This is a genomic window from Methylovulum psychrotolerans (assembly GCF_002923755.1).
GTDB lineage: Bacteria > Pseudomonadota > Gammaproteobacteria > Methylococcales > Methylomonadaceae > Methylovulum > Methylovulum psychrotolerans.
Genome location: NZ_PGFZ01000001.1, coordinates 1,005,176 through 1,120,518, shown reverse-complemented (window position 1 = coordinate 1,120,518; position 115,343 = coordinate 1,005,176). Strand labels below are relative to the sequence as shown.

The following is a 115,343-nucleotide window of genomic DNA, read 5'->3' as shown; positions in this document are numbered from 1 at the left end:
GACCATTTGGAGCAACTGGTGTCCACCCGCACCGAAGAACTGCAACTGGCGCGTGAGGAGGCGGAGCGGCTGTCACAAGTAAAAACCAGCTTTTTGGCGAATATGAGCCATGAAATCCGCAGCCCGATGAACGCGGTGTTGGGGTTTTGTTATTTGTTGGAGCAACAGCCGTTGGATAATGAGGTGCGGCAGTTGGTCTACAAAATCCACCGCGCGGGCCGTTCGCTATTGGCGATTATTAATGACGTGCTGGATTTCTCTAAAATTGAGGCAGGGCGCTTGGAGATGGAGCAAGTACCGTTCCGCTTGTCGGACATCTTGGACGATTTGGCGGCGTTAATGTCCTCCGCTGCCAATGATAAGGCGATTGAACTGGTCATTACCCCCGCTCCGTCGATTGACGGGCTTATCGGCGATGGCTTACGCCTGCAACAAGTGCTGGTCAATTTGCTCAGTAATGCTATTAAATTTACCGAACAAGGCGAAGTGGTGTTGCGGGTCAGCCTCGAAACCGAAACGTCGGAACAGGTGAGCCTGCGCTTTGGGGTACATGATACTGGCATCGGCATTTCCCCCGAACAACAGCAGGAAATTTTTGCTGCCTTCAGCCAAGCCGACAATAGCATCAGCCGTCGGTTTGGTGGCTCCGGCTTAGGTTTGGCGATTAGCCAAGAGTTGGTGCGGCTGATGGGCGGCGCATTACAGGTTGACAGCGAGATTGGGCGGGGCAGTGTGTTTTGGTTTGTCCTGCCCCTCACCAAAGACCCGCAATGGCGGCGCACGCCCGCCCAACTGACGAATTTGGCGTTGCTGGTAGCCGATGACAGCGCCACCGCCAGGGAAGCGTTGGCGCTGACGGCGCACAGTTTGGGCTGGATAGCCGAGACCGTCAGTTCCGGCCCTGCCGCGCTGGCGCATATTTTAGTGCGCCAAGATAGCCCTAAGCCTTATGATGTGATTTTGCTTGACTGGAAGATGCCCGGACAAGACGGTCTGCTTACCGCCCAAATCATCCAAGAAAACTTACGGAAAAATCCCATCCGCACCGCCAATAGCACACCTATCGTTATTATGGTAACGGCCTATTCGCGCGAAGAATTGCTCGGCCAGTCCGGTATCACTTGGGTGGATGGTGTGTTATCTAAACCGGTCACGCCCTCGGCCTTATATAACACCATTACCCGCATTATCAACGCTGTGGAGCGGGGCGGCACAGTAAGCGAGGCGGAAGCTCCCCTGCCCAACCAACGTTTGCCGGGGGTGCGGGTGTTGGTTGTGGATGATAGCGACATCAACCGTGACGTGGTGCAGCACATCCTTGAAGCCGACGGGGCTCGCGTTAATTTGGCGGCTGATGGCCAAGAGGCTTTGGATTGGTTGTATAGCCATCCCGATGCGGTTGACATTGTGTTAATGGACATCCAAATGCCGCGTATGGATGGGTACGAGGCCACCCGCCATATCCGCCAAGAGGCGCGTTGGCAAAAATTGCCTATTATCGCCCTAACGGCTGGGGCTTTTAAATCCCTGCGCGAGACGGCTGCTGCGGCGGGTATGGACGATTTTGTCGCTAAGCCGTTTGATGTCGGGCAATTAATCGCGGTGATCCGGCACTTTACCCTAGAGCGTACCGCCGCATTAGCGTCTCAGGTTGAGCCTGACACCGCCGCAGACCCTAGTTTATTGCCGGGGATTGATGTGGCGGCAGGGCTAGGGCAATGGCAAGATAAGGCGGTCTACCGCACTTATTTGGCTAAGTTTACCAGTGCGTATAGCGATGCCGGGCGCACCATTAGCCATTGCCTTGAAACGGGTGACCGTGCGGCCGCGGCCGCTTTGGCGCATAAGCTAAAAGGCGTGGCGGCAACGTTAGCGTTAACCTCGGTAGCCGCCCAAGCGCAGGCGGTGGATGTGCGGTTAGCGGCGGGTGAAGTGCTTGCCGCACAGACTAAAGCTGAGGCTTTACAGGCCGCACTTGACGAAGTATCCTTATCACTAGCGCAGTGGCAAGAAGTAAGCACAAAAGGACAAAAAAGCCCAGTTTTAACAACCAAACCTAGCTCTTCGGCTGAGGTTATGGTGGTGCTGGTGCAGTTGTTAGACGCTTTAGACCAAGACAGTCCGAGCGGCGTCGAACCGCTGTTGTTAAAATTGCAAGGGCAACTTGCCCCCGAACATCTGGCCTTGCTGCAAAATCAGGTAGGTGATTTTGATTTTCGCGCTGCTGAACTGTCGGTACGCACCTTGATGGCCACCTTAATAGCTGACTAAAACCGTTGAAGAATTGAGCTCCTATGACCCTGCCTTTATTGCTCGTAGATGATGAACCTACCAATCTCGCCATGCTGCGGCAAATTTTGGAACCGGATTATAATTTGGTGTTTGCCTGTAACGGCGCTCAGGCCTTAGCGGCGGTAGCCAAGCACCATCCCCGGCTGATTTTGCTCGACATTAACATGCCTGATATGGACGGCTATCACGTTTGCCGCGCCTTAAAAGCTGATCCGCGCTTTGAAGCCATCCCGGTTATCTTTGTCACTGCCCTGTCGGAATTGGGCAACGAAGAAGAAGGCTTTGCCGTCGGTTGCGTCGATTACCTGACTAAGCCGGTCAGTGCGGGTATTGTCAAAGCACGGGTACGCACCCATTTGTCGTTGGTGCGTACTTGCGAGCTGGAAAAAACCCAGCGTGATGCGGTGTTTATGCTTGGTGATGCCGGACATTATAAAGACACTGATACTGGTGAACACCTGTGGCGTATGGCAGCATATTCCCGCGCCTTGGCAGAGGCGGCGGGTTGGCCTGTAGACCAGTGTAATTTATTGGAGTTGGCCGCCCCCATGCACGATACGGGTAAGATCGGCATTCCCGATTCGGTTTTGCGCAAACCCGATAAATTGACTCCAGACGAATGGGCGCTGATGCAGACGCACCCACGCATCGGTTACGATATCCTCTCTAAAAGCAATGCTCCGCTGTTCAAACTGGCGGCGGAAGTCGCCCTATATCACCATGAAAAGTGGGACGGCGGCGGTTATCCCGAAGGCTTGACGGGCAAAGCCATCCCCGAATCCGCGCGTATTGTCGCCATTGCCGATGTCTTCGACGCGTTGTCGATGAAACGGCCTTATAAAGACGCATGGCCTGTCGAAAAAAGCATCGAGTTTCTCAAAGAAGGTTCTGGTCAGCATTTCGACCCCGAACTGCTGGCTATTTTCATCCGTATTTTGCCAAGTATCCTAAAAATTAAAGCCGAATGGGATGGTCGTGAAGTGGTGCATGGCTGATGGTTTAGGGTTGGCTGAAATGGCCCGGTAGCAAAAGCCATTTCATAGGTCGTCATCAGGCGTATAAAAATGCACCCTGTTACGTCCGTTGGCTTTGGCCTTATACATGGCTTGGTCGGCGTGTTTGAGGATTTGCTTGGCTTGGCTGTGTTTGGGGCCGAATAAGGCCGCGCCAATACTGGAGGTGCAATGATGGACTACGGCCTGATCGCCGCCAGACGGTAGGGTCAGCGTATAGGGTTGTGCCAGTTGGTTGCGTATACGTTCGGCGACCCGGTGAACACAAGCGGCGGCACGGGCTTCAACGGCTTCTAATTTACTGATTAACACCACAAATTCATCACCGCCGAACCGTGCCACGGTATCAATGTCGCGGATACAGTGGCCGATGCGCCGCGCCACTTCAATAAGCAACAGGTCGCCAATTTCATGGCCATGCAGGTCATTGAGCGGTTTAAAATTGTCTAAGTCCAAAAACAGCAAGGCGCCATAGCCGTGATGGTGCTTGAGGGTGGCCAAGGTATGCTCCAGGCGCTCATGCAGCAAGCGGCGGTTGGCGAGTTTGGTCAACGGGTCATACAAGGCTTGTTGCTTGGCCTGTTCCTCCTTGTTATGGCGTTCGGTAATGTCTATGCACGAGCCGATGTAGCCGAAAAAGTTGCCTTGGTCGTCGTAACGGGGTACACCATGATCGGTTAGCCAACGGTATGCCCCGTCTTTGCGGCGTAGCCGATAATCAACGGCAAATTTTTCCCGGTTAGCCAGCGCTGTCTGATAGGCCGCTAAGTAATGTGGGAGATCATCGGGATGGACATTTTCAGTCCAGCCCTGATGGCGTTCTTGCGCCAAGGTGCGTCCGGTAAAGTCTAACCAGACTTGATTAAAATACAGGCGCGAGGCATCAAACCCCGCCATCCAGATCAGTACGGGCGCGTTATCGGCTAACAGGCGGAAACGCTTTTCGCTTTCGCGCAGTGCCGCTTCCATCTGCTTTTGTTCGGTGATGTCGCGCCCCACCGATTGCATTTCTAGGAGTTGGCCATTGGCATCGAAAAAACCTCGGTTGACAAATTGTCCCCAACGTAGGCTACCGTCAGCCGCTATCAGGCGGTTTTCTATGGTGACAACGGGCTGGGCGGGCGATAGCATAGCCAGTTTTGCATTAATTAGCGGTAAATCTTCTGCCCAAGCGGTCGGTTGCCAAGTTTTGCCGATTAAGGACTCGCGCGATTTGCCAAAGAAGCGGCAGTAGGCATCGTTAACATAAAGGATTGTGCCGTCGGTCAGAAAGCGGCAAATTATTTCGGTCTGGTCTTCTAAAACACACAGATAGCGGCGTGCCGAGGGGGAGGATGGGCTGTCAGTTGGGGGTGGCGGGCTGGTGTTGACTATGCAAACAAAATACTCCGGTTTAGGGCTAAAAACTTGTACCGAATAGGGGGCTTGAAAGGTGTCGGGGAAAACTTGGAAATGTTCCGGCGGGCCACCTGCCGCCACCCGCGCATAGCGGGCAAAAATATCCGGTTGCCCGCTTAAGTCTTGGAGTCCAGATTGCCGCTGGAAGGCTGGGTTGGTGTAGAAGTAAGCGCAGTCGTATGCTTGCCCGTTTTGGTACAGGATCTTGCCGTAGGCGACGCCGTTAGGCAGTTGCCCTAAAAAATCGGGCAGCATTTCGTTAGCCAGATAAACAGAGCCTTCGGGGACTGAAAAGGGGGCGGCTATGCCCGAATTTAGGGTTGACATGCTCGGTTCCGAAAAGAGTAAATTTTATGGCATCTAATGGTCTGGCTTCATGCCGCAGGCTGCTTTTTTTGCCGGCTGCTGTAAAGTAAGACATGAAAGCGATCGGCAAAACCTAAAAAGCCGCAAGTGGCTTAATTTATTGCCTGTCCGCCTCTTAGCCGGGTTATGGGCTGTTTGTTTTGCTTGGTTTTATGGATTTTTACCTTATGATATACAGGTATTTATCAGCCACATAATTCTTTTTTCTGGTTACGGCGGCAACTGAACAGTATAGGTGTTATTTTGCGCTCTGCTTTGGTGGGCAGGGTTGTCTTTCGTTGTCTTGGTTTACTAGGTATTAACGCAAATTTTTGACTTTCTTGGTGTTTTTTTCTGGTGCTAAGCTGTGTTGTTAACAAACCCTCTTACTTTATTGCATAAGACATGTCAGAATTAAACGACCCTAGAGTATTTTTTGCGGCGGAACGCACCCTATTGGCGTGGAACCGCACGAGCCTGACCTTGATGGCGTTTGGTTTTGTTATTGAGCGGTTTGGTCTGTTTATGCATATCTTGGTAGCCAAGCAAAATACGGCTTGGGCTTTTTGGATAGGCTTGGGGTTTATCGCTATGGGGGCGTTGGCGGCACTGGTGGCGGTCAGGCAATACCGGAAAGTGTTGCGTACCCTAAAGCCGATTGAAATACCCGAAGGGTATAGTGCTGGTTTTGGGGTTTTTATTAATGTGATGGTCGCCCTGTTAGGTATTGCCTTAGTGGTGTCTTTGTTTCTTGAGGCTAAGATACTGTAGTTGGGGGAGCCATGGGCAAGGGCTGTCCTATCCGTTTGGGGAGTAGGGAATGACGGGCAATGAGTTGGCAACTCTGCTGGGGTATTCGGCGGTCATTAACTATAGTGTGTTGATGGTATGGTTTTTCTGTTTTAAGTGCGCCCATGCTTGGCTGTATCGCTTACATGGGCGTTGGTTCCAATTGTCGGTCGGACAGGTTGATGCAGTCCATTATGCGGGTATGGCCTTGTATAAGATAGGGGTGCTGTTGTTGAATATCACCCCTTATTTGGCTTTGCGGCTAATGGGCTGAGGTTATATGGCCCTAATGGTTGGGCTGAGCGGGGATGCGCGTGTTAACCCCGCCACAGCTTCCACGCCGTTTAGGCTTTAGGCAAATAATATTTGCCGCGAAAATACAGAGCCAGTTTTACCAATCCGATCAGGGCGGGCACTTCCACCAAGGGGCCGATGACGGCGGCGAAGGCTTCGCCGGAGTTGAGGCCGAACACGGCGACGGCGACGGCTATCGCCAGCTCGAAATTATTGCCGGAGGCGGTAAAGGCTAGCGTCGCACTGACCGGATAATCCGCGCCCATTTTTGCGGCTAGATAGAAGGTCAGCAGGAACATGATGGCGAAGTAAATCACCAGTGGCACGGCAATACGCAAGACATCCAGCGGCAGTTGCACGATGTAGTCGCCTTTTAAGGAAAACATCACCAAGATGGTAAAGAGCAGGGCGATCAGGGTGATGGGGCTGATACGCGGGATAAACACCTGTTCGTACCACACCACGCCTTTTTGCCGCACTAGGATGAAACGGCTCGCCATGCCCGCCAGAAACGGGATGCCCAGATAGATAAAGACGCTTTTCGCCACTTCCAGCATGGTCAGCTTCACTTCCGCCCCTTCGCCGATACCCAGCCAATCCGGCAAAACAGTGACGAACAGATAGGCGTAGAACGGGAATAGCAGGACTTGGAACAGTGAGTTACAGGCCACCAGCCCGGCGCAGTAGTTGCTGTCGCCATCCGCCAATTCATTCCAGACCAGCACCATCGCGATACACCGCGCCAAACCGATGATAATCAGCCCGACCATGTAAGCGGGGTAATCGTGCAGAAACAGCACCGCCAGCGTGAACATCAGTACCGGGCCGATCAGCCAGTTTAACAGCAGGGACAAGGAGAAGACTTTCAGGTTTTTGAACAGCGACGGCAGTTCTTCATAACGGACTTTCGCCAGCGGCGGGTACATCATGATGATGAGTCCGGCGGCAATCGGCAGTGAGGTGGTACCGGATTGGAATTGGCCTAGCCACTGGGGCAGGGCAGGCACACCATAGCCTAGGCCTATCCCTAAGGCCATTGCCAGAAAAATCCATACAGTCAGGAAGCGTTCGACAAAGCCCAGGCGTTTGGAGGCGGCGTTGGTTTTTACAGCAGCGGTTGCGCTATTCATAGCCTTAACTGCTCTGGCCGATGCGGTTGATGTGGGCGCTCAGTTCGCTGCCGCTTAAGGTTTCTAACGGTAAAGCGAGCAGGGCGGTGATGCGTTTTTCTAATGCGTCGTAAGTGGCTTGGAACGCGGCGTTAATTTCTGCGTCGGTACCGCTGACATGGGCAGGGTCAGGCAGACCCCAATGGCCGCGCGTGGTGCTGTTGAGATATATGGGGCAGACTTCGCCAGCGGCTTGGTCGCAGACGGTAATGGCGATGTCGATGCCCGTGTCGGCAAATTCATCCCACGATTGGCTGCGGTAGCCGTCGGTGGGCAAGCCGTTCCGCGCCAGGATCGCTAAGGCGTGGTCGTTGACTTTGCCGACCGGGCGGCTGCCTGCGGAAAAGGCCTGTAAGCGGCCTTTGCCCAGATGGTTGATTAAGGCTTCGCCTAGGACGCTGCGGCAAGAGTTGCCGGTGCATAAGATTAAGACGTTGAGCATAGTGGTGGTTCCTATAATATGTGGATATTCGAATTTTCGTATATTATAGGGGCGAAAAAACCGCTTAGCAACAGCGGAGCGGTTCAGGGCGGTTGGCCATGGTGTGTAAACGTTGGCGGTCTTGTTGCGGCATCGGCTGTTGCGCGGCCTGTTGAATGGCGATGTCAAGGATTTGCCGCGCCCAAAGCGGCAGTGAGGGGTTGATTTGGTAATATACCCATTGGCCTTCGCGGCTGTCCAGCAAGATGGCGCTTTGCCGTAACAAGGCCAGATGGCGGGAGATTTTCGGTTGGAGCATGTCCAAGGCTTCGGTCAACTCGCAGACGCATAGCCTGCCTTGTTGGTGCAGCAGGATGAGGCAGCGCAGACGGGTGTCGTCGCCAAGGCATTTGAAGAATAAGGTCGGGGTCAGCATGGGCAGTAAAAATGTCTTAATTATAAGGCCATAAAAGGCTAGTGGTTTCACTGGGCGAACACTCCGCCGCTTTGCATAAGGACGCAAAACGGGGGTGCTGTGCTGTAGACTGGGCTTATTTGGCGATTTTAATCAGCCAGCCGGTTTGGTCGTCGCAACCTAAAACGGCTTTGGCATAGACATTCACCCTGACAAATTGGCCGTTAAATTGGGCGGGCAATTTCGCCGTGATTTTATGGAAGGTGGAGTTGCTCTCCAACTTAAAGGGTGCGGGTTCGCCTTTGACCATCAGCTTAATGGTTTCGGGGTTCGCCCAGCCCGATATTTTTATGATAAATTCCGATTCGGGCGACACTTCGATATTATCGGCGGCGGTATAGGGGGTCAGGTTAAAATCGGTGAAACGCGGTTTTTTGCAGACGATTTCTTTTTCTTCGGGACTATAGGCGTTGGCGGTGGCGCAGGCTAACAGCGTCACCAGCAAAAGGCCGGACTTAAGCATTGTTGTTATTGTCATTGTAAACTCCTCAGTCGAATGTTGGGGTGGTTTGCCGTAGCATCACACCACCCCGCACTTTAATGAGTTTTGCGGGCAAATTCAACTAAATCCCTAGTGAATTGTTGGGGGATTGTTTTGGGGTGGCGGTTGGGTGGGTTTTTCTTGTTAAAAACGGCGGGCTGGTGTTGCTTGAGGAGGGCGGGCAAGATGCGCGCCCTCCGTGTGTCCGGCTATTTTTCGATGTTGAAATAGGGTGGCATATTATGGAAGTAGGCCATGTACATGGCATCGGCCATTGTCCACAGCACATCGAGCTTGAATTTTAAAATCTCCACCATGCGGTCTTGTTGTTCGCGGGTTTTGTACCAGTCCAGGGTGATCGCCAGGCCGTGTTCGACATCGCGGCGGGCTTCGGTCAGGCGTTTGCGGAAGTAGCTGTAGCCTTCCAATTCGACCCAGGGGTAATGCTCAGGCCAGTTGTCCAGGCGTTGTTGGTGGATTTTTGGCGCGAATAGTTCGGTTAAAGATGAGCTGGCGGCTTCGTGCCATTCGGCGCGGCGGGCGAAGTTGACGTACGCATCGACGGCAAAGCGCACACCGGGCAAGACGTATTTTAACGAAGTGATGTCTTCGCGGCTTAAGCCGACGGCGATGCCCAGTTGTATCCAAGCTTCAATGCCGCCGGGGTCGCCGGGGTGGCCGTCGTGGTCGAGGATGCGCTGTATCCACAAGGCGCGGGTTTCGCGGTCGGGGCAGTTGGCGAGGATGTTGGCATCTTTTAGCGGGATGCACACTTGGTAGTAAAAACGGTTGGCAACCCAGCCTTGCAGTTGCTCTTTGGTGAGTTTGCCCTCGTTCATTAGCGTGTGGTACGGGTGATGGATGTGGTAATACTTTTCCATGCCGCGCAGGGCGGCTTCGAATTCTTCGCGGGTCCAGGCGGGTTGTTCGCTCATGATGATAACCTTATTATTTTTAATTAAATGTTGTGGGCCGATAGGGCGTTAAAGAAACAGGGCAGATGATGCCCGCTTTCCGGTGGCTGCCGGGCGTAAAAGTCGCCGATAGCCAAGGTCAGCTGTTCTTTAAAACGCGCTTCGGGTAGGGTGTCCATAGTGTTAAAAGCCTGCCAGTAGTCCTTGACTTGGTGGATGGTGAGCAACGCATAAATGAGCTGGCTTTTGTCTGGCTCATCGGCGGTTAAGAAAGCTTGTCGCCAGCTTTCTTGTAAGGCCGCTATATCGCTTAGGTCTAATGTTGCAATATGCTGGAGTCGGTTGCAAGCGCGTTGGAAGTGGGTGCGGAGATTTTTATCGTCCGCTAGGGCTTGCGCCATGGTGTGATAGAGGTTTTCGAGATTTAGCGGTTGGCCTTGGTAAAAAATGCGGCTAATGTGGTTGTCGAAAAGGGGTTGTAAATCAGGGATTAGGAAATAGGCTTCTTTGTAGATTAGACCGGTAATGAAAATGCCGTGCTGGTTTATGCCGATAGCTTGGCAGGTGCCGTTTTGATAATACAGGGCGTAAAGGGCTTCGGTGTCGGCAACCGTATAATCAGAAAAAGTATGGGGCTGTAAGTCTAAATCAATAATGGCGAAGAATTGGGCTTGGTGGGTATTTGTTTCGGCATCACTGCTGGCGGGCGTGTTTACTAATGCAAAATAGCTGTCGATAACGTCTTTTCTGTCACCGCAAGGCACAAAAGTAGGGCGTTTTTCTGTCCACCATGTTGGGATGCAGGCTTTATAGAAATTGGCATCGGGGAATATTTCTAGGCGGCGGTAACGTTCTACCCGGCCTTTAATTTCGTTGATATTGCCTTCGCAAAGCACCACGAGGCCTTTTTTTCTTTGTGACAATTTGCGGATTTCTTGGCAATGTAGCTGCAATTCGGTTGTTGATAGGCTCATAACAGGCTACTGTGCAATGGGCTTGAGTTCGATTTCTTTGACGTGGGCGGGGGTTAGTGCCGTGCAAAGTTCGTAAGAATGGGTGGCTAAAATATATTGGTTGGTTTTGCCCCAGTCGAGTAAGTCGCGAACGATGGTGTATTGCCAGTCTAGGTGGAGACCGTTTTCTATTTCGTCCATCAAAATGATGTTTTCGTCTTGGGGTATCAATAATTTTAGCCAGACATAAAGGCTTAAGCGTTTTAATTCGCCATGGCTTAAATCTTCGGGATAAATGTCTGTGCCTTCTGGCGTTTTAAAAACCACGCCTATGATAGCCGCCTTATCGTCTAGGAGGGGAAGTACGGTTTTATCCCGTGTTAAGGCATTCAATTCTTCAATCGTTTTTTGGTAGGTGAGGCCGTTAGTTCCGGTGTCAACTAGGGTTTTGAAGTCTTGATTGCGGGCTGTCTCAATAAGATGTACAAGGGTATCGGTTGCAAACACATCGTAGGTTAGGAAGTTGGGTAAGATCCCTTTAGATTTTTCAATGGCTTGTTCATAATTTTCATTTCGATATGAGATTATGGGGTTTATTTTTCTTTTGAAAAGCTGTTGCTTGTCATTTTGGTTAAGAAAAAGATATATTTGAGTTGAAGGGGCGGAAAGAAATATCCGTTTTGAAACGGATGTCAAAATTTCTTTTATATCTTTTTTTGAACCTGAGAAATTGCAAATTAGGCCTAATGCTTGTTTTGAATAGAAAGAGGTAATGCAAAATTGATTTTTTGCTATTAAGGATTTTTTAATGTTCTTTATTAAAGGTTGGAAGTATTCTCTTTCTTTTATAGTGTATTCGAATTCAGATTCCATTTGTCCTATGCTTATTTCAGAATCTGGGTGTGAGTCGCCGCCTGATTCATTTGGAATTGAATGATAAAATTCTTCCCATAGTTCTTCCTCTGATTTTCCAAGGCTTTTTATTAGCCAAGCCTGTCTTGCAAAAATGCCAAATGAAACCATTTCTTTATTAAAAATAGGATCAATGTCCAATTCACGCAAATAACCGTCATTGCAAAGGGTAAATTCCAGCTCGATTTTTTTGTCACCTTCCAGTAATTCAAATTTGGCTAATATGTTGCTAGTTTGGCCTTCTGGAATTATTGCCTTATCTAGCATATTGGCAATAAATGGATGCCGTTCTTCATCAGCAGTACAGTGCAACAACACAAAAATCAACTGCAACAGCGTACTTTTTCCGCCGCCATTCAAGCTTCCCAACGGAAATACCTGTGGGTAAAAGTTTGGTTCAAAGGTGATGTCGACATCTTTTAACGCCCTGAACTCAGGGACTTGTACGCGCACTAGCCGCATGGTTTATTCCTCTTACGCATTAATGCTTGTGACTGGGATGGTCTGTATTTAAAGGTGTTAGGTTTTCTGGCTCATGAGCAAGTGTGCAAAAGTTATTTAACATAATTTTTGCAGGACTAACGACCTATTTTTCACCACAAAATTAAGAAAGCATCGTCATTCCGGCATGGATTGCCGGAGCCGTTAGGCCGCGTAAGCGAATCCAGAAGCCATGGACGGCGACTTTCACGGGTGTACGTCCCTGTAATCTAGATTCCGGCAATCCATGCCGGAATGACGGGCGGATTTATGGGTGCTATGTTTATTGGCGGTTATAAAGACCTTAAGGCTTATATGGCTGTTTTTGCAATAAAAAGCCCCCGAAACCCACATAAACGCTTTTAAAATACCACATCTTCATAAATATCCGCTAAACGTAAAGCGGCGTGGTAGTCGCCGCAAGTGATGTTTAGGGTTTGTTCCTCTGTTAATTGGCTATGTTGCCACGCGCCTGTTTCATCGCGCCAGAAATACTGGGCCGCTTTTTGCCGCGAATCGGCCAGCAGGTAGTAGTGTAGGCTGGGGATTTGCGCGTAGACTGGCCATTTTTCGTGGCGGTCGATGCGGGCGGTGCTTTTGGATTGCACTTCGGCGATGAAACAGGGGTGTTCTTTGTAGAACTCGGACTTATCGGTTTTGTTGCAGACCAGCATTACGTCTGGGTAGTAGTAAAACCGCCCTTGGTCAAGGCGGCATTTCATGTCGCTGGTAAATACCCTGCAAGAGCCGGGTTTATCGCGCATTGCCAGGCGTAGTTGCAGGAAGATATTGCCGGTAATCAGGTTATGCTTTTCCCCCGCTCCGGCCATGGCGTAGCAATCGCCGTCAATATATTCATGTTTGCGTCCGCTTTCCGCTTCCCAGAGCAAATAATCCTGTTCAGTGATGTGGTGTTTTTGTACTAACGCGCCCATGTCGGTTACTCCTATAAGTCGATTTCCAAGCCATCATAAGACACTTCGATGCCATGTTCCGCTAATATCTTACGCTCTTGTGAATCATCGTCCAAAATCGGATTAGTGTTGTTGATATGTATCAATATTTTGCGTTTTGCGCCGATGCTGTCCAGCACGTCGATCATGCCGCCTGCGCCAGATTGCGGTAAGTGGCCGATTTCCCGCGCCCGTTTTTCGCTGATGCCTTGGGTGACCATTTCGTCGTTTGTCCAAAACGTGCCGTCAACCATGACGCAATCGGCGTTCTGCATGGCGGTTAGGACGTGCGGCTCGATTTCGCCCAGGCCGGGGGAGTAGAAGACTTTTTTGCCTGTGGAGATTTGCTCGATAATTACGCCGATGTTGTCGCCGTCGTGCGGGTCGTAGCGGTGCGGGGAGTAGGGCGGGGCTTTGCTTTTGAGGGCTTGGGTGTAAAAGCGCAAGTCGTCGATGCCGGGGATGGTGAAGCTGCTGCCGTCTACGGGGACGAGGTGGTGGTTGACGGTGCAGTAATGCGCGAGCATGTTGAACAGGGGGAAGCCGCTGGTGAGGTCTTGTCTGACCATTTCGGTGCAGTAGACGTTTAATGGCTTGCCTTCGCGCAGCATCAACATACCTGTGGTGTGGTCGATTTGGCTGTCGATCAGCATGATGGCTTTGATGCCGGTGTCGCGGATGCCTTCTTTGGGCTGGATGGCGGGAAAGGCTTCCAGTTGGGCGCGGATGTCCGGCGAGGTGTTGAAGAGCAGCCAGTTGCGGTTGTCGGTGCTGACGGCAATGGAAGATTGGGTGCGGGCACTGCCGTTCATTTGGTTATGGCGCAGGCGGTGGCAGTTGTGGCAGTTGCAGTTCCATTGTGGGAAGCCGCCGCCAGCGGCGGAACCTAAGACTCTTATTTTCATGGTGTTTGGGTTTGGGTAAGGTTGAAGGGTAGGAGGTGGTAGTGATTAACGTAGGTTCCTGATGGCGTTGGGGGCTTAGTAAGAGGGTGCGCCATCTTTTAACATTCGTGAATTCAACCCCACCCCAGCCCTCCCCTTCGCAGGGGAGGGAGCGAATGGCTTCCCCATCATACAGTGAAAGTCAGGGGAAAAAGCCCCTCCCCCTGGTAAGGGGAGCCCTTCGGCTTCGCTCAGGAGGGAGGGGGTTGTAGATATAACAAAATATAGGCACACCTACCTAGTGTAAGCAATGCTATCCACGATTCTCCGTGCATCCGGCATTGCGGGTAAGCTTATACAAACGGTTTATGCGTAGGATTCCGCCCCAAAAATCAGGCAAAAAAAAGGGGTTCGTGCGAACCCCTCCCTTTAACCGTTTGTTAAAAATTAACGGTTGTAGATGTACATGGTGACTTCAAAACCGAAACGCAGGTCGGTAAAGCTTGGTGTTTCCCATTTCATAATCATAACCTCCAAATAGTTTTATAGGTGTGTGCTAGCTTGATCAAGTAAGCCAATCCGAAGTATACGATGAACCCTTTTTTTTCGCAAGATGTGCTAGGGCTTTGGGCAAATATTTCGCATTTGCGTGTGCTTGCCAACTTGTGGGGGCAGATAAATCAACTGCTCCGGGCGGTGTGTCGGGCAAGCTAAAACCATCCTGCCCGGCGGGTATTTTTTTGCCGCCAAAATAAGTGTATTATCCTGATTCACCTAAAAATAATAATAGAAATTGGTTTACTATGAGGAGTAGCTATGGGTACTGTCACAGAGTTGTTTGTTATCATGTTTATTGTTGCCGGGGCGGCTTTTGTGCCGTTGGGGTACTTCATTTATAAGTATACCCAAAGCAACGGTCAGCCATTTGGCGACACCGCGCCGCATGGCGATAGCCCGTCGGTCATTAATGACCTGGCGGAAAATGCCATCCGCTTTGTCCAAAGCCGCTTGGCGAAAAAATAGCGGTGGTTTGAGTGGGGGCTTGCCCGTCAAGCCCTCATGTTCCGACGCTCCCACAGCTGGGGCAGGCGGGGTTTTTCTTCAGGCGCAGGGTGTTGATTTCCATACTTAAGCCGTCTATCAATAATAATTTTCCTGTTAAGGGCGTACCGATGCCCATAATCAGTTTCAAGGTCTCTAAGGCTTGGATGCTGCCGATAATGCCGGTAATCGGCGCGATAACGCCATTGGTGGCGCAATTGACCAATTCTTCCCCATCGCTCTGGTACAGGCAGTTATAGCACGGGCTGTCATTATGGCCGGGCGTGAACACCGCCACTTGCCCCTCAAAACGGATCGCCGCACCTGATACTAAGGGCGTTTGGTGCGCCACACAGGCTTTGTTAATGGCAAAACGGGTGGCGAAATTGTCGCTGCAATCGACCACCACATCGGCGGTTTTTACTTCTGCATCAAGCAGTTCGCCTGCCAAACGCTGTTTGACCGCGCGTACCTGCACATCAGGATTTAATTTATTCAGGGTTTGTTGGCTTGAAATCGTTTTATCCATCCCTATATCAGGGGTGTGATGGGCGATTTGCCGTTGCAGGTTGGATAAATCCACCACGTCATCGTCATAAATGGTCAGCGAGCCGACCCCGGCCGCCGCCAGGTACATGGCGACCGGCGAGCCTAAGCCCCCGGCACCAATGATCAATACTTGGGCGGCGAGCAGGCGTTGCTGCCCGGCGACGTCGATTTGCGGCAGCAGGATTTGGCGGCTATAGCGTAACAGTTGGTTGTCGTTCATAAGTCTGAGGTCTAGGTAGGTAAGCGTAAGATAATGCCAAAGAACTTGACACACTGCAAAAGCTCATTATCATTAGCACTCATAACCATAGAGTGCTAACAACTTTTCAACCTTTAATTTAATCTTAGGAGATATAAATGAATATACGTCCGTTACACGACAGAGTCATTGTCAAACGTGTTGAAGAAGAAACCAAAACGGCTAGCGGCATTGTATTGCCAGGTTCAGCGGCTGAAAAGCCAAGCCAAGGCGTGATTTTGGCAGTAGGCACAGGCAAACCTTTGGACAACGGCACTGTCCGCGCTTTAGACGTAAAAGTCGGCGACAAAGTATTGTTCGGCAAATATGCCGGCAACGAAGTGAAAGTTGACGGTGAAGAAGTCATCGTAATGCGTGAAGAAGACATTATGGGCGTGTTAGGTTAAGCCCCGACCCCCGTAGACCCCACAATCACACACACAACGAATTTAGGATAAAAAAAATGGCAGCAAAAGACGTATTATTTGGCGATGACGCTCGTGTCCGTATGGCGCGTGGCGTAAACATTTTAGCAAACGCAGTGAAAGTCACTTTGGGCCCTAAAGGCCGCAACGCGATCTTGGACAAAAGCTTTGGCGCACCCACCATCACGAAAGACGGTGTATCGGTTGCGAAAGAAATCGAATTGAAAGACAAATTCGAAAACATGGGCGCACAAATGGTTAAGGAAGTTTCTTCTAAGACTTCTGATGTGGCTGGCGACGGTACCACCACTGCAACTGTATTGGCACAATCTATCGTCAACGAAGGCCTGAAAGCCGTTGCCGCTGGCATGAACCCAATGGACTTGAAACGCGGTATTGACTTGGCGGTGACTAAAGTCGTTGCTGCTGTCCAAGCGTCTTCTACCCCTTGCACCGACAACAAAGCCATTGCCCAAGTCGGCACCATCTCTGCCAACTCTGACGCATCTGTCGGCGACATTATTGCCGAAGCGATGGAAAAAGTCGGTAAAGAAGGCGTAATCACTGTTGAAGAAGGTTCAGGTTTGGACAATTCTTTGGACGTGGTTGAAGGTATGCAGTTTGACCGTGGCTATTTGTCACCTTACTTCATCAACAAACAAGAAAATATGAGCGTCGAGTTAGACGATCCTATGATCTTGATCTACGACAAAAAAATCTCCAACATCCGCGAAATGTTGCCGATTCTGGAAGGCGTTGCCAAATCTGGCCGTCCTTTATTGATTGTTGCTGAAGACGTTGAAGGCGAAGCCCTGGCGACTTTGGTAGTCAACACCATGCGCGGCATTTTGAAAGTCTGCGCCGTTAAAGCCCCAGGCTTCGGCGACCGCCGTAAAGCGATGTTGGAAGACATCGCGGTTCTGACTGGCGGTACGGTCATTTCTGAAGAAGTCGGTTTGAGCTTGGAAAAAGCCGAACTGGACCAATTGGGTACTGCGAAGAAAATCCAAATCAGCAAAGAAAACACCACTATCATTGATGGTGCCGGTTCAGAAGAGCAAATCAAAGCCCGCGTTGCGCAAATCCGCGCCCAAGCTGACGATGCGACTTCCGACTACGACAAAGAAAAACTGCAAGAACGTCTGGCCAAATTGGCTGGCGGTGTTGCTGTGATTAAAGTCGGCGCCGCCACTGAAATCGAAATGAAAGAAAAGAAAGCCCGCGTTGAAGACGCGCTGCATTCAACCCGCGCTGCGGTTGAAGAAGGCGTAGTCGCTGGCGGCGGTACTGCCTTGGTGCGTGCATTGTCGGCTCTGGAAGGTTTGGAAGGTGCAAACCATGACCAAACGGTTGGCATCAACATCCTGCGCCGTGCGATGGAAGAGCCTCTGCGCCAAATCGTCGCCAATGCCGGTGACGAGCCTTCTGTTGTCTTCAACGAAGTCAAGAAAGGTTCTGGCAGCTTCGGCTACAACGCCGCGACTGGCGTGTACGGCGACATGATCGAAATGGGTATCTTAGACCCTGCGAAAGTGACCCGCACCGCGCTGCAAAACGCCGCGTCTATCGCTGGCCTGATGCTGACCACCGAAGTCATGATTGCTGATGCGCCTAGCGACGAAAAAGGTGCAGGCGGTATGCCAGATATGGGCGGCATGGGCGGTATGGGCGGCATGGGCGGTATGATGTAAGCCTAGCTGTCTTAGGGTCTGTGGTTTAGGCCCTTTGCTTGCTTGAACAATAAAAAGCCCCGCTTGCAAAAATGCAAGCGGGGCTTTTTTATGCCTTAAAAATCAAAGCTTTTAAAAATGTGCGGTCAAGCCAAAGATCAATTGGTGGTTGACGGTTTCGGTGCTGATGTTGCCGCCGCCAGTTAGGCTATCATCAACGCTGACGTAGCTTAATTTATATTCGGCGAAGGCGGAGAGGTGGCTGATGATGTCGTAGTTGATACCCATCATGCCGTTGACGACTGGGCCTGCACCCCATTGGTATTCATAAGTCCACACATCTTTGATAAGCGCTTCGACATGCGGAACGCTGAAACCGGCTCCTAAGCCTGTGTACAACTGCATACGGCCTAACAGGGTGTTGTCGCGTTGGCCGCTCGGAAACCAGCGGTATTGGCCGTTGAAGGTCAGGGTGTTGACACCGTGCGACATGTTAAAGTCTTGGATGCTGTTGCTGATCGGTTCGACCCCGTGGACGGCAGAGCCGTCGGCGCGGGTGCCGTCGACTTGGGCGTTGTTGTCGTAGTTCAGGTAGTTTTTGATATGGCTAAAGTCAATCGACACACCCCAGTTAGGTGCGCTGTCGAACCAGTAACCTAAACGCGCCCCGTAGAAAATGGGCTCTTCAAAAGAGCGGTCATCCCAACTGACATCGCTAAAGGTTAGGTTGGTTTTGCCTTGGGTCAACGTCAAATCGCCATTGTCGATGAACGATTGTCCGGCGTATAAGGAAAGGTCGATTTCGGCATTTGCTAGCGGAGCCAGTAAGAGTCCGGTTATGAGGGTGAGCAGTTTTGTTCGGAAGGACGTGCCGCTAGCAATTGCTGTGTGTTGCTTCATATTGATAGGTTTCCTGTACGGGTTTAAGACAAGCTCAAAAAAGAGTGGCGTTAGGGTTTTTGAGCGGGTAAAAAATGCTTACCTTACCATTTTTGTGCTATTTGTGGCAAAGGATTGCTGTATAAATGCACAATTCTAACGGCTTCGGTCGAGCTTTCGGTAGCTGATGGCTTCGCTGAGATGGGCGATGCCGATTTGTGGCGATCCAGCCAAATCGGCGATGGTACGCGCCAGTTTAAGGATGCGGTGGTAGGCGCGGTTAGATAGGCCAAATTTGTCCATCGCTTGCTCTAAGAGCAGGTGTCCGGCTTCCGGCAAGCCGCACACGGCGTTGACTTCTTTGGCGCTCAGTGCTGAGTTGGCTTTACCGCTACGCGCTACCGCCAGCGTCCTCGCTTTGACGACCCGCGCCCGGATGGTGGCGCTGCTCTCTTCGCCCTGTGCCGAGCCTTTGCGTAAGACTTCGTGGGGGACTCTGGGCACTTCCAGGTGTATGTCGATACGGTCTAATAGGGGGCCGGAGATTTTGCCGCGATAGCGGGCTACCTGTTCCGAGGTGCAGTGGCAACGCCCGGAAGCATCGCCTAAGTATCCGCAAGGGCAGGGGTTCATGGCGGCGATCAGTTGGAAACGTGCCGGAAAGTCGGCTTGGCGGTTGGCGCGGGAAATGGTGATATGGCCAGTTTCTAGCGGTTCGCGTAGCACTTCCAGAACTTTACGGTCAAATTCCGGCAGTTCGTCGAGAAATAAAGTGCCGTTATGCGCCAGCGAGATTTCTCCGGGTTTCGGGTTGCTGCCACCGCCTACCAAAGCCGCCGCCGAGGCGCTGTGGTGCGGGGCGCGGAACGGTGATTTTAGCCACTGCCGGACATCAAAACCCTGTTCACTGATGGAGGCGAGGGCGGCGGTTTCTTGGGCTTGGGTTTCGGTCAACGGCGGCAAAATGGTGGGTAGGCGGGCGGCGATCATGGATTTGCCGGTTCCTGGTGGCCCTAGCATCAGTAGGTTATGCGCCCCGGCGGCGGCAATTTCAAAAGCGCGTTTGACGTGGTACTGGCCGTGGACATCGGCAAAATCCAGTTCGGTGGCGGTTTCGGCATTGGGGTCGGGCTGGTGGCCTAGTAGGGGGATGGGGGTTTGGCCGTTTAAATGCGCACAGATTTCCAGCAAATGCCCGACCGGGATAATTTCTATGCCAGTGACTAGGGCGGCTTCGGCGGTGTTGGCAATAGGCAGGATGAGTTTGCGGCCTTGGTTACGCGCTTGGATGGCGATGGGCAAAACGCCGCTGATAGGCCGTAATTCGCCGCTTAAGGACAATTCCCCGACGCATTCATAGTCGGCTAGGTGGCGGCCGGAAATCTGTTGGGAGGCAGCTAGAATGCCTAAGGCGATGGCCAAGTCAAAACGCCCGCCTTCTTTGGGCAAATCGGCGGGGCCTAAGTTGATGGTAATGCGCTGCATAGGAAAGTCAAATTGCGAGGTCAGTAACGCCCCGCGCACCCGATCCTTGCTTTCCTTTACCGCCGTTTCGGGTAGGCCGACGATGGACATGGCGGGTAAGCCATTGGATACATGCACTTCAACGGTGACTAAGGGCGCGTCAATACCGGAGCGGCCCCGGCTGTAAACAGTGGCTAAAGACATAAGGAGGGCTGTAAGACTAATAGGATTAATGCGATAGGGTGATTATAGAACCACTTGGGTGCTAACCAAAATAATATAACCCCACCCCAGCCCCGTTCCCTTCGGCTTCGCTCAGAGAACGGGGCTGGGGTGGGGCTGCTCTTCCTATAGACGGTTTAACGAATGTTGAAAAATAAATGAACGCTTGTTTAGGCCATCGTGCAATGGCTGAAGACCATTGCACTCCATTTCGGGCAGAGCGGCCTATCCGGCGGGGTGCACTTTGTCTTTTCCAGTTTGCCACTGCCTGTTATTTAGATGATAATCTTGCACATTTGCCGCCGCTTAGCCAGCTTCTTTAAATAGCCATGCCGCATATTTCCGTTGTCATTCCCGTCTATAAGGCCGAAGCCTGCCTGCATGAGCTATATCGGCGGCTGGTGGCCGCGCTTGAGCCGATTAGCGGTGATTTTGAGCTGATCTTGGTTGAAGATTGTGGCGGCGATAGGTCTTGGACGATAATTAACGACTTGGCGGCCAGTGACCCGCGCGTCAAGGGGCTGCAATTTAGCCGCAATTTCGGCCAGCATTACGGCATTACGGCGGGGCTGGACTATGCCGGGGGCGATTGGGTGGTGATTATGGATTGTGATTTGCAAGACCGCCCCGAAGAAATCCCCCGGCTGTACGCCCATGCCCAAACGGGTTATGACATTGTGTTGGCGCGGCGCGGCAAGCGCCGTGACCCGTTACTTAAGCGCTGCGCCTCCCGGCTGTTTTACGCCCTGTTCAACTATCTTGCCGATATGAATTACGATGCCGAAACCAACAATTTTCGGATTATGTCCAAAAAAGTGGTGCAAAGTTTCCGGCTGATGCGCGAGCAACTGCGGTTTTTCGGCGGGCTGGTCGATTGGCTGGGCTATCGGGTCGGTACGGTGGATGTCCGCCATGCCGAACGTTTTGCCGGACAATCTACTTATACGTTCCGAAAATTGTTTAAGCTGGCGCAGGAGACTATCATTGCCTATTCGGACAAGCCCTTGCGCTTGACCATCCGCTTTGGCTTTATGATCGCCTTGTTTGCCTTTTGCTATGGTTTGTACATTATTTACCAATGGTTGGCGCATGGCTCGCCGATTATGGGCTGGAGCAGCCTGATCGTGTCGATTTACTTTTTGGGCGGCATTATCATTTCCATATTGGGGGTATTAGGGATTTATCTGGGCAAGACCTTTGACGAAACCAAAAAACGTCCGCTGTATATTATCAGTAACGCCACGTTTGCCGACCGTGAGCCGTAAGCCTACGCCTTGGGATGCGGCGGTTTTTGCCGTGCCAACCTTTGAGCTGGCCGATGCGGGTGAGCAGACGCTACAAATGGCCATCACCCAGCCCGGTCACTATACGGTTAAGGTCGATCCCTTAGCCTGTAAAAAAGCCCTGCACGATTATGGCTTTTATTATTGCGACACGCTAATCGAGCCTTATTGCCCGAAAGCCCGGTTTAAGGCGTTTGTCCATGCCGAGGTCAGCATCTCTAAGGCGGTGACGTTTGCGCAGGTGCAGCCCATTTGCCACGGGGCGTTTGCCCACGGGCGTTTCCAGCGTGACTTCAACCTAGACCGCGTTAAGGCGGATCTGCGCTATGATAATTGGTTGGCGGCTTTGCTCGCTGAGGATAAGGTCTATGGGGTGTTTTTTCGCGGCGACTTGGCGGGCTTTATCGCCGTGGACGGCAATATCTTAGTCTTACACGCGCTGTCGGCAGCCTATCGCGGCCAGGGCTTAAGCAAATGTTTCTGGACTGCCGTTTGTCAGGCCTGTTTTGCGGATTTGGAGGTGCTTAAAAGCTCCATTTCCGCCACCAATATCCCCGCCCTTAATTTGTATGCGTCCTTGGGGTTTCAGTTTAGCCATCCGGTGGATGTGTATCATCGGTTAACGCCATAAACGGATAAGGAACGTGCATGAAATTAAGTAGGCGCTCTGCATCTCTGCGTGTTAAACCCCACCCCAGCCCTCTCGGCAACTGCTCCTTGCGTTGCTCTACCTTCTTTACACCCCTGAGGGTGTGCATCCGTGCAGTCGCCCTTGGCAGGGGAGGGTGCTTATGGCTTCCCCGTCGTACAGGCGAAAATCAGGGGAAAAATGCTCCTCCCCCTGGCAAGGGGGAGGCTGGGAGGGGGTTGCTGTACTTTCGCCTGTACAACAGATTTTATTTCATGCACGTTCCTAAGCGAATCCCATAGCATGAAAATTCCGGTCTTGCGCGTCTTAGCTAAGCTAGTGCCGATGCTGCTCTTAGGGGGCTGTGGCTGGTATCTGTACCGTTATTTCCAATGGCCTGCCATTATCGCCTTGCTGGGCAAGACTGAGGTTATTTGGTTGCTGATGGGTACGCTAGGAGGGTGTACGGCTGTGACGGTGTTGCGGGCATGGCGGTGGTGGCTGATGATCAGGACGGTCAATCCACAAGTGGGGTTTGGGGATGTGTATCTGATTACTGGTATTGTCGTGAATCTGGCCGTGGTGACTCCTGGTCAATTGGGCGAAACGCTTAAGATTGAATTGTTAAAACGCCGCATAACGTTAGACAGGACGACGGGGATCGGGTCGTTTTTTATCGAACGGGTCATCGATATGGTGATGGTCGCCAGTTTTGGGATGATTGGTTGGCTTGGTCAGGATTTGTCCCGCTTAGGTTTTGCTTCGCGCCCGGTGGTCTATATGCTGGGTGGTATAATAGGCGTTGGCATAGTGGCCTTAGTGCTGTTGCTGTGCTGGCCCGGCCAAAGCAAACTAGGGGTGTTCGTCCGGCGTTTGCTGGAGGCGGGCAATCAGCCCACGTTGTGGTTGAAGATTATCCCCATCAGTTGGCTAACGTGGTCGTGTATCGCCCTGGGTTGGAAGCTTAGCCTGTTGAGTGTGGCTATTGATTTGTCGGTGCCGCAGACTCTATGGCTGATGTCGGTAACCGCATTGGCGCAAGTCTTTAGCCTTATCCCCGGCGGCTTGGGGGTCAGTGAGGTGTTAGTCGCTAAGCTGTTGCAGGTGATGGGTTATGATGCTGCCCAAGCCGAGGCCGGGGCACTGATACTGCGCTGTTTTAGTGTGGTGATGATAAGCTTTGGGTTAGTGCATGGGCTGGTTTGGCAGCGGTTATATGGGTGGGTGTCGGTACGCCGGCAGGCGGTGTGACGCGTACACACTTGGGAATCCAGGCGGTTATTCCTGTTTTTTGTCCCCGTTTTGGCGGGCTAGCCGATAAGTTAATAGTGTGAGTCCATTCAAGCAAGAGCTGTTTAAAAGTTACGCCTATTGTATACATCTAGTGACGCTGGTCATGGACGTGTTGCCGGCTTTTTTACGCGCGGTACTGTTCCGCCTGCTGTTAAAAAAACTCGGTAAAGGTGGGTTTATCGATTACGGCACTTATATCCGTTATCCTTTCAAGGTGTCTATCGGCGATAAGGTGTGGATTAACAGAAGCTGCGCTTTCTACCCAGGGTATCTTAAAGAGGCCGAGATTATTATCGGCAATCATGTCTCTATTGGTCCTGAAACCAGTATCTTTGCAGCGGCGCACGATTACCACCGGCTCGACTTGCCCGACATTGGGAAAACGGTCAGGATTGGCGATCATGTCTGGATAGGCGGCAGATGCATAATCCTGCCGGGGGTGGAGATAGGCGAGGGCGCCGTGGTCGGTGGCGGTTCGGTGGTGACTAAAAATGTCGCGCCTTATACGGTGGTGGCGGGTAATCCCGCCAAACTAATTAATAACAGGGAACTGCACCCCTCTTCCTGAAAAGGTACGCGGTGCGCCCAATAACGGATATGAGGTAAGGCCTATGAATTTAGCAATCCCACGCGGTATTATTTATCATTCGGTGCTGGATGATTTGAAATGGCTGGTCACATCACTGGTTGCCAAGTTGGACGATCAGCCTGTGGTGGCGGCGTTCGAGACCCGTTTTGCGCAGTTGCTGGGCAGAAAGCACTGTGTGGCTTTCCCTTTTGCCAGAACGGCGATTTACTATGCCTTAAAGCGCCAGCATTTTCCGCATGGCAGTGAAATTATCATGCCGCCGATTTCCATCAAGGGCATTTTAGATGTGGTATTGGCTTTGGGGTTGGTGCCGGTGTTTGTCGATATTGACAAGGATACGCTGTGTTTTGATGAGCAGTTGTTGGAAAAAGCCCTTAACGCGAATACCCGTGCCGTTATCATCACTTATCTGTTTGGTATGGTGCCAGATGTGGAGAAGCTGGTGGCGGTGTGCCGTACACGCGGGGTGTTTGTTATTGAGGATTTTTCCCAATGTCTGAACGGCCAGTTTGCCGACCGTAAAATCGGCAGCTTTGGCGAGGTTGGGGTTTATAGCGCGTCTTCCATCAAAACCCTGGACACTTATGGCGGAGGCCTATTGGTCTGTGATGATGAGGCTCTGGCCGAAGCCTTGAGGGCTGACCAAGCGCAGTTAGCGCCGCCCGTCAGAACCCAGTTGTGGCAAAAAATTGTCACCGACTTGATCCGTAATGTCGCCACCACGCGGCTGGTATTCCATTTTGGCGTTTTTCCACTGCTGGGGCTGTTGGCTAAATTAAAACCCAATAGTGTACTAAAGCATACAGGCGACCGGGATAAAGCCATGATAGACGAATTGCCGGGCGAGTGGTTTTGTGCTTACACGGCATTACAGGCGCGGGTGGGCTTGGAAGGGCTAGTCAGCTTGGAGGCTTTAGACCAAGAACGCTTACACAATGTCGCCGAGATTAAAGCCGCTGCCCCTTCAGTCGATTTTCCGCGCGGTAGCGAAGGCGGCAAGCCTATTTATTGGCAATTGTTGGCTTATTTTGCTGACCCGGCAGCAACCCAGCAACGCTGGCATGGCAAAAAAATCGATACGGCGACCACCAGCCTATTAAAAATTTCCGCTTTGCCCGCCTATCCTTACCACGGCGACACCCCTAATGCCGATAAGCTGTATAGCAACAGTTTGTTTATACCCTGTTTTCCTGGCCTAAATGCCGCCGATCGGCAGCGGATTATTCAGGTGCTGAATGATGTGGGTTAATGGTAAGCGGCTGATAGAAGCGCGGGCATCTTGCCCGCCCCTTTTGCGGGCAAGATGCCCGCGCTCCCAGGGGGATAAGCTTTTGCCTGCGTTAATTTATATCCGTTACTTAGTGGTAGTAGGGGCTTAGCTATGAGGGTAGCCGTTATCGGTTCGGGGTTGGCGGCGGTGGCGACGTTGAATGCCTTGGTTGCGCGGGGGTTAAAACCGATAGTGTTGGATTATGGCGAATGTTTAGATACAGGCAGGCAACAGCTTGTAGATACGTTGTCCGCCTTGCCGCCCCAGCAATGGGCGGCGGCTGGGCGCGCTGTGCTGTGCCATAACCCGACTTTGGCTAATAAACAGGCCGTGCCGACTAAGCTGGCGTTCGGTTCGGATTATTTTTATGGCCGTCCGCAGCCGTTGGCCCCGCTGCTTAGGGAAGCCGATATGCCGCCGCTCAGTTATGCTTATGGTGGCCTAAGTGTCGGCTGGGGCGGTTCGGCCTTGCCCGCCGATGCCTGTGATATGGCCGATTGGCCGCTGGCCGCTAGGCAATTGCACGGCTATTACGCGCAAATTCTGGCACGTTTGCCTTATTCGGCCTGTGCCGACAGCTTAAGCCTGAACTTTCCTTTGCACAAAACGGGCAGCGATGCGGTGCGCCTGTCGGCGGGCAACCGTCTGTTGTTGGCAAAAATGGCCGCTAGCGGCTTGGCGGCTAAAGACCGGGTGGTGTTCGGCCAAGCCCGTCTGCTGCTCCAGCTTGCCGATACGCCAGCGGCCAATGCTTGCCAATACTGCGGGTGCTGCATGAGCGGCTGCGTTTATGGTGCCATTTATAAAGCCAGCCAAGACATCGACCGCTTGCGGGCGGCGCAGCACATTGAATATGTTGGCGGGGTGTTGGTGCAGGAACTGGCCGAAGCGGCAGGTCAGGTCAGGGTATCGCTGGTGCGGGCGGGCGGGGAGCCGGAAGTGTTGACATTCGACCGGGTGTTTGTCGCTGCCGGGGCGGTGGGCAGCACCCGCCTTGTCTTGCAGTCTAAACGGCTGTATGGGCAAGCGGTGCGCTTAAAGTCTACCGGGGGCTTTGTCATGCCGCTGTTCAGCGTCCAGAAAATGCCCAGCGCGTGGCCGCACGAAAATACCCTGCCGGGGGTGTTTCTGGAGTTTAAGGTCAAGGGCCTGTCCGAGCATTGGGTGCATACCCAACTGTCCACGCCGAATGAGATGGTGTTGGCAAAGCTGGGGCTTGCCAAGGAAACCCAAGGGGCTTGGCAGTCCCTTAAGCGGCTGTTGTCGGCGCATTTGCTGGTCGCCCATTGCAATTTGCATTCGGATCATTGCAATGGCTACAGCCTTCAGCTTGAACAGGCTGTTAACGGCCCTGCGACATTGGTCGCCACGCCGCAGCACTTGACCGAATCTCGCCACGCGCTGAAAAAAACCGCCCAAGCGTTATTTACGTTGGGGCGGCAGTGGGGCTGTTACGCGCTATTGCCGTTCTCGCAAACCTCGGCCTCGTTTCATGTCGGTGGTAGCTTGCCCATGTGCGCTACCCCTGTCTTAGAGACTGATACCGATAGCGATGGCCGCCCTAAGGGTTGGCAACGTATCCATATTGTCGATAGCAGTGTTTTTCCTTCGCTTCCTGGCACGACAATTGGCCTGCTGGCTATGGCGAATGCCTCCCGTATTGCTAGTGAAGTGGAGTTAAGTTAGTTCTGTGTTTATCTCGCTGATCAAATTGTGCATAAAACCTACGCTGAATAATATGACAGACGCTGGTTCCCAAGCCGGAGCTTGGGAACCAGCGCCAAAACTTGAACATCGAGTAACATAAGCCCTATCGCCCCATCCTGATTATAAACAGACCAAGTAAGCTATGCGTATCCCTTTTAATAAACCTTATATGACGGGCAAGGAGTTGCATTATATTGCCGAAGCCCATGCTAATGGCCATCTTGCGGGTGAGGGCAGTTTTACTAAGCAGTGCCATGCGTGGTTGGAAGCCAGCACGGGGGCGCATAAAGCGTTGCTGACCCACTCGTGTACCGCCGCTTTGGAAATGGCCGCTATGCTGATCGGTATCGAACCGGGTGACGAGGTGATTATGCCCGCTTATACCTTTGTTTCCACTGCCAATGCCTTTGTGTTGCGGGGCGCGGTGCCGGTGTTTGTCGATATTCGCGCCGATACGTTGAACATTGACGAGACGAAAATTGCCGCCGCAATTACGCCGCGCACTAAAGCCATTGTCCCGGTGCATTATGCCGGGGTGGCTTGCGAAATGGACACGATTATGGCGATAGCCCGCCGCCATCGGCTTTGGGTGGTTGAGGATGCCGCACAGGCGGTCATGTCCACTTATAAGGGGCGGGCGTTGGGTAGTATCGGCGATCTGGGGGCGTATTCGTTTCATGAGACCAAAAACATCATTTCTGGAGAGGGCGGGGCGTTGTTGGTCAACCATCCCGACTTGGTGGCGCGGGCGGAAATTATCCGTGAAAAAGGCACCAACCGTAGCCAATTTTTCCGGGGGCAAGTGGATAAGTATACTTGGGTGGATATTGGCTCGTCGTATTTGCCGGGGGAAATTATCGCCGCGTTTTTATGGGCGCAAATTGGCGAGGCCGATGCCATTACCCGCCGCCGCACAGCACTGTGGGACACTTACCACCAAGGCTTGGCAGGGCTGGCCGAGGCGGGGCTGATAGAGCGTCCGCGCATTCCTGAAGAGTGCGGGTATAACGCCCATTTGTATTATATCTTGCTGCCTGATGTCGAACGGCGGAGCGCGTTAATAGAAGCCCTGAAACAGCATGACATTTATGCGGTGTTCCATTACATCCCCCTGCATACCGCACCCGCTGGCCTGAGTTATGGCCGTGCTGACTATGCTTTGCCCATAACCGATAACATTGCCGGACGTTTGCTGCGCTTGCCGCTGTGGTTGGGGCTTGAGGCTCATCAGGCTGCGGTGATCGGGCGGATTATTGATGCTTTGGCGGGGTAGGGGCATGGCTATGCAGGCTTTAAGCGCCCAAGGCTTCGTCAAGGGTTTGCGCCAGCCACCATTAGAGGCGGCAGTGCTGTTCGTGTTGTCCGCTGTGGTTTGGCAGGTGCAGGCCAGTGGCGGGGTGGGTTGGGCGACGCTCGGTGCTTTAGGTTGGTATGCCTGCTTGTGCTTGGCTTACGGAACAGCCGTTTTGCCGACCAACTCGTATCTGGTCAGTAAGGGCGGGGTGGCGTTGCAGTTGCTTGGCGGCTATTTTGTCTTTAATACCTTGTTGTTGGTCTTGGTGGTCGTGTCGCCTTTAGGGATGATGGCTAACCTGATGTTGCTGACGGTTGTCGCCCTGTTATGGGTGGCTTACCGCGTCCAGTATCGGCCTTTTCTGGGTGGGTATCAGGATAATCTGCCCAGCTTGTTGGCGATTGCGGTCAGTGGGGCGGCGGCGGGGTTATGGTGTGCCGACTTCCGCTTTCCGGTGCTGGTGGATGGGCAGGCGGCGGTGTTCCGCACTTGGCAGGATATGTTTTTTCATGCCAGAGAAATCAGCGCCTTCACCCAGTATCATGGCTTGGCGAGTTTTTCTGATGTCAGGATGGCCGGGTTGCCCGCGCCGTTTTACCATTATGGCAGTTATCTTTCTGCGGCGGCGCTGGCCTTGCTGTCGGGGGCGGGCGCGGTCGAGGTATATGCGGGGTTTCAGTTACCTTTAGGGATTTTCCTCAGCGGCTTGGCGGCGTTTGCCCTGATGGCTTATTTTTGGGGGGTGTGGCCCGCGCTGGCGGCGACGGTGGCGATTGTCTTGCTGCCGGATGCCTACCAACAAGGCTTTGCCAATAGATACCTGAGCTACCATTTTCTTACCCAGGTCAATCTGGGCATGTTATACGGCATCGCCTGCATGGCCTTGGCTTGGCTGTGTATTTTCGACGGCTGTCGGCGCGGCTTGTACTGGCCGATAGTCGCGGGCTGTGGGTTGGCCGTGGTTTGCCTGTTTTATAAAGCGCATTTTTTCGTCGCCAATGCCTTGCTGATTGGGCTATATCCTTGCGTGTTTTTTACCCGCCTCGGTGGGCTTTTGCGGCTGCTGATCGGTTTGGGGTTTATCGGCGGCTTTGTCGGCGTTATCGCTTGGTCGCAACAGCTGGCCTCTGTACCCGTGTTGCGCTTGGATGGCAGTGGTGCCACGGGTTATTTGCTGTTGCTGATGGATGCGTTTGACCCTGGCGCGTTAAAAAACTTTTTCCACGGCGTGCTGGTCGAAGAACACCATAGTAAACTGGTTAACGCCCTGTATGCCGCCGTCTTATTGTCGCTGTCTACCTTTGGTTTGTGGGGCGCGGCTTTTGTTGGGGTTTGGGTGCTGCTGTGGCGGCGGCTGCCGCTGGCTATTGCGGTGTTTCCGGTGCTTATTATCGGCAATTATCTGTTAATGTCCATCGGCTTGGCGGCGGATGCGCATAATAGTGCCAGTCCTTACGAATTATTGAACCGTCCGCTGGGGTGGGCGTATTTTGTTGTGGTCGCGTGGACGGCGGGTGGGGGCTATTATTGGCTGTGGGGTGCGGGCTTGCCGCCCCGCAAGTTAACGCGTATCGGCTTGGCCGGGGCGGTTTGTGCCAGTTTGGCCGTGCCTTGGCTAGTGGCCGCGAATTTTCAGACCTTTCCGGCCTTGCGCGGCTATGCAAGGTATGAGGATTTTAATGCCGTGCCTGCGTGTCTGGTCAAGGCCGCGCGGTTTGTCCGGGATAATAGCCGCCCCGACGAACTGATCCAAGCATCGGACTTTGACCCCCACTATGCAGTCACCGCCTTAGCCGAGCGGCAAAATTTTGTCAGTAAGAGCATGTTCGGCTGGCAAGAAGCCGCCCTGCAAGAGCGGGTTAAGGAGGTTGAAGCGTTTAGCCGTTTGGCCGATACCGAGGCGGTACAAACCTACGCGCTGAGCAACGGCTTGGCGTGGTACATCCTACAACCGACAACAACCGTGGCATGGCCTGCGGCTTTGCTGGAGCAGGCGGTGTTTAGTTGCGGGGGCTATCGGGTTTATTATTTTGGCGCTTTGTGGGTTTCGGGGTCGGTGCATCGTTGAGGCTATAGGGTTTCAATGTCTCTTTGCCGTTAATACATAGAGCGCCCATAAATCTATCCGGCATTTTTAGCGGTTGCTCTGGAAATGGGTTAGGGGAGCTTAGTGCTATGGTTCCGGCATTTGGATGGATTTCGCTTCAAGGGTAAGCGTATCCCCAGACTGAAGCTCTATCTCTACACGATAATTGCCATTATCCCGTTGAACTGGCCCAAAGACCCTGTTCACCGAGTTGCTCGGCCCCCATTCCTCATATTTAGGGACAGCCAAATTGACCAGCCCTGTAGCCGTCAATTCTACCTGATTGGATTTATTGGTAGTAAAGGTCATTGTCACCCTATCTTCTCCACTTTTTGTCCATGCAACTAAAATTGCCCACAGAATCCAGTCGTGCATAAATTTTAATCTCTACGGGTAAGATAAAAGAACGCGCATAGTTTGGCCTTGTCCGCTTTTGGCAATTAACGGCAGAAGAGCGGATCTGTCCAAGCTAATCTACGGGGATGTGGTGGGTTCTGATTTGTTAAGCCTTTCATTCAGTTTTTTCATCAATTTTTCACAAGCATTGCAATCGGCTGCTAGTTCTTCTGGAGTCAAGGCCTTAAAATGGCGCTCTATACTGTTAAGCCGTTCCTTTTCGATGAAGCTTTCATCATCTGTGATATGTAAAAATATACTGACGGCGATATAAAACAAATTATTGTCTTTTGCCTTCATTAATGCTTGCATTTCAGATAAATACAAGCCATGGAGCAGCACACAAAAGCCACCCATAATATCCAAGCGAGTCCTCATGTCAGATACGGTATTTAGCGCCTGAGTAAAAGCCGCAATATCCTGTGCCTCCCCCCAACGTCCGAGCGAAGCGTAAGCATATGCTAACGTCAAATTGTCCGTCTCTACTTTAATGAGGCTACGGAGCGCGTCCCCTATATCTTGCCGCCCCATTAATAATCTGGCGGCATCGGCGGCACAAGTACGCACCAGATCCTCTTCATCGCGTAGCGCTTTGATGACGGCTTCGGCTACCTCTTCATCTGTGGCTTCATCAGGTATGTGGTCTAAAGCTTCGCAGCGGTAGGTTGAGACTTCGTTATTCAGCAATTTTTTCCATATCGCCACGGAAAAAGGCGGAGATTCTAATGATAAATCCAATTGATCTAGATTTTCTGCATTCATAAATTTCATCCACATTGAAGCTTATCGTTTAATCTGTTTGGTGCTGCGTACGGTGTATTATCTTTGCGGTTATGCTGATAAGTTTCCATCATGATGCTAACGGGGCAATGACGCTAAAGCAAACCTTTACCATGATTTTTTGCTTGGCGGCGGTCGGTTGGGGCGGTTGTTATGCTTTGCCCAATCATCGAAAGGTTTCTGAATATTTTCCGATAGCTTACAATACACCCTATATCTTTTTTACTAATTGTGCCGATTCACTGTTTTGCCAAGCAGAGTGATGGTACAGACTTTCTGGCTTTATGATGAAAAAATTGCGATGCGCCGTTATTGGCACAGGTTATCTGGGTAAATTCCATGCCGAAAAATATGCCGCCTTACCCGATTGTGAGTTGGTGGCGGTGGTCGATGTCAATCCGGTGGCGGCAAGTTCGGTTGCCGATAAGCATGGGGTGCAGGCCCTGACGGATTACCATTCTTTATTAGACGGCTCTATTGATGCGGTCAGTATTGTGGTGCCGACAACTTTGCACCACCGGGTCACGAAAGACTTTTTGGCGGCTGGGGTGCATGTGTTGGTGGAAAAGCCGATTACGGTGACGGTTGCCGAAGCCGACGAGTTGATCGCCCTTGCCGAAGCCAATAAGGTGGCGTTGCAGGTCGGGCATTTAGAGCGTTTTAATCCGGCGGTCTTGGGCTTGGATAAAGACGAGAAACCGTTATTTATCGAATCGCACCGTTTGGCGCCGTTCAATCCCCGCGCGAATGATGTCAGTGTGGTGCTGGATTTGATGATCCATGACATTGATATTATTTTGGCGTTGGTCGATTCCGAGGTTGAGCGCATTGATGCCAGCGGTACGGCGGTATTGACCCAAGGCACGGACATTGCCAATGCGCGGCTGTTGTTTAAGAACGGCTGTGTCGCCAATGTTACGGCCAGCCGTATCAGTATGAAGCTGGAACGCAAAATGCGCCTGTTCCGTCCGAGCTCTTACATTGCCGTCGATTTCCAAAACCGCACCCTGACTAAGCACCGTACGGGGACAAAAGAAATGTTTCCGGGCATTCCTGAGATAGAAACCGAAGAGTCGGTGTTTGAGAGCGGTGATGCGTTACTGGCGGAAATTGCGCATTTCGTCAATTGCATCCAGACGGGCAGTACGCCTTTGGTATCTGGCGAAGCAGGACGCAGGGCTTTGGCAACGGCGATTAGGATTACGGCGTTGTTGGGGGATAAGTGAGGCGATTGTCCACTACTTAACAGCACTTAGATTAAGCGTTTAAACGAACAAAAAATAGATTTCAAGGTGACGGCCTTTTCCTATTAGGGGAGGCCTTTCCTGCCCGGCTTGCGCTTTTCATAACGGCATCTGTTATTTGAAGGGCTTGATGATCGGGCCATACCAATTGCATAACAACATCCACAATACCCTGTGGAAACAAGGAAATAATATGATACCCATGGTAAACCTGAAAGCCCAATACGCGGAAATTAAAGATGAAGTTGAACAGGGCTTGGCGCAGACGATAGAGAATTGTTCGTTTATTTTAGGCCCGAACGTGCAAGCGTTTGAGCAAGAAACGGCGGCTTATCTGGGCGTAAAACATGCGATAGGCGTGGCTTCGGGTACGGATGCGTTGCATTTGGCGTTGCTGGCGGAGGGGATAGGCAAGGGTGACGAAGTCATTACGACGGCGTTTACGTTTATTGCCACGGCGGAAGCGATTAAATATGTCGGTGCGGTGCCGGTGTTTGTCGATATTGACCCACGCACGTTTAATATTGCGCCTGAGGCGATCATTAACGCCATTACCTCGCGGACGAAGGCGGTGATGCCGGTGCATTTGTTCGGCCAACCTGCCGATATGGAGCAGATTGAGCAAATCTGCCAAGAGCATAATTTGAAATTGATCGAAGATTGTTGCCAGTCATTTGGCGCGAGTGTCGGCGGCAAACAAACCGGGTCTATCGGTGATGCGGCGGGGTTTAGTTTTTTCCCCAGTAAGAATTTAGGCGGTTTTGGTGACGGTGGTTTGGTGGTCACCAATTCCGACACCACGGCGGCTAAGCTTAAGCAGTTGCGTAACCACGGCTCGAATGTCCGTTATTATCATGAGGTGATCGGTTATAACAGCCGCCTTGACGAAATGCAGGCGGTGATCTTACGCGCCAAGCTCAAGCGTATTGACCAATATAACCAAGGCCGCCGCCGCGTGGCGCATCGGTATTCCGAGTTATTGGCGGGCCTGCCGCTGACCACGCCGCTGGAAGACGGTTTGGGGGTGCATGTGTACCATCAATATACCTTATTGTCCGAGCGTCGTGACGAGATTATGCAGGCTTTACAGGCGCAACAAATTGCTTGCGCGGTGTATTATCCCGTGCCGCTGCATCAGCAAGTGGCGTTTAAAGAAGAATGTGAGGGGTTGTCTTTGCCCGTCACTGAAACCGTCGCCGCCCAGTGCTTTTCGTTGCCGATTTGTCCGTATCTGTCGGATGGGGACATCAAAACCATTACCGATACGATTAAGGCGGCTTTGTAACCATGACCAAGCCCTTAACCGTGATGTTCAGTGCGGGGGAAGCCTCCGGCGACCAACATGCCGCCAATTTGTTTTTGGAGCTGAAAAAGCAAATGCCGGACATTCAGGCCATGGGCATGGGCAGTTCCAAAATGGCGGCGGCGGGGGTAGATGTCCGTTATGATTCGTCGGCTATCGCGGTTATTGGCGTGGTGGAAGTGCTTAAGCATTACGCGGAAATCCGGCGGGTATTAGCGTTTATGCAGCGGTTGGTCGCCGAGGAACGGCCCGATTTGTTGGTGTGCGTCGATTATAAAGAGTTTAACTATAAATTGGCGAAATTTGCCAAACAGCAGGGCGTTAAAGTGCTGTTTTACGTCAGTCCGCAAGTGTGGGCTTGGCGGGCGGGGCGGGTGAAACAGTATGGCAAAGCCATCGACATGATGGCGGTGATTTTTCCGTTTGAAACGGCGTATTACGAGGCGGAGAATGTGCCGGTGCGTTATGTCGGGCATCCGTCGGTCGATAAAGTGCATCCGCAATACGCTAAGGCGGAGGCTTTGCGGCTGTTCGGCTTGGATGGGCAACGGCCTGTCGTGGGTTTGTTTCCGGGTAGCCGTGCCAATGAGATCAAACGCCTGTTGCCCGTGATGCTGGCGGCGGCTGTGCAAGTGCAGCAACGCTTACCCGCCGTCCAGTTTGTCTTGCCACAAGCCAGTTCTATCCCTGATGCCTTACTGGCGGCGTATTTGCCGGAGGCGTTACCTATTAAAGTGGTGAAAAACCAGCCTTATGAAGTCATGCAATGCTGTGATGCGGTGATGACGACTTCGGGGACGGCGACCTTGGAAATCGCTTTGTTTACCGTGCCGATGGTGATTACTTATAAGTTGTCGCCGCTGACCTATTGGCTGGGTCGGTTGTTGGTCAAAACCCCCTTTATTGGTTTACCGAATATTGTCGCTGGCAAGTTGGTGGTTAAGGAGTTGATACAGCATGAGGCCACGGCGGATAATTTGGCGGCGGAGATGCTGCGGATTTTGACTGACGATGCTTATGCGCAAACGATGCGGGCAGAATTGGTGCAGGTTAAGCAGGCTTTAGGGCAGGGCGGCGCGTCGAAGAATATGGCGGATTTAGTGGTGGCTATGCTGAGTTGCCCGTTGGCTTCGGCTTCGCTCAGCCAACGGGCTTCACTCAACCAATAGTAGCCAACGGGAGCTATCCCGTTCCCTGAGCGAAGCCTAAGGGCAACTTAGCTGGTGAACCGGTAGTTTTTGCCCAAACAATGGTCTAGCCATTTTTGTAAGAAATAATTGAGCCGCCATTTGTAGTGCATGATTTCTCGGCTTTGGCTGGCATCGGGGAAGGTGCGGGCGACGCTGGCCCGGTCGTTGTCGCTGAGCACTTCGGCGAGTTGTGCGTCCATGTAAATACGGATGCGCAGGGCAGGGGCGAGCAGTCCGTCTAGGTGTTGGCTAAAGCAATGGTTGAGTTCGACGGTTAGGGTGTAGGGGCTGTGGTCAATGACGGTGAGGTGCAGGTTGGCATGGCGTGGGGCTACCCCGACGGCAGCGTTTTTAATGGCGGCTAGGTCGGGGATGAGTTGCAGCAATTTCTGGAAGTTGGAGGCGCAGAGCTGTTCCAGACAAAGCGAGGTGTTGATGGGAGTGATGAGGGCCATGGCGGCGGTCAGTCTTCGCGGTAGCTGGCGTAAGCGCTGGCAGTTTCCCATAGCGTCACTTGCGCGACGTTAAAGCCCGCTTGTTTGATATGGTGGTAGAGCATTTTGCTTAAGACTTCGGCGGTCGGGTGTTCGTCTAAGGCCATGAAGCGCTCGTTTTGGGCGGTCAGCATCGGGATGATCGGATCATTTTTATGCAGTAAAAAATTGTGGTCCAGATACTCGTCGACGTAGCTTTCCACGCAGGCGCGGATGTCGGCAAAGTCACAGACCATGCCGTCGGCGTTAAGCTGTTCTTGTTGGATGCTAATCGAGGCTTTGACGCTATGCCCGTGCAGGTGGCGGCATTTTCCGGCGTGGTTCATTAACCGGTGCCCGTAGCAAAAATAAACTTCTTTGGTGATGGTAAACATAGTCGGTGGATTTAAGGGACTGCTATCAGATTCAAGGCGGGCAGTTTACTATAAAAGCGGCTATAACAAGTGACGATTTGCAGATATTTCCGTTCGCGTAAGCGGCCGGGCAGTTACGCCCAGTTTGGCCGCGCTAATTTCAAGTTTGCCCTTTAAATGCATTACTACAATTTATATTTAGAATAAATCGCTAAATTTCTATAAAATCTACCGTTTACCTTTCATTCGTCATAGCGCACCTTCATGGATTTAAATTTTCTCGATTTCGAACAACCTATCGCTGAGTTAGAAGCGAAAATAAAAGAGCTTCGTAATGTGGAGTTTGATAACAACATTAATATTTCCGATGCCATTAAGCAGTTGGAAGACCGAAGCCGGACGCTAACCGAAACTATTTTTGCCGAACTGTCCGATTGGCAGATTTCCCAGTTGTCCAGACATCCGGGGCGGCCTTATACGCTGGATTATATCGAGCTGATGATGACCGATTTCCAGGAACTGCATGGTGACCGTGCTTATGCGGATGATCCGGCCATTGTTTGTGGGCTGGCGCGTCTGGACGGGCAACCGGTGGTAGTGATGGGGCATCAGAAAGGCCGCGACACCAAAGAAAAGATTTACCGCAATTTTGGTATGCCACGTCCTGAAGGCTACCGGAAGGCCTTGCGGGTGATGAAAATGGCCGAGCGTTTCCAACTGCCGATTATTTGTCTGATTGACACGCCGGGCGCATATCCTGGCATCGGTGCGGAAGAGCGCGGACAAAGTGAGGCGATTGCCAGAAATTTGTTTGAGATGTCGAAGCTGAAAACGCCGATTATCTGCACGGTGATTGGTGAAGGCGGTTCGGGCGGGGCGTTGGCGATTGGCGTGGGTGACCGTCTGATTATGATGGAATACAGCACCTACTCGGTGATTTCCCCCGAAGGTTGCGCGTCGATTTTATGGAAAAGTGCCGAAAAATCACAATTGGCGGCGGAAGCGATGGGCATTACTTCCGACCGTATCCGTGAGCAGGGCTTTTTGGATGAAGTGGTGCGCGAGCCTTTAGGCGGCGGCCATCGGAATTTTGTCAGCACCGCCAAGAATCTGAAAGAGACCTTGGTACGGCACTTGGCGGAATTAAAGCAACAGAATATGGATGAACTGTTGGAAACCCGTTACCAACGCATTATGGATTTTGGTGTGTTTACTGAGTAAACCCTGACGGATATGATCTTGCGGATGCTTGTAGAGACGGGGCGATTGCGTTTATGGCAATGGCCGGACGGTGACCGTGCGCCTTCGGCAGGCTAGCCATGATGCGGGTACTGGTGTTTGAGTATATTACGGGCGGTGGTTGTAACCAAGCGGCGTTACCTAGTTCCTTAGCAAGGGAAGGCTGTTTGATGTTGCAGGCGCTCTTGGCTGATTTTTCCGCCCTCCCGGCTATTGAACTGACAGTAATGTTGGATAGCCGTCTGTTGGCTGAGGTGGACACCCGTGCGGTGCAGCATCTGGCCATCATTAGTCCTGAACAGGACACCGAAGCGGAATTTGCCCGATTGTTGGCGGCTGCCGATGCGGTGTGGCCTATCGCACCCGAATCTGATGGGGTGTTGCTGCGGCTGTGTTTGGCGGTGCAGGCTCAGGGTAAGCGGCTGTTAACGTCACCTGCCGCCGCTGTGGCGGTGACGGGCGATAAATACCAGGCCTATCGACGCTTGCAACAACACGGCATCGCTACGGTTGCCACGCAATTGGCCGACCAGGCGATGTTTGCGCCGGGGGAATGGCTGATCAAGCCGATTGATGGTGCGGGCTGTGGCGGCACTTATATTCTGCCGACCCAAGCCGCGCTTGCTAAGCACATCATCCGCTCGCCCCGGTTTATTATCCAGCCGCACTTGCACGGCGAGAAGACCAGCCTGTCGTGCCTGTTCCGGCACGGCGAAAGCTGGTTGCTGTCGGTCAATCTGCAAGGTTTTACGGTGTGTGACCACCAGTATGTGTTGCAAGACATTATCGTCAATGACCGCCCCGTGACTTCCGCGTATCAACAAGTGGCGGCGCAAGTGGCTAAGGCTTGCCCCGAGCTATGGGGCTATGTCGGCATTGATCTGATCGAAACCCCCGAAACCATCTGGGTGCTGGAAATCAACCCGCGCCTGACCTCTTCCTTTGCTGCCCTTCGGTCTGCTCTAGGTATCAACGTCGCCGAGTTAGTGTTGCAGTTGCTGCATGGGTCGCCCGCCATTACCGTTAGCACTGACCAAGCCATCACCTTGACATTACATTCATGAAACCGAGACATTATTTAGGCTGGGACATCGGCGGGGCGCATCTTAAAGCCGCTGTCCTTAATCCAGATGGCATCATCACCGCCCTGTACCAGCAGCCTTGCCCGTTATGGAAAGGTTTGGCGACCTTGCAGGCGGCGGTCGCCGCCATTATGCAGGCTTTGCCTGCCGCCGATTATCGCCACGCGATGACCATGACGGGTGAGTTGGTCGATTTATTTGCCGATAGGGAGGACGGGGTCAGGCAAATCATCGCCACGATGGCCAGATTGTTGCCTGCCAGTGAGATACTGGTGTTTGCTGGACGGCAAGGTTTGTTGCCTTTGTCGGCCATTAGCACCGCCGATTATCAGGATATTGCCTCAAGCAATTGGCTGGCCAGTGCCGGATTCGCTGCGCATAGCGTGGGGGATGGTTTGTTTATTGACATAGGCAGCACCACCACGGATGTGTTGGTGCTGCAAGACCGCCAGGTGCAAGTGCAGGGCTATACCGACTATCAGCGATTGGTTACTAAAGAGCTGGTGTATACCGGGATTGTCAGGACGGCGGTGATGGCGGTTGCGCAAGCGGTGCTTGACGAAGGCCAAGAAGTCGGTCTGATGGCGGAATATTTTGCCACGATGGCGGATGTGTATCGGCTAACGGGCGAATTGGACGAAGCTCATGACCAGACTGAGACCGCCGATGGGGCGGCCAAAACCGTTGCCGCCAGTGCCAGACGTTTGGCACGGATGCTAGGTTGTGATTTTTATCCCGAACAATTGCCGCGTTGGCAAAGCGTGGCGGTTAATTTGCGGGCCCAGCAACTCCAGGCCATTACCGCCGCCAGCGGGAAAGTGCTGGCCGAGAACGGTGTGTCCGCCGCTGCCCCGCTGGTCGGGGCGGGTATAGGGCGGTTTTTGGTACGCGAACTGGCGCGGCACTGGCGACGGCCTTATCGGGATTTTTCCGAGCTGTGCCAGTGTTCGGCAACGGCTTTAAACCCTGCCGATTGTGCGCCTGCGGTGGCGGTGGGGTATCTTAACCATGCCCGTGCCTAGGCTTGGGTTTATCTGTTATAGAGTCCGCCGTTAAGGAAACGGCAAGCTAAAAGCCGATCTTTGAGGCCAACTGGACGGTATTGCGGCGTTAGCGTTGGTACGCGCCGTTAATTACCCGAAAATAAATATACGCTGATGTTTTTTATAATATTTTGATTGATCAAGGCATTGTTTGTTGTGTTAAGCTGTGTTTTTCGGTAAGCCCTGAGAAGGGATTAATAGTATGAAAGATGGGAGGATGGGCGGCACAACGCTAGCACGTTTCAGTCTACGCTATGTTTAGCCTGTCGTTTACCCAGCGCCGGATGCTATAGATTTGACACTAAGCCAGTTTGTGTCAAATTGTCATAATGTTGTGAAATATAACCTCTGCCCTCATAATTTATGCACTTCAAAATTATTTTTTTCAGCGTGATAATGGCTATGACGAATCCGACCCTGACCCAAGCTTCGGCTATTGACGGTAAGCTGCCACTGTGTGGTAGCAGTCCTAATTGTGTATCCAGCCAAGCGGACATCCATGACCGCCAGCATTACATCCTACCGTTTGAAATTAAGGGCAATCCGCTACAGGCGTGGGATGCCTTAAAAAAGGCTATTTTAAAACAGCCGCGTCTGGTGATTACCCATGAGACGCATACCACGCTACATGCCGAAGCCACCAGTTTGGTGTTCCGGTTTGTCGATGACATTAATGTGCTGCTTGATGCCGATAGGGAGCTTATCCATATCCGTTCCGCGTCACGGGTGGGCCACAGCGACTTTGGCGTTAACCGTAAGCGTATTGAGGGTTTACGCGCCGAATTGCGGAAAATGGGTGTGGTGGATTAGTTTTATGCCGCCACTTGAACGTTACCACGTTGGAATTTAGGTTAATCATATCGACAGTTCTTGTCGCGTTCAGTTAAGCCCGCTATTTTCTAGGGAAAAAGCTTGTGATTTATTGCTCCAGCTCCATATAGGGTAAAATAGCGTGATATAACTATCAGACAGGGACATTATGAAAACACATAAAATAGGTTTTATCGGCGGCGGCAATATGGCCTCCAGTTTGGTGAGCGGCCTGATTGCCAGCGGCCATGCGGCGACGGACATTTGGGTTTCCGATGTAAATGAAGCCGCTTTGGCAACGTTGGCGGCTAATCTGGGCATTAATACCACGTCCCATAATGCCGATGTGGTGGCGGCTACCGATGTGGTGGTTTTGGCGGTTAAGCCGCAGGCCCTTAAGGAAGTGGCGTGTGGCATTGCCGAGGTGGTGCGGCAGCAACAGGTGTTGGTGGTCTCAATTGCGGCGGGCATTTCGCAACACGGTTTGGCGGCTTGGTTGGGTGCAAAAGTGCCAATTGTCCGCTGTATGCCTAATACCCCCGCGCTAGTGCTGACCGGGGCGACGGCCTTACATGCCAATAGCTATGTTAGTGCCAAGCAGCGTGATTTGGCCGAGAGCCTGATGCGGGCGGTGGGCATTTCCCTCTGGGTGGCTGACGAAAGCGAGCTGGATGCGGTAACGGCGGTGTCCGGCAGTGGTCCTGCGTATTTCTTTTTGTTGATGGAAGCGATGGAGGCGGCGGCTGTGGAATTGGGTTTGGGTGCGGAAACGGCCCGCTTATTAGTCCAGCAAACGGCTTTGGGGGCGGCGAAAATCGCCTTGGAATCGCCTGAATCGCCGGAGCAATTGCGCCGTCGGGTAACTTCGCCGGGCGGGACGACCGAACAAGCGATCCGAACGTTTACCCAAGGTGGTTTTACGCCATTGGTGGCGCGCGCCTTACAGGCGGCGCGTGACCGCTCTATTGAAATGTCTGAACAAATGGAGAATTCCTGATGGATTCCAGTTATCTGACCGACCCTATTATCTTGGTTGTCGATTCTTTATCGTCACTGTATATTATGGCGGTTTTATTGCGGTTTTTGTTGCAATGGTGTGGGACATCATTTTACAACCCGATTGCGCAATTGTTACTGAAAATCACCCATCCGCCGTTACGGGTATTACGCCGTTTTATACCGCCCATCGGTAGGATTGATACGTCTTCGTTAGTTTTGGTTTTGGCCCTGCAAATGTTGGCTAATTTCGTCATCCTGATTTTGAAAGGGGTGACGGTCAATATCGGGGCTTTGGCGATTTTGTCGATGACAGACGTGGTGGCTTTGCTGTTGAACATTTTTATTTTTGCGGTGTTTGCCAGGGCGTTATTGAGCTGGATAAACCCCGGCGCTTACGATTCTGCATCGTCGATGTTGGCGAGCCTGACCGATCCTTTATTGGCGCTGTGCCGGAAATTTATTCCTGATGTAGGCGGCATAGATTTGTCGCCGTTAGCGGCGCTGCTATTTTTGCAATTGGCAAAGATGCTGGTTTTGCCGCCGTTGCAGCAATTGGCCAGTTTGCTTAGTTAGATTCTGTCGGGTGGCGGGTGTGTCTGATGAAAGAAGCAAGCCCAACTAAAACTAAAGATGGCCGCCAAGATGATAAGCTTTTCGCTTTGTTTGAGCCTTTGTCATATAATTCAAAATCTTGTTAAAGCGATTAAGAAGCCTATGTCCGTACCTATGTTTCAAGTTTTTATTGTGTTATTTTGTTTGCTCGGCAGCGAAGTGGCTTTTGCCAAGCGCTTGTATAAGCTGCAAGACCAATACGGCAATACCCTGTTTTCTGATCAGGTGCCGCCTGAGCAGTCGCAAAACCGCCGCGAGCTTCTTAATAACCGTGCTATGGTGGTGGATGTGGTCGAGAAAGCCAAGACTAAAGAGCAAATTGATTTGGATATAAGGCTGGCGGCACTGAGAAAAGAAGAAGAAAAGCTGATTGCCAAACAAAAAGTCAATGACCATGCCTTGCTCAATACCTTCCATTCGGAAGAAGAAATTACGGCGGCCTTAACGGCGAAAATGCAGGACTTTGACAACCAGCAACGGGTGTTGCAAGAATCGTTAAACAATGTCACCCAACAATTGGCTAACCAGCAAAAGGCGGCGGCGGCGGCGGAGCGTAACGGTCAGGATGTATCGGCCAAATCGGTCGAGGACATCAAATCGACCCAGCAACAAATAGCGCAAATCCAAAAAGCCCTTAGGGCAAACATGGATAAGCGGGAGCTGGTCAAAAATGAATATACCGCCAATATAGAGCGTTATTTATTTTTGACCCAATCGGTAAAACAACCCAAGCGCCACGAGGCGGACAAGCCGAGCATCCAACAGGCCAATGCCCTTGGCCTGTTCCATTGCGAGAATGACCATGAATGCAATAAGGCTTGGGAGATTGCCCGCCAGTTTGTTAACCGCCACTCGACAACGGTGCCCGATGTTTATAACGATAAACTGATTATGAACCGTCCACCGGCTGTGGATACGGACATTAGCCTGTCTTTGTCACGCATTACCATTACCGAGAATGATTACGAGCTGTTTTTGGATATTCATTGCCATGATTCGATAGTTGGTGAAGAATTATGTTCTAGCCAAAAAATCAAGGACTTGCGGGCATCATTCCGTAGCTATGTCAATAACGTCTTAGCAGCGGGGGCGGCTCACTAATAAAGTGCCTACGCCTTGGTCGGTGAACAGTTCCAGCAATACGGCATGTTCTACCCGTCCGTCAATAATGTGGACGCTATGGACTCCGCCGTTTAGGGCATCAGTGGCGCAACGGGTTTTCGGGATCATGCCGCCGGAGATAGTGCCGTCCGCGATCAGCGCGTCGATATCGCTGACTGACAGGCCGGTCAGCAGCCCCCCTTGTTTGTCAAGGATACCGGCGGTATTGGTCAATAAGATCAATTTTTCGGCCTTCAAGACCTCGGCGGTTTTGCCCGCCACCAAATCGGCATTGATATTGTAGGAATAGCCATCCGCACCCACGCCTATCGGGGCAATCACCGGAATAAAATCACTGCGTCCTAGCATATCGACCACAGCGGGGTCTATGCTGCTGACTTCGCCGACATGGCCTAAGTCAATGATTTCTGAGGCATCATCGTCGAGTGCCGAGCGTTTTAGGTTGATTTTTTTGGCACGGATAAAATCCCCGTCTTTGCCTGTCAGGCCTACCGCCTTGCCGCCGTTCATATTGATCAGGTTGACGATCTCCTTATTCACCAAGCCACCCAGCACCATTTCCACCACATCCATCGTTTCGCTGTCAGTAATGCGCATACCGTCGACAAAGCCGGTAGTCTTGCCCAGTTTTGCCAAGACTTGGCCGATTTGCGGGCCGCCGCCATGGACGACAATCGGATTGATGCCGACCAGTTTCATCAGGACGATATCTCTGGCAAAGCTGTGTTTTAAGGCTTCGTCGACCATCGCGTTGCCGCCAAATTTAACGACAACCGTTTTGCCTTTAAAGCGTTGGATATACGGTAGGGCTTCGATCAACACTTCAGCGATCAGGGGGGCGGCTTTTTTTTGTTTCATTTTTTAATAGTCCATCATCTATTGGGTATTAAGGGGAAAGGGTGAATTAAGCGGCGGTGGATACAATTAAGCATTGCCGCCAATTTTATACACGGTGGGCATGAAAACTTGCAAGATTTTAATCGGCGAATTTATGCTTGAATTTGGCTAATTTGCAAGCTGCCGTTACCTAAAATTTAAAATCATCAAATAAATCATCCAAATCGAAGTTATCGTCAGTGACGGTTATATCAGATTTATGGCTAGGTGGCGGGCTGTCGCGGTCGCTATAATCGAGAACCCTTTTAAATTGCATCAGATTGGATACGGCGGCGTGCATTTCTACCAGTTCGACAGGATAGTGGCTGTGTGCCGAACCGGCCATAATATCTTTAAAGGCTTTCATCAGGCTTTCTAAGTCTTGGCTTAGGGTGCTTGATAACCAACGGTGGGTGATAAATATCAAGCCTAAGGCGATAAGGCAGGGGATGATGATAATGCTAAGCATCAGGCTCAAATCAGCCATATCCATGCTATCGTCGTATTGATAATATATCGCCCAGTCACTATTGGCAATAGGCTGCTGGTTGCCGTCCAGGCTGCTTGTGCTATTTTTGGTGCCGATAGCGGCCAATACTTGTAAGCCTTGCCTGAGTTCAAAATAACTGTTTTTTGTCGGTATCAGTTTAAGGCCATTTAAGATAATGTTTTCGTCTAAGCTCGCCAGAATCATGCCGACGACTTTACCGTTTTGGCTAATGCTCCGGGTTATCGCCAAGTGCCTGTCAACCCCTTTATCGCCGTGGATGCTGGGAAACGGGTTGTGTGTTAAGGCTTCTTTGACCATTTCCAAATCGGCAAAGCCCATGCGCGGTTTATCTTGCTCGTCAATGGTATTGGTGTCAGGCAGTAATAAGCGGATTTTTAGGGCATTCGGGAGATACTTTTCAAGTCTGGCCGCATTAACCCTTAATAGGCCGCTGTTACCTATGTTGACCGCATTCAGCACATCGGGGTCTTCGGCCATTTTATCGAGAGTTTTGTTCAGTAAGGTAAGGTGTGCCGATAACCCTAAGGCAATACTTTTCGCTTCGGCGGCGGCGGCCTCTTTTTTGGCGGTGTTGGTTTCGTTTGAGCTTAACCAATAAATGCCAAAACCCGCCGTCAGTATGATGAGAACCATGGCAAGCGCAAGCAAAGAGAACATTTTTCTCATAATAATAACTCCGAAGATAAAAATCTTTTAAGTGGTTTCCGGGCAGGAAGACACTGAAATGGTGCGGGACTTGATTTTAAAGGCGTATCCAAGAAAACACGCATAAAAATAATTTCTGGGTTTGCGCAGGGGTTGTTGTCCACGAAAAACACGAAAAAGTTATTCTGGCTGAAGATAGCCGTAAAATTTTAGGAATGCCTGTGAAATAACTGGGCCAATATGGGACGGCTTATCCCCTTCTTTAGATAATTTACCGCTGTTTTTTAGGCAGTGTTCTGCTAGTGGCCTATAAATTTCAGGCAGAACATTAGCGATGTCACCTACTGTTGTCCGGTATGGCCAAAGCCGCCGCTTCCCCGGCTACTGGCCGTAAAGTCGTCGACTTGGCGGAACTGGACTTGTGCGATGGGGACAAATACCATTTGGGCGATACGCTCACCGATCTGGAGGGTAAAGGCACTATCACTGCGGTTCCAGCAGGAAACGAACACTTGCCCTTGATAATCCGAATCAATCAGCCCGACTAAATTGCCCAAGACAATGCCGTGCTTATGACCTAGGCCTGAACGCGGCAATAAGACTGCCGCTAAACCAGGGTCGCCAATATAAATCGCCAGTCCGGTAGGGATAAGCAAGGTTTCCCCAGGGGCGATAACGGTAGTTTGGTCAAGGCAGGCGCGTAAATCTAAACCCGCCGAGCCGGAGGTGGCATAGTCAGGCAAAGGGATGGTTGCGCCTAAACGGGGGTCAAGAATTTTTAACTGTATGGTATTCATGGCATGGTGTTATAGAAGTGTTCGGCGATCAGGCTGAGCAGTTGTTGGGCAAGCAGGGATTTGTCGGTCATTGCCAGGGCTTTTTGGCCAGTGGGCCAAAAAACCTGTAAGGCGTTTTGGTCCCTGTCGAAGCCGCCCTCTGCCTTACCGACCCAATTGGCGGCAATCATCGCCAGTTTTTTGTCTTGGAGTTTGCCTAGCGCATACTCGGTCAGGTTTTCGGTTTCGGCGGCAAAGCCGACGGTAAAGGGCGGCGGCGTTAAGGCCGCTACCGCCGCTAAGATGTCTTGGGTTTTGTGTAGCACCAGCGTGCTTGCGCCCGCGTGTTTTTTCAGTTTTTCAGGGGCGGGTACGGGGCTGTAATCGGCCACTGCCGCCGCGCCGATATAAATGGCATGGCTGTCGGCCTCGGCCAGTACCGCCGCATACATTTGTGCGGCGGTCTCCACTTGGATTAGCCGCGCCTGGGCAGGAGCGGCTAATTGTACCGGGCCGCTGACCAAGGTGACATCTGCCCCCATATTGATTGCCGCTTCTGCTAAGGCGTAGCCCATTTTGCCTGAGCTACGGTTGGTGATATAGCGTACCGGGTCTAAAGGCTCACGCGTGGGGCCTGCACTAATTAAGACCTTAAGGCCGGCCAGTTCCGAACTGGCTTGCACCGAAGCGGGCGCAGTAAGCAGTTGGCGGCAAATGTCTTCGGGTTCTGACATACGCCCCAAGCCCGTTTCGCCGCAGGCTTGGTCTCCTGCTGCCGGGCCAATAAATCTGACTCCGTGGGTTTTTAGGCGTTCGACGTTTGCCTGAGTGACGGCTTTAGACCACATGGCTTGGTTCATGGCCGGAGCGACATAAACCGGACAGGTTGCCGCCAAATACAGGGTGGAAAGCAAATCATCCGCTAAGCCATGGCTGAGTTTGGCGAGCAGGTTGGCACTGGCGGGTGCGATGACCAAAACATCCGCCCAGCGGGCGAGGTTAATGTGTCCCATAGCGTTTTCGGCATCGGCATCCAGTAAGGTGGTCTGGACAGGATGGCCCGATAAGGCCTGAAAGGTGAGGGGACGGATAAACTCAGCGGCGGCGGTAGTCATGACTACGCGTACCTGTGCGCCTTGTTTGCGCAATAAGCGTACTAACTCTGCCGATTTATAGGCGGCGATGCCGCCGCTAATACCTAATAAAACACGCTTATTAATAATGGCACCTGAATACGGACAAAAACGCTATTATGGCAAGTCTGGCTGAATTGTTCTAGGCTTAAATTTTAAACGGGTGGGCAATGGCTAGGAGATCCGTACTTTGTGAGTTCTGGGTGGCGGATGTTGTTATACGTTTGCCCCGGTATTAGCAGGAGAGGGGCTCTCCGAGTCTACTATCAACTCTTCGGCAAGGGGTAGGCAAACGGTAAAGGTTGTGCCTAGCCCGGGGGTGCTGTCAACATGGCAACTGCCCGCTAATCTGCGGATATAATCACGCGCTTCATATACGCCTATGCCCATGCCGGCATTACCTTTGGTGGTGTCAAACGGTTTAAACAGGCGTTCGGCGATAAATTTTCTATCCATGCCGCAGCCGTTGTCGGTTATTTTAATAATGGCGTGGGGCGGCTGTTTTTCTAGGATTAATTTTACAAAACCGTCGGCGGGTGTGGCATCTTGGGCATTTTGCACCAGATGGCCAAGAATGGCGGTGATTTTGGTTTTTTCACCGACGACAAACAAGTCGTCTGTAAGAGTGTTCAGCACTTGCAACGCAGGGCGGTTACCGGCTTGTTGCAAGGCGACATCGGCGGCAACATCGGCAAGGTTAAGGCGATGGTTCTGATATTGAGGGTCGTGGCCTTTTTTCAGTTGAGTAATCAGATGATCCATTTTGGTCACGACATTTTCCAGCGTAGTAATGGCGTCATCGACAAATTCAGGATTGCGCTTATGTTTTTCGGCATTTTTGACAATTAGGCCGACTTGGGCGATCAAGTTTTTCAGATCATGCACCAAATAAGCGGAAATGCGGTTGTAAGCTTCAAATTGGCGTGATCTGGACAACGCGTCACTGGCGTGGTTAAGGGCAAGGGCGTTGGCAAGCTGTTTACCCACGGTTTTCAACAGATCGTGGTCTTCCCAATTTAAAGGCCGCGGGGCGCGGGCTTGGGTCAGGACGACAAAGGCTTCCAGATCATTTTGCAAGAATAGCGGGATAATGAGCCAGACTGCTTTCTCTGGGGTCATCCATAATGACAGGTCGGCATCCTTATAGAGCTGGGGGCTTTCTGCTAGTTCGTAAAAATCAATAACCCATTGTTTTTTTGATATAAATAGGATCATGCTATGGTTGGCCGCCAGTTGCTGGGGAGAGTCAAAGCCTAAATTTTTTGCATCGGCCAGATAAAAATCGCCTTGCTCGTCTTTTAACCATAAGCCGCCGCCAGAACTGTCCACCAAATCGGCCATGGTTTTGATGATGGCGGCGGAGAGTTCTGGCAAGGAGTTCAACCGGGCAATAGTTTTGCTGAGCTTGAGCCATTCTTCGCGGTAATCGTAGTGGTAGCTGAACAGATGCTTGTTGAAATAGACTTTGACTAAGGCTCTAACTCTGCCCGAAACAAACAACACCAGCAGCAGAATAATGGCGAGGAAAATAAAGACAATTTCGGCGAACTCACCCCAACTGCCGCCAAAATCGCGGATGTAATAGCCCGCTAAAGACATGGTGATCAGGTATAACCCGGTCCCCATCAGCACCGTGCTATGGAAGACCAACGTCCGCGACAGGCTAATGTCGGTCATGCCGTGGGTTTGCAGGCGGTACATGGCGATGCCCAGCAAAGGGGTGATCAGGGTATTGATAATGCCCCGCGAACCCCACAACGGGTAATCCAGGCTGGTGAACAATAATGATTTGCTAAAGACAATAAAGTCAATAGTAAACAAAGACGCTAAGCCGATACACAAAAATTTGATGACCCAGCGCAGCTCGGTAGTGGCGTTGCGGTACAGTTGTTCGACTAAGGCCAAGCCGATAATGGCGAACATGAGGTGGGACATCAATCGGATATGCACTTGATTGCCGACGAACTGTTTAATGGGGGTGCGCACGTCTTCGGACAGTTCAAAAACGAGCAAAAAGACAATGAACGCGGCGAGCATATAAGTGAAGCGTGACCGGTATAGCAATAGGTAGTTATGGTTAAGCTGCTGCCGCGAAATGAGTGTGCCGAGCAGAAAAAACCAAGTGGCATTGCGTAGGGTTTCAAACGCCAAACTGGTTGAAATTATTAAAGTGTAAGTAGGTTGGTATTCGCAAACGGTGATATAGCCCGCCCAGAGCATGGAGAAGGCCAGAGCCAGCAAAAAAGGTCCGGCGACGGGATTTTTTTTGCGCCCCACCCAAGCGGTCAGCAATAAGAGAAAATAGGCGATGGTAGCCAATAAATAGCCATAAAAAACGAGTGGTTCCATGAAGCCTGCCGCCTGTGAGAAAGGGGGTTATTGCCTGTTTCGGCGTGGGTCAAAAGCCTGTTGTACGGTGTCGGCAAATAAGTTGGCCGCCAAAACTAAGGCCAGCATAAACACAAACGCGGCGGACAGCGACCACCACACCATCGGTTCCCGCGCCATTTCCAGCCGCGCCCCGTTAATCATATTGCCCCAGCTGTAGGTGGTCGGATCGACCCCTATGTTGATGTAAGATAACACCGCTTCCGCCAGCACCAGCGAGCTGAAATCCAGCACCACCGAAATCAGCACCAAGTGCATGACATTGGGCAGGATATGGCGGCTTAAGATAGTTAGCGGTTTGACCCCTAATGCGGTGGCGGCCTGGACATATTCCATTTCGCGCAGCTTAAGGGTTTCCGCGCGTAACAGACGGCACAGCCCCGTCCAACTGGTCACGCCCAAAATCATGCACAAAAATAACAGGCGCATATCGGCGCGGACGACTAGGCTAGTGAAGGCGGCTTCATGGTTCGCCATGTAAACTTGCACCATTAAGATGGCGGCGGCGATTAATAAGACGCTGGGGATTGAGTTCAAGGTGGTGTAGACATATTGGATCATATCGTCCACCCAACCCCGGAAAAACCCGGCGAGGATACCGAAAATAACCGCCAGCGGCAACATGATGAGGGTGGTCAGCGTACCGATGACCAGTCCGGTACGGATACTTTTGATGGCTTGGTAGAAGACATCTTCACCAACCTTATCTGTGCCGAGGACGTGATAATAGCCCGATAGGTAACACAAGGTATAGGCAGTGCAAAAAACCGCCGCCACCGTGCAAAAAACCGCCTTAGCAGCGGTATTTTTGGGTATGTTTTGCCCTGCCAAGGCAAATCCTGCCCAGACTAGCAAAGCCGCCAAACCTAGCCAAGCCAAACTTTGTGCCAAGGCTATGGCTGTTTTTACGCCAATATCGGCGGCCTGCTGGGTGGGGTCGGCCAAATGGTGGCCACCGAAAGTCAGGCGCGGATACGTCCACGCGACTGTACCGTCGGCGGCGGTGGCCATTTCTTTGCTGTACAGGGTCAGTGCGAACGGAGCCGAATAGGTTTTTTCGCCATGCTGGCGTAAGGGTTCTGCCCATGCGTCCAGGACGCTGATGATCTCATGGCTATTGGCTTGCTCGGTACGGCTTGTGCTTTCGTAATGCAGGGAATCGAGCAGGCCGATGCCCAAGAAAAACACCAGTACGGCCAGTGCCGCCATACCGAGCGGGTCGCCGCCGATTTGCCTGAGCGGGCGTTGGATATAGTCTTTACCGCGCAGGTACAGGCCAGTTGCCAAAATTATTAGGCACAGGGTAAAAATGAGGGCATCTGTCCATAAAATAACCATTTAAGACCACCTTGCTTTGGGCATAGCTTAGGGTAGGGTACGGTAAGCGTCTTTGATTTCGCAACCGTCCAGAGTACAAATAGGGGGATTTTTGCAACTGATCCCCGCCTCATTCATGGCTTTTTGCATCGTCTCTATTTGTTGGTCGAGGGCGTTGATATGGTCGATCATACGGTTAATCGCCACGGCGACCGGGTCGGGCATGTCGGCGCTGGCCCCATAAGCGTTGAAGTTGACCGGGCGGTTACTGCTGGTCGGTTCGGGCGGCGGGGCTTTTTGTTCGCCGATAATATGCGCCGGAATGCCCACTACGGTAACGCCGGCGGGTACAGGTTTGAGTACCACCGAGTTGGAGCCGACCCGTGCCCCGTCGCCAATATCAATAGGCCCTAAGACTTTTGCGCCCGCGCCAATGACCACGCCGTTATGCAGCGTCGGGTGGCGTTTGCCTTTTTGCCAAGTCGTGCCGCCCAACGTTACGCCATGATAAAGGGTACAGTCGTCGCCGATGACGGCGGTCTCGCCGATGACCACGCCCATGCCGTGGTCGATAAACAGGCGGCGGCCAATGACGGCACCGGGATGAATTTCAATGCCCGTCCACCAGCGGCTGAGATAGGCGATAAAACGCGCCAGCCAGCGGAAACCGGCCTGCCAGCACCAATGGCTAAGGCGGTGGACGACCACGGCATGGACTCCCGGATAGGTGGTGATGACCTCTATCCAAGTCTGCGCGGCGGGGTCGCGGGCAAACACGCAAGCGACATCTTCTTTTAAGCGGCTGAACATATTAATCCTTATGTTGGTGATCCTGGGACATCCGTAAAATGCCCCGGAGTATGTCGACTTCTTTCGTGTCCAGTTGGATACGGTTATACACGCGCCGTAGGCGGCGCATAATAGATTTGGAGCGGCCTGGCTGCATAAAACCAATATCTACCAAGGCTTCCTGCAAATGCCGGTAAAACGATTCCATTTGGCTGGCGGTCGCCAGCGGGCATTCGCCTTGGTCGCCCACTTGTATGGTGTCGGGGCGGTCGGTGGCGGCGAACAGCTCATAACACACCACTTGCACCGCAGCGGCTATATTTAGGGAGCTATAGCTCTCATTACAAGGGATATGCAGCAAATAATGGCACAAATCCAGCTCATGATTTTTCAGGCCGGAATTTTCGCGGCCAAAAATAATGGCGATTTGTTGGTGCGGACTGTCGATGACGGCCAATTGCGCACATTGTTTGGGATTGAGTTCCGGCCAGCTAATCGTCCTGCGCCGGGCGCTGGTGCCAATAATCAATTGGCAATCGGCGATGGCCTCCTGCAAGGTCGGGTAGACCGTGGCGGCGGTAAGCACATCGTCGGCACCTGAAGCGCGGGCGGTCGCCTCGTTGCTGGGGAAGGTTTTGGGGCCGACCAACGCGAGGCGGGTCATGCCCATGTTTTTCATGGCACGGGCCACCGCTCCGATGTTACCCGGATGGGTGGTTTCGACCAAGACAATTTTGATATGGGAAAGCAACGTTAAACCTGTTATGAAAAAGGTGGCCATTTTTAGGTGGGTTTGCCTGACAGCCCGAACCGCCGTTGGGTTTGGGGCAGGCTAAAGCGCCACTTTAAAAGTGCAAGCCGAAAAAAGCCTTAAGTTTACCAAAAGATTTGCTACCATACTGGCTTTTATCTGCTCATTAAGAAACTGACCTATGCAACCAATGTTAAACATCGCCGTCCGGGCGGCACGCAGCGCGGGCGATTTGATCCTGCGCTCATCTGACAGTATCGGACAACTCCGTATTGACCAAAAAGGCAAAAATGATTACGCCAGTGAAGTGGACCGTATGGCGGAGCGGGAAATTATCAGCATTATTCGGGCAGCTTATCCCGATCATGCCATTTTGGCGGAAGAAAGCGGTGAGCATCAAGGGAATGATTTTGTTTGGGTAATTGACCCGCTGGACGGCACTACCAATTTTTTGCATGGTTTCCCGCAATACGCCGTTTCTATCGCCTTAAAGCACAAAGGCAGGCTGGAAGTCGGCGTTATTTATGACCCCTTGCGCGACGAATTGTTCACCGCCAAACGCGGCGGCGGCGCGACCCTGAACAACCGCCGCTTGCGGGTTACCCAACAGCCGAGCTTAAAAGGTGCGTTATTGGGTACGGGATTTCCTTTTAAAACCGATTTGCATCTTAAGGCTTATGTGAATATGTTCAGCGCGTTGACCATGGAGTGCGCCGGCATCCGCCGCGCGGGGTCTGCCGCTTTGGATTTGGCTTATGTCGCGGCTGGGCGTTTAGATGGTTTTTGGGAAATCGGCGTGATGGAATGGGATATGGCCGCCGGGATTTTGCTGATTAAGGAAGCGGGCGGTGTTGTTACCGATTTTTCTTTTAATGACAATTATTTGCAGTCGGGAAATTTAATTGCAGGTAGCCCGAAAATGCACCAGTTGATGTATCAGCTCATAGAGCCTTATGTGACGGCGAATTTGAAATAGGTTTTGGTCATGCTGGATACGGCTTAGGCCGTGTCCAGTTCCGGGCTTGTTGACCGGATACGGCTAGGCGTAGGGCGTTATGGATGGGGGTTTAGCTGTATTCGACCATCATGACTAACGTATCGAGCAACAACATAATGTCGTCCAATTCGCGTGCGTCGATATTCATGACTGGCCAAGGGATGCCACGTCCGTTAAGGACGGTCAGATAATCGTCAACACTGGGTTGGCTAGTGGTATCGTAATGGGTAATACCGATTACCGCCGGATTTTTCAGCAAAAAGGCTTTGTTAAGGCTGAGATAATAGTCCAGCTCCTCCAAGGGATTGCCTTGGGTGTTGTTGATCATGATAATCAGCCCCGCCGCGTCGCGGGTGAGGATGGGGGTCATAAAATCAAAACGGCGTTGTCCGGGTGTGCCGTACAAATAAAATTTATCTTGGCCGTCAATGGTTTTTAGCACCCCGTAGTCCATTGCGACGGTAGTGGATTTTTTTTGTTGCAGGACGTTTTGTTCTGAGGGTTTTACTTCGGTGGAAAAATAGCTGCTTTCGCTGATGGTGGCGATGGCCGTGGTTTTCCCTGACCCTACCGAGCCGGTAAAGACAAATTTAAGGATGGGCGCTTTTTTCTGGGTGTTGGCCGTAACTGCCGATACATTAGCGGCTTGGGGAACTGTTTCGTCATGGCTCGGCTGGTTTTTTTTCACCGCCCTTTCTTGCCCCAGCGCTTTTATGGCAGATAAATCCATAAAAATGGTTGCCGAGGGGGCTGAAGAGGTTTCTTTGGTCATGATGGGGATCCTTTGGTGGGCAGTACGGGTATTGGGTAATCTGCTATCATTGTCATAAAGTGGTGGCTTTTAAGGCGGATGATTTTTAGTTACAGGACACTCCGCATATCGAGTGGAATTACCTTTGACATAATACGTTAAATTTTTAATGGATAAAAGGGAATGTTGTTATTTGCCGTATTTAATGTGGCATTATTTTAGCTGGTTTATTTTTTTGTAATTTATTGATTTTATTTTTATTTTTATATTAAGTTCACAGTTTTTGCAAGTTTTTTGGCATTTTTTGTGAACTGTATCACACATTTTGGCAAAGCTGGGCTATAGGGTTGGTTTGTTCGCCAAGGCTTCGGGCAATCAGCAAAATACCAGCCCTTTCACTATAGCGCCTGTCAAGCGTCATGCAAGTTATCGGAAGGATTTCCATAATGTATACTCTGAACGGTCAAGTTTTCGGTTAATCCGCTCGTGGTGAGCCTGTCCCACAAGGGGGGTCTGGGGACAGGCGAACGGTTAATCCTAAAACCGAAAACTTGACCGTTTGAAGTATATAGGTACGGTGGTGTGGCCGCTTAATAGAAGTGAGTACATAGCCATTGTTATCTTGCTATGGCTATTTGGCCTGAATATTGGTTATTATAGCCCGATTGATTGGAGCTTCCGCGAAGGGTGGCTCGGAACAGGGGCGTAAATAATTTTTTACGCAATTTCACATAATTAGGAATGATTTATCTATGTCCGTTAGCCATTTTAGTATTGCCCCCATAGGATTTGACGAACTGGAAATACGCTATTTTACGGCTGTCCTCTATTTGGCGGAAACGCGTCTGCATCAACGGTGGCAAGTGGTAAACACAGGGGATGCCGATTTTTTTGTGTTGCCGGCACAGCACCCACAAGACGGATTACCGCCCGAACGGTGTTTTATTTACGCTGCCGAAGCCTTAAGCGATAAGCATATCGTGGTGGATGCTAGCGGCATCCCGAGTGTCAGTTCGTTAGTGGCGGTGTTGGCCCGGGCTGAAGGCACTACGCTGCTTGAGCGTCCGCAAGCCCTGCCGCCAGTAGCCGACCCGGTCACGCCTTCGGTAAAAGAGCCTGAACCTTTGCCGGAGCGTTTAAGTGGCGATGACAAGGTTTTTTATCCGGAGGATGGGCTGCTAAAAGCCTTGCTTGACGACAGCCCCGAACCGATATGGATTGTCGTTGATAAGACTATCGATATTTGGTTGGATCCGGTGCAAAGCCTTTACTATAGCCAAGCGAACTTAGAAGAACTGATGCCTTACTGCACCGCCGATAGCCGGATATTGATCAATACAATGACGGCATCGGAATTGCAAAGGCTGGTTGAAAAGCGGCAAATTGCCGCTAAGCCCCTAAATAACCTGATTTGGTATGTTGCGTTTAAATCTTCGCAAGGCCGGTTGTTGGCTGGTAATAGTCCCGATGATATTGTGCATTTGAAGGGCTGGCCAAATTTGCGCTTGCCGGAAGGCCGCGATTTTATTAAGCTGGCGGCGTTTATGCATAATAATACCTTGGCTTTGGCGGATATTGCCGAGGCGACCCGTTTGCCTTTGCCGAAAATCTATAATTTTTATAATGCCTGTTATTTGGTGGGGCTGATAGAAAAATCCGCTGTTGCCCAACGTAATGAGAAGCCGTTAGATGCCGACCGCCGTAACTTGTTGGATAGGATCAGAACCCGCCTTAAATAGCCATAAAAGCAGAAACAAACAGGCCGGATGATGGGGTCATCCGGCCTGTTATTGCTGGAAACTGTTCTGCTGACTCAGCAGGCGTACCCGATTACAGCACTAATTTGCTTTCTAAAGACATGACGCTACGGCGGGCCAAGGCCAAGTTGCTTTTGGCTTTGTCCAGTACGACATAAATGAATACGCCTTCGTATTTTTCAGTCGGGCGGATGATGTGGTATTGTTTGCCCAGCGTGATCAGGATGTCTTCGATGTCGTCTTTCAGACCTAAGCTTTTCATGGTTTTCAGTTTGGAGCGGACAACTTCGGAGTTGCCGGCCGCCGCCAGTTCCATATCAATACCTGTACCCGCTGAGCCTAATAACATGCCGCTGTTGCCGTCAACCACAGCCGCAACCATAGAACCGTCAATAGTGGCAACTAATTGTTCCACGATCTCTTTAATATTGCTCATTGTTTTTCCTTTAGATTATTGGCACAAAAAAAACTATTGCTATTTGCCAACGGATGATAGCAATAGGGTTAGGAATGGCTGTGAAATAAGCTCGCCAGTTAAGGCTTTGCAGGTTTCGGCATCCCCTGTGTAGGGTATAAAATCTTGGCAGGCCTGGGTCGTCATTGGCTTAACTTATCCCGTACCGTCCTAAGTCTTGTTAATTTCAGCGGCTGTTAGGCGCAATGTTCGGTAATCAGCCCCATATTGCGCTGTATGGTGATCCAGCCCATCGCGACGCTGGTGTTTTTATCCGTGCTTAACACGAGCAGTAAATCTGGTTTTTCGGGGATGACGGCCATAAAATGCCGGGTGTCTCCGGCATTGATACAAATGTCATTAATGCTGTTACTGATGGTTTTGCCCAGTTTAGCCGACAGTAGTGATTCTACGGCGCGTACAGGTTTGCCGCGCAACATTTCCGCCGCCGCCGCCGCCAATGCTTCTAAGTAAGAGGGGGTAAGGAAATCGACTTTATGGGCGACCCCTAATAATTGCCTGCTGTTCATGTCAATCACCGCGTACCCGAATACGCCATCCATGTCGGCGATAACTGATTGTAAAATATCGTCTAGTTTTGTCATTGTTATTGTTTTTTCCGGCAAGTAAAAAGAAGCTTTTTGCTAAAACGTAATCCAGATAGGTATATTGCCACCCTTAGTTACTTAGGCAAGGGTTTGGGGATAGGCATTCGCTTAAGCCCCAGGGTGTTTTAAGCGGTTTTTTAGTTTGCTAAACAGGCTCTGCTTATCAGGGGCCGGAATTGTTCCGAACAACCCTGCCACGAAGCTGGCATTGTAAAAATTGTTTGCTACCGCTAAGGGCGTGCCCGTCACTTCCGCAGCCTGCTCTAAAGAGGCGGTGTTTTTATGCAAAAATTCCGCTAATTTTCGGTAACTCAAGCTGTCAGTTTTTCCCAGATACGGCAGTTGGGACAATTGTACCAATTCTTGACCGGAATGCCCCTGTAGCAGCTGCCCTTGCGATAAGTTAAATGCGGCATACCAAATCAGTTGGCTTAACGGCAGCGCCGTTAAGCCGGATTTTTTGACGGCTTTGCCTAATTCGGCTACGGATAAAGGGGTTGCTAAGATAGGGTTGTCCAGACTAAAAAATGGCTTAAGCTGCTCTAAAGGGGCAAGGGAATAATAGGCTTTTTTATCGTGATAGATAAAAATAGGGTTATCGGTAGGCCGTGCTTGCAAGGTTAAGGCGAAAGCTTGCTTTTGCTCAGTCAGTAATATACCTAGTAGCCCTTGTTGCGGGTTAAACTCTGGGGCTTTTGCCGGGGCCTGTGGTTTGGCCGGTTGCACGGTAGCAGTAGGTGCAGGTACTTTCGGGCTAGTGGGTGCAGGCTTTTGTTCGGGCTTTGCTTTAGGTGCCGTTTTAGCTGTGGCAGCGGGCAACGCCTGCTGGGCGACCCGATTAAACAGCGGGATTAAAGCCTGTAAGCTGGGGGTGCGGTCACTGTCGACCAGTAGGCCATTGTCAAGACCTTTACTGGGGTCGGGGACATAAAAAAAACAGCGTTCACGCGGTAGATTTTTTAAGGCAGCACTTTGCGATTTGTCATAAACGACATAAAAATCGGCAGTGGCGGTTTTGACAATTTGCCAAGCAGGCTGTAAGGCGAATTCAGCCAAATCAAGAATGGCGCAAAATTTTTCTGCCTCATGCTTTCTAAAGCCAATGAGTTTAAGGCTAATAAAATTATCGTTTTCTATATTCATTAATTTTAGAATTGGCGGCTATATGATATTAGCGGGGCTATTCCCAGTCGGTTCAATATATCCCGAAGCCTAAGAAAAACAAAGCCAAAAAATTTAAAAGCGGCTGGCTTTTTGGCTGTGTAGGATAGGTGGGCTTTTTTCCGAATGCACCGCATCTGTTTACCCCAATAACCTATCAAACATTTCTGCCGCTATTTTATCCTTGAACGGGCCATAACCATAATAATCTTGTTCAGTTTAAGGTTTTTATATAGAGGGCGAACCCAGTTAAGCTACATAGACTTGCCGCCAACCAAAGCCTACCCTTAATTGATGCGTTTATGACCAGTTTCAAAGTCATATAATATGATGAAAATGATGAAAAGTCTATTTTTAGATTTACTAAATTTTGTAACTACTTAACTTCCTCTTATAAAAACTAATCATTTATGAGCAATTTGTTAAAATTTAACCCCCAGTCTCTTCATTTCTTTAGAATTATTCACTTTTTTAGGTGATTTTTGACGATGATTCCAAAAAAATAATCTATGGACATTGTTGAAATTAACGCCTTTGATAGGTTGCCATTGGTGGACATATAGGGTTAAAAGTTGATTACGCGACATAATGTATACTTCAAACGGTCAAGTTTTCGGTTTTTTGATAGGGTACAGCGTACCCTACGGTGAATTGTAAAAGCCGAAAACTTGGCCGTTCACAGTATATGTGCATGAGTTAAAAATGGGCTTTGATTAGTAGAGAGCCTATGCCGTTAATTGGCTTTAGCCTCTATACATAGGTGTACAATACGGCAATTAGGGATAAGATGCTGATGGTATTGCAGTTAGTCGGAGGGCTAAGCCAATCATACCGTATGATAAGTACCGCAATTCGGGAAAATGCCCGCAAAGATGGGCAATAGCGGCCTTTTTCAAGCTGTCATTTTAGTGTACAGTTGACAAAAGGCGGTTTAGCTGGAAGGGGGTAGTCTGTAACGGCAACCCTATATAACTAAAGCACAATAAAATGATGTCGTTCGTGGTGAGCTTGTCCCACAGGGACTTCCGTTGGTCGTCGAACCACCATAGCCCTTCGACAAGCGGGGGGCTGGGGACAGGCGAACGGCTTTACAATCAACTTATACTGCGTTAGCTATATTGCATAATGATTTAAGTGTCGCGCCCTTCTTCTAAGGCAAGCGCTAGCATAGACGCTAATTTATTGATGGATGCTTGGGTTTTCGCATCAGTGCCGTTAAACATAACCCCCGCGCCAATAGGGAAAAATTCGTTATCCATCGGTGCGATATAGACTATCTCGCACACCAGCTTTAATTGCTCGCCGTCGAACTCAATGTTAATTGTACCCGATTGCGAAATCAGCTCAGGCGCCAAGTACGGTTGCAGGTTCGATAAAAACGCGCCGCTGAGGCTAATGTTATCGATGTTTCCGATATATTCTTGGCCGTTGATCGTCATGGCAAAGGCTATCTCGGTCAGTACACGGCTGTGTATCCGTCTATCAATCCGTTTGCGTCTGTCCGGTTGCGGCGTTTTTATAATTTTTTTCATGACTCTATAGTATAGCTAGGGAATGAGTATAGGAGTTATTAAACCACAATGGTGCGTTACTTTGTCCAAATTTACTTGTACAAGTGTAGTATAAATTGGCGGTTGGGCAATAGCTAAATTAGGGCTACTGGCTATTGATTTTGTCTAATACAAAAGCCATAAAAATTATATAGTATTTAAGGTGTTAAGTTTGATTGGGATTAAGCTTGTTTTTAAACGTTTTGGTTCCTTGTGTAAGGTTGATAATTCTTGTAGGCCGATCTATTGCCCAATGAATGTTGGGCGGTCAGTTACGGGTTTTGCCGCTTTGTCCGGTAGAAAGTGCGTGGCAATAATCCCTCTATGGTGAAATGGCGTGGGGATAATGTTAGCGCTTTTGCTGTAAAAAAAATGTAAAAATCAGCCTTTGTTAGGTATCGTGAGTTGGCCCATTGTATAATTGATTAGTTTTAGTCACTACGAAGGATTGGTTGCAAGCATGGCATCTGAAAAAACCTCCATACGCCGTCGCGGCATCTACTTACTACCCAACCTGTTTACCACAGGTGCGCTGTTTTCCGGTTTTTACGCTATCACCTCGGCGATGAACGCCCACTATGAAACCGCGGTCATCGCCATCTTTGTCGCTATGATTCTTGATGGCTTAGATGGCCGGGTTGCCCGATTGACCAATACCCAAAGCGAATTTGGGGCGCAATACGATAGCTTATCGGATATGGTGTCGTTTGGTGTGGCTCCGGCTCTGGTCATGTATTTGTGGGCGTTTTCTAGCCTAGGGCGCTTAGGCTTGTTTGCCGCTTTTGTCCATACCGCCGGTGCGGCCTTACGGCTGGCGCGGTTTAACACCCAATTGGAAACGGCGGACAAACGCTATTTCCAAGGCTTGGCGAGTCCGGCGGCGGCGGCTATTTTGGCCGGCTTTATTTGGATTTGTTTGGAACACCAATACGCCATTGATATGGTCAAATATGTGGCGATTGCCTTAACCATCGGCACTGGCTTGCTGATGGTCAGCAATTTCCGCTACACCAGCTTTAAGTCTATCGACTTAAAGGGTAAAGTGCCGTTTTTTGTCGCTATTGCCATGATGTTGGGCATCGCCTTTGTGATGGCGCAACCGCAAACCATGCTGTTCTTGCTGTTTTTGGCCTACGCGGTTTCCGGTCCGGTGATCACGCTGGTGCAACGCAAGCGCATTAAGCAAGAGCGTAAGGGCTGATGCGTCCAGGCTGGCGGTTTGCATCCGCCTGATAGCCCCCTTTATTTTTTACTTATTTAGTATCAACACGCTGTGTTGATTTTTCTCCATGAATGGCGTTTTTATGAAAGACCAATTAATCATTTTTGACACCACCCTGCGCGACGGCGAGCAAAGCCCAGGCGCATCCATGACCCGCGACGAGAAAGTGCGCATTGCTAAAGCTTTGGAGCGGTTGAAGGTGGATGTCATCGAAGCCGGTTTTCCGGCTGCCAGCCCCGGCGATTTTGAGGCAGTGCAGGCGGTGGCGAAAATCATCAAGGACAGTACCGTGTGCGGTTTGGCGCGGGCGTTGGATAAGGATATTGACCGTGCCGGGGAGGCCTTAAAACAGGCGGGCCGCCGCCGTATCCACACCTTTATCGCCACCTCGCCGATCCACATGCAGATGAAGCTGAACATGTCGCCGGAGCAGGTGATTGAATACGCAGTGCGGGCGGTGAAGCGGGCGCGGCAATATACCGATGATGTCGAGTTTTCCCCCGAAGATGCCGGACGTTCCGAAGAGGATTTTTTGTGCCGCATCTTGGAAGCGGTAATTGACGCGGGCGCGACCACCTTGAATATCCCCGACACCGTCGGTTACAGCATTCCGCAGCAATTCGGCGCGACCATCGCCAACCTGATGGCGCGTATCCCTAATGCGGACAAGGCGATTTTTTCCGTGCATTGCCATAATGATTTAGGGTTGGCAGTGGCGAACTCCTTATCGGCGGTCATGAACGGTGCCCGGCAGGTTGAGTGTACCATCAACGGTTTGGGCGAGCGGGCAGGCAATGCGTCTTTAGAAGAAGTGGTGATGGCGGTGCGCACCCGCCAGGACGTGTTTGCTTGCCAAACCCGTATCGACACCCGCGAAATTTTGACCTGTTCCAAGCTGGTGTCGACCATTACCGGTTTTCCGGTACAGCCTAATAAAGCCATTGTCGGTGCCAATGCCTTTGCCCACGAGGCGGGTATCCATCAGGATGGCGTGTTAAAAAGCCGCGAAACTTATGAAATTATGCGGGCGGAAGATGTCGGCTGGTCGGCTAACCGTATGGTGTTGGGCAAGCATTCGGGGCGCAATGCGTTTAAGAGCCGCATTACCGAACTGGGTTTTGAATTTGCTTCCGAAGCCGAGATTAACGACGCATTTGCCCGCTTTAAATTGCTCGCCGATAAAAAACATGAGATTTTTGACGAAGATTTACAGGCGTTAATTTCCGAAACCAGCACCGAAGGCGAGGAAGAGCGCGTTAAGCTGATTTCGTTAAAAGTCTGTTCCGAAACGGGCGAAGTTCCTAACGCGCAAGTGACCTTGCGTATTGATAATAAAGAAGCGGTCGGCTGTGCCGAAGGCGGCGGCGTGGTCGATGCCACCTTAAAAGCGATCGAGCAATTGGTAAAAACCGAAGCCACTTTGGCGCTGTATTCGGTCAATAACATCACTAACGGTACCGACGCGCAAGGTGAAGTGACGGTGCGGCTGGAAAAAGCAGGCCGTATTGTTAACGGTTTGGGCGCGGATACGGATATTGTCGTGGCTTCGGCGAAGGCTTATATTAATGCCGTCAATAAGCTGCACCAGCCTAACGAACGCCAGCATCCGCAGATGGCTGAGGTATAAGGCCGCTCTTGGCTAGCCCAGACGGTTTGGGCGGGATCATGGATTATTATGGATAACACGCTACGTCTGCACTACTTAGAGGCTATGGGTATCGACGTTTGGTTGCCTAGGGCGGCTAGCGTAGTGCCGGAGCTAAGCGCGGCGGAGCCTGTGCCGCCTTTGCCCGAACCGCAAGCGTTGGCCGAGTTGCCTGCGCCGCCGGAACCGCAGCCCTTAGCGGATATTGGCGCGGCTGATGCTGGCGCAGACAATTGGGAGGTGCTGGCTGCCGAAGTTGCTGCTTGCACCCGTTGCGGCTTATGCAACACTCGTAACAACACCGTGTTCGGGTCGGGCGATAAGATGGCGGATTGGCTGTTGATCGGCGAAGGCCCGGGCCAGCATGAAGATGAACAGGGCTTGCCGTTTGTCGGCAATGCCGGGCAATTGCTGACGGAAATGATCCGCGCCCTCGGCCTTAGCCGTGACGAGGTGTTCATCACCAATATCGTCAAATGCCGCCCGCCCAATAACCGCGACCCGCATGTCGATGAAGTGGCAAGCTGCCAAGGCTATTTGCAACGGCAAATTGCCCTGATCCGCCCGAAAATCATTTTGGCGGTCGGGCGTATCGCCGCGCAAACCTTATTGGCGACTGACGCGCCCTTAGGGAAACTCAGGGGGAAGGTGCATACCTTGCACGGGGTTCCGGTCGTGGTCGTTTACCACCCTGCCTATTTGTTGCGGTCATTGCCGGAAAAGCGCAAAGCCTGGCAAGATTTGCAATTGGCACTGCACACCGTAAAAGCACAACAATAAGAAGAAGAAAAGGAAGCCCACCATGCGCGATTTATTCGATAAACTCAAGACCTTGGTCGTCTATGATGCCGACAAGGAGTTTTATGCCAAAGTCTTTCCCGGTTCGGTGCCGCGCCGGGATTTGTTCCGCATGAGGCGGATGGGCATGGCGGACTTGCCGCAAGTCTTGGCGATTGAAAGGCAAAATTATCTGTTCCCTTGGGAAGAGGACATTTTTGAAGACTGCCTAAAATCCGGCTATAGCTGTTGGGTGTGCGAAGAGCTAGATCGGGTGTTGGGCTATTGCCTGCTGTCGGTCGCGGTCGGCGAAGCGCATATCCTGAATATTTCCGTAGATCCCGCCGAGCAAAAGCAAGGCATAGGCCGGAAAATGCTCCAGCATTTGATTGATAGTGTCAGGGGCAGGGCGGAGACCGTATTTTTAGAAGTCCGCCCCTCCAATGAGGTGGCGATTGCCTTATACGAAGACATGGGCTTTAACGAAATCGGCATCCGCAAAAACTACTACCCCGCCGAAAATGGCCGTGAAGACGCGATTATGTTGGCTTTGCAGTTGTTTTAAGGCCGTTTAAGCGGAGTGCAATGGTCTTTAGCCATTGCACGATGGGTTGGGCGTATGTCATTTATTAGGTGTGACGTTGGCTTGCAGAGCGCAACTCCCCGTATTTTAAAATATCTCGCATTATATAAGCCCTAACCATAGGAAGTTAAGTTATGCCTATTGATCCGTCTGTATTAAGAAAGCTCTATAACGCTTTTGAGCCGCAGCCGTTGGATGCGGGCAATTCTGCTTATGTCGATTGTCAGGAATTACGCGGCGACTGTGATATTTTGCAGGAAATGGGGCGGAAAATTGTATTTTCCGATAAATCCACTTGCCTATTGTATACAGGGCTACGCGGTGCGGGGAAATCAACCGAACTGTTACGGTTAAAACAGTATCTTGAAGATCTTGATTATAAGGTAGTTTATTTTTCGGCTGATGAAGAAGATATTGACCCAGAGGATGCCCGTTACACGGATATTTTACTGGCCTGTACCCGCCGTTTGCTGCAATCATTAAATGCCGACCAAAAAAACAATCCGGTGGTCGCGTGGCTGAAATCGCGCTGGCAATCGCTAAAAGAGTTGGCGGCGACAGAAGTCGAAATAGAGGACATTTCGATTGAGATTTTTGCCAAAATCACCGCCAATTTAAGGACTGTTCCCAGTTTGAGGCAAAAAATCCGTAATGAAGTGGATCCTTATACGGTGTCCTTAATAGAAGCGCTTAATGAATTTATTGCTGAGGCCATGCAAAAAACGCCGCAATGGCAAGGCAAAGTGGTTCTGATCGCCGATAATTTAGACCGTATTGTCCCCGTTACCAATGCGGATACCCATAATCTTAATCACGATGAGATTTTTCTGGATCGTAGCGAGCAATTAAGGGCATTAAATTGTCATGTGATTTACACCGTACCGATTTCTATGGCGTATTCGCAAAGGGCCATCCGGCTTATTGACTGTTACGGAGCCATAGAAATATTGCCGATGATTAAGGTATGGGATTATGCAAAAGATGATACGGGTGCAATTGTCCGCACTGAAAATCCTCAAGGTATAAACAAACTTAAACGCATTATTGAACAGCGCATTATCAAAATAGATTCCACACTCACATTAGAGGCTGTATTTGAAGATCAAAGCGTTTTGGAAGAGTTGTGTTTAAGGAGCGGTGGTCATGTGCGCAATTTAATTTTGTTATTCCATGCCTCAATTATCAGGACATCTGGCTTACCGGTAACTGTTAAAGCGATGCGCCGCGCTTTGTCGGAAATGCGTGATGTGTATCGGCGGACGGTTGCAGATGCGGATTGGGAGAAATTGGCAAAGGTTCATAAAACAAAAGATTTATCGAATAAAGACGATTATCGGCGTTTATTGTTTGACCGTTGTGTCTTGGAGTATCGGGAAGTCGATGACGACCAGAAGATTACCACATGGTACGATGTCCACCCCTTGATTGAGGAGCTTAACCAGTTTCAACAAGCCCTTAGCGCGATATAGCGGGAAAAAGGCGCAATCATGTCCTTAGAAGACCCTTTATTAGACGAAGAAGACTACCAGACTTTTGCCCGCGCCTTGCAATGGCAGGAAGGTTTCGGGCTGTTTTTTGCCGTCTGTACGCCTATCCAGGCGGAGCGTCTTATCGCGCGGGTAGAAAAAGACATGCCTTCTCAGGCCTTCGTTTCGTTGGTGTTGGAAGAGCCGATTGATAATCTATATGCAAAAGTTGAGGCAATCGTCCAAGATCAGCCTGTCGATGTGTTGTTTATTCAGGGCTTAGAAAAATCTCTAGTCGAATATATCAAACCCGGTTACGGCGGACGGGGCAATTATTATAAGGAAGACAGCGTCCCTAGGATATTGGGGCATCTTAACTTGCAGCGCGAGCGCTTTCGTGAGTCGTTTAAAAATACCCGTTTTGTGTTTTTGTTGCCTTTATTTGCGTTAAGGTATTTCATTCTACGCGCCCCTGATTTTTTTGATTGGCGTTCGGGGGTGTTTGAGTTTGCCACCGAAGAGAATTTGCTTAAGCAGGAAATTGCTAAAATTTTATCAAAGGATTTTGATAATTATCAGGAATTGACGGAGGCACAGCGGCATCAGGAGTTACTGGAAATTCAAGCCTTAATTGCTGAGCCTAATCAGTCGGAGGCGGATAGGATTGAGCTTTATCATAAGCATATTAGCTTATTGGGCTTAAGCGATATGTACGAGGAGGGCATAATCAGTTGTGATAAGGTTCTGCAAATAAAAGCGGATGATTCTTTTGCTTTGGAAACCAGTGTGGTTTTTTTGCAAAATTTAGGGCGCATGGAAGAGGCTTTAGGGAGAGTTGATGGAGCTTTAGCAAACAATAGCGAAAAAGGAAGTTTTTGGCTGTTACGGTGTGTTATTTTACTAAATTTAAAAAGAACGGTAGAAGCAGTGGAAAGCGCCGAACAGTTAACTAAGCTCCGGCCACAAGCCGCATTTAGTTGGTGGTTGCATGGTTTTATTTTAGCGGTAAGCAAAGACTATAAAGGCGCGTTGAAAAGCCTTGATGACGCTAAAAAAATAGCCCCAAAAAATGCAAGTATATGGCAACTCCGAGGGCATATCTTAGAAGATTTAGAAAGGTATCCCGAGGCTTTAAGCAGTTACAATAAGGCTATCGCATTAGATGGGAATGATTTTAATCTTTTTTTTAGAAAAAGTGTTGTTTTATTAAGATTGAAACACTACAAAGACGTAATGGTTAATTGTGATCAAGCCCTGCAACTCAAAGCCGATGATTGGCGTATTTTAAGTATCCGAGCCGAAGCAGCTTGCCATTTAGAAAAATATGCAGAAGCTGTAGATGATTACGAGAAGGCTATCCAAAAGCAAGCGAATAACTACAATATTTGGCATAACAAAGGTACTGCATTAGTTAAGCTTAAGCGTTATGAAGAAGCTTTAGTCTGTTACGATAAAGCGTTGGCATTATCGCCAGAAAATGTTAAATCATGGGCTGCGCGGAGCCGCGTTTTAAGTGAATTAGGCAGGTGTGAAGAGGCTATAGATAGTTTTGAAAAGGTGGTTGAGCAATCAGATGATAAAGCTCAGGCTTGGGTTGATTTTATTGGATATTTAACTAATAAAAGATATGCGTACATATATCTAACATCTGAAAAAGAAACAAATTTTGGCGTAAATATTTCGGATTATAGTAAGAATGAAGCTGTTATTGTTGCTTCGCAAAAAGCTATTGCCATCAATCCAGATTTATTTGATATTTATTATGCTCTTTGTTTCGCGAAAGCTGCTGTAGGAGAGTTTGATTTTGCCTTAAAGGCTATTAATATGGCTATAAAGCTAAAAGAGAAGCATAAGAAACTTTATCTTGCCAAGGCAATGATTTTGGTTAAATTGAAGTTTTATGAGCAAGCTTTGGAGGTTGTTGATAAATCAAATCACGATACATATTACTGGCTGTTTAAAGCGGGGTGTTTTATTCAATTAAGACGTTACCAAGAGGCCGTAGAATGCTATAAATCTGCTATGCGTTTAGATAAAAACAATGTTGATTTATATGTGCAGTCCGCTATGGCAGCGATTCAGTTAAAAGACAGCAAAACTGCCATAGTATATTTAAATCAGGCCATACGCTTAAAGCCTAGTTGTGCGCAAGCTTGGTTTTTGCATGGATGGCTAAATGCAACATTGGGTAAGCCCAAAAAACAAGTTTTAGCTGATTTTGCTAAGGCAACCCAATTTAATCCTAATAAAGGTGAAGCGGCACTTAAGAATAGCCGTGCATTATTCATGGTCAATTATAACGATGAAGCAATGCTTGAATGCCGCAAAGCCCTACAGGCTTATGATGAATTGATTCAAACCAATGCAACAGATGCCTCGGCTTTTTATAACCGTGCGTGTTGTTATGCTTTATTGGGTGAGGCCAATGCTGCGTTAACGGATTTAAGCCAAGCGATTAGTTTAAATCCGGCCTACGCTGGGCAAGCCGCCGAGCATAGCGATTTTGCCAGTTTAACAGCGAATGCGGATTTTCAATTATTGACCCACTCAGATGAAACAAATGCCACGGTTGCTAAAGAAAAATCTCCGGTTAAAAAGCAAGGCTTATTAGCTTATCAAGATAACGGTGTGGATTTGCTGACTAATTATCTACCGAGTATGGACTTAACCTTAGGGGCTTTACAGACAAAAACTGCCGCTAATCCTTTTACGCTATCGGCCAGTCAAAACTGGCGGTAGTATATACTCTGAACGGTCAACTTTTCGGTTTTAGGATTAATCGTTCGGCCTGAGCTTGTCCCACAGGGACTTCCGTTGGTCGTCGAAGGGTGGACGGTTAGGCGCGAGGTTAAAGCCCTCGGCAAAGGCTAAAGGCCTTTGCACTCCACTGGAGAGGCCGCACCGAACGGAGTGCAATGGTCTTCAGCCATTGCACGATATAACCATCGCCCTTAGCGCCACTTTGCCCAACCATTCCCCCGCCTTTTTTATTCCGTACCCCCCTAAAAAACTATCATGCGTGTTTCCAGACTCTACACCGCTTTGCCGTTGGCGCAAGGTGACACTATCGACTTGGACGATGACAGCGGCCATTATTTGCGGACGGTGCTGCGCTTAAAAAAAGCGGATGAGCTGATTTTGTTTAACGGCGACGGCGGCGAGTATTTGGCGCGGGTTGAGGAGGTGGGGCGTAAGGCGGTGGCGGTGGCTATCGGGGCGCGGCAAGAACGTAGTGTCGAATCGCCGCTACAGGTTAATTTAGGCTTGGGGATTGCGCGGGGCGATAGGATGGACTGGTCGGTGCAAAAAGCGGTGGAATTGGGGGTGAACCGGATTACGCCTTTAATGACCGAGCGTTGTGTGGTGCAGTTTAAGGGCGAAAAAAAGCCCCAGCGTTTGCTGCATTGGCAGAAAATCGTCCAACACGCCGCCGAGCAAAGTGGCCGGACGGTTGTGCCTGCTTTGACCGAGATTGCGCCGCTGGCAAGTTGGGTCGGTCAGCAACAGGGCTTGCGGGTGTTTCTTGACCCGTATGCGCAAACCTCGTTAGCTCAGTTGCAACCGGAGGCTATGCAAGTGACTTTGCTGACCGGGCCGGAAGGCGGATTTAGTGCGCAAGAGCGCGAGATTGCCCAAGCGGCGGGGTTTATCCCGGTGCGCTTAGGCAGCCGCATTTTACGGACAGAAACGGCCTCGCTGACGGCTTTGGCGGCGGTGCAGATGTTATGGGGCGATTTTAAATGATGCGTTCGGTCTATTACGCGCTGGTGCCGCTGGGGGTGTTGTTGGGTGCGGCGGTTATCGCCAGTCTCGGCGGGTTTTTGCTGGTGCAGGTGTTCGATACCTGGTCGGTACAGAAAGTCATCAATAAAACCACCCAAGCCTTGTTAGTGCTGAGCATTTTTCCGGCGATGGCTTGGCTTAAGTTGAATAAAACCGATTTGGGTTTTGCTGGCCGTAAGCAGTTTGGCAGGCAATTGTTGCAAGGCTTCGGCTTGGGCTTTGCCACCTTAATGCCCGTGTTTATTGTCTTGACGGTGCTAAAAATCAATGTCTTGGATGAATCGCAAGCCTGGACGCTGAGTTGGTTTTTCGGCAAAGCCAGTCTGGCGGTATTGTTGTCCTTGTTAATTTCTTTGATTGAAGAGCCGCTGTTCCGGGGCATTTTATTGGCGGGTTTGCTGCGCAAACTACCTGTTCCGGCGGCGATTATCATCAGTGCCGCCTATTATGGTTGTCTGCATTTTATTAAAAGCCCGCATAACATCCCCGCGTCGGAACTGACTTTAGGCGGTACGTTTGGCCTGCTGGCCGATGCGTTCGCCAATTTGCTCAATCCTGATATTTTTAGCGCGTTTTTGGCCTTGTTGATGGTCGGGGTGTTTTTAGGGTTGCTGCGGACGGAACGCCAAGCCAGTTTAGGCTTGTGCATCGGTTGCCATACCTGCTGGGTGACGCTGATAAAAATGAACAAGACGGTGTTCAACACCGATTTTAACGCCGATTATGCGTTTCTGGTCAGCCGTTATGATGGGGTGATTGGGCCGTTAGTGACGGTGTGGCTGTTGCTGGCGGTGTTGGGGTATGGGTTTTGGCGGCATAGATACAGCACTACTGGCTCCAAAAATGCGTAAAGGGGTAATTCCGTTATGACCAGTCAGGCCTTTCAGGTTGCCAAAACCTGAAAGGCCTGACTGGTGGCTGTGCCGAGGTAGCGGCAAATAGGCTTACCGCTTTACTATTGTCATGGGTACGTCATTGTCTGGGCTTAGGGTGACTTTGCAGATAGGGGTAACTTTTAACCCAGGTTTGGTTTGTGGGCGGAAGTGTTGCGCCAATAGGGCTACGGACAGGGTTAGTTGCAAAGTGCTGAACTGTTTGGCGACGCACTCCCTCGCCCCGAAGCCAAACGGCAGGTAGGTGAAAGGGGTCGGTTTAACAGGTGCATCGGCCAGAAAGCGTTCGGGGATGAAGTGGTCGGGTTTTTCCCAGTAGGCTTTATGGCGGTGCAACAGCCAAGGCACGATAAGTATAGTGGCGCCGGCAGGAATGGGTTTGTCGTGAAAGGTGTCGGGGGCAGCGGCTTCGCGTGACAGCATCGGGAAGGGCGGATACAGGCGCAGGGTTTCGTCGATGATGGCGCGGGTGTAGGGCAGTTGTGTGGGCAGATCAGCCAAGGCCTCGGTGTCGTTTAGCACGCTGTCGATTTCTTGGTGTAGGCGTTGTTCGACATCGGGGCATTGGGCGAGCAAATACCAGACCCAGGTGAGGGTAGTGGCGGTGGTATCGTAACCGGCCAGAAAAAATGCCAGCAGTTCATGGCGGATTTGGGCGGGGCTTAAGTCGGGCAAGCTAAGGAATAACCCCAGTAAGGAGTTGGTGTTAGCTGGGCTATAAGTGGCGATGATTTTGTCTATGCACTCATGCACCGCTTTGGCGGCTTTGCCGCTTTTGTTGCCGCCCAAGCTCGGTACCCAGGTGGGTAAGCCGAAAAAGGTGTTAACGTCCAAGTCTTCAATGCTATGCAGGTACGCGGCCACGCTTTTGGTTAAGGCTTGGCAGTCCGCGTCGCTTATCTGGGAGCCAAAGAGGATGCGGCACAGCATGGTCGCGCTTAAGGCACGCATTTCCGGCAGCATGGGTAAGGTGTTGGTGGTCGGCAGTTTGCCCCAGCGTTCTTGCTGTTCGTGCAGGGTTTGCTGCATCACGGCACTGAATGTAGTGAGCTGTTCGGGGCCGAAAAAAGGTCTGATGAGGTGGCTGTGCTTTTGCCAAAGATCCCCGTGGCTAATCAGCAGGCTGTCCGGTATTAACGGCATCAGGCTTTTTTGCATCAAGGAGCTTTTTTTCTGATAATTATCATAATGTTGGATTAAAATATAATTCACCGCCTCAGGTAAGTTGGCGATAATCAGCGTGCGGTTGAGCAGTTTCATGGTGATGAACTTGCGGGTAAAGGCATTTTCTGTCCAGAATGACAGCAAATCGCGGCGCAGGTGCTTAATGGTATCTAAACCACCTAAGGTTTTCGGGTGGCGGATAGGGTAGGGGGGGATAAAGTCGCTCATGCGGTTGCTCTTCAGTTAATGGTTAAGGCGTTCAGGCCATTCAATTTAGATGCGGGTTAAAAACGACAAGCTGGAGAAGCCGCCTAAGGGTCTAGCCTTTAAGCGGGGGCGGAGGGTTTAATAAGAGAAGTCATGGCAGGCTTTGATGTCGCTGACGATTTGGCCGCGTAAATTAGTGACCGTCCGGTTTGCTACGCCAAACACATGGATGTGTTGTTTGATGATGCGGGTGTAATTTTCATGCAAATGGCCGTGAAAAATATGTTTTACGCCCATAGCGGCGGCCAGTTCGCCAATAACGGCAAAACCGTGCCGATGTGAACCTGGCGCCTCGTGAGTGACGAGGATGTCGGCCTTAAGGCTTCTGAGCGCTTCAAATTCGTCATGCCAAATTGCCGAACGGTATTTCAGCGACATATCGGCATTTTTGATATGGGCGGCTTGATGCTCTAAGTATTCCTGCTTGTTGCGCCATTTCGGCACTTGCGGCGGATACCAGACCCGCCCTAAGAAAATGCCGCCTAGCCCGGCAATCCGTAGTCCCGCCACTTCGGTGACTTTAAGGTGCAGGCTCTTATGAGCCAGGGCGGAATGGAACAGGTTATGGTATTTGCAGGGCGTTTCAAAATCGTGATTACCCGCAATCCACCAGACCTGGGTCAGGTCGAGAATCTCCGCCAAATAGGTTTCTAAAGGCTGTTCAAGATCATAGTCACCCAGCATCACCACCGCTTCCGGGCGGTGCTTGTGTACGGCGGTAATCAGGGCGTTAAAGTTTCCGTGCGGGTCGCCGGCAAATAATAGTCTGTCGTATTGGCTCATGTTGTCACACCATCTGTGGTATTAACCCTCATGCCAAAAATAACAGTGTATTGCCGTTATTGCCCGTGGGTTTTTGTGTCCTCTGGTATCAGTATAGTTGCTGAATGGGCAATTGTCAGGATTGCCCATTCTAAAAAAAAACGCCTTAAACAAGCTCTCTGGCTTTGCCAAATGCCGCCCTAAAATCCAGATACTGCGGTTTTTCGGCGGTTAGCATCAGCCTTAACAGCTCATTTTGCAACTGATATTTCACATTGCCGACGGCTAAGGCACCGACCCCGACTGCATTCAGGTCGGGGTTGGCATGACGCAGGGGTGTGCCTAGGTCATTGCGCTTAATACCTTCAATGCCTGCTGGCGGCACGGCATTGACATCACCCGCAACTTTAAGCTGTAAGGCGGTTTCCAATGTGGCGGCGTTCAGCACTTGGATACCGGCTTTAGCAGTACAGAAAATAATGTCGGCATCACGCAGCAGTTCGGCCTTTTCGGCATCCGTGCGTCCGCACGCCCCGGTCAGGGTGCAGGCAAACCGGCGGTTGTAGGCTTTGGCGACATCGTCGGCGGTTTCTGCCGAGAGATGGTCGACTAAGGCAGTTTGCGCCCCTGCCAGGGAAGCAATCACGCCGGTGGCAATACCCACCGGCCCCGTACCGCCAAACACCAAGGCCTTGCAGTCGGACAAAGCCTTACCATGCTGGCTTTGGAGTTGTTTTTCCACGCAGGCGACCAAGGCGGCGGCCGTAGTGAATGCGCCGCTGGGGTCGGCAAACACCGACACTTCAAAAGGCGGTACCATCGCTTGCTGGCTGGCTTTAAGCATATCCATCGCCAGCCCCAGATCACGGCCACCGATAAATATGCCGGTGCGTCTGACACCCGCAGGGCCCCGTGAAAAGATAGCGTCCTGAGTCAAGCCATAAACGCTGTCGAGTTTGACATTGCTATAGGGCATCAGCACATCAAAGCCAGCGTCCATGGCCATATTAATGTCGAACGGGCTGTTGTGCGGCATGGGGTCCAGCATGTGTAAAATGCTACGTTTTTCCATTAGACATTCTCATAAAGTGACGGGTTGAAAGGTAAGCGGATTAGGCTTGGGATTTTATGTAATCTCTGGCCACAGCAAAAGCATGTTCAAAATGCAGGTATAACGGTTTGTCGGTGCTGAGCATACTTTTTAATAAAAGATTTTGCGCTTGGTATTTAATGTTGCCTATCGCCAACGCGCCAATGCCGACTGCGCCGCTGGTAGAGGCGGGTATGAGGGTGCCGTTATCGAAGGCATCGACACCCGCGATACCGGCAGGCGGTACGGCGTTAACGTCGGCGGCAACTTTCAGTTGGGGGGCGGAAGCGATCAGTTCGGCGCTTAACAGTTCGATACCTGCCGCGCCTGTGGCAAACACCACGTCGGCAGTTTTGATGTATTCGGCCTTATCGGCATCGGCTCCGGCGGTAATGGTGATTTTACCATCGCCAAACTCATTGCTGCACAAATCGGCAATAGCTTGGGCTTTATCCAATTGTCTGCCGATAATGCGCACATTCGCGCCGGCTTGTGCGGAAATGACCGCCGCCGCTTGGCCGACCGGACCGGTGCCCCCCAGCGCCAAAATGGTTTTGCCTTCTAAGGTGGTGTTAAATTTGGTGAAGAGTTCATGTTCGACAGCGGCGACCATGCCTGCCGCTGTGGTGAACGCGCCGCTAGGGTCGGCAAATACGGATACTTCAAAAGGCGGTACCATCGAGCGTTTGGCGGTTTTGAGCATGTCCATCGCTTGTTTGGTGTCGCGTCCGCCGATAAAAATGCCTGTCCGCTTGAGGTTTTTGGTGCTACGCGAAAAAATCGCATCCTGAACTAAGCCCTGTACCTCGCTAGGTTCAACATTAATGTAAGGCAAAGCGGAAACCCAACCGGCATCCAGAGCCATGTTAACATCGAATGGGCTGAGGTTTTTTGCTGTCGTCAGCATGTGTAAGATAAATGGTTTTTCCATGATAGCTCCCTGTTGGTAGATAGGCGTAAAGTTAGCTGGCAAGTATAAAAGAAAAAAACCGAGAATAACAATGCCGTTATGAATTTCGGGCATTTTGAGGGTTATTTTTGTTAGTGGACGGGTAAAAATAGGCGGGAAAGTTGACAGGCGGGTATTTGTCGCCCATAATTAAATCAAACGATTGATTTAATTATGGGCGACTGATGATGTATGGGATAGATGGCTAAGCATACCGATAATCTGACCGAACCGCAGGATGCGCGTAGCTGTTTGGTGATGGCGGCGTTGCGCATTTTTGCCGAAAAAGGCTTTGCGGCAGCAACGACGCGTAATATTTGCCAATTGGCGGGGGCGAACATTTCGGCCATCCGCTACTATTTTGGTGACAAAGCAGGCTTGTACCGGGCGGCATTTATTGAACCGATGGGCGACACGCCTTGCCATTTGGCTTTGGCGGCTTGTGCGGACTTGCCTTTGCCGCAAGCCTTGGCGCTGTTTTTCCGCGAATTTTTAGCGCCGTTAAAGCAAGGTGAAACTTCGCGATTGGCGATGAAATTGCGTTTTCGGGAAATGGTTGAGCCTACGGGGGTTTGGCAGGAAGAGATAGATGCTGAAATTAAGCCGCTGCATGATGTTCTGCTTGCATTGCTCCAGCGGCACTTTGCCTTGGCAGAGCCGGATGACGATTTGCAGCGCTTGGCGTTTGCGGTAATCGGTATGGCGGTGCATTTTTATGTCGGACAGGATGTGGTGGCTTGTCTTGCCCCGCAGTTGCTAGCTACGCCCGCTGATATTGAGATATTAGCGGAACGTTTGGCGGGCTATGCAGTGGCCATTATTGCCGGTGAGGTGCAGCGCAGGCTTTAACTGGGCATTCACATTGTGCAGGGTAAAATCGGTAAGTTTGTTTGCAAGCCGGCTATCGGTTAAACCCTAAGGGACGCGCATAAAATAAAGTCTGTTGTACAGGCGAAAGTACGGCACTCCCTCCCCAGCGTCCGCGTTATCTGAGCGAAGGGGACAGGGGAGGGGCTTTTCCCCCTGACTTTCGCCTACGACTGGGAAGCCATTTGTTCACTCTCCTGTCAAGAGGGCCTTCGGCTTCGCTCAGGAGGGTTTAACACGCAGCCGTCAATGGAACGCCTACTTAATTTTATGCACGTTTCTAACCCTACTTAAAAACACGGTAAATTTTTCTTCCGTCATTCATTTATCACAAAAACACGGCGATTTTATTGTGCTTTCGTGCCTTTCGTGTCCTGCGTGGTAAATGGTTTTTGCAATGACGGTTTTCACGATATGTAGAGCTGTTTTTATGAAAAACTTGAACATCAAGTGTAATGCCCTCCTGAGTGGGGTGATGTTACCGTTACTATTGTCTGGTTGCGGTTTAAAAGGTGGTTGGCTAACGACAGTGGGGCCGGATTACCACACACCCGAACTGCCGGCCGCCAAACGCTGGTATGCGCCACCCCCGGTGTTGGCGCATCACGGCGAATTGACGGAATTGGCGCACTGGTGGGAAAAATTTAATGATCCGGTGCTGAACCGTTTACTGGCTGCGGCACAAGCGGAAAGCGCCGATGTCGCCAATGCCAAAGCGCGTATTGGGCAGGCGCGGGCTAGTCTGGTCAGCAGCGGTTCGCAGTTTTTGCCGAGTGTGGATGGCAGTTTAAGCAGTACCCGTTCGTCGTTTTCGTTCGGGCAAGCGCCGTTTATCCGTAACCAACATCAATTGGAGTTGCAGTCCAGTTGGGAGTTAGATTTGTTTGGTGGTCTGGCGCGGCAGCAAGAGGCAGGGCTGAGCCAGTTGGCTTCGCGCACGGCGGCTTGGCACGACGCACGGGTGGCAGTGGCGGCGGAATTGGCGAATGCTTATCTGGCGCAACGCTATTGTGAGGCGCAGTTGCGTCTAAATCAGGCCGACGCACAATCTAGGCAGGCCTCGGCGCGGGTGGTGGGGATTGCTGCCCAAGCCGGGTTCCGCACGACCGCCGATGCGGCTTTAGCCCGCGCCAGTGCCGCCGAGGGGCAAAATACCTTATTGCAACAACAGGCGAGCTGTGACCGCTCGGTCAAAAGTTTGGTGGCGATGACTGGGCTGGAAGAGCCGCAACTGCGGCAACTATTGGCGCAACCCTCAGGGGCGGTCGCCAGTTTGCCTAAACCGCCGCCGTTTCCGATTAATGCCGTACCTGCCAAGATGTTGTTGCAACGCCCGGATGTTGCCGCCGCCGAGCGGGATATGGCGGAAGCCAGTGCCAAGATCGGGGTGGCGCAAGCCAAGCGTTATCCTAAGTTGAGTTTGTCGGGCAATATTGCGCCGGTGCTCCAAAATATTAACGGTGGGGCGTTGACCTTAGCGCAAACGTGGTCAATTGGCCCGACGCTGAGCTTGCCGTTGTTTGATGCGGGGAAACGCGCTGCTGATGTCGAAGCCGCGAAGCAGGATTATGCCGCTGCCACCGCGCAATTCCATGCGGTTGTCCGCACGGCGGTGAAAGAGGTGGAGCAGGCCTTGGTGCGTTTGGCGAGTGCCGGGCAACGCTTGCCTCAAGCCCATGCGGCTACCCGTGATTATCAGAGCCATTATCAGGCCGCTAAGCAAGCTTATGAGGTGGGTTTGGGGAATTTGTTGGATGCGGAAACGTCGCGGCGTTCGGCAGTGGCGGCGGATTTGGCGGTAAAGGATTTGGAGCAGGAACAAGTTAGCGCGTGGATTGCTTTGTATCGTGCTGTGGGCGGCGGTTGGGTGGATTGAGGGATAAGGATAACCTTATCGGACTATGGACGGTTAATCCTGTTTTGGCTTTTTTGAAAAAAATTTAACGGCAACACATTGATTATTAATTATTGGATTAATGGCAGTGGGCGCCGGGCGTGGGAACGGGAAAACACCTATTTGGATAACGCCTGTGCGGCAACTGTAACTGGAGCAAGAGCATGAAAACAGCCAATGTTTTGGCGATAGTGACGGGTATTTGTTTGGCCTTAAGTGTGGGCGAGAGTATCGGGCAAAGCGATGCGCCTGCTGAAGGTAACGCGGCGGTGCGCCCAGCCTTAAGCGTTACCGTTAGTCGGCCTAGCCAGCGGGATATTCCGTTGACTTTAACGGCCAACGGTTCGGTTGCGGCGTGGCAGGAGGCCATTATCGGCGCGCAAATCAGCGATTTGCGTTTAGATGAGGTACGGGGGCAAGTGGGCGAAACGGTGCGTAAAGGCCAAATTTTGGCGGTATTTGCCGATGATCGGGTGTTGGCGGATGTCGCCCAAACCCAAGCGGCCTTGGCGGAGGCGGAGGCGAATCTTGCCGATGCCCGCGCTAATGCGCAACGGGCGCGGCAAGTGTCCGGTTCGGGGGTGTTGAGCGGCCAACAAGTCGCCCAGTATGAAACCAGTGAAAAAACCGCTGCTGCGAAAGTGCAGTCGGCTAAAGCCCAGTTGGATAGCCAGTTGCTGCGGAAAAAGCATACCCGTGTGGTCGCCAGTGATGACGGCGTTATTTCTTCGCGGTCGGCGACCTTAGGGGCGGTGGCGACGCCGGGTCAGGAGTTGTTCCGCTTGATCCGGCAAAACCGTTTGGAATGGCGGGCGGAAGTGACGGCGGCGGAAATGGCGCGGCTTAAGCCGGGGGTGGCGGTTACAGTGATTATCCCCAACGTGGCAAAAGTGGCGGGTAAGGTACGGGTGCTTGCCCCGACCATAGATACCCAAAGCCGTAATGGCTTGGTCTATGTCGATCTGCCTGCTACGGCCAGCAGCCAAGGGCTACGCGCCGGGATGTTCGCCCAAGGGGAATTTGTCCTAGGCAGTAGTTCTGCTTTGACTGTGCCGCAAGACGTTTTGTCTTTACGCGAAGGCTTTAGTTATGTGTTCCGTCTGAATGCAGGGCAGCACGATCAAGCGACGGTCAGCCAAGTCAAAGTGCAATTAGGGCGGCGTTGGGCTGAGTATTATGAAATTTTATCGGGCATTAGCCCTGATGACCGTTTGGTGGCCAGCGGGGCGGCGTTTTTGGCGGATGGCGATACCGTGCGGGTGGTGGGCAAATGAATATTTCAACCTGGTGTATCCGTAATCCCATTCCGGCCTTGATGCTGTTTTTACTGCTGAGCATCGGCGGTTTGCTATGTTTTAAGGCCATGAAAATCCAAAACTTCCCGGATTTGGATTTGCCGACTGTCGTGGTGTCGTGCAGTTTGCCCGGCGCGTCACCGGGGCAGTTGGAAACGGATGTGGCGCGGAAAATTGAAAATTCGTTGGCGACACTGCAAGGTTTAAAGCATCTGACCACCACAATTAAGGACGGTAGCGTTACGATCACCGCCGAATTCCGGCTAGAAAAACCCGTACAGGAAGCGGTCGATGATGTGCGCTCGGCAGTCAGTAAAGTGCGGTCGGATATGCCCGCCGATTTGCGGGATCCAATTGTCAATAAATTGGATTTGGCATCATCGCCGATTTTGGCATTTACGGTGGCTTCGGCGCAGCGGGATGAAGAGGCTTTGTCATGGTTTGTCGATGACACCATTACTAAGCGGCTGTTGTCGGTGCGCGGGGTAGGGAATGTACAGCGGGTTGGCGGGGTGACGAGGGAGGTGGCGATTGCCTTGGATCCGATTAAGTTGCAGTCTTTAGGCGCGACGGCAACAGGTATTTCCCAACAACTGCGGCAGATTCAACGCGAGAGCTCCGGTGGGCGCACCGATTTGGGCAACGGCGAACAGCCGGTGCGTACTTTGGCGAATGTCACGTCGGTAGCACAACTGCGGACGCTAGAGATTTCCTTGCCGGATGGGCGGCGGGTGCGTTTGGATCAGATTGCCGAGATTAACGATACGGTTGCCGAACCCCGCGCATTGGCGTTTTTTAACGGTAAACGTGTGGTCGGGTTTGAGGTGACGCGGAGCCGGGGGGCGAGTGAGGTGGAAGTCGGGGCTGGGGTGCAAAAAACATTGGCACAATTGCGCCTGAGCAATCCTGATGTGGAGTTGAACGAGGCATTTAACTTTGTCGTGCCGGTGCAGGAAGAATTCGACGGTTCGATGGCTTTGCTGTACGAAGGTGCGGTTCTGGCGATTTTGGTGGTCTGGTTGTTCCTGCGCGATTGGCGGGCCACTTTTATTTCGGCGGTCGCCTTGCCCTTGTCGGCGATTCCGGCCTTTATCGGCATGGATTATTTCGGCTTTTCTTTGAATGTCGTCACCTTATTGGCCTTGTCGCTGGTCATCGGTATTTTGGTCGATGATGCGATTGTTGAGGTCGAAAACATTGTCCGCCATTTGCGCATGGGCAAAAGCCCGTATCAGGCGGCGATGGAAGCGGCGGAAGAAATCGGTTTGGCGGTGGTGGCAACGACGCTGGCCTTAGTGGCGGTGTTTTTGCCGACCGCTTTTATGAGCGGTATCGCCGGACGGTTTTTTAAGCAATTTGGCTGGACGGCGGCGTTGGCCATTTTGGCCTCGTTGGTGGTGGCACGGATGCTAACCCCGATGATGTCGGCATATTTGTTAAAGGATACAGGCCATAAAGCCCAAGCTGACGGGCTTATTATGCGCCATTATTTAAGTTTGGCGGCGTGGTGCTTGCGGCACCGGTTATTGACGATGGCAGGGGCGGTGGCGTTTTTTATCGGCTCGCTCATGTTAATCCCGTTATTGCCGACTGGCTTTGTCCCAGCGGATGATAATCCGCAAAGTCAGGTGTTTGTCGAATTGCCGCCCGGAGCGACGTTGGCGCAAACTAGCGCGACAGCGGAAACAGCGCGGCAGTTAGTCGCTGCCATACCTTATGTGCATGCCATTTATACCACGATTGGCGCAGGTACGGCAGGGGCTGACCCGATGGCGATCCAGGGTGGCGGTGAGGTGCGTAAGGCGACCCTGACCGTTTTACTGGCGAACCGCCAAGATAGGCCCGTGCGCAAACAGGTTATTGAAAAAGATATTCGTACCGCTTTACAAGCGTTGCCTGGAGTGCGCACGAAAGTAGGCTTGGGTGCGTCTGGGGAAAAATATGTGTTGGTGTTGAGCGGGGAAGACCCGCAGACGCTGTTGACCGCCGCCCGCGCGGTCGGGAAAGATTTACGCACGATACATGGCTTGGGCAATATTGCGTCCAGTGCGTCGTTGGTCAGGCCGGAAATTGCCGTGCGGCCAAACTTTGCCCGTGCCGCTGATTTGGGGGTCACGTCCGCCGCTATTGCCGAGACGCTGCGTATCGCCACTATCGGCGATTACGATACCTCATTGCCCAAGTTTAATCTGGCGCAACGGCAAGTGCCGATTATGGTCAAGCTGACGGAAGACGGGCGGCGTGACCTTGCCATATTGGAGCGTCTGGCCGTACCGTCAGGTAAAGCGAATAGTAGCCCGGTGATGATCGGGCAAGTCGCCGATTTGACCCTGTCTAGCGGCCCTGCGGTGATTGACCGTTATGATCGGGCGCGCAATATTAATTTTGAAATTGAATTGGCCGATTTGCCCTTAGGCGATGTCGCCGCCGCTGTGGAACAATTGCCCAGTATCCGTAACTTACCTGCGGGGGTGAAGCAAGTGAATGTCGGCGACGCGGAAATGATGATAGAACTGTTTACCAGTTTTGGCACGGCGATGCTGATTGGCGTGTTGTGTATTTTTATCGTGCTGGTACTGTTATTTAAGGATTTTTTACAGCCGATTACCATTTTGGTGGCGTTGCCGCTGTCGTTCGGCGGCGGCTTTGTCGCCTTGTTGCTGGCGGATAAAAGTTTTTCCATGCCGTCTTTAATCGGCTTGGTGATGCTGATGGGTATCGCTACGAAAAACTCCATATTGTTAGTCGAATACGCCATTGTCGCCAGACGCGACCACGGTATGAGCCGCCATGAAGCCTTGTTGGATGCCTGCCATAAACGCGCCCGCCCGATTATTATGACCACGATTGCGATGGGCGCGGGAATGTTGCCCATTGCTATGGGGTGGGGAGATTCCGATTCGTCTTTCCGCAGCCCGATGGCAGTGGCGGTGTTGGGTGGTTTAGTGACTTCTACCTTGCTAAGTTTATTGGTGATTCCGGTGGCGTTTACTTATATGGATGATGTGAAGGAGTGGGTTTTGCGGTGGTCGGGGCGGGGTACGGCCATTAAGTTGAAAAATATGGCTTGATCATCCGTTTATTGTTAGGAAATAAGCGGAAGCTTTTTGTGTAGGGCGAAGTTGGTGGTGATAGTGCGTACCCCAATAAAATTCGGGCGCATGGTCTGGAAGGTAAAAAGGACACGCGGCTATAGCCGGGTGTCCTTTGGGGGGGTACTAGAGGTTTAGGGTGTAATCACCCTAGTCTTTCGGGCCTATCAGTCGTCGCCGCCGAATACGCCTAAGATTTGCAGCAAGCTCAGGAACAGGTTATAGATGGACACATATAAATTAACGGTCGCCATAATATAGTTGGTTTCGCCGCCGTTGACCATCAGGCTGGTTTGGAACAGGATCATGCCGGACATCAGCAGGATAAACATCGCCGATACCGCCAAGGACAGGGCGGGGATGGAGAACACCACCGCGCCGATACCCGCCAGAAAGGCCACCAAGATGCCGACCATCAAAAAGCCGCCCAAGAAACTGAAATCTTTGCGGGTGGTCAAGGCGTAGCCGGACAGGCCTAAGAAAATCGTGCCAGTGCCGCCTAAGGCCATCATAATCAGCTCATGGCCGTTAGTGAAAGCTTTGATGTACATAGTCAGGATAGGGCCTAAGGTCAAGCCCATAAAACCTGTCAGGGCAAACACCAGGACAATGCCGACCGCGCTGTTGCGGAATTTGGTGATCGCGAACAGCAGGCCATAGAAACCGACTAAAGTCAGGATCATGCCGGGGTGGGGCAGGTTCAGATACATGGACGCACCGGCGGTCATGGCGCTGAACAATAAAGTCATGGATAATAACAGGTAAGTATTGCGCAGCAACTTATTGGTTGCCAGTACGCCCGCTTCGGGGCGTGATAAAACGGTATCGGCTTTCATAAAGGATCCTTAAAGAGTGGTTGACGGTACAAGTGACCTGTAAATGCGGGTAGAGTTTCGTTAGGGGTTAAGATTGTGCGCGTTGGCTGATGGTTGTTTGCCAGTGTGGCTAGGCCAGCGGCAAGCGCGGCACGGGTTAAACCCGCAGGTCTGAAACATCATAAAACGCTTTCGGGTCTGATGCAAACCCTATTACTAGGGTTTCTGGCGATAACAGGCCGCCAGTAAGGCCTGCATCTGGTTTAGGCCAAGTTGGCGGGTATGCCGGATATTGCGTTCGGGTATGCCGTCCGGGTCAGGATGGCTGCTGACCGCCTGTTCGATATCGCTTTCCCGCAGCAGATGCAGCATGGGGTAGGGCGAGCGGTTGGTGTAATTGGCGGCATCGTCGGCGGCGGCTTGGGCAAAACAATAATCGGGGTGAAAACTGGCGAGTTGGTAAATGCCTTCATAGCCTTGGGCGGCTAATAAGGCTTCGGCCAAGGCCAAAAAATCCAAGTAAGCATAAAAATCGCTAAAGCCGTGGCTGTAAATGATTAGGGTGGTGGCGATATTGCTGTCATTATCTAGCCGGACGCATTCGCCGATCAGTTGGTGCAGGCAGGTTTCGGGGTCGGTGTCGGCTTCGGTGCAAAAATGGATGCTGCCGCGCTCTAATTCGCGTTTAGCGAACGGGCACAGAGTATGGCCGATAATGACGGATTCCAGCCACAAGCGGGTGGCTATGATAGGGGGGTTGGGCATAATAGGAAGTAAATGGGCAAAACAGCTATTTTAGTCTGAACCGTTGGCGCTATAACAGTTACTTTTTTAACGCTATCTTCTGCTACACTGTCCATTTTGCAAAAGGATTGACGACAATGGCATTTGCCTCCGCGTCCGCTTGCCCGCATTGCCGGCTCGCCGAATTATGTTTGCCCTACGGGTTGCACCATGAGGCGGTCGCCCAGCTTGCCACGGCGGTTAAAAGCCAACGGCTCTTACAGGCGGATGAGTATGTGTATCGGCAAGGGGGGGATGGCCTCTATTGGTATGCGGTAAAATCTGGCTCATTCCGCAGTTTTATGGCGGATTCGGATGGCTTTGAGCAGACAGTGGGCTTTTATTTGCCGGGTGAGATCATGGGCTTGGACGCTTTGCAGCATGGCCGTTTCAGTTGTTCGGTGGTGGCTTTGGAGACGGCGGCGGTGTGCGAGGTGCCGGTAGCGCGGCTACAAGAGCTGTGCACCGAAATTCCCGGCCTGCAAATGCAGATGATGCGGATTTTAGGCAAAGAAATCGCCTCCGACCATGAGCAGATCGTTTTGCTGGGACACCGTAGCGCGAAGGAACGGGTGGCGACCTTTTTGTTGATGCTGTCAAGGCGCTATGGGGCATTGGGTTTTTCCGGCACCGCGTTTAATTTAAGTATGCGGCGGCAGGACATCGCCAATTTTTTAGGCCTGACGATTGAAACGGTGAGCCGCCAGCTTGCCGACCTGAACCGGCAGGGGATCATCCGTATCAGGCAGCGCAATGTCGAGATTAGTGACTTGGCGCTGTTGACCCTGATTGTCGAGTCCTGCGCTTTGTGGCGCTCAGCATAAGAAAGGCCACGCTGTGCCTTTCTATGTTAGGCAGATAATGCGGTTGTTATTGCGCAGAAGACGCGGCAGTAGCGCTGGCTGGTTTGCTTGGGCCTTTACCTGAATCGCAAGCGGTTAAAGTGGCGACAGCGATAACTAACAAAATGATTGAGCTGATTGATTTCATAATTTCTTTTCGCAAGTGATATTAAAGAATGTAGTGGCCCCGTGCTTAGGGTGGGGCTATTGTGCCACGCCCTTTTTCGGATGGTTTTGATATAGATCAAATGGGGCTTAAATACTGTTTCGGCGCTTGCAAAAACCGCCCGACTTCCGCCAAAAACGCGGCCGGTTGCTCGACGTGTAACCAGTGTCCGGCATTGGCGATTTGGCTAAAATGGGCGCGGGGAAATAACGTTTGCGCTTGGGTTTGCCCTGCCGATAAATACGCGGAACGGGCCCCGGAAATAAACAGGGTCGGCCCGGTAAATGGTTGCAGGTGTAGGGCGGGCGGAAAGGCGACAATGTGGTGGGCGGTGCGGGCGAAAATATCCAAATCTATCCGCCATTGGTAGTGGTGATCTATCAGTACCAAGTTTTGCAGCAAAAATTGCCGGTAGCTTAATTCGGGTATGGCAGCGCAGAGATAAGCCTCCGCTTGCTTGCGGTTGTCCAGATCCGCTAAAGGCAGGGCTTTTAAGGCGGCAATGAGTGAGGCGAAGCTATGGCTATAGCTGACCGGGGCAATATCGGCGACAATCAGCTTATCGACGTACGTCGGGTAGTTGAGTGCGAACCACATGGCGGTCTTGCCGCCCATGCTGTGCCCTAGCAGATTGACAACCCCTAAGTTGTGGCAGTCGACAAAGCGGCGGACATCGGCGGCCATTGTCGGATAATCCATGGCCGGATGATGTGCCGACGCACCGTGGTTACGCATGTCCAGCACATAAACCTGTTGGTGCTTCGCCAATTTTCCGGCCAGTTGCCGCCAATTGCGTGAGGAGGCGAAAAAACCGTGCAAGATCAGCAGGGGCGGTTGTGAGCCAGGGGTACCGAAAACTTCAAAGGCAAGGTCAAGCGCCGCCATTTAGGCGAACCCGAACAATGCGCCCAACAGGCCACCGAATACCCCGCCCCAAACCACTAACCAGCCCAGATGTTCGCTGATGATGCTTTGTACCATTTCTTTGACCAATTGCGGGGTCAGTTCGCTCAGGCGCTTGTCGATGACGCTTTCGATTTTATTGACAATGTCGGCACTGATCTTGTGTGCATCCAAGCCTTGTTGCAGGGCGGTGTTGAATACTTCGGAATGCACCATTTCGGTCAGCGTGTCACGCATTTTTGCGCTGAACGGCTCTTTAAGCGGGGTTAAGGCTTCAGCACCGCCCATCATCAGCAACATGCCGCCGAATGAGGATTCCATGATTGATGACACTAGGCCGTCATAAATTTTGTCATAATTGACCGCATTGAGCAGTGGTTCTAGGTTGAGCAGCTTACCGCCTTGTTTTTCTTCATTTTCAATAAACTGGCCGATATTGCGTTCGGTAAAAAACTGCTCCATCATCAGGCGTTTGATAGATTGTTTAAATTCTTCAAAACGTTCGGGGATAACCCCTGAACCGTACAGGTAAGGGACTTTTTCAAACAGCATGTAAATGGCCAGCCAGTTGGTGATGGCACCCGACAAGGCAAAAAAACCAATGGATTTGACTAGTTCCTGTTGTACCGGGCAAACGTAGCCGACAACAATAATGAGTGCCGATAGCGCATTAGTCAGTAAGCTTTTGTTGAGATATTTTTTCATGACATTAAAATAATTTTTTAAATCAAAAGGTTGATTTTTTATGTGGCAATACCCCGGAGCAGGGGGGCGGTATTATAACCTGCTTAGTTTGGCTAATTCGATATTAAGCACGTTATATACCCAATATCTATAAAAAATCGCAAATAAATAGATAGATATCTTATAGGGATAGAATGTTAGAATGGTAACAATTAACATTAACCGATGTAAACTCCTCTCCGATTATGATCGCCCAGTGGTATCCAGCAAGTATTAGGCTCATCGTTAAGATTACTCTTCAAGAGATAAAGCTATGGTTGAATCGAATAGAGTGATGGCGGATATTCTGGATTATTTCAGTGCGGAAATTGCTAGCCAGACATTTCGTGTCAAAATCAGTTCCCTAACCCGTGAGTTGGGGTTATTTTCGGGTTTTTCGGGGTTGGAACCGCCGAAAATTAACGCTTATTTGCTCCGGTTAAATGCCGACTTGGCGCAAACGGCGACCCGTCAGGAACAGCAGCGCTTATCGGCACTGAGCAGCGCCTTTAGCCAGTTAAAAGATTCGGCGCGTACCCATGCCAAACGTGATTTGGTATCGGGTGCCTTATCCGGTTTTTATAGCCTGTCCAGCATCTCTGCACAAGGCAACACCGGCTCTTTTAGCCATAAGGAATTGCGGTCTTTAGCGTTTCTGGGTCTGGCGGCGGCTTACCATGAATTAGACGATGCCGACGAACTGGTGGCCGAGAAATTGGCCTTAGCCATTTATGAACACCCCCCAACTGCCGCGCAATTTGTCGATAGAAGCTATGCTAAGCCGTTTGGGCATATTTTCGCTACGGCAGGTGAAGACAGCCAGTTTATTCTCAACGGCGGCATTGCTAAAGATGTCCATAACGGGCTGATGTGGTTGCGCTTTGCCTTGGGGCAAGAGTGGTATCATGAGCAAGTTCAGGGGCGCTTGGAGCGCTTTGAGTGGAAAGAGGCGTTTGCAGCGGCTCAGGCCTTTAACCGCCAAGGCGGTTATGAAGGTTACACCGATTGGCGGTTGCCCTTAGTCGAGGAGCTAAAGACGCTGATCGACTTCGAAGCGGGCGATACCCGCAAAGGCCTACATTTTATCAATAACCGGGTGTTCCCTGGCCATTATGACTTGATGTGGTCGGCCTCGGCCGGTTCTTATAATAACAATGTCGCGTGGATTGTCGATTTTACCAGCGGCAGCGCGTTTTATGGCAATATCAATTACGGTTATGGTGTCAGGCTAGTGCGTAAGGCCTAAACATTGCCGGGTGTCTTTTTTCCACTTTTATTATCCCCTCTTCTGCATGACCTCTTCACTTTTGCGTATTGCCCTGACTCCTGGCGAGCCTGCGGGTATCGGCCCTGACCTTTGTATCCAATTGGCGCAACAGGCGTTGCCTTGTGAGTTGGTGGTCATTGCCAGCCCTGAGTTGATGGTGCAACGTGCGGAGCAATTAGGCTTGCCTTTGCAACTGCATAATTTTGATAGCCAATTGGCGGCTCGGCCGCACCAGCCCGGCAGCCTGACCCTGTTACCCGTCGAATTGGCGGCGGCTGTGCAGGTGGGTCGCTTGAATGCCCTGAATAGCCGCTATGTCTTAAAAACCATTACTAAAGCTACGAGAGGCTGTTTGGACGGGCACTTTGCCGCAATGGTCACAGCACCTGTCCATAAGGGCATAATTAATGATGCCGGCTTACCGTTTACTGGCCATACCGAGTTTATTGCCGAACTGACCGGAGGGCATCCGGTGATGTTGCTGGCCACCGAGGGTTTGCGGGTCGCTTTGGTGACTATCCATTTGCCGCTGGCCGAAGTCAGCGCGGCTTTAACCCATAGCCGTTTAAGAACCGTCATCCGGGTTTTAGAGCAAGATTTGCGTAACCGTTTCCATATCGCTAAACCGCGTATTTTGGTCTGTGGCCTGAATCCCCATGCGGGCGAGGGAGGGCATTTGGGCAGGGAGGAAATTGACGTTATCGAGCCGGTTTTGGAGAGCTTCCGTCACCAAGGTGTTGACGTGGTTGGCCCTTTGCCTGCCGATACCTTATTCACCCCGAAATATCTCAGCCAGGCCGATGCGGTGTTGGCCATGTACCACGATCAAGGTTTGCCTGTGCTCAAGTATAAAGGCTTTGGGCAAGCCGTCAATATCACCCTCGGCTTGCCGATTATCCGTACTTCAGTTGATCACGGCACGGCTTTGGATTTGGCCGGGACTGGCCAAGCCGATGTCGGTAGCTTGTCCGTCGCCTTACAGACTGCTTTAATGATGGCTTCGCCATCGCTTGCCGCTACTGCTTCTTCGCCATTATGACTCATACCCCCCGCAAACGTTTCGGGCAGAATTTTCTGCATGACCATTCGATTATTAACGACATTTTATCCAGCACCGCCGCCCACCCCGATGAGCATTGGGTAGAGATAGGGCCGGGCATGGGGGCGTTGACCGACCCCCTGCTAAAGACGGGTGTCCGCTTGGATGTCGTAGAACTGGATCGGGATTTGGTCGCTTTTCTGACAGATAAATTCGGTGCCAGGCCACGTTTGACTATCCACAGCGGCGATGCCTTGGCGTTTGATTTTGCGCGGTTGGCGGAAGGCGACGGCAAACTACGGGTGATCGGTAATCTGCCCTATAACATTTCCACGCCGTTGCTGTTCCATTTGCTGGAAAACACCGCCTGTATTGAAGACATGCACTTTATGTTGCAAAAAGAGGTGGTCGACCGTATGTGCGCACCGCCGGGCAGCAAGCAGTACGGTAGGTTAAGCGTTATGATGCAGTATTACTGCGAACCGGAGCTATTGTTTGTGGTGCCGCCGGAAAGTTTTGACCCTGCCCCCAAAGTCATGTCCGCCGTGGTCAGGCTGATACCGCACCCGCAACCGCCAGTGGCGGTGCGTGATGTCGCCAACCTGAGCCGTCTTGTTACGGCGGCCTTTTCGCAACGCCGTAAGACTTTGCGCAACGCGCTGGGCAAACTTTTGACTGCCGAGCAAATCCAGGCCGCTGGTGTCGACCCTAGTGCCCGCGCCGAAACGCTGGCCTTAAGTGATTTTGCCAGATTGAGCGACTTGTTGTAACAGATAGCCTGCTGCGACAATCCGCCGCGCGGCAATGTGCCACATTTTCATGCCGCGCATTTGCGCGTAAGATTAGCCCAACTCTTGAGATGCGCTCCCCCCTAGGGGGTTTAGAGTTTTTATATCCTTCTCTTTAAGCGGCTTATCTAAGCCGCTTTTTTTTGTCCGCAGAATTCCCCCTTGCTGTTTATGTGACCGTTAGCTGCGACAATCCGCCGCGCGGCAATGTGCCACATTTTCATGCCGCGCATTTGCGCGTAAGATTAGCCCAACTCTTGAGATGCGCTCCCCCCTAGGGGGTTTTAGAGTTTTTAAATCCTTCTCTTTAAGCGGCTTACCTAAGCCGCTTTTTTTTGCCTGCAATTTCCTATTTTTTTCTGGCATTCTTAGTGCTTTTCTTGGCGACGGCAGAATTTTTGATGAAAATTTTTTTGAAATGTGAGATTGTTACTATCAACTGTCGGGCTGCCATGCTAGCATTCTAAACTGGGATGTTTATCCGGTGCGATAAAGGCTATCGGATACGTTTTTATTAAAAAATGACTCTGATAAGGGTCTATGAGCGTTGAAAACAATAGGAGAGTGTTGTCCATGTTAATAATTTGTGCTGATTGCGCGTGTTCGGACGGTGCGCTGCATGAGCCGTTTTGCACCCAAGAGATTTGTCCGTTTTGCGGCACACCATTAGTGTCGTGCGACTGTATGTCTAAAGTGCTGGCCCTTTCGCCAGAAGAGCAACATGCTGTCGATGCTTATATTGATGATGAAATGGAGCCGTTGAAGAGTATCAACGAGAGGTGGGCGGCGGCCTTGGATAAAAAAGGCCGTGTGCCGTTTATTGCTCAGGAACATAGGGCCGAAGCCTTATAAGTGCCTTAAAAATTGCTATAATTTCTTGACTTGCCCGTTATTTTAGTTCAATAGTAGGGCTGGGAAGAAAGGGCTTCGCGTTGCCTGCGGTTGAAAAAAATCGGGGCAGGTGGCTTTTCTGACTGCATTTGTTGGTGGCGATCTTAAATAGAATAGGGTGGCCGCCCAGCTTAAAATAATGACAAGAATAATTTTATTCAATTTTGGAGGAACTATGACCCAACAACATTCCACTGTCTTAATCATCGGCGGCGGCGCGGCGGGCGTTTCGGTAGCCAATAACCTGCGCCGCCAAAACGCCAGCATCGCCATCACGCTGGTCGAACCTTCCGAGACTCATTACTATCAGCCCGGTTTTACTATTGTCGGTGGCGGGGCTTATACCTTAAAGCAAACGATACGTAAGGAAGCCGATCTGCTGCATCCGTCGGTCAACTGGCTGAAAGACTATGCCGAGACCTTCCAACCCGAAGCCAATACCGTAACATTGCGTTCCGGCGCAGCAGTGACTTATGACTATCTGGTGGTTTGCCCTGGTTTGCAATTGGATTGGGGGAAAATCGAAGGCTTGCTTGATACGTTGGGTAAAAATCAGGTGTGCAGCAATTATTCGCCGGATACGGTGGAATATACTTGGGAATGTATCCAAAAATTGGAAGGGGGTACGGCTTTGTTTACCCAGCCGCCAATGCCGATCAAATGCGCGGGTGCTCCGCAAAAAATCATGTATTTGGCCGCTGACCGCTTCCGCAAAAAAGGCATCTTGGACAAATTCGCCATTGAATTTTGCAACGCCGGGCCTGCGCTGTTCGGTGTGCCATTTTTTGCCAAGGCCTTAAGTAAAGTGGTCGCCGATTATGGTATTACTACATCATTCAACCATAATCTGGTCGCTATTGACGGCCCTGCCAAAACCGCCATTTTTGAAGTCACCGACAGTAACGGCAATAAAGAACGGGTCAGCAAAACCTTTGATATGATCCATGTCACGCCACCACAAAGTGCGCCGGATTTCATTAAGCAAAGCCCTTTAGCCAACGCGGCGGGCTGGGTGGATATTAATGATAAAACCCTACAGCATAACAAATACCCGACTGTTTTCGGCTTAGGTGATGCCGGTTCGACCTCGAACGCCAAAACCGCAGCGGCGGTACGCAAACAAGTGCCGGTGGTGGTGGATAATATTTTGGCGCTGATCAACGGCAAAACGGTTGCCGAAGGCTATGATGGTTACGGTTCCTGCCCGTTGACCACTTCACTGAGCACCGTCATGCTGGCGGAGTTTGCTTATGCGGGTAAGGTTACCCCATCGTTCCCTTGGTTAGACCCTAGGGCGAACCGTCGGATCTGGTGGTGGGGCAAAACCACCGGCTTTCCTTGGCTGTATTGGCATATTATGATTAAAGGTTACCGCATTGACATCCCGCATCTGGAAGCCTACGCCAAACGTTTTGTCAGCCAAGACTGACGAAGTGCTGTTGTCTCGGCTCAGGGTAGGGATTTGCCTGATAGAGGCCGTCAGTTTATAGGTGCATAGTGCCTAGCGCTTATCTGCCGTCCTAAGGGGCAATTAATAAAATACGTCCGTCACTAACAGGCCTTTCAGGTTGCCAAAACCTGAAAGGCCTGTCGTGTTTGCCCGATTGCTCATGGTTGCCTTTTATGGCGATGCACATAGGGGACGGTTTTTAATGCGGTTGGGGTGGCGATAAATCGGAACTGAAATAGATTAGGCGTATACTAAGGGGTGGTGGATATAGGGTAAGTCCGCCCAACCCCGCCGCTTGAACAGCCTAGCGGCCTATCAGGCGCGGTATTTTCCAAATGCTTTCGAGGTGAGACATGACGACAGAAGACACGGTAATTTCAGTATTTGACACCCATACCGAAGCGGAAGCGGCCATTAAAGGCCTGCATAAATTGGGTTTCGATATGGCCAAACTATCCATTGTCGGTAAGGGCTATCAAACGGAAGAGCATCCGGTCGGTTTTTATACTAAAGGCGACCGGGTGAAGACATGGGGCGGCATCGGTGCAGTATGGGGCGGCTTTTGGGGTCTGCTGTTCGCGCCAGCGGTATTTTTCATTCCTGGCGTAGGTTTGATCGCCCTCGCAGGACCTGTTGTCACTACCTTAGTGGCAGCCTTGGAAAGCGCGGCGGTCATGGGGGGCTTATCAGCCTTAGGGGCGGCGTTAATCAGCATGGGCTTGCCGGAAGAAGACGTGATTAAGTATGAAAAAGACCTGATTGCCGATAAGTATCTGCTGATGTTGCACGGTACCGAAGAAGAAACCACCCAAGCCCGCGAAATGCTTAACGCCATTAAAGCGTAAATCTCTTGTTTATATTAAAAAATACTATTAAAACAGTAATTTAATAAGAAAAATTACAGCGCAGTGAGTGTCTGTTAGCCAGACCTTTTAGGTTTTTTACTTCCTTGTTTCCGCAGGGTCATAAGAAAGCCGAAAGGTCTGGGCTTTATAAACACAGCCAGAACCTTGCAAAAATTTCCGCTACGGTGGTAATAGTCGCCAGTAGCCAGCTAATCTATGCGATAATGCGAGCCATTGCATCCAATTTTCCGTCGCCTTTTTTTTGCCTGGCTCACCTGATTGGTGCTTGAGCTTACGCAATTGATGCGGGCAAAGGGAGGTTCTTTTTACGATCACCTGTCACTTATCATGATTCCTGATTTTCTGGTTATCGGTTCACAAAAAGCCGGTACGACCTGGTTAGACCGCAATTTACGAAACCATCCTAATATTTGGCTACCCCCTGAAAAAGAACTGCATTTCTTTGATTTTCCGCCGTTAGTCCCCTTTTTTTTTCTGCTGTTTGCCCCGATGCGCCCTATCCGCCATTGGGCGAAAAATCGGATGGTGCGGGATTTTGCTAAAGTGCGGGAAGGCCAACAAGCCTTAGGGTGGTATGTCAGCTACTATTTTTCTATCCGTACCCAGCACTGGTATCTTTCCTTATTTAAGCCAGCCAAAGGCCAGGTTGCTGGGGAAATTACGCCGCGCTATGCCATTTTAGGTGAGGCGAAAATCGCCAAAGTCCATGCCTTGGTGCCGGATGCGAAAATCATTTACCTGCTGCGTAACCCTATTGATAGGATATGGTCGGATTTGGCGATGTTCCACCGCCCTAAATTCGGTAGCCAAGGCTTGCATACGGCTGATCCCGAAGCCATTGAAAAATTTATCGGCAATGCTACACATCAGGCCAGTTCGCGGTTTCTCAAAAATTTACATCGTTGGGAAAAATATTATCCGCCCGAGCAGATATTTATCGGCTTCCAAGAACAAATTCGTGACACGCCTGAGCAATTGCTAAAGGATGTGTGTTTATTTTTAGGCGTTGATGCATCTGATGAGCATATTTGTTCGATGGCTAAGCAGCGCATCAATTCCCATCAATATCCCGACATTCCCTCTGACATTGCTTACGCGTTAGCCAAATTGTTTATTAGTGATATTGAGCAATTGCATCGGCGTTTTAATAATCCGCATACGGCACAATGGTTAGCGTCGGCGCAACAGCAGTTGGCTAAAGGGGCATAAGCAGAAAATGCTGGCTGCCGATAACTGTATTTTTTAATGCTAAGATCAATGGCTTTGTACTGGAATTGCTCTGGAATTGCTTAATCAAAGGGTAAGCCCACTTGGCTGAGTCTGCTGGCTTTATGTTCTCTTAGCCTGTAAACAGTGGCTTGTACGGCTTTTTTTGCCTGTTTTTGGCACAGATAAGAAAAAACCGACTACAATTTAAAGATTGGTCTTGGCAGCGGTTTTGGCAATAGGCATACCTTGGCGATGACTTCTATATTCCTCCCCCCTGTTCAGGAGACCTATACATGATGACACTATTGCGTTTGGCTATTTTTTCTGGCTTGTGCCTAGGTGCCGTAAGCTCTACCGCTGGTACGTTGACTAAAGACGGTTGGGAACCCAGCGAGTGCGGGCCTAAGCCGATAGCCCCCGCGTTGAATTATGATTCTGTGCCGGGATTTAACGACAGCGTCGCCGCCATTAACGCTTGGCAGCAAGAGGCGCTGGTTTATTATAGCTGTATGACCAAAGAAGCGAATGCCGATGTGAAGCGGATTCATGATAAGGTCGAGCAGCAGCAAAAAGATCATAAGGATTTGGTTGAATCCATTAATGCCGAAACCTTGGACGTTAAGCAACGGGTGGAAAATGCGCCTGTGGTGCAGCCAGGGCAGTAAAGGGCAAGCTCAGGGGCTCTCTGTTAGCCCGATAATAATGCGCTAAAGGGTGTCCGCCGGAGGTTAGGCACTTTTTGCTTAAGCGGATAGGTGCCCGCTGCTAGCTGTCATGGCGGTCAATACGTCCCGGTCTTTTGCAGTACCATAGCGACGGCGGCGGCGCGGGTGGTTACGCCGAGTTTTTCGTAAATATGTTCCAGATGCTTATTGACGGTGCGGTGGCTGCTTTCTAAGATCAGCCCGACTTCTTTGTTGGTTTTGCCGCGCGATATCCACATTAATATTTCCGCTTCCCGGAACGTCAGTCCTAAGGCATCTTTTAAAGACTCCAAATTCCAGTCGGCGGCAGTTTTTTTCAGCAATAACAGGTACTCTCCAGCATTTTGGCAGGCGCTCATGCGGATAGTGATGCCGTTAGGGCTACGGAATTCATCGGTATTGTGGTCGGTATTGAGGCGGCTGCTTTTAAACCAATCCAAGATCGGTTTGGGTAACGGATTGCCGATCTGAAATAGGGCGTTCGGTGCCAGTTCTGTCAGCAATACCTCCGTCGCTGGGGTCAACCAAGTGAGCGAACCTTGATAATTCACCGCTAAGGCGCAAAACGGGCTATGGGTTAAGGCGTTTTCGGCGCGTTGCCGATCACGCGCCAAAGCCAGATGCACTTCGATCCGCGCCAGCACTTCGGGTGGGCGTATGGGTTTGACGATGTAATCCAAGCCACCTTCATCAAAGCCGCGCAATAAATTGTCGAGTTCGCTTAGGCCTGTCATAAACAGTACCGGAATGGCCGCTGTTATCGGGTTGGCTTTTAGGCGGCGGCAAGTCTCAAACCCATCTATGCCCGGCATCATGACATCCATGAGGATAATATCCGGTTTCAGGTAGTCGATTTGCTCAATGGCCGACAGCCCGTCAGTTGCCACTAGCACCCGATAATTGGCTTCCGAGAGTGTGTCGGACAGCAACGCCAAATTGCCGGGGGTGTCGTCAACAATCATAATCGTGCCGTTAGCGGAGGATGTGGTGGTGTCCAAAGCATAATCTCCTATGCAAAAGCGTCAAGTATAGTAGGGGGGGGCAGGTTACTTAGGAACGGGCATAAACCGTCCGTCACTTAATACCTTGTAAGGCCTGCCCCGTATGGCTCAATTAGCTTATGCCCTTTTTCGGGAGGGGCATTGCCTAGGCTGAGAAAATTTAAGCCAATAATTTTTTAATTTCCGCCAACCGGAATTCGCTGGTTAAGGTTTTGATGCGCAGGCTTAACGGCTTGTATTCTGGATTGTCTTTAATGAGTTCATCGAGTTTTTTATTCAACCCCAGCAAATCACCGATACGCACAAATGCCTGAAGTTTTTGTAACATCTCGGCAGGCGGCAATTGTAACGCCTCATCTGCCGCGATGCTCAAATCCGGCTCTTCGTTTTGGCAAATCCAAGTCAATCCTAAATGGAGTTTGAGTTTATAGAGCAAGTCGCCGACTTGGATGGGTTTTGCCAAAAAATCGTTGCAGCCGGCTTGGATAGCGGTCGCCCGGTCAGCCGGATAGGCGTTAGCACTAAGGACAATAATCGGTTTCAACAAGCCGTTTTTACGCAAATGTATCGCCGTTTCCGCCCCGCCCATGCCTGGCATGGTCAAGTCTAACAGTACCACATCGGGTTTATGGGTTTGGGCTTGGGTCAGGCATTCGTTACCGTCACTGGCGGTCAGCATAACAAAACCTAGGGGTTCCAGAATCGACACCATCACATCACGGTGTTCTGGCTGGTCGTCAACTACTAGGGCGGTTTGCCGCCGCCCACGATAGCCGGTAATGTTGTCTTGGGGTTCAGGGGCAGTGGCTGCGCCTAAATTAGGTAAAAACAGCCGCACGGTAAATGTGGAGCCTTTGCCGACAGTGCTGGTCACCGCCAAATCGCCGCCCATAATTTCCGCGAGGATTTTACTGATGGTCAACCCCAAGCCGCTGCCGGAAATGGCATTGCCGGTGGTGGTATTCAAGCGGGTGAAGGGTTGGAAAATAGCGTCCAATTGGCTAGGCTCTATGCCTTGCCCGGTATCGATAATCTGGAAATTTGCCACCCCGCCGCTATAACCTATGCGTAAGGTGATTTCCCCCGCTTGGGTGAATTTGACGGCATTGCTGAGGATGTTCATTAAAATTTGCCCGACCCGCTTTTCATCAGCCCGCACCCGCTGCGGTAAGGTGCTGAGTATCTGGCAGCGGAACGCCACGCCCTTATCTTCGGCTTGGACTTTGTAGATGCGCACCAAGTGTTCGATAAAAGCCTGAAAATTGATCGGCTCGTAGTTTAGCTCAAATTTCCGCGCTTCGATGCGGGCAATGTCGAGGATGTCTTCAATCAGTGCCGCCAAATGTTCACCGCTGCGTTTTAGGGTGTCCACGGCTTGGCGGCGGTGTTCGGGGATGCTGGGGTCTTTATGTAGGATGTATGAATAACCGATGATACTGTTTAAGGGTGTGCGGATTTCGTGGCTCATATTGCTTAAAAAACGGCTTTTCGCGCTGTTGGCAGTGTCGGCCATTTTAATGGCTTGCTCCAGTTTGGCATCGGTTTTTTTATGTTCTTCAATTTCGGTTAATAATAAATGCGTCTGCTTGCCCGTTTCTTCGTGGGCTACGCGGCGGCTTTCGTCATTTAAGATCAGCCACCAAGTACACAGGCCGATAAACACCATCAACGACGTGTAGACTTTGACAAAGTTAGCCAGAAGCAGTTCAAAAGCCTTTAGTGACGTTTCCGCCGCCAAGAGATCCTGATAATAAATGATGCCGATGAAAATGCTGGTCAGCACCGACAAAAAGCCAAACAGCAGGACGAAGCGTAACAGCCGCAAACGCGCGGTGAGATTCATGGCGGAAGGCATAAAGCGTCGGGCGAACAGTTCCAGATAATCGTCCAGCCGCGCCCCCGGTTTGCAGGCATCCAGACACCGGGCATCTAAGGTGCAACACAATGAGCATATACTGCCGTTGTAAGCCGGGCAATAGGCGATATCTTCATGCTCGAATTCATTTTCACAAATGCAGCATTGGTTATGGCTGCGGCGGTTCTGCTTATTGCGGTCACGCGCCAAATAGTGCTTGTGGCCAGTAAAATAGGCGATGCTGGGGACGAGGATAAAAGCCAGACTTAGCGAGATGAACGCGGAAAATGCTTTTGCGGCCTCGCCAAACAGACCGATATAGGCGAGTATCGACACCAGTGAGGCGACAAAGGTGGCGATAATGCCGACTGGGTTTAAGTCGGGCAGGTAGGCGCGTTTAAATTCGATGATGTCGGGGCTGAGTTTGAGTGGCTTGTTAATCAGCAATTCTGCCGCGACCGCACTGATCCAGGCGATCGACATATTGGAAAACAGCCCCAGGACTTTTTCCAAGGCGCCGAATACGCCAAATTCCATCAGCAATAAGGCAATCAGCACGTTGAACAGTAGCCAGATAACCCGCCCAGGGTGGCTGTGGGTAATACGCGAAAAAAAGTTCGACCAGGCCAATGACCCGGCGTAGGCATTGGTGACATTGATTTTTAGTTGGCTAATCACCACAAACAAGGTAGTCGCCGCTAAGGCCCATTCAGGGTTAGGAAACAATTCCTGATAGGCGATGAGGTACATTTGGGTCGGTTCGTGGGCATGTTCGGGGGGGATGCCGTGGCGCATGGCCAGATGCGCTAAGAGCGCCCCGCCCAATTGCCTGAGCATCCCAAAAATAATCCAGCCCGGCCCGGCGCTGATGGTCGCTAACCACCAGCGCAGTTTGTTGTCGGCGGTTTTTTCCGGCATAAAGCGTAAAAAGTCCACTTGTTCGCCGATTTGTGCGACCATCGAAAAGGCCACTGTGGTGGCGCTGCCGAACAACAGCCAATTAAAGCCTTGACCGCTACCGGCTATCCAAAAATAACTTTCTACCGTCAGCAAGGCATCTTGCTCGCGCATGACCACGGCGATATAGGGGGCGATTAACAATGCCAGCCATACCGGTTGCGTCCATAATTGCATCCGACTAATAGTGGTGATACCGAAAGTCACTAAAGGGATGACAATAACGGCGCTGATGACATGGGCGAGGGCAATGGGGATATGGAAATACAGTTCTAAAGCCAAGGACATGATCGAGGCTTCTAAGGCGAACAGGGTAAAGGTAAATGACGCATAGATCAGTGAGGTGACGGTGGAGCCGATATAACCGAACCCGGCACTGCGGGTGAGCAGGTCGATGTCAATATTGTAACGGGCGGCGTAATAGCTGATCGGAAAGCTAGTGATAAAAATTACCAGTCCGACAATTAAAATCGCCCAAAAAGCGTTGGTGAAGCCGTAATGTATCGCCAAAAAGCCGCCGATGGCCTCCAGCACCAAAAACGATGTCGAGCCGAAGGCGGTGTTGGCAACCTGAAACTCCGACCATTTGCGGAAACTGCGCGGGGCAAAACGCAAAGCATAGTCTTCCAGGCTTTCATTCGCCACCCAAGAATTATAATCGCGGCGGATTTTTGAGATGTTTTGGTAAATGTTTTTGTTTTTCATCGGCTGGTGTCGTGTATGTGCATAACCTAATCGTAAGCCATGGCTTAGATCCTCTAAGGGTTTTTATACTCAACGCGGGCAAATAGGTCGGATTTTTCTCTCTATCTCCTCATGAAACATGTTCTGATGGCAAGCGCAAAACCCATATATGGTGCAATATAAGATTTTGCTTTACCCAGTAGGCACGGTAATAAGCACGGTTCTACCCCAAACATCGTCGGGCAGTAGCCGCATTCAGGTTAAATGCTGAAGGGGTCTGATGTCCACTGTATAAAAAACTGATCTTACCAGCTATCCGTCAAATGACTCATGAGTCATTTGACGGATTGTATGTGTTGATGATTAGGGGTGGGGGTAAACTGAGGGGATAACTGTAATGGCTCAGGATGAAAGGAGGCGGATAACACGGAGCGACAAGCCTTCTGGGACTGGCATCTTGCTGGCTTTTGTAAGGTCAAAATTAAGCAAGGACTTGTGGCTTGTTGGAAGTAATGTGGGCAGGAAATAGCGGGATAAAGCAGTGCTGAGTGTAGTTAAAAGGTGCGTTTGGGCGGTTTTGCACTGGTAAATGGCATTAACGCCATTTACCAGCACGTTAGGATTTAATAGCTGTCTTTTGCAGCGGGTATTATTTCGGCGTATTTTGCTGAGACCAACAGAATACCTGCCACGGCAAGGTAACTGAACGCCACGGGCAACGATTGGCCGAAACCGATGGCTTCACCGTGCATCAGGCCAACAAACGTGCAGGCCGCAGCGGCTAAGGCAAACATTGCGGCTTTGACCAATTCCCGCTCAATAACAAAGGCGGCTATCGCGCCCAACATTAAGCCGCCCAGAATCGCACCGCCACCCAATACTTCCAAGCCATGATACAGCACCCCGACTTTGCCCAGTTTATCTAAGCCCAGTGTGGCGGCGCTGGTACCAGCCGCGCCTAGGGCATTATCAATCTGCAACTTGCCCCATGCAGCAAGGTTGGGCATTAAGGCCAAAATGATGGCGGGGGCATGGCTTCTTGGGGTTTCCTGAAAGGCTTGTGCACCGATCAACATACCGATGTACAGCAAAATAGGTGAGATGGCGACGACCGGGATTAGAGAGGCTATCAGCGCGATGATGCCTAGCCAAGACAGTACCAGCACGGTAACGCCGGTTGCCGCCGAGTAGCCTATACGTCCGCCCATCGATTTCCAGCCGGGATGGCCGATATAGACGGCGTTGATGAACGGGTTGCCCATCATGCAGCCGATCAGGCTAACCACGCCGTCGGCGCTCAGTACCCGTGTGGTGGGGTAGCTGTCGCCGCCCACGGCGGCGCTTTCCACGTTATCCATGGCTTCAACCAAATCATAAATGCCGAATGGGATAGCCGTCACCAGAATCACGCCCAAAAATTCAAACCCGGAAAAAACATGGCCTATGGCCGGAATAGGAAACGAGAAGCCAAAGTTGGTCAAGGATGCCGAGACATTCTCTAAGCTCATACCGCCGTAATTCAAGCCCATTAAGGTAGAGCACCATGCAATCAACGTCCCCACGGCAATCGCGACCAAACCAGCCGGAATGCCTTTGAAATAACGTACTCCGCCGAACCAGCTTGCTAAAATAATGGCGAAACACACCACGCCCACTACAGGGGTCATGAACATTTCTAAAGCCGGGCGTAACGATATAAAGGCGATAGACACCCCGGCCAGCGTGCCGAGCAATGCGGCGCGGGGGGTGATTTTTCGGATAATGGGCGCGATAAAGCCACCTACCATGAGCACAAAACTTTGGATGAACACCCATGCCAGACCCGCTTCCCAGCCTTTGACCGGATCGCCGGTATTCAGCGAAATCGGCAACATGATAACGAAAACCACCACAAACATGTGCGGTACGCTAATGCCTGAAGGCAGGGCGCAGACATCATCCCTACCCGTTTCTTTTGCCAGTTTGTAGGCCAGCCACGCATAGTAAATAGTGCTTAAAAACAGCATAAGCCCGGTTGCCGGAAGAATGCGCCCGAAAACCAGATCATCGGGCATTTTCAGTACAAAGCGTAATAGTCCGGTCAAGACTAACAGATTGACCAGAATATTAGTGCCAAAGCCGAAGTAAGCGTTCCAGTCTCCGGGTGTCCAAATGTTAACCTTTGATGTTGTCATGTTGCCCTCTGTTTTGGTAGGCCTAAAGTAAATTAGGGGGAGTGTATGTAAATCTTTAACTGAATTTTCAGGGTATCTGCTGGTTGCAAAATTTCCGAAGCGGGAATTTTTCGTGCCGGATATTTCATCCGGCCAGTGCCGCTAAAATACGTTGGGAATCCGTCACCCAACCAAATATCCCGCCTTGTGCTTTGATCATCCGTAAGCCGATTTCGTGAAATTCGGGGTTATAAGAGCCGCAGCAATCACCGGGTACGAGGCAACGGTAACCCCGGTCATTGGCTTCGCGTATGGTGGTGTGCACACAGACTTCGGTGGTTACGCCGCAAACAATCAGGTCTGCAATGCCGTTGGCTTGCAAAATGGCTTCAAACTCGGTCGCATAAAACGCCCCTTTGCCGGGCTTATCGATGACGGGTTCGCCCGCTTGCGGATAGAGAGCCGGGATAATGTCTTGCCCTGGCTCGCCACGGATCAAAATACGCCCCATCGGCCCCATTTCCCCTATGCGGACACTGGGATCGCCACGTTCCACTTTGGCCTTGTGGGCATCGGACATATCGGGGAGATGGCCTTCACGCGTATGGATGATCAACAGGCCTTTTTGCCTTGCCGCACGGAGTAAGGCTTTGCAGGGTTCAATGGCGGCTGACAATAAGGCAACATCATTGCCTAGGGATTCGCCAAACCCGCCCGGTTCAAGAAAATCCCGCTGCATATCAATGATGACAATAGCTGTTTTGGCTAGCTCAATGGTGATGGCTTCAGGTTCGGCATCAATTTCAATGGTTTGCATAACGGATCTCTGCATGGTAGGGAAGATGGCAGGTAAAATGCAACTATGTATACAACAAAGCAAGTCCCATACCTATTAGATAAACTGCCGCATATTTCTTGCAAGTTATTGTAAATAATTAGTAATTTCTAAAAATAAAAGGAGGGTAAGGATTTGATGGCGGAGTAAGCCTGCACAATTTCTGGTCAATAGGGTGTAAAAAGCGGTAATTTTGCACATCAATGTCGCACTTCTGGCTTAGGCAGGTTTTTCGGGGCACTTCAATATTCGGTGGTCGGATGTTATATACTCACCTATTAGGGCGCATAATAGGGCGACCTCTTAACTTTATTGATCTTTTGGGCATTGCTGGCAGATGCCTCTATTTTTATTAAGAACTGACATGACGACAGCAAAAGGCGCGGCTGCGCAACACATTTATGAGAAACTTCGTAACATGATCCTGAATTTTGAAGTTCAGCCCAATTCGCGTTTGACCGAAACCGAGTTGGCTAACTATTTTAATGTCAGCAGAACACCGATTCGGGAAGCCTTGCAGCGTTTGGCAAACGAAGGGTTGATTACCATCCGTCCCAAACAAGGCTGTTTTGTGCGGTCTATGGATTTGGAGGAATTTACCGATTACTACCAAATCCGCGTCAGTCTGGAAATGTTGTCGTTAGAATTGGCTTGCACCAATATGTCGGATGAGGCGTTAAAAAATTTGTGTAAAGTCTGGGAACAAGACACCGCCGAAGATGATGAGGGCAAAGCGGAGCGGGTAGCCGGCCTAGATGAGGCGTTTCATATCAAGCTGGCCGAAGGCGGCGGCAATCAAGCGTTAATGAAATTGCTGATCGACATCAACAACCGCATCCGCATCGTCCGGCGTTTGGATTTTACCGATCAGGAACGCATCAGGAAAACTTACGAAGAACATTACCGCATCCTCCAATATTTGTTAAAACGCGACATCCAAGCCGCGAAAAATGAAATGCTGCGCCATATCAAAAAAAGCGAAGAGTTCAGCAAAATGCTGACGATCATCCGCATGGGCATACGCAAAAATAACTGTTTTCCGTTTGCGGCCGTTAAGCCAGCGCAAGGTGGGGTGGCGTTTGATTGATGTTATTAGGATAGGCTCTTTGTGGGCATATCCTAACAAATTTAATCGCCAATAAACTGCACGGGCTTATGCCAATGCACCAAAACCAAACAACCGTCTTGGCTACTGACGCTATGTTGGGAGCCTTCGGGGTTATAAATGTAGCTGCCGGTCGCATAGATGCCCCGTTCGTCTTGTTGCGAACCGGACAGCACATAAATATGCTCGTCGCCGATATGCCGATGCAGGGGGACACAAGCGGCGGGTTGGTAACGGATCAGGCCGACACTGTAGCCGCTGTCGGTATCTTCGAATAAGGTACGCAACACTACGCCTTCGCGCAGTTGCCGCCAGTCCGCACTATCGCCTTCAATCATTTCGGGTGATAGGGTGAATGGTAGGGGAGTTTTTGGATGGGTCATGATAGCCTTGTCAGTAAGAAAGGGAATGGCTTTTTGGCGGTTTTTTTAAATTATAAGCCTTAATTTGCCTGCCTTACGCCTTATTTTGCAAATAATTCCGCCAGCCCCCAAACTGGGTAATATCAACCGATTTATCTAACGGATAAGGCTCGCATAAAAAACCATATTCACAACTGCCATCCAGCATTTCCACCGAGCCGATGCACAGCGGACTTTTGATGTTGCTGATAAAGTTTGCCCAGTTTTCTTTGGGCAGCTCCCATATTTCTACGTCGATGCTTTGGCCAGCGTGGTCGTCACGGACTAAGCCGGGGCGTTCCGGTGGGGCAATGGCTAGGGCGTAAAGCCGATATTTAGCGGCGGTGCGGGTGCTTGCATAAAAGCGGGCGCCTAAATTCAGCAATTGCGGATTTAGCGGTAAACCCTGCAAGTGTGCGCCGCAGACGGCTAGGCGTTGGTAGCGCGAGTTACTGGGTGTGGGCGGTTGCCCGCTGATGCCCGCAAAGCGTTTGGCAATGGTCAGCAAACGGTTATCAGATAAGGCGGTTGAGAACAGGGTAATGCCAAATGGTAGCCCGTTGGCGTAAAAATCGGCGGGTATCGCAACGGCGGCCAAGTCCAGCAGGTTCATATAATTGGTGTAGTAGCCGAGATTGCTGTTGAGGCGGATCGGGTCGGCTAGCACGTCTTCGATACGGTAAATGCGCGGTGCGGTCGGTACAACAATGCAGGATAAGCCTTGTAATAGCGTCGTGGTTTGACGTTTGAGTTGTTGCAAGCGATGCAGCGCATCAAAGGCGGCGATGGCGTTTTTGGTTTTTGCCGCCGCTAAGATTTCCAAGATGACCGGATGCAGTTGTTCAGGATGGGTCTCGATAAACGGGCGGATACCCGCATAACGCTCGGCAACCCACGGGCCTTCGTAGAGTAACGCCGCCGCTTCCAGAAACGGTTGGAAGTCGATTGCCACGACTTCGCCCAAGGTTTGTAGCTTGGCGACGGTTTGGGCAAATAAGGCTTGGCTTTCCGCGTCACCAAAAAAATTGAGCTGTTCCGGTTTGGGTACGCCAAAGCGCAGTTTGGCGGTTGCGCTGAGGTCGGCGGCCAACAACTGACGGTCACTACGCGCATAGCTGTCGTGGGCATCGTAAGCCGTGACGATGTCCAGCAGGTACTCTGCCTCGGCGAGGGTGGGGCTGAAAATCGACACGCAATCCAAACTTTTACAAGCGGGGACAACACCGCTGCAACTGAGTAAGCCACGGGTAGGTTTTAAGCCGACAATATTATTGAAGGCCGCTGGGACGCGCCCGGAACCGGCGGTATCTGTGCCTAAGGAAAAACTGACGATACTTAACGCTACCGCCACCGCTGAGCCGGAACTGGAGCCGCCGGAAATATAGTCAGGATTGAGGGCGTTTTTGCAAATACCGTAAGGTTCTGGTGAGCGGGTGCCGGTCAATCCGGTGGCAAATTGGTCCATATTGGTTTTGCCGATCAGCACAGCGCCTGCATCAAGCAGCCGTTGCACCGCAAACGCCGATGTTGCGGGCAGGTAGCTGAAACCCGGACAGGCGGCAGTGGTCGGCAGTCCGGCGCAATCAATATTATCTTTGACAGCAAAGGGGATGCCGTAGAGCGGCAGGTCATGCGGATTTAAGCCTTCGAGCTTTTTCGCCTGCGCCATCAACGTACTTTCGGCGTACAGGCTAATCCAGATATTGTGGTTTTTAAAATCCTTAACCCGTGCTAAGGTTTGCCGGATCACTGCCGATACCGTGGTTGTGCCGTCCAGATAGGCTTGTCTTAAGGAAAATAAATCCAAGGGTAAACAATCAGTCGATGTGTTCAAAATGATGTTCTCTGCGCTTAGGCGGTGATTAGGCTAGGTTGATGGGGATAGTGTTACGACACTGCCGCAATAAAGCTTGCCGAATCCGCGACTGCGCCAAAGACCCCGCCTTGCATTTTTATCATATTCAGTGCCGCCTGATGGTTGCCGGGGTCGGTCGCCGCACAACAATCCGCCAGCAATAGGCATTCATAGCCACGGTCATTGGCATCGCGCATTGTGGTATGGACACAGACATCGGTGGTGATGCCCGTTAAGACGATATTTTCTACGCCAAGATTGCGCAATAACAAATCCAAGTCGGTGGCGTAAAACGAGCCTTTGCCCGGTTTGTCGATAATCGGCTCGCCGGGTAGGGGGGCGAGTTCCGGAATAATTTCCCAGCCCGGTTCGCCACGCACCAATATCCGTCCGCAAGGGCCGACATCGCCGATACCCGCGCCAATTTGGCGGCTGCGCCATTGCTTATTCTTTGGCAAATCCGCTAAATCTGGCCTATGGCCTTCGCGGGTGTGGATAATGTGAAAACCCAGTTTGCGGCAGGTTTCCAGCACATGGCCTATCGGTCCGATAGGGGCGCGTGTCAGTGCGATGTCGTAACCCATTTTATCGACATAACCGCCTTCGCCGCAAAAATCGAACTGCATGTCGATGATAATCAGGCAGGTGTTTTCGGGCCGTAAATCGCCGTTGTAAGGGTAAGCGTAAGGTGTGCTGGTGACGTATCGGTTCATAGTGTGGTCTCATGGGTAGAGGTAAGCCCGCCAGATAGGCAGAAACTGGCGGCGTAACCGTTGCTTGTTGGGCGAAACGTGTTGTTATGCCTGCAAAGCGATGGGCAGGATAATTCTTGCCCGCCATTGTTGCATACAACAATAAATGCATTATCAATGCCAAATGGAGGGGCGCCTGTTAACGGAATTAAAATCATGCTAATGCGCAGTTAAAGCGGTGCTTGACGGGGATATTGGCGCAAATGTGGGGCTGGAGTTTGGTTGATATAGGTGCAAAGAAAGGATTTTTGCACTGGATTGGCCCGTACGGGGAGGCAACCGATGGATAAGGGTCGGGTAAGGTTCTGCGTGGTGTTATCGGAGCCGGAGTAAAAACAGGTTTTTTTACTCCGGCTCCCCATGGCATTTAATTGTAGAGGTGGAGGGTAGGGCATTTTGCCCTAGTGCTTAAGCGGCTATGTTATTGCCGATCATAGCCAAATTTTATAATCACAGGTGTGCCTTGGTTATGGATGATGACCTGTTTACGGGTTTCTTCGGGTTCTACTGCTGGCGCAGGTAAGGCGGCGGCGGGAGTTGGTGAAGCCATGGCTTTAGGGGCGGTAGCCATAGGTAAGGTCGTGGCAGGAACCGGCGGAGCAATAGTCGCAGGGGCGGCTATGGGTAAGGGCGCGGTAGGTAAGCTTTCTGCTTTGGGTTGGAGCGGCGGAATGGGTACGGTTTCTATTTGTACGCTCGGCATCCAGGTTGGCTGGGTGGCGGTTGCCGCCGCTTGCGCGGCAGTAGCTGGCGGTAAAAATTTCAAGCTATCCAGTAGATCAAAACACACGCTGCTGATGTTATCGGCTAAGGTTTCCTGCAATTTTTGGCTGCTGATTGAGGCGGGAGGTGCGGAAAAAGTCATTGCCAATTGCTCTGCCTGCTTAGGGTTGGCGTTAGCCTCTAAACGGCATTGGATAGGGGTGACATAGGCTTTTTGGAAACCTGGAGCGCGTGGGTCGGAGTTGCCGCTAGTGAAAGAAAATCCCACGGGAGTTTGATCGTATTTGCTGTCGCCAATTTCGACGGTTAAGGTATGCGTGTACGTTTGCCCGTTTCCGGTCTGGAGCGGAAAACGCCATTGGCTAAGGTTGGCAATGACGGCGGTACGCAACGCTTTGGTATCGGATAAGCCTAACTTAATGAGCGGTTGCTGGTTCAGTTGCAGATCAATCGCTTTGATCGCCGGTTTGTCCAGCGGTTCGGCGCTGACATTTACGCCCCCTATCAAGCCGAAAATGAGCGGCAAAAGCAAGATCGGTGTGGGTGTTTTCATGTGCGGGTTCCTATGGAAAGCTGGGGGTCGGGTTAAGCTTGGGCAGAAAGGCGCTAGTGTAACCTGACAGTATTTGCATAGCATACCGGATACACGCACGGGTTGGAAATACCGCTACACCGCCCTATCCAAAGACGCTGTATTGCCCGTTTTCCGTTGTAACACGCGCTACGATTGCTGGCAGCTACTGTATAAATCCTCCGGTTTTTCCGATATACGTCATTTAACTTATGAGTCAGATGACGCATTGTGCAATATCCGCATAAGTCAAATAATCTCTACCAGCCGTATCGCATGGCTACATCAAGTGCCGCTTGATGTATCAATCAACGCAAGCTTAAGATCAAAGGGGCTTAACATGAACAATTCAAGCAAGCATTTAGCAAAAATCCGTCAGGTCGGATGGTTGCCAATGGTGACTTTAACGGCTTTGGTGGCAGGTCATTCATCCGTATCCGAAGCTGGAGCAACGTTTAAAATTGATGATACCAAATGGATTAGTCTCGGGTTGGGGATGAGAACCAGTTTCTCGGCAGCTGAAGATAAGGCGGGAAATACGGGTGGCGATCCCAAATGGTCGACCGATTTCACGCTGAACAACCTCCGTTTGTATACAAACGGTCAAATCCATAAATATATCAAATTTACCTTTAACACGGAATGTCCGGGTTGTAATGGTCACGATAAAGCGGATATCCAGGTTTTGGACGGTATTGTCCAGTTTGAATTTAATCCCTACACCAATATCTGGGCGGGTCGGCAACTGGTGCCTGAAGGCCGTCTGGAAATGAACGGGCCATTTTACAGTGCGACCTATGAACCTTTTAAAGCCCCTTTCGAACCTTCTGATGCCAGTATTCAGGGTGTGATACCGGGAATGGATGCCGGTACTTATGGCCGTGATGAAGGTGTCAACTATTGGGGTGCGGCTTTGGACGGCCATTTGAAATATGTGTTTGGTGCCTTCCAGGGCTTAAAACACAATAAGACGGGCGCTAATGCCGATGGCAATCTGCTTTATGGTACCCGTATTGCCTATAACATACTGAATGCCGAAAAAGCACCCGGTTATTATTCTGGCGGTACGGCGTATGGCGGCGATGGTGATGTACTTACCTTCGCTGGTTTTGCCCAATATCAAGAAGATGGTGCAGGAACTGCCGCCAACGCTGGCAATTTCCTCCTGGCAGGTGGTGATGTTAAGTTTGAAAAAGTGCTGCCTAATAATGGCGTACTGACGATCAATACCGAATATAAAAACTTTGGCATTGATTATCACCACGGCTCTCCTGGTGCCAATGATCCGACCACTTTCTATGTCGGCGGCGGCGGCGGCGGTCTAACGAACGGATTCCAAGGTGACTCTGTCACCGGCAACCTGCTCTATCTGATTCCCCAAAAGGTGTGGGTAGGCCAATTCCAACCTTATATCATGTACACCCAAGTTAATACGCGCCAAGGTTATTCTGTTGGTGGTGTTAATGTTAAGCAAGACCAAAGTGAATATGAAGCCGGCATGAACTATATCATTGATGGCCATAATGCCCGTGTCTCCTTGTTATGGCAAGGCGGTGATTTATCCGGTGGTGGCGCAATTTATAACCCCAATGCCAACGGCACGTTTGTCAATGCGATCAAGCTTGGCGTTCAGGTGCAAATCTAATCCCATCGGTATAAATGTTAAGGAACAAGAACATGTTTAATACAATTGCAAATAAGTTCGCAAAGAAACGGCTTTTAGCGCCTATCGCCGCTGCGGCGATAGGCTTTTTCCCCGCCGCACACGCCGAAGACACCATTAAAGTCGGCGTGTTGCACTCCCTATCCGGCACAATGGCGATCAGCGAAACCACGCTGAAAGACACGATGCTGATGCTGATTGACGAGCAAAACAAAAAGGGCGGTTTGCTGGGCAAAAAACTGGAGGCGGTGGTGGTTGACCCGGCTTCTAACTGGCCTTTGTTTGCGGAAAAAGCCCGCGAGTTGCTGACTAAGGATAAGGTCGCGGCGATTTTTGGTTGCTGGACTTCGGTATCGCGCAAATCCGTGTTACCAGTCATTGAAGAACTGAACGGCATTCTATTTTATCCGGTGCAATACGAAGGCGAAGAGTCGTCAAAGAACGTTTTTTATACCGGGGCGGCGCCTAACCAACAAGCCATTCCGGCGGTTGATTATCTGATGAACGATTTAGGCGTTAAGCGTTGGGTCTTAGCGGGTACGGACTATGTGTATCCGCGCACCACCAATAAGATTTTGGAAGCTTATCTGAAATCGAAAAAAGTGGCGAAGAAAGACATTATGATTAACTACACGCCGTTCGGCCATTCCGATTGGCAAAGTATCGTTGCTGATATTAAGAAGTTCGGCTCGACTGGCAAGAAGACTGCTGTAGTGTCGACCATCAATGGCGACGCGAACGTACCGTTCTATAAAGAGTTGGGCAACCAAGGCGTATCGGCGGAAAACATTCCGGTCGTGGCTTTCTCGGTCGGTGAGGAAGAGTTGTCAGGTATCGATACCAAACCGTTGGTCGGCCATTTGGCGGCTTGGAATTATTTCATGAGCGTTGACACCACCAAAAACGCAGGCTTTATCAAGCAATGGCATGAGTATATCAAGAATCCGAAACGGGTGACTAACGACCCGATGGAAGCGCATTACATCGGCTTTAGTATGTGGGTGAAAGCGGTTGAAAAAGCCGGGACTACCGATCCTGATGCTGTTCAAAAAGCCATTATCGGTGTGGAATCCCCCAACTTAACGGGCGGTATGGCGAAAATGTTGCCTAACCACCATATCAGCAAACCGGTGTTAATCGGCGAAATTCAGGATGACGGCCAATTTGTCACCGTTTGGCAAACCAATAAGCTGATCGACGGTGATGCTTGGTCGGATTATTTGCCGGAAAGCAAACCGATTATTGCCGACTGGACCCCACCTATCAATTGCGGTAACTACAATACCAAAACCAAAAAGTGTTCCGGCCAAAACTATTAAGTTTGTCCGCTTAGCTTATAAAGTGCCGGTTGCGCCGCCTTAGTGCGGCGCAACCGGCTCACCCGCCCCAACAGCACAAGCCTAACCATTGGCAGGGGTAAACGGCCTGTTGTTACCCTGATAAGGAAAATACGATGAACATCCCTCCATTAACGCGCTTCCATCATGTGCTTGCGGTGCTGATGCTGGTATTTTCGCTGGCGGCGCACAGTGACCCCATTACCGCATCACAGCCTTGGCTGGATGCTTTAAATAGCCTTAAGCAAGGCTCCATGCCAGAGCGCGAACAGGCCATTATGCAGCTTGCCGAGATAAAGGACGCGCATAATTTGGCAATTTTGCAAGCGTTGCTGGATGGCCGATTATTTACCACCAAGACCGATACCAAGCTGGTTATCGGCATTGATAACCATCAGGGATTTGACATCAGCGATGCCGTCAGCGGTGCCGCCTTAGGTGCGGTTGACCATGATGCCCTGAGCAAAATCAATTTAACCAACAAAATGCGCGGCACGTTGCGCAAAATTATCGGCGAATTGGAATTAAGCGCGGATGACCCGGCTGTGCGGTTAGCGGCAGTCAAGGCTATGGCAAAGGAGGCTGATGATAGGGTCTTAGATTTGTTGCGTGGCCGCGCCGATAAGGAAGCCGACCCGGCGGTTAAAGAAGCCATTAAGGTGACGTTGTTATTGCAGGATATGGATAGCCCAGATAAAGCCACACGGATTATGGCGATAGAGGCTTTAAAGGCCAAGAACAGCCAAGAAGTAGTTAACCGCCTGAACGCGATGGTGGAAAAAGATGAGAGCGGCGAGTTTGTCGAGCCGGATGAGGACATCCGTAATTTGGCGAAAGCCGCCTTGATTAATATCAATAACCGCCTGCAACTGTACAGCTCGGTAGAAACGGTGTTTTTCGGACTCAGCTTAGGGGCGGTGTTAGTATTGTCGGCTATTGGCTTGGCGATCACCTTTGGGGTGATGGGGGTCATTAATATGGCGCACGGCGAGTTGATGATGCTGGGCGCGTATACCACTTATGTCATGCAGCAACTGATGCCCAACCATTTGGGCATTTCGGTGTTGCTGGCTATCCCCGCCGCTTTTGTCATTTCTGCTCTAGTTGGCATTGCCATAGAGCGGGGCATTATTCGCTTCCTGTACGGACGGCCTTTAGAAACCTTGTTGGCGACCTTTGGCGTAAGCCTGATTTTGCAACAAAGTGTGCGCTCGATTTTCTCGCCATTAAACCGCAGTGTCGCCACGCCTGAATGGATGAGCGGTTCGTGGCAAATCAATGATTTTTTGTCACTGACCTGGAACCGTTTTTACATTTTGGTGTTTTGTTTGCTGGTGTTTGTGCTGCTGTTGCAAATCCTCAAACGTACCCGCTTAGGTTTGGAAGTCCGCGCCGTGGCGCAAAACCGCAAAATGGCGAAGGCAATGGGCATACCCACGGCGCGGGTCGATGCCATGACCTTTGGCTTAGGTTCCGGTATCGCCGGAGTGGCTGGGGTGGCCTTAAGCCAAATCACCAATGTCGGCCCCAATCTGGGGCAGGCTTATATTGTCGATTCGTTCATGGTCGTGGTGTTCGGCGGGGTCGGCAATTTGCTCGGCACCTTGGTGGCGGGTTTCTCCTTAGGGATAGCCAATAAGTTTTTGGAGCCGTTTGCCGGAGCCGTGTTGGCAAAGATTTTGGTGCTGGTGTTTATCATTTTATTTATCCAGAAACGTCCGCGTGGCCTGTTTCCGCAAAAGGGCAGGGCGGCGGATTCTTAATATTGACTATGTGTTATCCCAAATAAGGTTCTGAATAAGGTTTTGATATGAAATTATTAACATTAGCAAGCCAGGATAAAACCTGCACCACCGTGTTGATGGCCTTGGCGGCGGTGACGTTTATCATCCCGCTATGCAATCTGCTGACCCCCGCCGATTCGCCGCTGCATTTTTCGGCTTATACGGTGTCGTTAATCGGCAAGTATTTGACCTTTGCCTTATTGGGCATGTCCTTGGATTTGGTCTGGGGCTATTGCGGCATTTTGGCGCTCGGTCACGGGGCGTTTTTCGCGCTGGGCGGTTATGCGATGGGCATGTACCTAATGCGGCAAATCGGTACGCGCGGCGTGTACGGCGACCCGTTATTGCCGGATTTTATGGTGTTCTTGAATTGGAAAGAGTTGCCTTGGTATTGGCTCGGTTTTGATCATTTCGGCTTTGCCCTGCTGATGGTGCTGTTGGCACCTGGGATATTAGCGTTTGTGTTCGGCTGGTTGGCGTTCCGTTCGCGGGTTACGGGCGTGTATTTGTCGATTATCACCCAAGCCCTGACTTACGCGCTATTGTTGGCCTTCTTCCGCAATGAAATGGGCTTTGGCGGTAACAACGGTTTAACCGACTTTAAGGATATTTTGGGCTTTAATATCCAATCTGAGGCGGTACGCTCGGTGCTGCTGTTCCTGTCCGGTTTTTCTTTAATCGGCGCATTTTTGTTGTGCCGCTGGATAGTCAACACCAAACTGGGGCGGGTCGTTACCGCAATCCGTGATCAAGAGTCGCGGGTGCGGTTTTTAGGTTATCGGGTGGAAATGTTCAAGTTATGGATTTTCGTCTTTGCCGCGATGCTGGCAGGCGTTGCCGGGGCCTTATATGTGCCGCAAGTCGGCATTATCAACCCCAGCGAATTTACCCCGCTCAATTCCTTGGAAATTGTCGTCTGGGTGGCGATGGGCGGACGCGGCACCTTATATGGGGCGATTATCGGTGCGGTGGTAGTCAATTACGGCAAAACGGTATTGACGGGATTAATGCCGGAAATCTGGCTGTTTACCTTAGGGGCGGTGTTCATCGTCATCACCTTATTATTGCCTGATGGTATCGTCGGCCTGTTGCGGCGGAAATTACAGGAGCAACACGCATGAAAACCTTTGCGGAAAATTTGTTTGGTGAAGATGATAAGTTGAAGTCTTCTGTTTTGGCGGATGGCGAACTGGACACCCGCCATGGGCCGATTTTGTATATGGAAGATGTCAGCGTCAGTTTTGACGGCTTTAAGGCCTTAAATAAGCTATCGCTCTACATTGATGCGGGTGAGCTGCGCTGCGTGATTGGCCCTAACGGCGCGGGTAAAACCACGATGATGGATGTGATTACCGGCAAGACCCGCCCGGATGTGGGATCGGTATTCTTTGGGCAAACCATTGACTTGCTAAAAATGGACGAACCGGCTATCGCCCAAGTAGGGATTGGTCGGAAGTTCCAAAAACCCAGTGTCTTTGATGCCTTAACTGTATTTGAAAATTTGGAATTGGCTTTAAAGGCCGATAAGCGGACATGGCAGACCTTATTTTTCCGGTTGAGCGGTGAACAGCGCGACCGTATCGGGGCAGTGCTGGAGACGGTTGGCTTGAGCGCGTTTGCTAAGGAGCGGGCGGGTATTCTCTCGCACGGGCAGAAGCAATGGCTGGAAATCGGCATGTTATTGATGCAGGAACCGAAAGTCATGTTGGTGGATGAGCCGATAGCGGGCATGACCCATCAGGAAATCGAGCGCACCGCCGAGTTGCTGTTATCGCTGCAAGGCGAGCGTTCTTTAGTGGTGGTCGAGCATGATATGGAGTTTGTCCGCTCGATAGCGAAAAAAGTCACCGTCTTGCATGAAGGTACGGTGTTGACCGAAGGCACGATGGACGAAGTACAAAACGACCCGCGCGTCATTCAAGTTTATTTGGGGGGCTAATGCTAAAAATTAACGCATTGCAACAATATTATGGCGAAAGCCATACCTTGTGGGATTTGGATTTGGACGTGCCGGCGGGCGCGTGTGTCTGCCTGATGGGACGTAACGGTGTCGGTAAAACCACCTTGCTGAAAGCCATTATGGGTTTGATTCCGGTCCGGGGCGGTACGATCACCTTGGACGGCGAAACGCTGGGCGACGGTAAGGCGGAAAAACGCGCCGAGCTGGGTATCGGTTATGTGCCGCAAGGACGGGAAATCTTTCCGTTATTGACGGTGGAGGAGAACCTGAAAACGGGTTTGCGTGCCGCTAGCAAGCACGGCATTAAAAAAGTCCCTGACCATATTTATGAAATTTTTCCGGTCTTAAAACAAATGCTCAGGCGGCGCGGCGGCGATTTGTCCGGTGGCCAGCAACAGCAATTGGCGATAGGCCGCGCTTTGGTGCTGAACCCGCGCTTGTTGATTTTGGACGAACCTACCGAAGGCATCCAGCCGAATATCGTCAGCGAAATTGGTGATGTCATTATTCGCCTCAACCGCTCACGCGGTACGCCCTTGCCCATGCCTAAGCCTAATCCCAATGATTTGGGCGAAGTGCATCAGGCGATTAACAAAATTAACCAAGAACTGGGGGTGACGGTGTTGCTGGTCGAACAGAAATTGCCGTTTGCCAAGAAAGTGGCGGATAGGTTTTGTATTATGGATAGGGGGCGCACCGTGGCGACCGGGGAAATGGAGGCGTTGAGCGAGGGGATGGTTAAGCAGTATTTGACGGTTTGATGGGTGAGGTTATTCTTTTTCTGCCTTATTAGTGGTAGTGTGTGCTGAGTCAGCTTATCAGGCAGTCACTATGGATTTCACAACGTTATTAGGTAAGAGGGCAGTAGGTCACGCCCAAGCAAAAGACTATTGCGATTGGGCGGAAGATTTATTGCTTCAATCCATTGAATCAGAAAGTATTGCGATATTAGCCAGCTTAGGGATGGAGCGCTCACCCGACATTTATGAGGTCAGGGCATACTTTGAAAAGTGTGTGGCGGAACTGGGTTGGACTATTCCAGAAGAGAAGCTTGCGATTCTTGCCTATGCCAAAAGCCTTTGTACACAGCTGTGTGATGGTACGCTTAAACCTAGGATTGGCCTGGGACACTTGCAATGTTTTTGGGATTTTGTCGATGATAACCCGCTTTATGGTATCTGGTATGATCTGGATGAGGATATTTGTTGGCTTGAACAAGGCGAACAATACTTTTGGAATGCCTGTTTAGCCCAAGAAAACAGTGATGGCTTCATCATTAAGGTGGCAAAGCAGTTTCTTGAGCTTTGTGAACTTGACCTGCCTGATAATTAATCACGGGTAAACCCCCGGCTCTGCCGGGGGACTCACAAAGTTTGACAATTACGGGAATCATCGAGAGCCTCCCAATCTGTGAACCGCCTAAAGTTCAAAAGATTGAGGAAGCAAACGATGAATCCAGCCGAAAGTTTAAAGCATACAAGATGGGAATGTAAGTACCACATAGTTTGGATACCCAAATACAGAAAGAAAAGCCTTTATAGGGAACTCAGGAAGCATTTGGGAGAACTCCTGAAAGATTTGGCTTTGCAGAAAGAGTGCAAGATATTGTAAGGGCACTTGGTGTCCGATCATGTGCATATATTGATCGCAATACCCCCCAAATATTCGGTGTCGCAGGTGGTTGGCTTTATCAAAGGCAAAAGTGCCATAGCCATAGCGCGTAACTATATGGGGCGGAGAAAAAATTTCACAGGACAAAGTTTTTGGGCGAGGGGCTACTATGTTTCGACTGTCGGCAAAGATGAAGAGGCCGTCCGTGAGTACATCAAGCATCAGGAAGAGGAAGACAAGCGAATTGAGCAACTGAGCCTATTTTAGAAGACTGCCACCCTTTAGGTGGCACACATTTTAACCCGCTTTGAGCGGTTCACATTTACAAGCCTCCGGCTCTGCCGGAGGTATTTTGACTT

The 115,343-nt window shown here is 51.0% G+C and carries 103 protein-coding genes and 1 pseudogene (1 of these 104 cut by a window edge); 57 read left to right on the top strand and 47 right to left on the bottom strand.

Annotated elements, in window-relative coordinates; genetic code table 11:
• Positions 1 to 2,271, top strand: the 3' end of a protein-coding gene (locus AADEFJLK_RS05200; protein ID WP_103973511.1) for a PAS domain S-box protein. Its footprint begins 3,507 nt before the window's first position; only the last 2,271 of its 5,778 coding nucleotides appear in the window; its start codon lies beyond the left edge, outside the window; the stop codon is at positions 2,269 to 2,271.
• 23 nt (positions 2,272 to 2,294) lie between these two features.
• Positions 2,295 to 3,287 carry a response regulator gene (locus AADEFJLK_RS05195; RefSeq protein WP_103973510.1) on the top strand — a complete coding sequence of 331 codons (993 nt, stop codon included), beginning with the start codon at positions 2,295 to 2,297 and terminating at the stop codon, positions 3,285 to 3,287.
• A gap of 42 nt (positions 3,288 to 3,329) precedes the next feature.
• Here the strand turns inward: AADEFJLK_RS05195 and AADEFJLK_RS05190 are convergent, their stop codons facing one another.
• The gene (locus AADEFJLK_RS05190) at positions 3,330 to 5,030 is read right to left on the bottom strand and encodes a sensor domain-containing protein (protein WP_103973509.1); all 1,701 of its coding nucleotides are present in this window, start codon (positions 5,028 to 5,030) and stop codon (positions 3,330 to 3,332) included.
• A gap of 423 nt (positions 5,031 to 5,453) precedes the next feature.
• On the opposite strand from AADEFJLK_RS05190, the gene AADEFJLK_RS05180 reads away from it, so the two are divergent.
• Positions 5,454 to 5,819, top strand: a complete 366-nt coding sequence (locus tag AADEFJLK_RS05180; RefSeq protein ID WP_088617792.1) for a YidH family protein — start codon at positions 5,454 to 5,456, stop codon at positions 5,817 to 5,819.
• Between the two features lie 49 nt (positions 5,820 to 5,868).
• Complete coding sequence (locus AADEFJLK_RS05175) at positions 5,869 to 6,111, top strand: DUF6868 family protein (RefSeq protein ID WP_103973508.1); 243 nt, start codon at positions 5,869 to 5,871, stop codon at positions 6,109 to 6,111.
• A 70-nt stretch (positions 6,112 to 6,181) separates the two neighbouring features.
• On the opposite strand, the gene arsB is transcribed toward AADEFJLK_RS05175, so the two are convergent.
• From arsB to pqqA, 10 genes are all read right to left on the bottom strand, one after another.
• Positions 6,182 to 7,261, bottom strand: coding sequence for an ACR3 family arsenite efflux transporter (arsB, locus tag AADEFJLK_RS05170; protein WP_088617794.1), 1,080 nt, complete (start codon positions 7,259 to 7,261; stop codon positions 6,182 to 6,184).
• A 4-nt stretch (positions 7,262 to 7,265) separates the two neighbouring features.
• Entirely contained in the window at positions 7,266 to 7,742 is a 477-nt protein-coding gene (locus AADEFJLK_RS05165; RefSeq protein ID WP_103973507.1) for an arsenate reductase ArsC, read from the bottom strand.
• Between the two features lie 64 nt (positions 7,743 to 7,806).
• Positions 7,807 to 8,208, bottom strand: coding sequence for a metalloregulator ArsR/SmtB family transcription factor (locus tag AADEFJLK_RS05160; protein ID WP_232463739.1), 402 nt, complete (start codon positions 8,206 to 8,208; stop codon positions 7,807 to 7,809).
• A 64-nt stretch (positions 8,209 to 8,272) separates the two neighbouring features.
• Positions 8,273 to 8,674 (bottom strand): hypothetical protein, encoded by a 402-nt coding sequence (locus AADEFJLK_RS05155; protein ID WP_088617797.1) that lies wholly within the window; start codon positions 8,672 to 8,674, stop codon positions 8,273 to 8,275.
• A 212-nt stretch (positions 8,675 to 8,886) separates the two neighbouring features.
• Positions 8,887 to 9,612, bottom strand: coding sequence for a pyrroloquinoline-quinone synthase PqqC (gene pqqC / locus AADEFJLK_RS05150; protein WP_103973506.1), 726 nt, complete (start codon positions 9,610 to 9,612; stop codon positions 8,887 to 8,889).
• A 23-nt stretch (positions 9,613 to 9,635) separates the two neighbouring features.
• The gene (locus tag AADEFJLK_RS05145) at positions 9,636 to 10,565 is read right to left on the bottom strand and encodes a hypothetical protein (protein WP_103973505.1); all 930 of its coding nucleotides are present in this window, start codon (positions 10,563 to 10,565) and stop codon (positions 9,636 to 9,638) included.
• 6 nt (positions 10,566 to 10,571) lie between these two features.
• Positions 10,572 to 11,918 (bottom strand): AAA family ATPase, encoded by a 1,347-nt coding sequence (locus tag AADEFJLK_RS05140; RefSeq protein ID WP_103973504.1) that lies wholly within the window; start codon positions 11,916 to 11,918, stop codon positions 10,572 to 10,574.
• Between the two features lie 380 nt (positions 11,919 to 12,298).
• Positions 12,299 to 12,871: a Uma2 family endonuclease gene (locus AADEFJLK_RS05135; protein WP_103973503.1), complete on the bottom strand. Its 573-nt coding sequence runs from the start codon at positions 12,869 to 12,871 to the stop codon at positions 12,299 to 12,301.
• Between the two features lie 11 nt (positions 12,872 to 12,882).
• Positions 12,883 to 13,794, bottom strand: a complete 912-nt coding sequence (gene pqqB, locus AADEFJLK_RS05130; protein WP_103973502.1) for a pyrroloquinoline quinone biosynthesis protein PqqB — start codon at positions 13,792 to 13,794, stop codon at positions 12,883 to 12,885.
• 426 nt (positions 13,795 to 14,220) lie between these two features.
• Positions 14,221 to 14,295, bottom strand: coding sequence for a pyrroloquinoline quinone precursor peptide PqqA (gene pqqA, locus AADEFJLK_RS05125; protein WP_083930472.1), 75 nt, complete (start codon positions 14,293 to 14,295; stop codon positions 14,221 to 14,223).
• A gap of 294 nt (positions 14,296 to 14,589) precedes the next feature.
• Between pqqA and AADEFJLK_RS05120 the strand changes: the two genes are divergently transcribed.
• The gene (locus AADEFJLK_RS05120) at positions 14,590 to 14,796 is read left to right on the top strand and encodes a hypothetical protein (RefSeq protein ID WP_088617803.1); all 207 of its coding nucleotides are present in this window, start codon (positions 14,590 to 14,592) and stop codon (positions 14,794 to 14,796) included.
• A gap of 34 nt (positions 14,797 to 14,830) precedes the next feature.
• Here the strand turns inward: AADEFJLK_RS05120 and AADEFJLK_RS05115 are convergent, their stop codons facing one another.
• The gene (locus tag AADEFJLK_RS05115; protein ID WP_103973501.1) at positions 14,831 to 15,583 is read right to left on the bottom strand and encodes a HesA/MoeB/ThiF family protein; all 753 of its coding nucleotides are present in this window, start codon (positions 15,581 to 15,583) and stop codon (positions 14,831 to 14,833) included.
• A gap of 137 nt (positions 15,584 to 15,720) precedes the next feature.
• Here AADEFJLK_RS05115 and groES point away from each other — a divergent pair, with 137 nt between their 5' ends.
• The gene (gene groES / locus AADEFJLK_RS05110; RefSeq protein WP_088617805.1) at positions 15,721 to 16,008 is read left to right on the top strand and encodes a co-chaperone GroES; all 288 of its coding nucleotides are present in this window, start codon (positions 15,721 to 15,723) and stop codon (positions 16,006 to 16,008) included.
• Positions 16,009 to 16,064: 56 nt separating this feature from the next.
• Entirely contained in the window at positions 16,065 to 17,717 is a 1,653-nt protein-coding gene (groL, locus tag AADEFJLK_RS05105) for a chaperonin GroEL (RefSeq protein WP_088617806.1), read from the top strand.
• 111 nt (positions 17,718 to 17,828) lie between these two features.
• Here the strand turns inward: groL and AADEFJLK_RS05100 are convergent, their stop codons facing one another.
• Positions 17,829 to 18,596 (bottom strand): hypothetical protein, encoded by a 768-nt coding sequence (locus AADEFJLK_RS05100; protein ID WP_088617807.1) that lies wholly within the window; start codon positions 18,594 to 18,596, stop codon positions 17,829 to 17,831.
• Positions 18,597 to 18,731: 135 nt separating this feature from the next.
• Positions 18,732 to 20,243 carry a YifB family Mg chelatase-like AAA ATPase gene (locus tag AADEFJLK_RS05095; RefSeq protein WP_103973500.1) on the bottom strand — a complete coding sequence of 504 codons (1,512 nt, stop codon included), beginning with the start codon at positions 20,241 to 20,243 and terminating at the stop codon, positions 18,732 to 18,734.
• Between the two features lie 347 nt (positions 20,244 to 20,590).
• Between AADEFJLK_RS05095 and AADEFJLK_RS05090 the strand changes: the two genes are divergently transcribed.
• From AADEFJLK_RS05090 to AADEFJLK_RS05055, 8 genes are all read left to right on the top strand, one after another.
• A complete protein-coding gene (locus tag AADEFJLK_RS05090) occupies positions 20,591 to 21,526 on the top strand; it encodes a glycosyltransferase family 2 protein (protein ID WP_103973499.1) in 936 nt (311 codons plus the stop codon).
• Positions 21,516 to 22,175, top strand: a complete 660-nt coding sequence (locus AADEFJLK_RS05085; RefSeq protein WP_211299144.1) for a GNAT family N-acetyltransferase — start codon at positions 21,516 to 21,518, stop codon at positions 22,173 to 22,175. Before AADEFJLK_RS05090 ends, AADEFJLK_RS05085 begins: the two co-directional genes overlap by 11 nt.
• Positions 22,176 to 22,475: 300 nt before the next feature.
• Positions 22,476 to 23,423 (top strand): lysylphosphatidylglycerol synthase transmembrane domain-containing protein, encoded by a 948-nt coding sequence (locus tag AADEFJLK_RS05080; RefSeq protein WP_170065032.1) that lies wholly within the window; start codon positions 22,476 to 22,478, stop codon positions 23,421 to 23,423.
• A gap of 79 nt (positions 23,424 to 23,502) precedes the next feature.
• Positions 23,503 to 24,033 (top strand): acyltransferase, encoded by a 531-nt coding sequence (locus AADEFJLK_RS05075; protein WP_211299143.1) that lies wholly within the window; start codon positions 23,503 to 23,505, stop codon positions 24,031 to 24,033.
• Between the two features lie 43 nt (positions 24,034 to 24,076).
• Positions 24,077 to 25,303, top strand: a complete 1,227-nt coding sequence (locus tag AADEFJLK_RS05070) for a DegT/DnrJ/EryC1/StrS family aminotransferase (RefSeq protein ID WP_103973496.1) — start codon at positions 24,077 to 24,079, stop codon at positions 25,301 to 25,303.
• Positions 25,304 to 25,435: 132 nt separating this feature from the next.
• Positions 25,436 to 27,010: a GMC oxidoreductase gene (locus tag AADEFJLK_RS05065; protein WP_103973495.1), complete on the top strand. Its 1,575-nt coding sequence runs from the start codon at positions 25,436 to 25,438 to the stop codon at positions 27,008 to 27,010.
• 163 nt (positions 27,011 to 27,173) lie between these two features.
• Positions 27,174 to 28,304: a dTDP-4-amino-4,6-dideoxygalactose transaminase gene (rffA, locus tag AADEFJLK_RS05060; RefSeq protein ID WP_103973494.1), complete on the top strand. Its 1,131-nt coding sequence runs from the start codon at positions 27,174 to 27,176 to the stop codon at positions 28,302 to 28,304.
• Positions 28,305 to 28,314: 10 nt separating this feature from the next.
• Complete coding sequence (locus tag AADEFJLK_RS05055) at positions 28,315 to 30,393, top strand: hypothetical protein (RefSeq protein WP_170065031.1); 2,079 nt, start codon at positions 28,315 to 28,317, stop codon at positions 30,391 to 30,393.
• A gap of 105 nt (positions 30,394 to 30,498) precedes the next feature.
• On the opposite strand, the gene AADEFJLK_RS05050 is transcribed toward AADEFJLK_RS05055, so the two are convergent.
• Positions 30,499 to 30,786 carry a hypothetical protein gene (locus AADEFJLK_RS05050; protein ID WP_103973492.1) on the bottom strand — a complete coding sequence of 96 codons (288 nt, stop codon included), beginning with the start codon at positions 30,784 to 30,786 and terminating at the stop codon, positions 30,499 to 30,501.
• Positions 30,787 to 30,885: 99 nt separating this feature from the next.
• Positions 30,886 to 31,569, bottom strand: a complete 684-nt coding sequence (locus AADEFJLK_RS05045; RefSeq protein ID WP_146054510.1) for a HEAT repeat domain-containing protein — start codon at positions 31,567 to 31,569, stop codon at positions 30,886 to 30,888.
• 305 nt (positions 31,570 to 31,874) lie between these two features.
• Here AADEFJLK_RS05045 and AADEFJLK_RS05035 point away from each other — a divergent pair, with 305 nt between their 5' ends.
• From AADEFJLK_RS05035 to lpxB, 3 genes are all read left to right on the top strand, one after another.
• Positions 31,875 to 32,813, top strand: a complete 939-nt coding sequence (locus AADEFJLK_RS05035; protein WP_103973489.1) for a Gfo/Idh/MocA family protein — start codon at positions 31,875 to 31,877, stop codon at positions 32,811 to 32,813.
• Positions 32,814 to 33,024: 211 nt separating this feature from the next.
• On the top strand, positions 33,025 to 34,116 hold the full coding sequence (locus tag AADEFJLK_RS05030; RefSeq protein ID WP_103973622.1) for a DegT/DnrJ/EryC1/StrS family aminotransferase: 1,092 nt from the start codon (positions 33,025 to 33,027) through the stop codon (positions 34,114 to 34,116).
• Positions 34,117 to 34,118: 2 nt separating this feature from the next.
• A complete protein-coding gene (lpxB, locus tag AADEFJLK_RS05025) occupies positions 34,119 to 35,303 on the top strand; it encodes a lipid-A-disaccharide synthase (RefSeq protein WP_103973488.1) in 1,185 nt (394 codons plus the stop codon).
• A 47-nt stretch (positions 35,304 to 35,350) separates the two neighbouring features.
• On the opposite strand, the gene AADEFJLK_RS05020 is transcribed toward lpxB, so the two are convergent.
• Positions 35,351 to 35,779: a DUF1249 domain-containing protein gene (locus AADEFJLK_RS05020; protein WP_103973487.1), complete on the bottom strand. Its 429-nt coding sequence runs from the start codon at positions 35,777 to 35,779 to the stop codon at positions 35,351 to 35,353.
• A gap of 8 nt (positions 35,780 to 35,787) precedes the next feature.
• A complete protein-coding gene (locus AADEFJLK_RS05015) occupies positions 35,788 to 36,192 on the bottom strand; it encodes a 6-pyruvoyl trahydropterin synthase family protein (RefSeq protein WP_103973486.1) in 405 nt (134 codons plus the stop codon).
• Between the two features lie 243 nt (positions 36,193 to 36,435).
• On the opposite strand from AADEFJLK_RS05015, the gene accA reads away from it, so the two are divergent.
• The 7 genes from accA to AADEFJLK_RS04980 all read left to right on the top strand — a co-directional run bounded on the left by accA (position 36,436) and on the right by AADEFJLK_RS04980 (position 43,057).
• Complete coding sequence (gene accA, locus AADEFJLK_RS05010) at positions 36,436 to 37,392, top strand: acetyl-CoA carboxylase carboxyl transferase subunit alpha (RefSeq protein WP_088617823.1); 957 nt, start codon at positions 36,436 to 36,438, stop codon at positions 37,390 to 37,392.
• Positions 37,393 to 37,490: 98 nt separating this feature from the next.
• Entirely contained in the window at positions 37,491 to 38,474 is a 984-nt protein-coding gene (locus AADEFJLK_RS05005) for an ATP-grasp domain-containing protein (RefSeq protein ID WP_249027974.1), read from the top strand.
• Entirely contained in the window at positions 38,471 to 39,514 is a 1,044-nt protein-coding gene (locus AADEFJLK_RS05000; RefSeq protein WP_103973485.1) for a hydantoinase/oxoprolinase family protein, read from the top strand. The genes AADEFJLK_RS05005 and AADEFJLK_RS05000 overlap by 4 nt, the downstream gene beginning before the upstream one ends.
• A 423-nt stretch (positions 39,515 to 39,937) precedes the next feature.
• Positions 39,938 to 40,345 (top strand): DUF1499 domain-containing protein, encoded by a 408-nt coding sequence (locus AADEFJLK_RS04995; protein WP_232463741.1) that lies wholly within the window; start codon positions 39,938 to 39,940, stop codon positions 40,343 to 40,345.
• 169 nt (positions 40,346 to 40,514) lie between these two features.
• Entirely contained in the window at positions 40,515 to 41,342 is an 828-nt protein-coding gene (proC, locus tag AADEFJLK_RS04990) for a pyrroline-5-carboxylate reductase (protein WP_103973484.1), read from the top strand.
• On the top strand, positions 41,342 to 41,917 hold the full coding sequence (locus tag AADEFJLK_RS04985) for a YggT family protein (protein WP_088617828.1): 576 nt from the start codon (positions 41,342 to 41,344) through the stop codon (positions 41,915 to 41,917). The genes proC and AADEFJLK_RS04985 overlap by 1 nt, the downstream gene beginning before the upstream one ends.
• 141 nt (positions 41,918 to 42,058) lie before the next feature.
• Positions 42,059 to 43,057, top strand: coding sequence for a hypothetical protein (locus AADEFJLK_RS04980; RefSeq protein ID WP_232463742.1), 999 nt, complete (start codon positions 42,059 to 42,061; stop codon positions 43,055 to 43,057).
• Here AADEFJLK_RS04980 and argB read toward each other — a convergent pair.
• From argB to AADEFJLK_RS04940, 8 genes are all read right to left on the bottom strand, one after another.
• A complete protein-coding gene (argB, locus tag AADEFJLK_RS04975; RefSeq protein ID WP_088617829.1) occupies positions 43,034 to 43,936 on the bottom strand; it encodes an acetylglutamate kinase in 903 nt (300 codons plus the stop codon). The genes AADEFJLK_RS04980 and argB overlap by 24 nt on opposite strands.
• 169 nt (positions 43,937 to 44,105) lie before the next feature.
• Positions 44,106 to 45,131, bottom strand: a complete 1,026-nt coding sequence (locus AADEFJLK_RS04970) for a hypothetical protein (protein ID WP_088617830.1) — start codon at positions 45,129 to 45,131, stop codon at positions 44,106 to 44,108.
• Between the two features lie 320 nt (positions 45,132 to 45,451).
• Positions 45,452 to 45,907 (bottom strand): dUTP diphosphatase, encoded by a 456-nt coding sequence (gene dut / locus AADEFJLK_RS04965; RefSeq protein WP_103973482.1) that lies wholly within the window; start codon positions 45,905 to 45,907, stop codon positions 45,452 to 45,454.
• Positions 45,904 to 47,109, bottom strand: a complete 1,206-nt coding sequence (gene coaBC, locus AADEFJLK_RS04960; RefSeq protein ID WP_088617832.1) for a bifunctional phosphopantothenoylcysteine decarboxylase/phosphopantothenate--cysteine ligase CoaBC — start codon at positions 47,107 to 47,109, stop codon at positions 45,904 to 45,906. Before coaBC ends, dut begins: the two co-directional genes overlap by 4 nt.
• Positions 47,110 to 47,235: 126 nt before the next feature.
• The gene (gene prsK / locus AADEFJLK_RS04955) at positions 47,236 to 49,368 is read right to left on the bottom strand and encodes an XrtA/PEP-CTERM system histidine kinase PrsK (RefSeq protein ID WP_103973481.1); all 2,133 of its coding nucleotides are present in this window, start codon (positions 49,366 to 49,368) and stop codon (positions 47,236 to 47,238) included.
• A 27-nt stretch (positions 49,369 to 49,395) separates the two neighbouring features.
• Positions 49,396 to 50,745 (bottom strand): ABC transporter permease, encoded by a 1,350-nt coding sequence (locus AADEFJLK_RS04950; RefSeq protein ID WP_103973480.1) that lies wholly within the window; start codon positions 50,743 to 50,745, stop codon positions 49,396 to 49,398.
• Positions 50,746 to 50,772: 27 nt separating this feature from the next.
• Positions 50,773 to 51,534 (bottom strand): serine O-acetyltransferase, encoded by a 762-nt coding sequence (cysE, locus tag AADEFJLK_RS04945; protein WP_088617835.1) that lies wholly within the window; start codon positions 51,532 to 51,534, stop codon positions 50,773 to 50,775.
• 1 nt (position 51,535) lies between these two features.
• The gene (locus tag AADEFJLK_RS04940) at positions 51,536 to 52,264 is read right to left on the bottom strand and encodes an RNA methyltransferase (RefSeq protein ID WP_103973620.1); all 729 of its coding nucleotides are present in this window, start codon (positions 52,262 to 52,264) and stop codon (positions 51,536 to 51,538) included.
• 181 nt (positions 52,265 to 52,445) lie between these two features.
• Here AADEFJLK_RS04940 and suhB point away from each other — a divergent pair, with 181 nt between their 5' ends.
• The gene (suhB, locus tag AADEFJLK_RS04935; RefSeq protein ID WP_088617836.1) at positions 52,446 to 53,240 is read left to right on the top strand and encodes an inositol-1-monophosphatase; all 795 of its coding nucleotides are present in this window, start codon (positions 52,446 to 52,448) and stop codon (positions 53,238 to 53,240) included.
• Between the two features lie 91 nt (positions 53,241 to 53,331).
• Here the strand turns inward: suhB and AADEFJLK_RS04930 are convergent, their stop codons facing one another.
• Complete coding sequence (locus tag AADEFJLK_RS04930; RefSeq protein WP_232463743.1) at positions 53,332 to 54,033, bottom strand: GTP-binding protein; 702 nt, start codon at positions 54,031 to 54,033, stop codon at positions 53,332 to 53,334.
• A gap of 731 nt (positions 54,034 to 54,764) precedes the next feature.
• Here AADEFJLK_RS04930 and AADEFJLK_RS04925 point away from each other — a divergent pair.
• Positions 54,765 to 55,751, top strand: coding sequence for a hypothetical protein (locus AADEFJLK_RS04925; protein WP_103973479.1), 987 nt, complete (start codon positions 54,765 to 54,767; stop codon positions 55,749 to 55,751).
• A 91-nt stretch (positions 55,752 to 55,842) separates the two neighbouring features.
• On the opposite strand, the gene AADEFJLK_RS04920 is transcribed toward AADEFJLK_RS04925, so the two are convergent.
• From AADEFJLK_RS04920 to AADEFJLK_RS04905, 4 genes are all read right to left on the bottom strand, one after another.
• Positions 55,843 to 56,205: a hypothetical protein gene (locus AADEFJLK_RS04920; RefSeq protein ID WP_088617838.1), complete on the bottom strand. Its 363-nt coding sequence runs from the start codon at positions 56,203 to 56,205 to the stop codon at positions 55,843 to 55,845.
• 215 nt (positions 56,206 to 56,420) lie between these two features.
• Positions 56,421 to 56,828, bottom strand: coding sequence for a hypothetical protein (locus tag AADEFJLK_RS04915; RefSeq protein ID WP_088617839.1), 408 nt, complete (start codon positions 56,826 to 56,828; stop codon positions 56,421 to 56,423).
• Between the two features lie 111 nt (positions 56,829 to 56,939).
• Positions 56,940 to 57,974, bottom strand: coding sequence for a hypothetical protein (locus AADEFJLK_RS25010; RefSeq protein ID WP_211299142.1), 1,035 nt, complete (start codon positions 57,972 to 57,974; stop codon positions 56,940 to 56,942).
• Positions 57,975 to 59,122: 1,148 nt separating this feature from the next.
• Positions 59,123 to 59,524, bottom strand: a complete 402-nt coding sequence (locus AADEFJLK_RS04905) for a PilZ domain-containing protein (protein ID WP_088617841.1) — start codon at positions 59,522 to 59,524, stop codon at positions 59,123 to 59,125.
• A gap of 478 nt (positions 59,525 to 60,002) precedes the next feature.
• Between AADEFJLK_RS04905 and pssA the strand changes: the two genes are divergently transcribed.
• The 8 genes from pssA to AADEFJLK_RS04865 all read left to right on the top strand — a co-directional run bounded on the left by pssA (position 60,003) and on the right by AADEFJLK_RS04865 (position 69,869).
• Entirely contained in the window at positions 60,003 to 60,743 is a 741-nt protein-coding gene (gene pssA / locus AADEFJLK_RS04900) for a CDP-diacylglycerol--serine O-phosphatidyltransferase (protein WP_088617842.1), read from the top strand.
• A 103-nt stretch (positions 60,744 to 60,846) separates the two neighbouring features.
• On the top strand, positions 60,847 to 62,391 hold the full coding sequence (locus AADEFJLK_RS04895) for a 2-isopropylmalate synthase (RefSeq protein ID WP_103973619.1): 1,545 nt from the start codon (positions 60,847 to 60,849) through the stop codon (positions 62,389 to 62,391).
• 48 nt (positions 62,392 to 62,439) lie between these two features.
• A complete protein-coding gene (locus tag AADEFJLK_RS04890; protein ID WP_103973478.1) occupies positions 62,440 to 63,189 on the top strand; it encodes a uracil-DNA glycosylase in 750 nt (249 codons plus the stop codon).
• A gap of 22 nt (positions 63,190 to 63,211) precedes the next feature.
• A complete protein-coding gene (rimI, locus tag AADEFJLK_RS04885) occupies positions 63,212 to 63,751 on the top strand; it encodes a ribosomal protein S18-alanine N-acetyltransferase (protein WP_088617845.1) in 540 nt (179 codons plus the stop codon).
• Positions 63,752 to 63,903: 152 nt separating this feature from the next.
• A complete protein-coding gene (locus AADEFJLK_RS04880; RefSeq protein ID WP_103973477.1) occupies positions 63,904 to 65,238 on the top strand; it encodes an ATP-binding protein in 1,335 nt (444 codons plus the stop codon).
• Positions 65,239 to 65,256: 18 nt separating this feature from the next.
• Positions 65,257 to 67,974, top strand: coding sequence for a tetratricopeptide repeat protein (locus AADEFJLK_RS04875; RefSeq protein WP_103973476.1), 2,718 nt, complete (start codon positions 65,257 to 65,259; stop codon positions 67,972 to 67,974).
• Between the two features lie 276 nt (positions 67,975 to 68,250).
• Positions 68,251 to 68,979, top strand: coding sequence for a 16S rRNA (uracil(1498)-N(3))-methyltransferase (locus tag AADEFJLK_RS04870; RefSeq protein WP_103973475.1), 729 nt, complete (start codon positions 68,251 to 68,253; stop codon positions 68,977 to 68,979).
• On the top strand, positions 68,976 to 69,869 hold the full coding sequence (locus AADEFJLK_RS04865) for a CPBP family intramembrane glutamic endopeptidase (RefSeq protein ID WP_346222567.1): 894 nt from the start codon (positions 68,976 to 68,978) through the stop codon (positions 69,867 to 69,869). The genes AADEFJLK_RS04870 and AADEFJLK_RS04865 overlap by 4 nt, the downstream gene beginning before the upstream one ends.
• Before the next feature lie 93 nt (positions 69,870 to 69,962).
• Here the strand turns inward: AADEFJLK_RS04865 and AADEFJLK_RS04860 are convergent, their stop codons facing one another.
• The 4 genes from AADEFJLK_RS04860 to AADEFJLK_RS04845 all read right to left on the bottom strand — a co-directional run bounded on the left by AADEFJLK_RS04860 (position 69,963) and on the right by AADEFJLK_RS04845 (position 74,125).
• Positions 69,963 to 71,303 carry a cytochrome P450 gene (locus tag AADEFJLK_RS04860; protein ID WP_103973474.1) on the bottom strand — a complete coding sequence of 447 codons (1,341 nt, stop codon included), beginning with the start codon at positions 71,301 to 71,303 and terminating at the stop codon, positions 69,963 to 69,965.
• A gap of 117 nt (positions 71,304 to 71,420) precedes the next feature.
• On the bottom strand, positions 71,421 to 72,125 hold the full coding sequence (locus tag AADEFJLK_RS04855; protein ID WP_088617848.1) for a metallophosphoesterase family protein: 705 nt from the start codon (positions 72,123 to 72,125) through the stop codon (positions 71,421 to 71,423).
• Positions 72,126 to 72,270: 145 nt separating this feature from the next.
• Positions 72,271 to 73,176, bottom strand: a complete 906-nt coding sequence (locus tag AADEFJLK_RS04850) for an NAD(P)-dependent methylenetetrahydromethanopterin dehydrogenase (protein ID WP_088617849.1) — start codon at positions 73,174 to 73,176, stop codon at positions 72,271 to 72,273.
• A gap of 40 nt (positions 73,177 to 73,216) precedes the next feature.
• On the bottom strand, positions 73,217 to 74,125 hold the full coding sequence (locus AADEFJLK_RS04845; RefSeq protein ID WP_103973617.1) for an NADP-dependent methylenetetrahydromethanopterin/methylenetetrahydrofolate dehydrogenase: 909 nt from the start codon (positions 74,123 to 74,125) through the stop codon (positions 73,217 to 73,219).
• A 219-nt stretch (positions 74,126 to 74,344) separates the two neighbouring features.
• On the opposite strand from AADEFJLK_RS04845, the gene AADEFJLK_RS04840 reads away from it, so the two are divergent.
• The 4 genes from AADEFJLK_RS04840 to AADEFJLK_RS04825 all read left to right on the top strand — a co-directional run bounded on the left by AADEFJLK_RS04840 (position 74,345) and on the right by AADEFJLK_RS04825 (position 81,270).
• On the top strand, positions 74,345 to 74,992 hold the full coding sequence (locus AADEFJLK_RS04840; RefSeq protein WP_103973473.1) for a CerR family C-terminal domain-containing protein: 648 nt from the start codon (positions 74,345 to 74,347) through the stop codon (positions 74,990 to 74,992).
• A 448-nt stretch (positions 74,993 to 75,440) separates the two neighbouring features.
• Positions 75,441 to 76,886 carry an efflux transporter outer membrane subunit gene (locus AADEFJLK_RS04835; protein ID WP_088617851.1) on the top strand — a complete coding sequence of 482 codons (1,446 nt, stop codon included), beginning with the start codon at positions 75,441 to 75,443 and terminating at the stop codon, positions 76,884 to 76,886.
• A 182-nt stretch (positions 76,887 to 77,068) separates the two neighbouring features.
• Positions 77,069 to 78,178 carry an efflux RND transporter periplasmic adaptor subunit gene (locus AADEFJLK_RS04830; RefSeq protein WP_103973472.1) on the top strand — a complete coding sequence of 370 codons (1,110 nt, stop codon included), beginning with the start codon at positions 77,069 to 77,071 and terminating at the stop codon, positions 78,176 to 78,178.
• Complete coding sequence (locus AADEFJLK_RS04825) at positions 78,175 to 81,270, top strand: efflux RND transporter permease subunit (protein ID WP_103973471.1); 3,096 nt, start codon at positions 78,175 to 78,177, stop codon at positions 81,268 to 81,270. Before AADEFJLK_RS04830 ends, AADEFJLK_RS04825 begins: the two co-directional genes overlap by 4 nt.
• A gap of 188 nt (positions 81,271 to 81,458) precedes the next feature.
• Here AADEFJLK_RS04825 and AADEFJLK_RS04820 read toward each other — a convergent pair whose 3' ends face one another.
• Positions 81,459 to 82,127 carry a Bax inhibitor-1/YccA family protein gene (locus AADEFJLK_RS04820; RefSeq protein ID WP_088617854.1) on the bottom strand — a complete coding sequence of 223 codons (669 nt, stop codon included), beginning with the start codon at positions 82,125 to 82,127 and terminating at the stop codon, positions 81,459 to 81,461.
• A gap of 195 nt (positions 82,128 to 82,322) precedes the next feature.
• Complete coding sequence (locus tag AADEFJLK_RS04815; RefSeq protein WP_103973470.1) at positions 82,323 to 82,871, bottom strand: DUF1415 domain-containing protein; 549 nt, start codon at positions 82,869 to 82,871, stop codon at positions 82,323 to 82,325.
• 116 nt (positions 82,872 to 82,987) lie between these two features.
• Between AADEFJLK_RS04815 and AADEFJLK_RS04810 the strand changes: the two genes are divergently transcribed.
• Positions 82,988 to 83,713 carry a helix-turn-helix domain-containing protein gene (locus AADEFJLK_RS04810; protein ID WP_088617856.1) on the top strand — a complete coding sequence of 242 codons (726 nt, stop codon included), beginning with the start codon at positions 82,988 to 82,990 and terminating at the stop codon, positions 83,711 to 83,713.
• A gap of 262 nt (positions 83,714 to 83,975) precedes the next feature.
• Here AADEFJLK_RS04810 and AADEFJLK_RS04805 read toward each other — a convergent pair whose 3' ends face one another.
• Positions 83,976 to 84,782, bottom strand: a complete 807-nt coding sequence (locus AADEFJLK_RS04805) for an alpha/beta fold hydrolase (protein ID WP_103973469.1) — start codon at positions 84,780 to 84,782, stop codon at positions 83,976 to 83,978.
• On the bottom strand, positions 84,783 to 85,505 hold the full coding sequence (locus AADEFJLK_RS04800; protein WP_088617858.1) for a DUF445 domain-containing protein: 723 nt from the start codon (positions 85,503 to 85,505) through the stop codon (positions 84,783 to 84,785).
• A gap of 292 nt (positions 85,506 to 85,797) precedes the next feature.
• Here AADEFJLK_RS04800 and AADEFJLK_RS04795 point away from each other — a divergent pair, with 292 nt between their 5' ends.
• The 8 genes from AADEFJLK_RS04795 to AADEFJLK_RS04765 all read left to right on the top strand — a co-directional run bounded on the left by AADEFJLK_RS04795 (position 85,798) and on the right by AADEFJLK_RS04765 (position 93,698).
• Positions 85,798 to 86,769, top strand: coding sequence for an Lcl C-terminal domain-containing protein (locus AADEFJLK_RS04795; RefSeq protein ID WP_088617859.1), 972 nt, complete (start codon positions 85,798 to 85,800; stop codon positions 86,767 to 86,769).
• 46 nt (positions 86,770 to 86,815) lie between these two features.
• Positions 86,816 to 87,829, top strand: coding sequence for a 4-hydroxythreonine-4-phosphate dehydrogenase PdxA (gene pdxA / locus AADEFJLK_RS04790; protein WP_103973468.1), 1,014 nt, complete (start codon positions 86,816 to 86,818; stop codon positions 87,827 to 87,829).
• Positions 87,826 to 88,599, top strand: coding sequence for a 16S rRNA (adenine(1518)-N(6)/adenine(1519)-N(6))-dimethyltransferase RsmA (gene rsmA, locus AADEFJLK_RS04785; RefSeq protein WP_103973467.1), 774 nt, complete (start codon positions 87,826 to 87,828; stop codon positions 88,597 to 88,599). The genes pdxA and rsmA overlap by 4 nt, the downstream gene beginning before the upstream one ends.
• A 591-nt stretch (positions 88,600 to 89,190) precedes the next feature.
• A complete protein-coding gene (locus AADEFJLK_RS23850; RefSeq protein WP_088617862.1) occupies positions 89,191 to 89,469 on the top strand; it encodes a hypothetical protein in 279 nt (92 codons plus the stop codon).
• Between the two features lie 214 nt (positions 89,470 to 89,683).
• Positions 89,684 to 90,937: an NAD(P)/FAD-dependent oxidoreductase gene (locus AADEFJLK_RS04780; protein ID WP_103973466.1), complete on the top strand. Its 1,254-nt coding sequence runs from the start codon at positions 89,684 to 89,686 to the stop codon at positions 90,935 to 90,937.
• Positions 90,938 to 91,311: 374 nt separating this feature from the next.
• Entirely contained in the window at positions 91,312 to 91,803 is a 492-nt protein-coding gene (locus AADEFJLK_RS04775; RefSeq protein WP_088617864.1) for a DUF1269 domain-containing family protein, read from the top strand.
• A gap of 348 nt (positions 91,804 to 92,151) precedes the next feature.
• A complete protein-coding gene (locus tag AADEFJLK_RS04770; protein ID WP_103973465.1) occupies positions 92,152 to 93,033 on the top strand; it encodes a sulfotransferase in 882 nt (293 codons plus the stop codon).
• A gap of 293 nt (positions 93,034 to 93,326) precedes the next feature.
• Complete coding sequence (locus tag AADEFJLK_RS04765; protein ID WP_103973464.1) at positions 93,327 to 93,698, top strand: hypothetical protein; 372 nt, start codon at positions 93,327 to 93,329, stop codon at positions 93,696 to 93,698.
• A 116-nt stretch (positions 93,699 to 93,814) separates the two neighbouring features.
• On the opposite strand, the gene AADEFJLK_RS04760 is transcribed toward AADEFJLK_RS04765, so the two are convergent.
• The 4 genes from AADEFJLK_RS04760 to AADEFJLK_RS04745 all read right to left on the bottom strand — a co-directional run bounded on the left by AADEFJLK_RS04760 (position 93,815) and on the right by AADEFJLK_RS04745 (position 101,204).
• A complete protein-coding gene (locus tag AADEFJLK_RS04760; protein WP_232463744.1) occupies positions 93,815 to 94,735 on the bottom strand; it encodes a response regulator transcription factor in 921 nt (306 codons plus the stop codon).
• Between the two features lie 163 nt (positions 94,736 to 94,898).
• A complete protein-coding gene (locus AADEFJLK_RS04755) occupies positions 94,899 to 98,255 on the bottom strand; it encodes a hybrid sensor histidine kinase/response regulator (RefSeq protein ID WP_088617867.1) in 3,357 nt (1,118 codons plus the stop codon).
• Positions 98,256 to 98,857: 602 nt separating this feature from the next.
• Positions 98,858 to 100,408: a regulator gene (locus AADEFJLK_RS04750; protein WP_103973463.1), complete on the bottom strand. Its 1,551-nt coding sequence runs from the start codon at positions 100,406 to 100,408 to the stop codon at positions 98,858 to 98,860.
• Positions 100,409 to 100,532: 124 nt separating this feature from the next.
• A complete protein-coding gene (locus AADEFJLK_RS04745) occupies positions 100,533 to 101,204 on the bottom strand; it encodes a cysteine hydrolase family protein (protein WP_103973462.1) in 672 nt (223 codons plus the stop codon).
• A gap of 382 nt (positions 101,205 to 101,586) precedes the next feature.
• On the opposite strand from AADEFJLK_RS04745, the gene AADEFJLK_RS04740 reads away from it, so the two are divergent.
• The gene (locus AADEFJLK_RS04740) at positions 101,587 to 102,309 is read left to right on the top strand and encodes a GntR family transcriptional regulator (RefSeq protein ID WP_103973461.1); all 723 of its coding nucleotides are present in this window, start codon (positions 101,587 to 101,589) and stop codon (positions 102,307 to 102,309) included.
• Between the two features lie 41 nt (positions 102,310 to 102,350).
• Here AADEFJLK_RS04740 and AADEFJLK_RS04735 read toward each other — a convergent pair whose 3' ends face one another.
• The 4 genes from AADEFJLK_RS04735 to AADEFJLK_RS04720 all read right to left on the bottom strand — a co-directional run bounded on the left by AADEFJLK_RS04735 (position 102,351) and on the right by AADEFJLK_RS04720 (position 106,611).
• On the bottom strand, positions 102,351 to 102,710 hold the full coding sequence (locus AADEFJLK_RS04735; RefSeq protein ID WP_103973460.1) for a dimethylsulfonioproprionate lyase family protein: 360 nt from the start codon (positions 102,708 to 102,710) through the stop codon (positions 102,351 to 102,353).
• A gap of 73 nt (positions 102,711 to 102,783) precedes the next feature.
• The gene (atzF, locus tag AADEFJLK_RS04730; protein WP_103973459.1) at positions 102,784 to 104,562 is read right to left on the bottom strand and encodes an allophanate hydrolase; all 1,779 of its coding nucleotides are present in this window, start codon (positions 104,560 to 104,562) and stop codon (positions 102,784 to 102,786) included.
• A gap of 53 nt (positions 104,563 to 104,615) precedes the next feature.
• Positions 104,616 to 105,296, bottom strand: a complete 681-nt coding sequence (gene biuH, locus AADEFJLK_RS04725; protein WP_103973458.1) for a biuret amidohydrolase — start codon at positions 105,294 to 105,296, stop codon at positions 104,616 to 104,618.
• 460 nt (positions 105,297 to 105,756) lie between these two features.
• A complete protein-coding gene (locus AADEFJLK_RS04720; protein ID WP_103973457.1) occupies positions 105,757 to 106,611 on the bottom strand; it encodes a hypothetical protein in 855 nt (284 codons plus the stop codon).
• Between the two features lie 358 nt (positions 106,612 to 106,969).
• Between AADEFJLK_RS04720 and AADEFJLK_RS04715 the strand changes: the two genes are divergently transcribed.
• The 8 genes and pseudogenes from AADEFJLK_RS04715 to tnpA all read left to right on the top strand — a co-directional run bounded on the left by AADEFJLK_RS04715 (position 106,970) and on the right by tnpA (position 115,251).
• Positions 106,970 to 108,274 carry a hypothetical protein gene (locus AADEFJLK_RS04715; RefSeq protein ID WP_088618553.1) on the top strand — a complete coding sequence of 435 codons (1,305 nt, stop codon included), beginning with the start codon at positions 106,970 to 106,972 and terminating at the stop codon, positions 108,272 to 108,274.
• A 32-nt stretch (positions 108,275 to 108,306) separates the two neighbouring features.
• Entirely contained in the window at positions 108,307 to 109,611 is a 1,305-nt protein-coding gene (urtA, locus tag AADEFJLK_RS04710; protein WP_103973456.1) for an urea ABC transporter substrate-binding protein, read from the top strand.
• A gap of 134 nt (positions 109,612 to 109,745) precedes the next feature.
• Complete coding sequence (gene urtB, locus AADEFJLK_RS04705) at positions 109,746 to 111,392, top strand: urea ABC transporter permease subunit UrtB (protein WP_103973455.1); 1,647 nt, start codon at positions 109,746 to 109,748, stop codon at positions 111,390 to 111,392.
• Positions 111,393 to 111,439: 47 nt separating this feature from the next.
• On the top strand, positions 111,440 to 112,534 hold the full coding sequence (gene urtC, locus AADEFJLK_RS04700; protein WP_088618550.1) for an urea ABC transporter permease subunit UrtC: 1,095 nt from the start codon (positions 111,440 to 111,442) through the stop codon (positions 112,532 to 112,534).
• Positions 112,531 to 113,352, top strand: coding sequence for an urea ABC transporter ATP-binding protein UrtD (gene urtD / locus AADEFJLK_RS04695; RefSeq protein WP_088618549.1), 822 nt, complete (start codon positions 112,531 to 112,533; stop codon positions 113,350 to 113,352). Before urtC ends, urtD begins: the two co-directional genes overlap by 4 nt.
• A complete protein-coding gene (locus tag AADEFJLK_RS04690; protein ID WP_103973454.1) occupies positions 113,352 to 114,134 on the top strand; it encodes an ABC transporter ATP-binding protein in 783 nt (260 codons plus the stop codon). Before urtD ends, AADEFJLK_RS04690 begins: the two co-directional genes overlap by 1 nt.
• Before the next feature lie 70 nt (positions 114,135 to 114,204).
• A complete protein-coding gene (locus AADEFJLK_RS04685) occupies positions 114,205 to 114,705 on the top strand; it encodes a hypothetical protein (protein ID WP_103973453.1) in 501 nt (166 codons plus the stop codon).
• Between the two features lie 117 nt (positions 114,706 to 114,822).
• Positions 114,823 to 115,251 (top strand): annotated as a pseudogene (tnpA, locus tag AADEFJLK_RS04680) (IS200/IS605 family transposase).
• Positions 115,252 to 115,343 lie beyond the last annotated feature (92 nt).

Bases quoted from the DNA above. Each gene is read 5' to 3' on its own strand.
- AADEFJLK_RS05195 (WP_103973510.1), top strand. From the start codon at position 2,295: ATGACCCTGCCTTTATTGCTCGTAGATGATGAACCTACCAATCTCGCC.
- AADEFJLK_RS05190 (WP_103973509.1), bottom strand. From the start codon at position 5,030: ATGTCAACCCTAAATTCGGGCATAGCCGCCCCCTTTTCAGTCCCCGAA.
- AADEFJLK_RS05180 (WP_088617792.1), top strand. From the start codon at position 5,454: ATGTCAGAATTAAACGACCCTAGAGTATTTTTTGCGGCGGAACGCACC.
- AADEFJLK_RS05175 (WP_103973508.1), top strand. From the start codon at position 5,869: ATGACGGGCAATGAGTTGGCAACTCTGCTGGGGTATTCGGCGGTCATT.
- arsB (WP_088617794.1), bottom strand. From the start codon at position 7,261: ATGAATAGCGCAACCGCTGCTGTAAAAACCAACGCCGCCTCCAAACGC.
- AADEFJLK_RS05165 (WP_103973507.1), bottom strand. From the start codon at position 7,742: ATGCTCAACGTCTTAATCTTATGCACCGGCAACTCTTGCCGCAGCGTC.
- AADEFJLK_RS05155 (WP_088617797.1), bottom strand. From the start codon at position 8,674: ATGACAATAACAACAATGCTTAAGTCCGGCCTTTTGCTGGTGACGCTG.
- pqqC (WP_103973506.1), bottom strand. From the start codon at position 9,612: ATGAGCGAACAACCCGCCTGGACCCGCGAAGAATTCGAAGCCGCCCTG.
- AADEFJLK_RS05145 (WP_103973505.1), bottom strand. From the start codon at position 10,565: ATGAGCCTATCAACAACCGAATTGCAGCTACATTGCCAAGAAATCCGC.
- AADEFJLK_RS05140 (WP_103973504.1), bottom strand. From the start codon at position 11,918: ATGCGGCTAGTGCGCGTACAAGTCCCTGAGTTCAGGGCGTTAAAAGAT.
- AADEFJLK_RS05135 (WP_103973503.1), bottom strand. From the start codon at position 12,871: ATGGGCGCGTTAGTACAAAAACACCACATCACTGAACAGGATTATTTG.
- pqqB (WP_103973502.1), bottom strand. From the start codon at position 13,794: ATGAAAATAAGAGTCTTAGGTTCCGCCGCTGGCGGCGGCTTCCCACAA.
- AADEFJLK_RS05120 (WP_088617803.1), top strand. From the start codon at position 14,590: ATGGGTACTGTCACAGAGTTGTTTGTTATCATGTTTATTGTTGCCGGG.
- AADEFJLK_RS05115 (WP_103973501.1), bottom strand. From the start codon at position 15,583: ATGAACGACAACCAACTGTTACGCTATAGCCGCCAAATCCTGCTGCCG.
- groES (WP_088617805.1), top strand. From the start codon at position 15,721: ATGAATATACGTCCGTTACACGACAGAGTCATTGTCAAACGTGTTGAA.
- groL (WP_088617806.1), top strand. From the start codon at position 16,065: ATGGCAGCAAAAGACGTATTATTTGGCGATGACGCTCGTGTCCGTATG.
- AADEFJLK_RS05100 (WP_088617807.1), bottom strand. From the start codon at position 18,596: ATGAAGCAACACACAGCAATTGCTAGCGGCACGTCCTTCCGAACAAAA.
- AADEFJLK_RS05095 (WP_103973500.1), bottom strand. From the start codon at position 20,243: ATGTCTTTAGCCACTGTTTACAGCCGGGGCCGCTCCGGTATTGACGCG.
- AADEFJLK_RS05090 (WP_103973499.1), top strand. From the start codon at position 20,591: ATGCCGCATATTTCCGTTGTCATTCCCGTCTATAAGGCCGAAGCCTGC.
- AADEFJLK_RS05080 (WP_170065032.1), top strand. From the start codon at position 22,476: ATGAAAATTCCGGTCTTGCGCGTCTTAGCTAAGCTAGTGCCGATGCTG.
- AADEFJLK_RS05070 (WP_103973496.1), top strand. From the start codon at position 24,077: ATGAATTTAGCAATCCCACGCGGTATTATTTATCATTCGGTGCTGGAT.
- AADEFJLK_RS05065 (WP_103973495.1), top strand. From the start codon at position 25,436: ATGAGGGTAGCCGTTATCGGTTCGGGGTTGGCGGCGGTGGCGACGTTG.
- rffA (WP_103973494.1), top strand. From the start codon at position 27,174: ATGCGTATCCCTTTTAATAAACCTTATATGACGGGCAAGGAGTTGCAT.
- AADEFJLK_RS05055 (WP_170065031.1), top strand. From the start codon at position 28,315: ATGCAGGCTTTAAGCGCCCAAGGCTTCGTCAAGGGTTTGCGCCAGCCA.
- AADEFJLK_RS05050 (WP_103973492.1), bottom strand. From the start codon at position 30,786: ATGCACGACTGGATTCTGTGGGCAATTTTAGTTGCATGGACAAAAAGT.
- AADEFJLK_RS05045 (WP_146054510.1), bottom strand. From the start codon at position 31,569: ATGAATGCAGAAAATCTAGATCAATTGGATTTATCATTAGAATCTCCG.
- AADEFJLK_RS05035 (WP_103973489.1), top strand. From the start codon at position 31,875: ATGAAAAAATTGCGATGCGCCGTTATTGGCACAGGTTATCTGGGTAAA.
- AADEFJLK_RS05030 (WP_103973622.1), top strand. From the start codon at position 33,025: ATGATACCCATGGTAAACCTGAAAGCCCAATACGCGGAAATTAAAGAT.
- lpxB (WP_103973488.1), top strand. From the start codon at position 34,119: ATGACCAAGCCCTTAACCGTGATGTTCAGTGCGGGGGAAGCCTCCGGC.
- AADEFJLK_RS05020 (WP_103973487.1), bottom strand. From the start codon at position 35,779: ATGGCCCTCATCACTCCCATCAACACCTCGCTTTGTCTGGAACAGCTC.
- AADEFJLK_RS05015 (WP_103973486.1), bottom strand. From the start codon at position 36,192: ATGTTTACCATCACCAAAGAAGTTTATTTTTGCTACGGGCACCGGTTA.
- accA (WP_088617823.1), top strand. From the start codon at position 36,436: ATGGATTTAAATTTTCTCGATTTCGAACAACCTATCGCTGAGTTAGAA.
- AADEFJLK_RS05005 (WP_249027974.1), top strand. From the start codon at position 37,491: ATGATGCGGGTACTGGTGTTTGAGTATATTACGGGCGGTGGTTGTAAC.
- AADEFJLK_RS05000 (WP_103973485.1), top strand. From the start codon at position 38,471: ATGAAACCGAGACATTATTTAGGCTGGGACATCGGCGGGGCGCATCTT.
- AADEFJLK_RS04995 (WP_232463741.1), top strand. From the start codon at position 39,938: ATGACGAATCCGACCCTGACCCAAGCTTCGGCTATTGACGGTAAGCTG.
- proC (WP_103973484.1), top strand. From the start codon at position 40,515: ATGAAAACACATAAAATAGGTTTTATCGGCGGCGGCAATATGGCCTCC.
- AADEFJLK_RS04985 (WP_088617828.1), top strand. From the start codon at position 41,342: ATGGATTCCAGTTATCTGACCGACCCTATTATCTTGGTTGTCGATTCT.
- AADEFJLK_RS04980 (WP_232463742.1), top strand. From the start codon at position 42,059: ATGTCCGTACCTATGTTTCAAGTTTTTATTGTGTTATTTTGTTTGCTC.
- argB (WP_088617829.1), bottom strand. From the start codon at position 43,936: ATGAAACAAAAAAAAGCCGCCCCCCTGATCGCTGAAGTGTTGATCGAA.
- AADEFJLK_RS04970 (WP_088617830.1), bottom strand. From the start codon at position 45,131: ATGAGAAAAATGTTCTCTTTGCTTGCGCTTGCCATGGTTCTCATCATA.
- dut (WP_103973482.1), bottom strand. From the start codon at position 45,907: ATGAATACCATACAGTTAAAAATTCTTGACCCCCGTTTAGGCGCAACC.
- prsK (WP_103973481.1), bottom strand. From the start codon at position 49,368: ATGGAACCACTCGTTTTTTATGGCTATTTATTGGCTACCATCGCCTAT.
- AADEFJLK_RS04950 (WP_103973480.1), bottom strand. From the start codon at position 50,745: ATGGTTATTTTATGGACAGATGCCCTCATTTTTACCCTGTGCCTAATA.
- cysE (WP_088617835.1), bottom strand. From the start codon at position 51,534: ATGTTCAGCCGCTTAAAAGAAGATGTCGCTTGCGTGTTTGCCCGCGAC.
- suhB (WP_088617836.1), top strand. From the start codon at position 52,446: ATGCAACCAATGTTAAACATCGCCGTCCGGGCGGCACGCAGCGCGGGC.
- AADEFJLK_RS04930 (WP_232463743.1), bottom strand. From the start codon at position 54,033: ATGACCAAAGAAACCTCTTCAGCCCCCTCGGCAACCATTTTTATGGAT.
- AADEFJLK_RS04925 (WP_103973479.1), top strand. From the start codon at position 54,765: ATGTCCGTTAGCCATTTTAGTATTGCCCCCATAGGATTTGACGAACTG.
- AADEFJLK_RS04920 (WP_088617838.1), bottom strand. From the start codon at position 56,205: ATGAGCAATATTAAAGAGATCGTGGAACAATTAGTTGCCACTATTGAC.
- AADEFJLK_RS04915 (WP_088617839.1), bottom strand. From the start codon at position 56,828: ATGACAAAACTAGACGATATTTTACAATCAGTTATCGCCGACATGGAT.
- AADEFJLK_RS25010 (WP_211299142.1), bottom strand. From the start codon at position 57,974: ATGAATATAGAAAACGATAATTTTATTAGCCTTAAACTCATTGGCTTT.
- AADEFJLK_RS04905 (WP_088617841.1), bottom strand. From the start codon at position 59,524: ATGAAAAAAATTATAAAAACGCCGCAACCGGACAGACGCAAACGGATT.
- pssA (WP_088617842.1), top strand. From the start codon at position 60,003: ATGGCATCTGAAAAAACCTCCATACGCCGTCGCGGCATCTACTTACTA.
- AADEFJLK_RS04895 (WP_103973619.1), top strand. From the start codon at position 60,847: ATGAAAGACCAATTAATCATTTTTGACACCACCCTGCGCGACGGCGAG.
- AADEFJLK_RS04890 (WP_103973478.1), top strand. From the start codon at position 62,440: ATGGATAACACGCTACGTCTGCACTACTTAGAGGCTATGGGTATCGAC.
- rimI (WP_088617845.1), top strand. From the start codon at position 63,212: ATGCGCGATTTATTCGATAAACTCAAGACCTTGGTCGTCTATGATGCC.
- AADEFJLK_RS04880 (WP_103973477.1), top strand. From the start codon at position 63,904: ATGCCTATTGATCCGTCTGTATTAAGAAAGCTCTATAACGCTTTTGAG.
- AADEFJLK_RS04875 (WP_103973476.1), top strand. From the start codon at position 65,257: ATGTCCTTAGAAGACCCTTTATTAGACGAAGAAGACTACCAGACTTTT.
- AADEFJLK_RS04870 (WP_103973475.1), top strand. From the start codon at position 68,251: ATGCGTGTTTCCAGACTCTACACCGCTTTGCCGTTGGCGCAAGGTGAC.
- AADEFJLK_RS04865 (WP_346222567.1), top strand. From the start codon at position 68,976: ATGATGCGTTCGGTCTATTACGCGCTGGTGCCGCTGGGGGTGTTGTTG.
- AADEFJLK_RS04860 (WP_103973474.1), bottom strand. From the start codon at position 71,303: ATGAGCGACTTTATCCCCCCCTACCCTATCCGCCACCCGAAAACCTTA.
- AADEFJLK_RS04855 (WP_088617848.1), bottom strand. From the start codon at position 72,125: ATGAGCCAATACGACAGACTATTATTTGCCGGCGACCCGCACGGAAAC.
- AADEFJLK_RS04850 (WP_088617849.1), bottom strand. From the start codon at position 73,176: ATGGAAAAACGTAGCATTTTACACATGCTGGACCCCATGCCGCACAAC.
- AADEFJLK_RS04845 (WP_103973617.1), bottom strand. From the start codon at position 74,125: ATGGAAAAACCATTTATCTTACACATGCTGACGACAGCAAAAAACCTC.
- AADEFJLK_RS04840 (WP_103973473.1), top strand. From the start codon at position 74,345: ATGGCTAAGCATACCGATAATCTGACCGAACCGCAGGATGCGCGTAGC.
- AADEFJLK_RS04835 (WP_088617851.1), top strand. From the start codon at position 75,441: ATGAAAAACTTGAACATCAAGTGTAATGCCCTCCTGAGTGGGGTGATG.
- AADEFJLK_RS04830 (WP_103973472.1), top strand. From the start codon at position 77,069: ATGAAAACAGCCAATGTTTTGGCGATAGTGACGGGTATTTGTTTGGCC.
- AADEFJLK_RS04825 (WP_103973471.1), top strand. From the start codon at position 78,175: ATGAATATTTCAACCTGGTGTATCCGTAATCCCATTCCGGCCTTGATG.
- AADEFJLK_RS04820 (WP_088617854.1), bottom strand. From the start codon at position 82,127: ATGAAAGCCGATACCGTTTTATCACGCCCCGAAGCGGGCGTACTGGCA.
- AADEFJLK_RS04815 (WP_103973470.1), bottom strand. From the start codon at position 82,871: ATGCCCAACCCCCCTATCATAGCCACCCGCTTGTGGCTGGAATCCGTC.
- AADEFJLK_RS04810 (WP_088617856.1), top strand. From the start codon at position 82,988: ATGGCATTTGCCTCCGCGTCCGCTTGCCCGCATTGCCGGCTCGCCGAA.
- AADEFJLK_RS04805 (WP_103973469.1), bottom strand. From the start codon at position 84,782: ATGGCGGCGCTTGACCTTGCCTTTGAAGTTTTCGGTACCCCTGGCTCA.
- AADEFJLK_RS04800 (WP_088617858.1), bottom strand. From the start codon at position 85,505: ATGAAAAAATATCTCAACAAAAGCTTACTGACTAATGCGCTATCGGCA.
- AADEFJLK_RS04795 (WP_088617859.1), top strand. From the start codon at position 85,798: ATGGTTGAATCGAATAGAGTGATGGCGGATATTCTGGATTATTTCAGT.
- pdxA (WP_103973468.1), top strand. From the start codon at position 86,816: ATGACCTCTTCACTTTTGCGTATTGCCCTGACTCCTGGCGAGCCTGCG.
- rsmA (WP_103973467.1), top strand. From the start codon at position 87,826: ATGACTCATACCCCCCGCAAACGTTTCGGGCAGAATTTTCTGCATGAC.
- AADEFJLK_RS23850 (WP_088617862.1), top strand. From the start codon at position 89,191: ATGTTAATAATTTGTGCTGATTGCGCGTGTTCGGACGGTGCGCTGCAT.
- AADEFJLK_RS04780 (WP_103973466.1), top strand. From the start codon at position 89,684: ATGACCCAACAACATTCCACTGTCTTAATCATCGGCGGCGGCGCGGCG.
- AADEFJLK_RS04775 (WP_088617864.1), top strand. From the start codon at position 91,312: ATGACGACAGAAGACACGGTAATTTCAGTATTTGACACCCATACCGAA.
- AADEFJLK_RS04770 (WP_103973465.1), top strand. From the start codon at position 92,152: ATGATTCCTGATTTTCTGGTTATCGGTTCACAAAAAGCCGGTACGACC.
- AADEFJLK_RS04765 (WP_103973464.1), top strand. From the start codon at position 93,327: ATGATGACACTATTGCGTTTGGCTATTTTTTCTGGCTTGTGCCTAGGT.
- AADEFJLK_RS04755 (WP_088617867.1), bottom strand. From the start codon at position 98,255: ATGAAAAACAAAAACATTTACCAAAACATCTCAAAAATCCGCCGCGAT.
- AADEFJLK_RS04750 (WP_103973463.1), bottom strand. From the start codon at position 100,408: ATGACAACATCAAAGGTTAACATTTGGACACCCGGAGACTGGAACGCT.
- AADEFJLK_RS04745 (WP_103973462.1), bottom strand. From the start codon at position 101,204: ATGCAAACCATTGAAATTGATGCCGAACCTGAAGCCATCACCATTGAG.
- AADEFJLK_RS04740 (WP_103973461.1), top strand. From the start codon at position 101,587: ATGACGACAGCAAAAGGCGCGGCTGCGCAACACATTTATGAGAAACTT.
- AADEFJLK_RS04735 (WP_103973460.1), bottom strand. From the start codon at position 102,710: ATGACCCATCCAAAAACTCCCCTACCATTCACCCTATCACCCGAAATG.
- biuH (WP_103973458.1), bottom strand. From the start codon at position 105,296: ATGAACCGATACGTCACCAGCACACCTTACGCTTACCCTTACAACGGC.
- AADEFJLK_RS04720 (WP_103973457.1), bottom strand. From the start codon at position 106,611: ATGAAAACACCCACACCGATCTTGCTTTTGCCGCTCATTTTCGGCTTG.
- AADEFJLK_RS04715 (WP_088618553.1), top strand. From the start codon at position 106,970: ATGAACAATTCAAGCAAGCATTTAGCAAAAATCCGTCAGGTCGGATGG.
- urtA (WP_103973456.1), top strand. From the start codon at position 108,307: ATGTTTAATACAATTGCAAATAAGTTCGCAAAGAAACGGCTTTTAGCG.
- urtB (WP_103973455.1), top strand. From the start codon at position 109,746: ATGAACATCCCTCCATTAACGCGCTTCCATCATGTGCTTGCGGTGCTG.
- urtC (WP_088618550.1), top strand. From the start codon at position 111,440: ATGAAATTATTAACATTAGCAAGCCAGGATAAAACCTGCACCACCGTG.
- urtD (WP_088618549.1), top strand. From the start codon at position 112,531: ATGAAAACCTTTGCGGAAAATTTGTTTGGTGAAGATGATAAGTTGAAG.
- AADEFJLK_RS04690 (WP_103973454.1), top strand. From the start codon at position 113,352: ATGCTAAAAATTAACGCATTGCAACAATATTATGGCGAAAGCCATACC.
- AADEFJLK_RS04685 (WP_103973453.1), top strand. From the start codon at position 114,205: ATGGATTTCACAACGTTATTAGGTAAGAGGGCAGTAGGTCACGCCCAA.